Here is a 112,500-nt window from a genome sequence, read left to right on the forward strand (position 1 = left end):
CATCCACCTTCCTACGCCTGACCGCGATCATGAGGCACAGATCAACTCGGGCTCCACAGCCGATCCGTGACCTCGAAGACAACCATAGCCGTCGGCCAAAACGCAGGAGAGGGAGAATCAATTAGACAACGCAATACGAATTAGAGCCGGCGAAATTAGTATTGCGTCCCCGAATTAGGAGGGAGGGCGGTTCAGGCGCTCGGCGCGCCGGCGGAGCAGCTCGGCGGTGCCGAGCAGCAGCGACGAGGCGATGACGAGGAGGGTGGCGGCGGCGGTGATCGCCGGACTGATCTGCTCGCGCACCCCTTCGAACATCTGAAGCGGAATGGTGCGCTGCTCGGGGCCGGCGATGAACAGGGCCACCACGGTCTCGTCGAACGAGGTCATGAAGGCGAAAACGGCGCCGGCGGCGATGCCGGGGCCGATCAGCGGCGCGAGCACGCGCAAGAGCACGGTGGACGGCCGCGCGCCGAGACTCGACGCGGCGCGGAGCAGCCCGAAGTCGAAACCCTGCAGGGACGCGTGAACGACGATGACGACGAACGGCGTCGCCAGCACCGTATGGGCGATGACCAGGCCGGCAAAGCCGTTCACCAGCCCGAGCGGCGCGAACAGGAAATAGAAGGCGATCGCCACGACCACGACCGGCACCACCAGAGGCGCGGCGAACAGGCCGGCGATCACGGGCTTGGCGCGCGAGCGCATCCGGGCAAGGCCGATCGCCGCCAGCGTGCCGAGCGGCGTCGCGATCAGGGTCGTCGCGACGGCGACGGCGAGGCTGTTGCGAAGCGCGCGCATCCAGTCCGGCGAGGCGAACAAAACCCGGTACCAGCGCAGCGAAACGCCGTCGTCGGGAAAGACCAGGAAGGAGGAGGGATTGAGCGACAGCGGGATGATCGCGAGCGTCGGCAGCACGAGAAAGGCGAAGACCAAGGCGACGAAGCCGATCAGGCCGGTCCGGGCGAGGCGCTGCCCGCGCGAGCGATAGGGAGTGACGAGGGTCATGCCGGGACGGTGCGGGCGAGATAGCGCCCCGCGAACAGCATCAGCCCGAGCGGCAGCAGGAGGAGCAGGCTGAGCGCCGCCGCCATCCCCCAGTTCAGCGTCTGGTTGGTGTAGAAGGCGATCGAGCCGCTGACCATCTGGTCGGCGCCGCCGCCGACGAGGGCAGGCGTGATGTAATAGCCGAGCGCCAGGGTGAAGACGATGATCATCCCCGCGGCGAGGCCCGGCAGGGTCTGCGGCAGATAAATTTTGAGGAAGGCCGCGACCGGACCGGCGCCAAGCGAGCTCGCGGCCCGCATCTCGACCGGCGAGATGCCCTTCATGACCCCGTAGAGCGGCAGCACCAGGAAGGGCAGCAGCACGTGGGTCATCGCGATATAGACGCCGAGCCGGTTGTATATGAGCGGCAAGGGCGCCTCGATCAGCCCCGCTCCGATGAGGAAGCCGTTGAGCACGCCTTCGCTTTGCAGCAGCACCACCCAGGCGGTGGTGCGGACAAGGGCCGACGTCCAGAAGGGCAAAAGCACCAGGATGAGCAAGGGATTGGCCAAGCGGGGCGGCAAGGTCGCCAGCAGATAGGCGACCGGATAGCCGAGCAGGGCGCAGAGCAGGGCGACCACCGCGCTGATCTTGAAGGTCCGGAGCAGGATGTCGACGAACACCGCCTGCTCGGCCTCGACCCGCTCGACCGCCCCTTGGGGAGAGAGGCGGCGATCGAGCGAGGCGAGCAGATAGAAACTGGTCAGCGGCCCGGCGGCCTGTCGCATCGACGCCCACTGCCCAGCCTCGCTCCAGCGCGGATCGATGCGGGCGAGATCGGCGAAGCTGCGCGCCGGGGCGCCGCCCTCCAAGGCGTCGGCCGTTCGATAGACGAGGCTGCGCGACCCGACGCGATCATAATTGAGGCGGTTGGCGACGAGGTTGAGATGGCCGGCCTTGCGCGCGCCGACGATCTCGGCCGCAAGGATCGGAACGACGGTCTCGTCCGGCAGGCCGGCACCGTCCCAGCCGCGAAGCGCCTGCGCGGTCTCGGGCCAGGCGGAAGCGAGCTCATGATCGGTGACGCCGCGCGACAGCATCATCAGCACCGGGATCAGGAATCCCGCGGCGAGGAAGAGAATCAGCGGCGCGACCAGCGCGAAGGGCCACCAGTCGCGCCGCGCCGCGCCGGCGCGCTCAGTGGGAGACCCAGGCATTGAACCTCTGGGTCAGCTGATCGCCATATTCGACCCAGAAACTGGCATCGAGCTCGAGCGCGTTGGTCATGTTGCGGGGGTCGGACGGCGTGTCGAGCCGCAGACGCGGGTCGATCAGCTCGCCGGCGCGGCGGCTGGTCAGGCCGGTCGGGATGAATCGCGGAAGCCGCATCTGGTTCTCGGGCGCGGTCATGTGCCGGAGCAGCTGCGCCGCCTCCGCCTTGCGCGGGCTGTTGCTGAGGACGACCCAATAATCGACGGCATAGATGTTGCCGTCCCAGCTTACCCTGAAGTTGCGCCCCTCGCTCCGGTTGGCGACGATCAGCCGGCCGGGGCTGGTGACCGACATGGCGACTTCCCCGGAGCCGAGCAGGTCCGGGACCTGGGAGATGGACGACCACCAGACGATGTTCGGCTTCAGCTCCTCGAGCTTGCGGAAGGCGCGGTCGACACCGGCCGGCGTCCTGAGCACTTCGTAGACCTCGGCCGGCGGAACGCCGTCGGCCATCAGCGCGAATTCGAGCGTGTATTTCGGGGTCCGGCGCATGCCCCGCCGGCCCGGAAAGCGCCGGACGTCCCAGAAGTCGGCCCAGCTCCGCGGACCCGGCCCGGCAATGCGGTCGCCGTCCCAGCCGATCAGATAGGACCAGAGCATCGCGCCGACCCCGCAATCGTGGACCGCAGCGGGGATGAAGGCGTCGCGGCCACTCAGAGCCGCCCATTCGATCGGCTCGAACAGACCCTCCTCGCAGCCGAGGATGAGGTCCTCGGTCTCGACCTGGACGACGTCCCAGCTGGTGTCGCCGCCGAGCACCTTGGTTCGGATGACGCCGACCCCGCCATGCCAGCTATCCTCCTGGAGGCGGACGCCGGTGCGCCGGGTGAAGGAATCCCAGTAAGCGCGGCGATGCGCCTCCTGCGACGAGCCGCCCCATCCGACCACGGTCAGCGGCCGCGGCTCGCGCTCGCCGGTGCAGCCCGTTGCCGCGAGCAAGGCGACGCCGAGCGTCGCCAGGCGGAAGGCTGCGGCCAGCCGCCTCATGGCCGCGGCTCCGCGCCGTCGGCGAAAGCGAGACAGGCCTCGGCGCACCAGCCGATCGTCAGCGGCTCCGATGCGCCGAGCTCGATCCTTTCTTCGGAGCGCAGGGTGACCGCCGCACCCCCGGGGAGGAGGGCGCGAACCCGGCTGTGATCGCCATGATAGGCGACGTCGTCGACGCGCGCCGAGAAGAGGTTGCAGGGCGCGGCGAGGTCGGGGCCCAATCGGACATGCTCGGGACGGATGGTGGCGGTGACCGCGTCGCCGGGGGCGAGCGGCCCCACCGGCGTCGCCTGCAGGACGAGATCGCCGGCGATTCGGATCTCGCAGCTCGAGCCGTTGCGGCGCGTGACGATGCCGCGAAGCCCGTTATTCTCGCCGACAAAGCCGGCGACGAAGGCATTGCGCGGATGCTCGTAGATCGCCTTGGGGCTGCCGACCTGCTGGAGACGTCCGCCGGCAAAGACGGCGATGCGGTCCGACAGGGTCAGCGCCTCGGCCTGGTCGTGGGTGACGTAGAGGATGGTGAGGCCGAGCCGGCGCTGGATGCGCTTGATCTCGACCTGGAGCCGTTCGCGCAGCTGGCGGTCCAGCGCGCCGAGCGGCTCGTCCATCAGGACGATGTCGGGCTCGAAGACCAGGGCGCGGGCCAAGGCGACGCGCTGCCGCTGGCCGCCCGAAAGCTGATCGGGGCGCCGCGCGCCGAGACCGTCGAGGTCGACGAGCGCGAGCGCCTCCTCCACCTTCGCCTTGGCCTGCGCCCCCCGGATGCCGCGCACGCCGAGCGGGAAGGCGACGTTGCGCTCGACGTTCATGTGCGGGAACAGCGCGTAATTCTGGAAGACCACGCCCATATTGCGACGATGCGGCGGCTTGCCGGCGAGCGAGCGGCCCTGCAGCCGGATGTCGCCGGCGCTCGGCGCCTCGAAGCCGGCGAGCATCATCAAGGTGGTGGTCTTGCCCGACCCGGACGGGCCGAGCAGGGTGACGAACTCCCCCTCGGCGATTTCGAGATCGAGCCCCGCCACCGCCGGCGCGCCGCCATCATAGACCTTCTCGACGCCGGCGAACTCGACGAACGCGGTCCCGGTCTGCGGGGGCAGGGACATCAGGCGGCAACGGGCTCGTAGACCGCGGCGAGCCGGCGCACGCCCTCATCGATCTGCTCGGGCGTGGCATAGCTGTAGGACAGCCTGACATGATGGCGAGGCGCCAGGTCATTGCGAGGATGCGCCGCCGCCGAAGCGAAGAACTTGCTGCCCGGGATGATATTGACCCCGGCGGCCGCGGCGCGGGCGGCGAAGGCGTCGCCATCGACATGCGACGGCAGCGTCAGCCAGACATAATAGCCGCCCTCGGGGACGCTGAGCCTTGCCTCCGGCAGGCAGAGACGGACCGCCTCGATCATCCGGTCGCGGCGCTCGCGATAGACTTCCTGCACGCGCGCAACATGGGCGGCGAAGGCGGGCGAGCGGCCGAATTCGTAGATGATCCGCTGCATCAGCGGCGACGAGCCGCCATCGGACTTGAGCTGGATCAGCCGGGCGATGAGCTCGGCCTCGGCGGCGACCCAGCCGATGCGAAGGCCCGGCGCGATGAGCTTCGAGAAGGTGCCGACGTGGAAGACGATGCCGCTCTCGTCGAGCGACTTCAAGGACGGCACGTCGCCGCCCTCGAAGCGGACGCGGCGATACGGCGTGTCCTCGACGACGAAGATCTCCTCACGCTGCGCCAGGGCGACGAGGGCGCGGCGCCGCGCCTCCGACATGGTGGCCCCGGTCGGATTGTGGAAATCCGCGACATTGTAGATGAGCTTGGGTGCCGGCTTGCCGGCCGTGCGCCGCGCTTCGAGCGCTCGCGCCAGCGCCTCGACCTCGAGTCCCTCCCCGTCCTGGGCGACCTCGATGAACTCCACGCCGAAGCTGCGGAAGATCGGAATGGCGGTGAAATAGGTCGGCGCGGTGACGACGATCGAATCGCCTTCGTCGAGCAGAAGCCGGCAGATCAGCTCGAGCCCGTGCTTGGCTCCGTTGACGATCAGGACATTCTCGGGACCGATCGCGCAGCCGTCGCCGTTCATCAGATCCGCAAGCCAGCTTCGCAGCTCCGGCTGACCCTGGGTCGCCGAATATTGCAGCGTCTCCTCGCGATGAACGGTCAGCGCCGCCTCGGCGAAGCCGGTGAGATCGGGAAGGAGCTGGGGCGCGGCGAAGCCGGAATCGAAGGGAATGACGTCCGCGCCGAGCTCCGAGGGAAAATGAGGAGCGGGAAAAGCCGTCGAGAGCGCAGCGGCGCGACGGGCGAAACGGTTCTCGATCACTTGGCACAACCCCGCTTCGACGGCCCGTGGAAGGAAAGGCCGCCCTGCCAGCGACGATGGTCCGGCGCGGGCTATCCGCCATCCGGAGGGGCGAAAAGTTCAGTGGCGGATTCTCGCGCGCCGCGCGTCGTCCAAGGCAGGAGCCGGCGTGCGCGCGGCGCGGGGGACGGGGAGCGACCAGCGGACGTGAAGCGGATCGGAAAGCTCGCCGGCCTCACTCTTGCTCTCGCGCTTGCCGTGGGCGCCGCGGCGCAGCCGGCCGACGCGCCCTTCGCCAGCACCTATCAGCGCCGGGAAGCGCCGCCGCTGGCCATCGTCGGCGCCCGCATCCTCACCGGCACCGGCGCGGACCTTGCCGACGGCACCATCCTCGTCCGCGACGGGCGGGTCGAGGCGGTGGGTCAGGGGATCGCGGTGCCGGACGGCTACGAGCGGATCGACGGGCGCGGACGCTGGGTCACGCCCGGTCTGATCGACGCCCATTCCCATCTCGGCGTCTCCTCCTCTCCGCAGACGCCGCTGAGCGGCGACCATAATGAGGGCACCGCCCCGAACACCGCGGAAGTTTGGGCCGAGCATTCGGTCTGGCCGCAGGACCCCCAATTCCGCCTCGCCCGCGCGGGCGGGGTGACGACCTTGCTGGTGCTACCCGGCTCCTCGAACCTGTTCGGCGGCCGATCGGTCACCTTGCGCAACGTGCCGGCGGTCACCGTCCAGGAGATGAAGTTCCCCGACGCGCCTTACGGCGTCAAGATGGCCTGCGGCGAGAATCCGAAGCGCACCTTCGGCGCGCGCGGCCGATCCCCGGCGACACGGATGGGCAATGTCGCCCTGTTCCGCCGGGCGTGGATCGAGGCCGCGGATTATGCGCGGCGGATCGAGCGGGCGCGGTCGAGCGGTGGCGAACCGCCGCGGCGCGACCTCCAGCTCGAGACCCTGGCCGGCGTGCTGGACGGCGACATCCTCGTCCACAACCATTGCTACCGCGCCGACGAGATGGCGGTGATGATCGACATGGGCCGGGAGTTCGGCTTCCGCATCGGCACCTTCCACCACGCCACCGAGGCCTACAAGATCGCCCCGGTGCTGGCGCGGGAGGGGATCTGCGTCGCCACCTGGGCGAGCAGCTGGGGCTCGAAGATGGAGGCGCTGGACGCGATCGAGGAAAATGCGCCCATGATCCACGCCGCCGGCGGGTGCGCGATCATCCATTCCGACGATGCCACCTTGGGTCAGCGGCTTAATCAGGAAGCGGGGATCGCACTCGCCGCCGGCCGCGGCGCCGGCCTCGCGATCGGCGAGGGCGAGGCGATCAAATGGATCACCGCCAATCCGGCGCGGGCGCTCGGCCTCGCCGACCGGGTCGGCACGCTCGAGCCGGGACGGATGGCCGATCTCGTGCTGTGGAGTGCCAATCCGTTCAGCGTCCATGCCATGGCGGAGCGGGTCTGGATCGACGGTGCCGCGGTCTGGGACCGCGCCGATTCCCGCTACCAGGCGCCATCCGACTTCCTGCTCGGCCAGCCCGGTCAGGGCGCGCCGCGATGATCGCGCGCCTCGCTTTGATGCTGTTGCTCTCGCTCGCCGCCATGGCCGCGGGCCCGGCACGGGCCGAGACCTTCCTGATCGCCAATGCGCGGATCGCGACGATGGGCCGGGCCGGGACGATCGAGCGGGGCAGCATCCTCGTCCGCGACGGCCGGATCGCCGCAGTCGGCGCCGATGTCGCCGCACCCGATGCCCGGCGCATCGATGCCGGCGGGCGCATCGTCACGCCCGGACTGATCGCATCGGGCACCGGGCTCGGCCTCATCGAGGTGCGATCGGTCGACGCGGCGAACGACCGCGCCACCCGCCTGCCGGGGATCAGCGCCGCTTTCGACGCCGGCTACGGCCTCAACCCGGACTCGCTGCTGGTCCCGGTTGCCCGGCTGAGCGGGATCACGCGCGCGATCGCGACGCCGACCTATGCCGAAGGGACCGGCGCCGAGCGGCTCTTCGCCGGCCAGGCGGCGGCGGTGACTCTCGGCGGACAGCCGATGCTGATGCGCCGCGGCGTGGCCATGGTGCTGGCACTGGGGGAGGACGGCGCCGAACGCGCCGGCGGCGCCCGCGGGGCGGCGCTGACGAGCCTGCGCGCGATCCTCGCCGACGTCCGCGACTTCGCCCGCCGGCGAGCGGCCTATGATCGCGGCGAGACACGCGACTATCTGCTCTCCCGCGCCGACCTCGAAGCGCTGGTGCCGGTCGTCGAACGCCGGATGAAGCTGCTGGTCAGCGTCAACCGCGCCTCCGACATCCGCGATGCGCTCGCCTTCGCCCGCGAGGAGCGAGTGGGAATCATCCTCGAGGGGGTCGCCGAAGGCTGGCGCGTCGCCGCCGAGATCGCCGCAGCGGGCGTGCCGGTCCTGCTGACTCCGGTCGACAATCTGCCGGCCTCGTTCGAGGCGCTCGGCGCGACGCTCGACAATGCCCGGCTTCTGCAGCGGGCCGGCGTGCTCGTCGGCTTCCAGGGCAACGGCAATCACCGCGAGCGCGAGCTTCGCTACAATGCCGGCAATGCCGTCGCCGCGGGCCTCGCCTGGGAGCAGGGACTCGCGGCGGTGACGATCAATCCGGCGAGGATCTTCGGCCTCGACGACCGGGTCGGCTCGATCGAGCCGGGCAAGGAAGCCGACCTCGTCATCTGGAACGGCGATCCGCTCGACACGCTCGGCCGGCCGTCGGCGATCTTCATCCGCGGCGAGGCGCAGCCGATGCGATCGCGCCAGACCGAGCTTCGCGACCGCTATTTGCCGGCGGTGCTGCCATCCCCTTCACAAGGAGCCGAGCCATGAATTCGAACAAGCTGCTGGTCCTCTATTCGGCGGTGCTGACCGTTGCCTGCGCTGTCTCGATCGCCAGCGGCGCCGTCGCCAGCGACGGCCCCGAGCGGACGAGCTTCACCGAGATCGACGTTGAGCGGATCAACCTGCGCGAGGCCGACGGGACGCTGCGGATGGTCATCTCGAACACCGACCGGACCCCCGGAATCTACATCAAGGGCGTCGAGCGCCCGCATCCGAGCGGCCGCCGCACCGCCGGCATGATCTTCCTGAACGACGAAGGGACCGAGAATGGCGGCCTCACCTTCGGCGGCCGGACTCTTCCGGACGGGACCGTCGTCGGCAGCGGCCATCTCAGCTTCGACCAATATGAGCAGGACCAGGTCATCCAGCTGACCCAGAACGAGCAGGGCGGGCGGCGCTGGGCCGGGATGGTGGTGACCGACCGCCCCGACACGCCGCTCGATTTCGACCTCGCCCAGCGCATCACGAGCATGCCGCCCGGCGCGGAGCGCGACGCGGCGATCCAGCGGGTGATGGCCGAGGGGACGTTCGGCCGCCAGCGAGTCTGGGTCGGAAAGACCCGCGACCGCGAATCGGCGGTCCTGCTCAGCGACGCGATGGGCCGGCCGCGCATCCGGATGCGGGTCGCGCCGGACGGCGCCTCGGCGATCGACTTCCTCGGCGAGGACGGGGCGGTGATGCGCTCGATCACGCCGCAGGGCTGATGCGCCACACCGTCCTGCTGCCCCTGATCGCGGCGCTTGCCGCCTGCGCCGGTGCGCCGCCTCCGGCCGCGCCCTCGGCGCCGGCGGCGCTGCGCGCCGGCCTGGATCCGGTGGTGGAGGCCTATCCCTCCACCTACCGGGCGGCCCCGGCGGAGCGGGTGGCTATCGTCGGCGCGACGATCCTCACCGGCACCGGCGCGGAGATCGCCGACGGCACCCTGCTCGTCGCCGACGGCCGGATCGAGGCCGTGGGCGCGGGATTGGCGGTTCCCGAAGGCTATGGCCGGATCGACGCGCGCGGGCGGTGGGTCACACCCGGAATCATCGACGCCCATTCCCATCTCGGCGTCTGGTCGCAGCCCGACAATGTCGAGGCGCAGAACGACGTCAACGAACTGACCGAGCCCAATACCGCGCAGGTCTGGGCGGAGCATTCGCTGTGGCCGCAGGATCCCGGCTTCGACCTCGCCCGCGAGGCGGGGGTGACTACGCTGATGATCCTGCCCGGATCGGGCAACCTGTTCGGCGGCCGCACGGTCACCGTCCGCAATGTGCCAGCCATGAGCGTGCAGGCGATGCGCTTCCCCGGCGCGCCCTACGGGCTCAAGGTCGCGTGCGGGGAGAATCCGATGCGCACCTATGGCGGACGCGGCCGGTCTCCCGCGAGCCGGATGGGCAATGTCGCCGGTTATCGCCGCGCCTGGATCGAGGCGGCCGACTATGCCCGGCGCTGGGATGCCTGGCGGCGCACCGGCACCGGCGATCCGCCTCGGCGCGATCTCCAGCTCGACACGCTGGCCGGGGTGCTCGAGGGCGAGATCCTGGTTCACAACCATTGCTACCGGGCGGACGAGATGGCGGTCATGCTCGACGTCGCGCGCGAATTCGGGTTCCGGATCAGCACCTTCCACCATGCCAGCGAGGCCTACAAGATCGCGCCCCTGCTCGTCCGCGCCGATGTCTGCGCCGCGACCTGGACCAATTGGTGGGGCTACAAGATGGAAGTGTTCGACGCGATCGAGGAGAATGCCGCGATCGTCGACCGGGCCGGCGGCTGCGCCATCATCCATTCCGACGACGCCGTCCTCGTCCAGCGGCTGAACCAGGAGGCGGCGGCGGCGCTGTCGGCGGGACGGCGCGCGGGCCTCACGATCAGCGAAGGGGAGGCGATACGCTGGATCACCGCCAATCCGGCGCGGGCACTGGGCATTTCCGGCGAGACCGGCACGATCGAGCCCGGCAAGCGGGCGGACCTCGTCCTGTGGAATGCGAGCCCGTTCAGCATCTATGCGCTCGCCGACCGGGTTTGGATCGACGGCGCCCTCGTCCACGACCGCAGCCGGCCGGAGCCGCGGCATTCGGACTTCCTGCTCGGCCAGCCCGGCCAGGAGCCGGCCCGATGATCGCCCGGCTGCTCGCCTTGCTGGCGATCGCCGCCTGGCCCGGCGCGGCGGCGGCGGAGACGGTCGCGATCGTCGGCGCGCGCATCCTCACCGGCGGCCCGGCCGGAGAGATATCGGCGGGAACGGTGATCGTCCGCGACGGCCGCATCGCCGCGGTCGGTGCCGAGCTGGCGGTGCCGGCCGGCGCGCGCATCGTCGACGCTGCCGGCGGGGTGGTCACGCCGGGATTCGTCGTCGCCGACAGCACGCTCGGCGCGGTCGAGGTCAGCCAGGTGCCGGCGAGCGCCGACCGTGCCAGCCGCAGCGCGGACATCAGCGCCGCCTTCGACTTGTCGCTCGGGCTCAATCCGGATTCGATCCTGCTTCCTGTAGCGCGGCTGGCGGGGATCACGCGTGCGGTGGTGACGCCGCGCTACGAGGGCGGCGGCGATCGGTTGCGCCTGTTCGCCGGCCAGGCCGCCGTGATCGACCTCGGCCAGCGCCCCGACATGGTCACCCGCCCGCGCGTGGCGATGGTGCTTCAGATGGGCGAAGGCGGGGCGGAACGCGCCGGCGGCGCCCGCGGGGCCGCCTTCGCGGCGTTGCGCACGATCCTCGAGGACGTCCGCCATTTCGCCCGCCACCGCGGCGATTACGATCGCGGGGGCGGGCGGCCGCAGACCCTGTCCCGCGCCGATCTCGAGGCGCTGGTGCCGGTGGCCGAGGGCAGGATGCCGCTCATCGTGCAGGCGGAGCGCGCCTCCGACATCGTCGAGATCCTCGCCTTCGCCCGCGATCAGGGGCTGCGCGTCATCCTCGACGGTGCATCGGAAGGGTGGCGGGTGGCGCCGGCGATCGCGCGCGCGCAGGTGCCGGTGATCGTCGACCCTTTCGCCAACCTGCCGCACGGATTCGCCGAGCTCGGCGCGCGGCTCGACAATGCGGCCCGGCTCCACGCCGCCGGCGTCGACATCGTCCTCAAGGCGGGAAGCGGAGCGGCGCACCGGGCCCGCGAGCTGCGCTACGGCGCCGGCAATGCGGTCGCGCACGGCCTGCCTTATGCGGCGGCACTGGCGGCGGTGACGATCAACCCGGCCCGCGCCTTCGGGGTCGCCGATCGCATCGGCTCGATCGAGCAGGGAAAGGAGGCCGATCTCGTCCTCTGGTCGGGCGACCCTTTCGAGCCGCTGTCGCAGCCACGGGCCGTGTTCGTCCGCGGCGTGGAGCAGCCGCTCACGGCGAGGCCGCTGGAGCTGAGGGACCGTTACATGGCGCGGTGAATGTCATCCCCTCGAAGGGGAGGATCCTGTCCGTGCAGGCCTCGGCGAAAGAAGCGGAGGCCCGGCTTGCGATCCTTGGGAGGGGAGGCAGCCGGGCCCCCGCAGCGCGGAAGCGGCGAACCGAGGTTGCGGTCCGGCCTCACCGCGCCAGCGCGACGACGATGGGTTCGGGGCGGTCGATTCCGGCGAGCACCTGATTGCGCCGCTCGGAGACGGCGTTGCGGAGCGACGTGCGGCAGGCGCGGACCGCGCGCTTGCCGGCGGGATCGGCCGAGGAGATCGGACCGCAGGCATTCTCGATGGCGGTGCGCAGCCGGCGATCGAGCTCGCGTACGCCGTCCGGCCGGGCGAGATCGAGATCGGCATAGCGTACCGACTCCGTGTGGGTGGAGCTGCTCTGCGCCGTCGCCGGAGCGAGCAAGGCCGTCGTCGCCGCGAGGGCGACCAAGGTGGTCAGCATCTTCATGACTGTCTCCGTCGGTTCGGGTTGGGTCGGCGCCGACGCAGGCTCCCTCTACCCCCGAATATCCGTTCCCGCCTAACAACGATGTTGCGCGACCATTCTGCGAAAGTGCAGAATGGCGGGCGGCCGTCGCCAAGGAGTAGGCTGGTCCCGCCATGTTCGACTGGAACGACCTGCGCCATTTCCTGGCGGTCGCCGAGACCGGCAGCACCTTGGCGGCCGGACGGCGGCTGCGGGTCAGCCAGACGACGGTCGCCCGCCGGGTCTCCGCGCTCGAGGAGGCGCTCGGCCTCGCCCTCTTCGAGCGGCGGCAGGCCGGCTATGCGCTGACGCCGGCGGGGGAGGCCCTGCTCGGCCATGCCGGGGCGGTCGAGGCGGCGACCGCCGCGCTCGCCGACGCCGCGGCCTCGCAGACCCGGGAAGCCTCCGGCCTCGTCCGCCTGACCGTCGGCGAATCACTCGCGGTGACGATATTGCCGACGATCCTGCGCGACCTTTACGAGGCCCATCCGGGCATCCGGATCGAGCTCGATTCCAGCGACCAGAGGCGCGATCTCGCCGCCGGCGCCGCCGACGTCGCGGTCAGGACGACGGTCCAGCCGACCGAAAACGGGCTGGTCGGCCGGCGCGTCGCGCATGACGACTGGGCGGCCTATTGCAGCCGCAGCTATGCCGAGGCACATGGCCGGCCGACCTCGATCCGGGAGCTTCGCCGCCATCCATTGGTCGGCGGCGGCGGCGACGGCATCTGGGATCATTACCGGGCGTGGCTTCGCCAATATGGGCTCGAGGAGGCGGTCGCGATCCACCATGACAGCGTCAACGGCCTGCTCGCCGCGGTGAAAGCAGGCTTCGGCATCGCTGCCTTGCCGTGCTTCGTCGCCGAGAACGATGCCGAGCTGCTGCGCTGCCTGCCGCCGCGGCACAAGGAGGAACGCGGCATCTGGCTGCTGACCCACGAGCGGCTGCGGCACACGCCGAGGGTTCGCGCGGTGATGGATTTCCTCGGCGACCGGCTGACCCGGCTCGCCCGCAATGCCGAGCATCGGTTGGCGACGGAGGAGCCGAGGCCGAAGCCGCCGCTGGCGGCGGAATAGGATCATTCGACCCGAAAATCGGTGACGATCAGGCGGGCGCGGCCGGTGGCGAAGACGCCGTGGCCGTAACCGTCGCCGCCGCCGAGGACGAAGCCGACCTGGTCGGCATTCTCCAGCGCGTCGCGGAAGGCGGCGGGCGCGGTGCGGGCGCTGGAGCTCTCCACCGCCGTCCAAGGCCCGTCGAGCGGCGCCACCATCTCATGTTCCCCAGGGGCGATCGGTGAGTGGGAGGCGAAGGTCGCGTACCAGCGATAGGCCTCGAACCGTCCGCGGGCGGACCAATTGTCGCCGCCTCGCTGGAAATAGAGGGTGATGATCGACGGCCCGCCCGGAGCCGTGATCGGCTCGATGCGCACGCCCGGATCCGCCTCGACGCGGTAGCGAAGGACGATACGGCTTTTGCCGGCGAGCGAGCCATGGCGGAAGGTGACGTAGTGGACGCTGCCCGGTGCCCGTGGCAGGTCGATCTGCCAGGCGCCGCGGCGCGCCGGCGAGGGCTGCAGCGGCACGCCTCGCGAATAGTTCCGGCCGCGGATGATCGGCCCGATCGTCCAGGCGCGCGGATCGCGGGGATCGGCGCCGCTGGGCGGATCGGCCTGGGCATCCGTGCCGCAGGCGGCCACGGTGGCCAGGGCGGCGGCGATCGCGAGTCGCGCGAAAGGTGCGGCAATCTTCATGGGCGCCTCCCTGCCGGAGCGGCGGCTTCTCCGGCCTGAACCGGAAATTCAGCGGCGGTGCAGCCGTTCCCTTCGAGCCGGGCGGCTGCGCCGGAACTGGCGCCGAAGGGACAAGCCAGGAAAGGTGGGCCTCGACAGGCTCAGCCCGAACGGTCCTTGCGGGTATCGTCGAGACCGGATGGCTGAGGCGCGTCGTCGCTCGAACATGGAGCCTGTCTCGCGCCATGGACCGTGGGCAGGCGGAAGACGTGCTCGGCGTTGGTCTGCATCAGCATCAGCTTGTCGGAGTCGGGCATGTCCATATGATCGTAGGCGGCGACCTCGTCGGCATCGACCTGGTAGGGATAGTCCATCGCGTAGAGCACCCGGTCGGGGCCCAGCACCTGCTGGCAGAACTTCACCGCCGGCTCCCAGGGGACGCCGCTGGTCGTGATCCAGATGTTGGTCCGGAAATAATGCGAGATCCTGTGGCGCAGCTTCACCACCGGCTGGCCGCCGCGCAGGCCGGGGCGGCCGTCCGCGTTGCTCTGCATCCAGTCGAGCCGGTAGAGGATGAGCGGCAGCGCCTCACCCATATGGCCGATGACCAGCCTCAGGCCGGGATGACGATCGAAGGCGCCCGACAGGATCAGGCCCATCGTGTGGACCCAGACCTCGTGGGGGAAGCCGCCGAGCGCGCCGCCCATTCCGCGATATTCGTAAGGCTGGACCATCTGGCGCGGCGGCATGGTGGGATGGATGTAGAGCGCCGCGTCGTTCGCCTCGAGGGCCGCGAGGATCGGCTCGAACTTCGGCTCGTCGAGGTAGTGGCCCCGGGTGTGGGAGTTGAGCACCGCGCCGTTCAGACCGAGGCGCCGCATGCCGCGCTCGATCTCGGCGACGGCGCCGTCGACGTCCTGGGGCGCGAAGGCGAGCAGGCCGGAGAATCGGTCCGGATATTTTCGGCAAGCCTCGGCCAGCCGGTCGTTGGCGAGCGCGGCCAGCTCGGTTCCCGTCCGCGGATCGAGCACTTGCACCCCCGGCGCGGTGAGCAGGAGGAGCTGGCGGTCGATGCCGAGCGAATCCATCCGTGCGATCCGCTCCGGCCCGATCTCGCAAAGCTCGTGCTGGAGCTGGTCGAGGCCGGCGAACATCCCGCCCATGCGCAGGGAAGGATCGTCGGGCGGGCAGGGCGAATCCAGCAGGGCGCGCTGAGCAGCCGGGATTTCCGGGATGCTCCACGCTTCCTCGGTGGCGATCCGGCGATAGGGCGTGTCCTTGGCGATCGGCCGCGACGGCAATCTGAGCGGCGACGGCGTCCGTCCGCTGCCGTCATCGTCCATGCCGCCGACGCTGGCGAAGAATCGAGTCACGGACGCCCCTCCTTCGTTTTCGCCCGTCACTGAACCACCCTCTGCCGGGCTCGCGCAAGCGGCGGCTTCAGTCGGGACGAACCGGGCGGCGGCGTCTCTCCCGTCCCTCGCCGGGACGCCGGAAGAGGCACCTTCCAGCGGCAGGGCGGGTGTACAGCGGCGGCCCCGGATGGTATCTGCTTTGAAAGGGAGTCGACAAGGAACTCCCGCAGCTGGCAAGCAACCTAACGACCCCGGAACCCTTTCCCGGGGTCATTTCTTTTCGCGCTGCGGACGCCGCCGCGGAGTCGCTGAAAATCCAATCGAATTCGGCCGGGAGCGCCCCGAATCGCCCGGGATGGCTTTTTTCGCTTGACATTGTTCTCGATATGTTCTAGCTACCGAAATAGTAAAGGTGAGAATTGCGCCCGGACAGGCGAATCGCTCGCCCGACTTCTTCCCTTTCTTCGAAGCCATCGAGTCTCCGCCGGCGACAGACCGGCGGCACCGGCTTCCGCGCGGCCCCCTCTCGCGCGGCTCCGCCCGGCCCGCATCCCGAACGCAACGCATGACGGCCGCGGGCCGCAGGCGGTCGGCTCTGCGCGCGCCGGGCGGAGGAACATTCGGCGACAGCGCCACCAGGAGCAAAGATGACCGACGCGGATGCCGAACCTTCCTTCGATCCGGGCGACGCGGGCACGGCCCTGCTTGGCTATGCGGCACGGCCGCAATTCGCCGCGCTCCACGGTCGCGAGCAGCGCTGGGCGGTGGTCGTGGCGCACCGCCGCGCCGGCAAGACCGTGGCCTGCGTCAACGATCTGATCCGGCGGGCACTCGAATGCGACCGGCCCAATCCGCGCTTCGCCTATATCGCCCCCCAGCTCAACCAGGCGAAGGACATCGCCTGGCAATATCTGCTCGAATTCTCCGCGGCGGTCGCGCCGGATCGCAAGACGCATGCCAGCGAATTATGGGTCGAGCTGCCGGACAATGGCGCCCGGATCCGCATCTACGGCGCCGACAATCCCGATCGCCTGCGCGGCCTCTATCTCGATGGCGCCGTGCTCGACGAGTTCGGCGACATGGACCCGACCACCTGGTCGCGCGTCGTCCGTCCCGCGCTCAGCGACCGCAAGGGCTGGGCGATCTTCATCGGCACGCCCAAGGGCCGCAATGCCTTTCACCGCTTGTGGGCGGCGGCTTTGGCCGATGACGGCTGGTTCGCCCGCAGCCTCAAGGCGTCCGAGACCCGGCTGCTCGACGCCCGGGAGCTGGCCGACGCCCGCAAGGCGATGTCGGAGGACGAATATGCCCAGGAATATGAATGCAGCTTCGAGGCGGCAGTCCGCGGCGCCTATTACGGCCGGGAGATGAACCAGGCCGAGGCGGCCGGACGGATCACCGCGGTCCCGTTCGATCCGCGGCTGCCGGTCCACACCGCCTGGGATCTCGGCGTGGCCGATTCGACGGTGATCTGGTTCGTGCAGCAGCATGCGGGCGAGACCAGGATCATCGACGTGCTCAAGGGCGAGGGCGTCGGCCTCGACTGGTATGCGCGCCGGCTGCAGGAACGGCCCGGCCTGCATGGTTGCACCGACGGCTGGGTCTGGGGCGAGAATTATCTCCCGCACGACGCGCAGGTCCGAGAGCTCGGGACCGGCAAGAGCCGGGTCGAGACCCTGGCCGAGCTTGGCGTGCGCGCCACGATCTGCCCGAGCCTTCCGGTGGAGGACGGGATCCAGGCGGTGCGGCTGCTGCTGCCGACCTGCTGGTTCGACGCGGCGCGCTGCAAGGCCGGAATCGAGGCGCTCGCCATGTACCGGCGCGAATATGACGAGAAGACGCAGGAATTCCACGCCCGGCCGCTGCATGACTGGACCAGCCATTTCGCCGACGCCTTCCGCTATTTCGCGGTCGGCCACCGGCCGCGGCCGGTCGAGCGGCGGCGGCGGCCGCGGACGGGCTGGGTGGCGTGAGAGGTGGCTTGTCCCTGGCCTGCTCGGAGGGGTACCGGAGTCGCGGTGGGGGCGAGGATGCGACCCCACCCAAGTCTTCCCCATCGAGGAAAGGCTTCAGACAGGGGAGGACGATGCCCTTATCCGATGAGGCGGCCGCGCTCGTCGAGCTGCTCGGGCTGCTGAGCGAGGCGGGTTATCGCTTCGTCACGGTGACGCCGGCGACGCATGAGCGGGTGCTGGCCAAGCGCCGGGAAGGCGAGGCCGCCGGCCTACGCGACATCTTCGGCTGGAACCTGCCGTTCCGGCCGGAGCGCCTGCCGGCGGCGATGCTGGATGCGCTGCGGCGCGCCGGCGGGACCGAGCCCGTGGGCGACCGGCTCAAGAGCCGATTGCGGGTCTCGAGCCTGGAGGGCCACCTGTTCGTCCATTCGGCTTATCCGACCGATGCGGCGGATTCGGTCTTCTTCGGACCCGACACCTATCGTTTCGTCCGTTTCATCGCGGCCGAGCTGGCCGGAGCGGCACCGGTGCGGCGGCTGGTCGAGATCGGCGCCGGCAGCGGCGCGGCGGCCCTGGTCGCCGCCGGCCTGCTGCCCGGAGCCACAGTGACGCTGACCGACCTCAATCCCCGCGCTCTCGAGACGGCGTCGGCCAATGCGGCGCATGCCGGGGTCGCCGCCGAGCTGGTGGAGGGATCGGGGCTGGACGGAGTCGAAGGCGACGTGGACCTCATCCTCGCCAACCCGCCCTACATGATGGATGAAGGCGACCGCACCTACCGCCAGGGCGGCGGGCTACATGGCGCGGGGCTCTCGCTCGACTGGGCGCTGGCCGGCGCACGTCGGCTCGAACCCGGCGGGCGCATGCTGCTTTATACCGGCGTCGCGATCGTCGACGGGCACGATGCCCTGCGCGCGGCGCTGCTGGACGCCCTGCCAGCGACCGGCTGCAGGCTGCGTTATGCGGAGATCGATCCCGACATTTTCGGCGAGGAGCTGGAGGGCCCGCTCTATCGCGACGTCGAGCGGATCGCGGCCGTCGGCGCCGTCATCGAGCGCGACTGAGATCCTCGGAACGCCTTCCGGGCGCGGGCGGCCTCGTTTCGGACTCGTTCCGTCGCGTCGAAGGCTCGGCTCGTCCGCCCGCCCTTCCGGTACCGTAACTTCACTAGGTGTCCTTGGGGAAAAGCCGGGCTAGACCAGCCGCAGGTCACCCCCAGATGCCCCCCCAAAACTTCTCGGGGTGACCTGGGCCGGGCGGCGTATTTCGCCCGGCCCACCCTTTGCTCCCGCCACGCACGACAGGACCGGCCGGCCGGCACCCGATGGGTTGCCGCAGCGCATCCTTGCGCGCTGCGCCGGCGTGACGTTCCCGCTCATTTTCCCGGAGGTCCCATGGACGACAGCGAGCTGGCGGCGCTGCTCGCCGCGCACGAGGCGCGCGCGATCGGCTATTACAATAGCGAGATCGCCGACGAGCAGGCCAAGGCCATCGACTATTATTACGGCCGCATGGACGATCTTGAGGTGCTGGAGGGCTGCTCCGCGGTCGTCGACCACAAGGTCGCGGTCACCGTCGACAATGCCCTCGCCGCAATTCTCAAGCCCTTCGTCTCGGCCGAGCGGCTGGTCTCGTTCGATCCGCGCGGGCCCGAGGACGTCGCCCAGGCCGAGCAGGCGACCGAATATGTGAACTACGTCATCAACTGCGACAATCCCGGTTTCCTGATCCTGCACAACTGGTTCAAGGACGCGCTGCTGACCAAGATCGGGATCGTGAAGGCCTGGTGGGAGGATAGCAGCCGGGTCGTCGAGCGGGTGGTGGCGATGGATGCCGCCCAGCTCGAGGCGGCGCGGGCCAGCCCGGATTATCTCGGCGAGGAGGAGAAGGCGGACGGCGCCTACGCGGTGCGGATGCAGGAACTGGTCCCGGACGGGCGCGTGCGCATCGAGAGCGTGCCGCCGGAGGAGTTCCTGATAACGCCCGCCGCCCGATCGGTCGAGGAAGCCGATTATGTCGCGCATCGCCCGACGAGCTACAGGCGATCGGACCTGATCGCGCTCGGCTTCGAAGCCGAGATCGTCGAAGGCCTGCCGGCCCATGCCGGCGGCCGGGCCGAGGAATCGCGGGCGCAGGCGCGCTACCGCGACGAGACCTGGCAGGCGACGGGCGGGCTCGGCGCGTCCGCCGACCGCAGCCGCGACGTCATCGGGATCATCGATGAATTTGTCCGGGTCGATTATGACGGCGACGGCTTGTCCGAGCTGCGGCGCATCATCCGCGTCGGCGAGACGATCCTGTTCAACGAGCCGGCCGAGGAAGTGCCCTTCGCCCTGCTCTGTCCCTGCCCGATGCCGCACAAGGTCTATGGCCGGGCGCTCGCCGACCAGGCGATGGAGGGGCAGAAGGTCTCGACCGTCCTCCTTCGCCAGACGCTGGACAATCTCTACAAGACCAACAATCCGCGGCCGATCGTCGGCGACGCCGCGATGACCGACACCACTCTGGACGATCTCGGCGCCAGCGCTCCGGGCGCGATCATCCGTGTGCGCCATCCCGGCCAGATCGACTGGGCGGTGGTCCCGTTCACCGCCCAGCACAGCTTCCCGATGCTCGACTATATCGGCCAGCAGGTGGAGGAGCGGACCGGGATCCAGCGCAAGGGCCAGGGGTTCAATGCCGAGGCCCTGAAGAAGAACAGCCCCGATACCGCCACGCAGGCGGCGATCGACGAGAATAGCCGCAACGAGCGGGCCGAGATGATCGCCCGCATCTTCGCCGAGACCGGCGTCAAGCGGCTGTTCAAGCTGGTGCTCGGGCTGCTCGTCCGTCACCAGCCGCGCGAGCGGCTGGTCCGGCTGCGCGGGACCTGGGTGCCGATGGATCCGGGCGGCTGGGACGCGGAGATGGACGTGACCATCTCTGTCGGTCTCGGCATCGGCAACAAGGCCGAGCAGATCGGCCAGGCGCAGACGGTGCTGCAGACGATGGAGCGGTTGGCGGGCACGCCTTATGCCTGGCTGCTCCAGCCCGCCCATGTCCGCGCCGGCGTCGCCCGGCTCCTGAACGCCGCCGGGATCCGTAACGTCGACGACTATGTCGGCGACCCTGCCGAGCTGCCGCCGCCGGAACCGGCGGAGGATCCGGACCGGGCCCGCGCCCAGGCCGAGACGCAATGGCGCCTGGCCGAGCTGGAGGCGCGCCGCCAGCGCGAGGCGATGGAGCTGGAGCTCGCCCGCGCGGAAAGCGAGGCGCGGATCGCGCTGATGCGCGACGAGGCGCGCGCCAAGCTCGACGCCGCGCGCGAAAAGGCGGCGCTGGAAATGCAGCTCGCCCGCGAGAAGATGCAGATGGAGCTGGCGATCGCGCGCGAGCGGATGTCGGCCGGGGCGATGGAGGGGGGAGCGAGCGATAGGCTCGCCGCGATCCACCCCGGCGGGGACCTCCACCGATGAACGGGCGGACGCCGGCGGAACGCGCCCGCCGCGCGGCGACGATCCGGGCCCTGCTCGACCATCCGCAGGTCAGGGAAGGCTTCGAGGCGGTCGAGGAGGAACTCACCGCCGAATGGAAGCGGGCGCAAAGCGTGGAAGAGCGCGAGACCTTGTGGCGAGCGCTCAACCTGGTTGAGCGGGTCCGGACCTGGCTGCGTTCGGCGGCCAGCCACGATCTGACGGCGTTGCGACGAGGAAGATGAGAGCTGGAAAAAACAGAAGCTGGCGGACGGCTTCGCGCCCGCCAGCTTCTGTCCCTTGAGCCGGCCGACCGGGGGGGGGGAGGGCCGGTCCGGCTGCTGGCAAACAGTCCAGGCGCAACCATGGCCCGCGTTCGAACCATCGGTCGCACGGCGCTCAACACGCGGCATCGCACGGAGTTCCGTGGCGTTCGAAAAAGGTGGGATGACCGTTGGCGCGACAATGTGGGCCGCCGCGCCAGGCGGGGCGCCGCTCCGCGCAAGCGCGAACCGCGCAAGCGCGAACATTTCATTCCCGCGCGCGTGGGGTTAAGCTGACGCCAGGATTTTCACGTCCTTCGGGCGCAGGGAGATGGCCATGCGGATTGCGGTGATCGTTGCCGGAGCGATGATGTTCTCGACGGCCGGGCTGGCGCAGACCGGCGGAAGCGCCGGCGCCGAGGAGCCCCAGGCGAATGGCGAACGGACGGTCTGCAAGGTCTTCCGCGAGACCGGGTCGCGCCTCAACCGCCGCCGGGTCTGCATGAGCCAGAATGAATGGGACCAGCGCGACAGCCAGTTCCAGGTCGCGCGCTACCAGCAGCAGCTGATCGCGCCGACCGAGATGCGGCCAGGCGAAGCCGGTGCGGCCTTGCGCGCCTGCCCGACCTGCTGAGATTTCGACGCCGGCAGCGGGGCCGGCCATCTGCCCCGGCGCTCGCGGTAAATCGAAGCGCCGCATGAGGTGCGTCGGCTAGAGCAGGCTGCGTCCCGACAGCATCGGAACGGCCGCTCCAGGTTATTGGATTGCCGCGATTTTTGAGCCGTCGGACCATAACGTCTGATAGCAATTCGCTATACACTTCAGTCCGGCACGATGCACCGGGTCGCCCCCGATATCCTGACCTTCCACGATCGTCGCCGATGCGCGTGCGCGGCTGGCCCGCCGGCAAGCGGGCCTAGGCGTTCGCCGGGGCTGACGGATCCTCGCGCGGCAGGACCGCGCGCAAGCGCCCGAAGCGGGTGCGGATATTCCCTTCAAAGCAGAGCGAAAGGTTCGACATGGACGATAGCGACCAGAGCGGCAGTCCGGCGGAAGCCGGGCCGGGCCGGCGGGATTCGACGCGCGAGGGCCTGGACGAGGCCGCGGCCGCCTTCAAGGCGGCGCTCGCGCCGCGTCGCGCCGGTCCGCCCGGTACGGCGGACGGCGGCGCGGACGATGCCGGGGCCGACGATGGCCACGACCGTCTCCCGCCGCCCGCCACCCAGGGCGAGCCGCCGGAAACGGAAGACATGCAGGATGGCGAAGACGAGGCAGCCGAAGAGGCCCAGCCGGCCGCCGTCGCCATGCCTGCCTCCTGGAGCCGGGAGGACGAACGATTGTGGTCGACGCTGTCACCCGAAGCGCAGGCGCGTATCGCCGAGCGCGAGGGACAGCGCGACGCCGCGATCAACTCCAAGTTCCGGGAAGCTGCCGAATTGAGACGGGCCCACGAGGCCGAGATCGAGGAGGCGAACCTCAACCGCCGGCTCTATGCGGAAGCGGCCGACCAGGTGCTGAGCCTGGTCGTGCCGCAGCCGCCGCCGATCACGATGCTCGACGTCGCCTCGAGCGACTACGACCCGGATACCTATCATTACCGCAAGGCGCTCCACGAGGAGACCGTCGCGCTCTTGAACAGCCACGCGGCCCAGCGGCAGCAGATCGCCGCCCAGGAGCAGGCACGGCAGTTCGAGGCGATCAACGGCGCCACCCGCGACGCCTTCATCCGCTCCGTCCCCGACGTCGCCGACCAGGCCAAGGCCCCGGCGGTGTTCCAGGAGCTGATCGACTATGCCCTGTCGGCAGGGGCCCCCGCCGACCTTTTCGCGTCCCCGACCACCGCGCTGGAATGGCACGTGCTGTGGAAGGCGCGCGAATATGACCGGCTGCAGTCGGCGCGGGCCAGGGTCAGAGAGACGCCGCCGCCGGAGCCGAGAAAGGCCCAGCCGGCGGTCCGTCCGGGCGTGGCCACCCCACGCGGCGCCGCCGAGCGCCAGCGCCGGCAAGGCGCCATCGACCGGTTGAGGAAGGAAGGCAGCGTCGAAGCCGGCGCCGCCGCATTGAAGCTCCTGATGAAAGGACAAATCTCCTGATGGCGAAAGTCACCAATGCGCTCGCGTCCTACGACGTGAGCACCAACCGCGAGGACCTCGCGGACGCAATCTACAATATCTCGCCGGTCGACACGCCCTTCATCTCGGCGGTTCCGAGGGCGAAGGCATCGGCCGTCCTGCACGAATGGTCGACGGACTCGATCGACGCCACCAACACGTCGAACGCCAGGCTGGAGGGCGACGCGCTCGGCCGCGCCGCCTCGACCTCGCCGAGCCGCAAGCAGAATTACTGCCAGATCTCGAGCCGCGACGCGACCGTCACCGGCACCGAGCGGGCGGTCAATCCGGCCGGCATCGACGACATGATGGCCTATCAGATGTCCAAGAAGAGCCTCGCGCTCAGGAAGGACATGGAGGCGATCCTGCTCGGCAACCAGGGCCAGGTCGCCGGCGACACGACGACCGCACGCAAGCTCAGGTCGTTCAACGCCTGGATCGCCGGCAACGGGTCGCGCGGCGCCAGCGGCGTCGATGCCACCGCCGCGACGGCGGCGGCGACCGACGCCACCGCCGGCGATGTGCGCGCCCTCACCGAGGACATGCTGAAGGACGCGGTCAAGGACGCGTTCGACGATGGCGGCGAGCCGACGCTCGTCCTGGTGGGATCGTTCAACAAGCAGAAGATCTCGGCCTTTCCGGGCCGGGCGTCGCAGCAGACGGTCGTCGCCAACAAGACGATCCTCGGCGCGGCGAGCCTCTATGCCTCCGACTTCGGCGACCTCAAGGTCGTCCCGAACCGGACGCAGCGCGGCCGCGACTGCTTCGTCGTCGATCCCGACAAGGTGGCGGTGGCGTTCCTGCGCGCCTTCGAGCCGCAGGAGCTCGGCCGGGTCGGCGACGCCGTCACCCGCGACATCGTCAGCGAATATACGCTAGAGATGCGCCACCCCGACGCCCACGCGATCATCGCCGACCTGACGACGGCGTGAGGCGGGAGCCGCCGCTCCTCCGGGGGCGGCGGCTTCACCTTCGGTACAATGGCAGGCGCCGCTCTTTCGTGCGGCGCCGCGGACAGGCAAAGGTTCAGAGAGATTCTGGCTCGCGCCAGGATGACCGACAGGGACTGTCCGGTTCCGGTTCACCCGCGCTGCGCCGGCCCTCCGCCTCCGCATCCGCCTCGCAGCTCTCGGCCCAGCGCCGGAAGCGCTCGGCAGCTGCGGCGTCACGGGAGGCGGCGGCGAGGCGGCGGAACAGGCCGGCCTGCTTGCGCAGCGCCTCGGCCGGGACGGGCTGGAAGGCCTGGATCATGGTCACGGTCTGACACGCCGGACGGCCCCGGTAAGTAAGTGGTTATCCATAGGGTTTCAGCGGGAGGTGCCGGATGAGCAAGGCCGCCTTGATCGACATCGTGCCGGGCGCGCGGCGCAAGACGATCCTCCACGAGGAGGACGGACGCCGCTGGATAGAGACACGCCAGGACGTGGCGCCGATCGTCGAGGCGGCTCGGCTGCTCGCCGACCACCCGCCGGGGCGCGACTTCCGCCACGCCGCCTTCGTTCCGGAGAGCGAGCTCAATCGCGCCTTCACCGAGGGCTGGTTCCACGATCCGGTGGCGTGGAAGCGCTGGGCGAACGACCCGGCCAATGCCTGTTACCGGACATGGAACGGGCGGCTGTAGGCGGCCCCCCCTTCCTCACCTTTCGAACGGCCTGGCGGGCGTCTGCGCCGGCCTTTCCCTACGCCTGAATGGAGACACGCATGGGCCTCTTTTCCAATCTCTTCGCCAACAGCCTTCAAGGGGCGATCGGACGCGCCCTGCTCGATGGCCGGTTCCCGGCCGCCGCCGCGGGCCCGGCCGGCGGCGGGCCTTCCCCCGCTCCGGACGTCAGGCCGAGGGCCCGTGCCGGCCTGCTCGACCCTCTCGAAGCGGCGTTCGACCCCCGGCGGATGGCGCTGATCCAGGCGACCCTCGCCGGGGACCATGGTGCGATCTCCCGGATGACGGAGCCGCTGCGGCGGCAGCGGCTGGCGCGGCGCGCGGCGCAGCGAGACGAACTCGCTGACCAGCATGGAATTGACGCGGCGACCTGGTTTCCCGCCGGTCCGCCGGCGGGTCAGGCCGACGATTGGGAGATCGGGCAGCCTCTTTCCCCCCTTGCTCCGAGCCTTGGCGACCATGAAGCGATCGATGTGGCGGCCGGCCCCGTCAGGTTCCAGCCATTCGGGCGAGGTCACCAGGCTTTGGCGGCAGCCATGGCCGATCCCGCTTCGCAACCGATGGCGGCAGCCTTTCAGCCGGCGAGCCTCGCCCAATTCGGGAGCCAGGATCGTCCCGGCCGCGTCACCGGACGGGCTCGAGCCGGCGCGGACGTTTCCGTCTCCAGCGGTCCGCGCGCGGCACCCGCGCCGCAATCCCCTCCGCCAAGCGGGGGTCGTTTCCCGTGGATTCCGATCCTCGAAAAGCCGCTGCCTTCGCCGAGCCAGCCGCTTCCCTATGGCGGGCCCAGCGGATGGCTGGCGGATCATCGCGAGACGTCCGGCCGCGGCGCGCGGACGATATCGAGCGGCGTGGACGATCCGGGCGGGGTGTCGGTTGGGCGCTACCAGATCGAACGGCGCATGTGGCCGAGATTCCTCCAGTCCGATCTGGGCGCCCCTTGGCGACGTGAGTTCCAAGGTCTCAATCAGGACGAGCCGGAATTCCGCCAAGCCTGGAACAGGGTCATCGATCGCGAGGGCGACCGGTTCGACAAGGCGCAATACCGCTATCTTCACCGCGTAAACTATCTTCCGTATGGAGCGGCCGCGGCGAGACGAGCAAATTTCGATCTAGCGGCCGCTCACCCGATCCTGCAGGAAGTCGTCTGGTCCGGCGCCAACAATATGGGTGGTGGCGGTGTCAACCCCGCAAGGCTCGCGACGGCCGTTCAGCGCGCGGATCAGCGGTTCCGGAGGGACGACCCGCGGCACCAGGAGGCGGTGATCGACGCCTTCTACGACGAATGGGCCGATCGTTGGCGAGCCATAGAAACCGATCAAAGGGATGAGGGTCGCTACGGTGAAGCCGGGACTTCCCGCAACATCTGGTCGCGGCAGCTTCCTGAGGAGCGCGCTCGCGCGATCGGCGCCTATCGAAAGGCCGTCGGCCAGCATTGAGCGGCGGGATTCCCATTGAGGCGGGCGGCGGAACATTGTAGGAACGAGCGTCAGCGTGGAAGGCTTGCCATGACGCGATTCGCCGCCGATACCTTCGCCCGTCTTCTGCTCGCCGCGACGGGCGCTCTCTCCCTCCTCAGCTGCGGTCCTGCGCCCGCTGCGCAGGCCGCGGCCGAAGTTGGAGCTGGCCAGAATCACGCATCCGATGCCCATCCCGCAATGTTCCCGGACGAGACTGGGCGTTTCGACATCGTGTGCGAGACGCGCGGGCGAATGCTGGGCATGCCGTTCGATCAATCGCTGCGACAGCCGCCCCCAGCGGGCGCCGTCCCTTCCGATCACCATTTCCGCCTGAGCGTCGATCTGGACGCCATGGAGAATTGCGGACGATGGTGCGAGACCCAGCCTCCCGACCGGATCGAAGCAGTGGGTCGTCACGAGATTGTCTTCGACGGCGAACACGCTTACCGGCGGGCGCTGCGACGCAGCGACGGCAGGTTCGTCTACCGCGTCCTGCACGGGAAGGTCGTCGAGGAGGAGATCGGCCGGTGCACGCGTGCCCCCTTCACGGCTTTCCCGTCAAGGAGCCTGGCTCCCGCGTCGCCTCCTCCTTCGGGCACACTGGCCGCCCTGCGCCGCAGGGTGACGGCCTTGGAAGAGCATGCGGAGGCGTTCTTCGGTCGAGGCAGTCCGCGCGAGAACGGAACGATGCCCGATCCTGAACCTTCCGCTCCGATCCTCGCCGCGGCGCGAGCGGAGTGGGATCGGCGGTACGCGGCATGTCGCGACGATGGTTGCCGCCGAGCTATTCTGGCCGATCGTCTGTCACGGCTGGCCTTCGCCTTCGGTCATGGCCCGCGCCGATTTCCCGGCCTCGACCTCCCCGGAGGAAATCTCCATTTGGAGACGTCCGACTTCTTCTTCGGCGAGATTACCGGCTCCACCATAATCTACCCGATCATAGACGACCGTATCCTGGCCTCTGTCATGACCCATAATTACCCATCGATGCGAAGCGTTTGCCAGGCCATTTCCGAGGGGCTGCCCACGCCAGAGGGCGGCCTGCGTATGCGAGCCTTCTCCGGTGATGACGACCCTCGTCCACGAGACTGGGAGTTGAGGATGCAGCCGGGAGAGCGCGTGGAGATGAGCTCCGCCCACGCATGGGTGGGCTATTGTCCGCAGTCGGTCGGCCTTGATGGCACCTTCGATATTCTGTCCGTGAACGACCCCAGTCCCGAGGGCGCGAGCTCATGACGGCTGGATCGCCAGCGACGGCTGCAGATCCGAAGCCTTTTCGAGCACCCCTGGCCTGAGGTCGGGCTGAGGGCGAAATCAGCCCTGCGTCTCGCCGCCGAACTGCCGATCTTGCGACAGGAACGATTGCCGTCGGCGGAGGGCTACCGAGACGGCACCTAGCGCACGGCCGGCCATCGTTACGTTCAGCCGCCCGCCGGCACCCCTTCCCACGACCAGGAGACCTGCACCATGCCGACCCTCAAGGTCGCGATCTGCATTCCCGTCTATGGGATGACCCATGCCCGGTTCACCCAGAGCCTCGCCAATCTCATCGTCCATTCGCTCGGCGCGACCGTCGTCCGCGGCGAGGCGGCCGAGCCGGTGCAGCTCCAGCTCGAGACGTTCATGGTCTCCTCCTCGATGCTGACCGAGAGCCGGCACCGGCTGGTCGCCGAGGCGCTGGCGTGGGAGGCGGACTACATGCTCTGCCTCGATGCGGACCATGTCTTTCCCCCCGACGCCATGCTGCGGCTGCTGGGGCACGGCCTGCCGGTGGTGGGCTGCAACTATCCGCGCCGGTTCACGCCGACCGCGCCGACCGCCGCAGTGGAGAGCGGCGCGACCGGCCCGGCGGGCGGGGAGGGGGAGTCGGACCGGCTGCTCCTCTACACCACGCGCGAGAAGGCCGAGGCCGGCGAGATCGAGGCCTGCGCCCATCTCGGTTTCGGGCTGCTGCTGATCGACATGCGCGTGTTCGACGCGCTCCAGGCGAAGGCGGAGGAGGATGGCGACGGACCCGAATCGGCGGCCGCGACAGGCAACTTCCTGCCCCTGTTCAAGTTCGAGCCGACCGCGAACAAGGTCGGCATGATCGGCGAGGACGTCTTCTTCTTCCGCAAGCTCGCCGAAGCCGGCATCCGCCCGTTCGTCGACCATCGCCTTTCCTGGGAGATCGGGCATCTGTTCGAGATCGTCCTCACCAACGGCCATGCCTTCGCCCAACGCGACCGGTGGGCCGAGCACCGGCGCAACCGCGCGGCCAGGTTCGCGCGCAAGGCCGAAGAGATCGAGCAAAGAGCGGAGGGAGAGCTGGCATGAGCGCGCCGACGACCTATGCGGAGCTCAAGAGCGCGATCGCCGACTGGGGCGACCGCGACGACAGCAACATCGACGCGACCGCCGCCGAATGCATCGCCCTTGCCGAGCACCGGCTTCAGCGGGAATTGTCCTCGCCCGAGCGAGAGGCGACGATCACCCTTCCCACCATGGCCGAGACGATCGACCTTCCCCAGGACCTGTGGGCGATCCGGGCGGCCTTCCTGGACGGTGACCCGAAGACCTTGCTCGAGCCGATGACGCTGGCGGACCTGCGGCGCACGCATGCCGCCGCCGCAACGGGCAGGCCCCGGCACCATGCGGTGAGCGGGGAGCAGCTGGTGCTCGGGCCCGCTCCGGACAGCGTGTACGATCTGGTGCTGACGTATATCCGGTCGATCCCGGCCCTCTCCGGCGACAATGACACCAACTGGCTGCTGACCGACCATCCCGATCTGTATCTCAACGGGGCGCTGGTCGAGCTGTTCGCCAAATATCGAGACAGCGAGGGGATCAGCCTGCACGAGGCGCGGCTGCAGGCGGCGATAGACAGCGTCAACCGGTCCGGGCGGCGCCGCTCGCAGGGCGCGCCGCCGATCCGGATCCGGGCGTCGCAGGTGGTGTGATGCGGATCATCATCCCGCGGGACGCGCCGACCTGGGCGTCCTCGCTCGTCCGGGAGATCGAGCAGCAGATGCGCCGGCCGGCCGACGCGCCGGTGCGCCTGCCGTCCTTTACCCTGGCCGACCTGCCCGCCGCGGCCGACTGGCCGCAGGGCCTGATCCACGTCCCCGACGAAGCCGGCGGCCCGGTGGTCGCCTTCTCGGACGGCACGAACTGGCGGCGCGTCACAGATCGCGCGGTGGTCAGCTAGAAGGCCGCGAAAACAGAAAGTCGACTGTGTCCATCGTTCGCTCAAAACCGACGCTGGCGACTGGCTCAAGTCCCGCTAACCGCCCGTTTTGTTTTCTGACGATCGAGATTTGATAGCCCATGCCGAACAGCAGGGTTTCCAGCCGCTCCTGCCGGTCTCGGCGTTCGGGCTGGTTCCTCGTAGGCAAGATCTCCACGACGATCTCAGGTAGGCGACTGGCGATTGTTGACTGAAGGCCCTCGATCACTCCAAGCTCACCGCCCTCAACGTCAATCTTAAGGACTGCGATCGTCTCAGGGAGGTCCAATTCGGCATCGCTCATGACGGGAACCGGAACGGTTTCGGCAGTCCGGCGCCGAAATGCAGGGATTATGCTCGCCGATGAGTCAGCGGCACCGTCATAGAGGTTGAGGCCGGCGACGTAAGCCCGCGGCGCAATCCCTACGGGGATAATGGTGCAGTTCTGGAGTCCATTGCGAGCAATAAGCTGGCGCAAATAACCGACGCACACCGGATTAGGCTCAAACCCTACGTAGGACCTTTTTTTGTCGATTGAGCAGACCTTGAGCATGGTCTGACCGAGATTTGCCCCGACATCGACGAAGGCGCCGGGCCGCTTCGAAAGCAGCTTCTCAAGTAGATCCGTCATCCAGTCCTCGGACTTGCGGACACGAAGGCCTCCCAAGACCGGTACAGAATATCGTCGTCCGTTGATTGTAGTCGCGGTCGACCAGTTGGCGAAGTGCGACAACCGGTCGACCGTCCTCCGCAACCTACCTTTGACCCTCCGCAGCAACCCCGCCTCCGTCACATATCGACGCGAGCGGTCAGCCTGCGCCTGAAAGGATCCGCTGATGCCCTCAACCGCCACGCCCCGCAACCGGCTCGAAAAGCAAGAGCCGGGTGAGAACAGCAATACCTGGGGTAGCCGCCTTAACAGCAACATGATCGACCTTGTCGATGTCGCGCTCGATGGCGTCGAGCTGCTGACGGTCTCCGGCTCGGTCGAGCTCACCGTCAACGACTTTGCCGCCGACCAGGCGCGCAAGCGGGTGCTCAATTGCACCGGTGCCGGCGGAACGATCGTGATACCGAACGTCGAGAAGAGCTATCTTGTGCGGAACGGCACATCCGGAGCCTTGACCGTGCGGACGGGTACGCCTGCCGCTTCTGCCGTCCTGGCGAGTGGATCGAGCGGATGGCTGTTCTGCGACGGCAGCGAGAGCGTCTACCTCGCCGAGCCCGTCCACCTGAGCTCATTATCAGTGGCGGGCGCGCTGACGGTGGGCGGCGGCCTCAGCGCATCAGGCTCCTTCAGTTCCTCCGCCGGTTTCGCTGGGAACGGCACTTCACTTCGAGTGCGCGAAGCAACTGAGCGGTGCACAGATCCATCGTTCAATTCTCCGGTAAGTTGGACTGGAGCGGCATCGGGTTACTTGGTCACCGGCGGAAACCTAATCATGACGGGAGTCGCTAACCCCGGTAGTATCAACATCCCGGTAGGGACGATCATCAACAATCAGCGCTATCTCGCGACTGTGACAGTAGCGTCGTACACAGAGGGCAGTCTAAGAATAAGGCTGAAAACTGGTGCCATTCAGGATTTTAACATAACTGGAGCTGGCACGTACTCCGTCGAGCTGAATGCTGGTTCCGGTTCGGCCGATTTGCTCTTCGGGAGCGGCGTCTCGTCGACCCTGACCGTCTCGGACATAGCCATTCGGCGCTACGACACGCTCCAGGAAGTCGTCGCCCGCATCCAGGCGCTGGGCGGCTGATGCGTATCCCGATTTCTCCGCCCCCCGGCATCTCGAGCGACGATACCGGGTTCGCCGCGCCCGGCACCTGGGAGGACGGCTCCAACATGCGGTTCAGGCTCGGCCGGCCCGAGACGATCGGTGGCTGGACCGAGGCGCTGAACGGCGCCGCGCTGAGCGGCGTGTGTCGGAACATCCTGACGCAGAGCCACGGCAATGGCCCGGTGCGGGTCGTCTTCGGGACGAACCAGAAGCTGCAGGTGTGGGACAATAGCGAGTTGCACGACATCACGCCGGCGGGCCTGATCGTCGGGAGCGCCGACAGCACCGGCGAAACCGCCGGCTACGGATCCGGCCCCTATGGCCTGGGTGCCTATGGCGACCCGGCCTCGACCTATTTCGCGCGCACCTGGTCGCTGTCGACCTATGGCGACTGGATCATCGCCAATCCGCGCGGCGGGACGATCTACAAATGGGAGGGCGACAGCGCCTCCGCCGCAATGGCCGTGGCGAATGCCCCGTCGATCGTCGCCTTCGCGCTGACAACGCCGGAGCGGCAGGTGCTGGCATTCGGCTGCAACGAGGAGGTGTCGGGCGACTTCAACCCGCTGTGCATCCGCGGATCGGACATCGAGGACATCACCGACTGGACGACCGCGAGCGACAACAACGCCTTCGAGCATGTGCTGGAGGGCGGCGGCCGGATCGTCGCGGCGCGCATCGTCGGACCGGCGATCGCCGCGTGGACGGACAATGGCCTGCACATGGGCCAGTTCCTGGGCGATCCTGGGCAGGCCTATCGCTTCGACCTGGTCTCCGGCCATTGCGGGCTGATCGGGCCGAACGCCGTCGCCGTCGTCGATCAGACCGCCTTCTGGGTGGGAAGCGACGGCCAGTTCTACCACTGGGCCTTGGGCGGAGTGCCGCAGATACTGCCCTGCCCGATCCATCGTGACTTCTTCGACAATCTCGACCTCATCCAGCGGGCGAAGATCGTGGCCACCACCATCGGGAAGTTCGGCGAGGTCTGGTTCTTCTATCCGGACGTGAGGGACGGCGCCGAGAACAGCCGGTACGTTGCCTATTCGCTCTCGGAATCCCGGATGGCGCAGCGCCCGATCTGGTTTCGCGGGCTTCTCGCCCGGACCGCGTCGGCGGCGGCGGGCGCCCTCACGAAGCCCGTCATGACCGATGCCGGAGGGGGCGTCTGGCATCACGAAGATGCGGCCGGGGAGGCGCCGCCCTGGCACATCAAGCTGTCCGATCAATATGCCGACGAGGGCGGCCGGCGAATGATGCTCCGAAGCTTCGTTCCCGATTTCGAGGCGCAGGGGAGCGACGTGACGCTCACGGTCCATGCCCGGGCCTATCCGGCGGATGATCCGGTGGAGAAGGCCGTGGCCGTGCCGCGAGGAGCGGCGAAGAGAGACTTCCGCGCCTCGGGCCGGATAATCGCCGCCACGCTCACGGGCACGGGCTACACCCGGATCGGCAAGCTCCTGTTCGACGCCGTCGAGATGGGCCGGCGGTGACTGCTTACCAGAGCTGGCGCGAAGCCTTCGCGTCGGCCCTCGATCCACGGCTCCATCCGATCGAGTATCTGGACGGCCTCGTCCTCTCCGGACGAGCGCAGATGTGGTATTCGGATGGCGCCGCCATGGCGACGGAGATCCGCCGCTATCCGAGCGGAGCACTCGTGATCCACGGTCTCGTCGCCGCCGGATCGATCGAGGAGATACGCGACCTCCTCATCCCCCGGGCCGAGGCGTGGGCCAGGCAGGCGGGCTGCATCCTGGCGCTCATCGAATCCCGCTCCGGATGGGCGAAGGCGCTGAGGACGAGCGGATACGAGCCGCATCAACTGACGATCAGGAAGGAATTGTAGATGGGCCTTTCCAGCTCGAAGTCGAAGACGACCACCAACCAGACCCAGACCAGCAATCAAGCGACGAGCGGCACCCAGATGCCGGTGACGCCGCCCTATCTGGAAGAAGTGGCCCGCGACTATGTGAGTCGCATCCGCGAATTCGGCAATCTGGACCCGCGGAGCTTCGTCGCCGCCCCTTCCGCCCTCCAGCAGCAGGCGTGGAACAGTGCCGGATCGATGCTCGTCCCCCAAGGCGGAGGCCGGCAGGCGCTCGACATGGCGCAGCAGGCTGGGCAAAGCGGGGCGAACCTCGCCGGCTCTGCCGCCACGGTCGCGGGCACAGGCTTCGACCCGGCGGACTATGGGCAGGCACAGGGTTATGGCGCCGCCCGGACCGGCTCCGTCCCGCAGCAAGTGCAGGCGTTCGGCTACGATCCGACGCTGGCGGCGGGGGTGAACGTCGCCCCCACCGCCCAGGTGGACGCTCAGAACCTGCTCACGGACCTCGACCGCTACATGAGCCCGTACACCGACCGGGTGGTGAGATCGGCGCTTGAGGGCTTCGACGAGAATGCGGGCCAGACCCGCGCGCAGCAGGCGGCGCAGGCGGCCCGCAACGGTGCCTTCGGCGGCTCCCGCTATGCCATCCAGGAGGCCCAGACCGAGACCGGGCTGGCGCGCGAGCGGGCGGCGACCGAAGCCGGGCTGCGGGATCGGGCGTTCAGCGTCGGCGCCGGGCTTTCCGCGGACGACGCCAACCGCCGCCAGCAGGCGGGCGCGTTCAACGCCAGTGCGGAAAACACGCGCAGCCTCAGCCAGGCCGGCCTCAACCTCCAGCGCAACCTCGCCAATGCCGGCTATAGCAACGAGGCCGCGGCGCAGTTCATGCAGCAATTGTTCGGGGCCTCGAGCGCCAATGCCGACCTCGCGTCGCGCCACGCGCTGGACTTCGCCGGCCGCACCGATGCGGCCAGCCAGTTCGGCCTCGCCCAGCAGCAGCAGCGCGAACTTGCCGCAGCCGAAGCCGGGACGGCCGCCAATCGCTACGGCGCCGAAAATGCGTTCCAGGCGGCGCTCGCCAACCAGCAGGCCGGCGTCCGAAACCAGGAATTCAATGCCGGCCAGCGGGACACGGCCGCGGCCAGAGCGCTCCAGGCCGCGCAGCTCATCGGGGCGATCACCAGCGACCGGTCGGCGGAAGGCCGCGCCAACCTACAGGCCCTCGCGGGCCTCGGGGACCAGCAGCGCCAGATCGCCCAAGCCCGCGCGATGGCGCCACTGGCCCAGCTCCAGGCAATGGGCCAGCTGTCGGGGATGACCCCGTACGACATACTGGTTGGGCGATCGACGACGGGGACGACCACCGGCACCGGCACGACGCAGGGGACGAGCGTGACTCGGGAGACGCCCAGCCTGTTCAGCCAGATGCTGGAGCTCGGCAATTTCGCGAAGAGCTTCATTCAAAAGTGAGGAGCAACTGTCGGCTGCGCCGCCGGCTTCGTGACTGGCCGACAGCTGAAGCATTACCGGTCGGCCGCCTCTGCGATTTACGTGCGCGGCCGACCCGTCGTCGGACCTCATCGGCACGCTCACGAAGGCCCGCATCCTGACGACGAGATCGTCGATCCCCGCGTCCTCCATGGGGATGTGATCCTCGGCGAACAGCGCGTCGGCGAAAGCCGGGTCGAGCGCTCGCTCGCGCCCCAGCCCGCATCTTCACAGTCGGTCGAAGGTACCTTCAATGTCCGAATCCCCCCTCCCGCTCGCCCAAAGCGGCGAGCTCTCCCACCATGTCGGCGACGCCATCTCGCTCGGGGTCGTCCTCGCCACGATCGCGGAATGGCTACCCGCAGTGGCGGCGCTGCTCACCGTCGTCTGGACCGCGATCCGCATTTACGAGACGCGAACCGTGCAGCGGCTTTTTCGATCTCGGGGCCAAGGTAGCAGACGGCGGTAGCCGCCAAAGGCCAGCCCTCTTCCAGCCCCGCCTCGCCGAGCCCGGCGTGCTCGTCCCGAGGACGAGCCGAGAGGGCTGGCGCGCATCTATTCCCTTTCATCCAATCCAAGGAGATCCTGATGGCATTTTTTTCCGGTCTTCGGCGGGTTCTCGACCCGTCTGAGTGGATCCTGCCTCAAGCGATGATCGAGGGAAGTCGACGTGCCTTGCCGTCGCCCGGCAACCGTCGAATGCCGCAGGGCGTTACCGGGCCGCCTGCGCCGCTACTTGTCGCCGATGCGTTGGGGCTGCACCCGATTCTAGGGCCGCATGGACAAGCGCGTGTCGATGCGGCGCTTGAGGCACTGATGCTCGAGCGCGATATTGTTGGATCCTCCGACCTAGACTTTTTGCGCGGCTTCGACTCCTTCGCTGCCACGGGAGGCGATCAGTTCGGACGAGCCAGTGCCGAAACGAGCTCCATGCATCGCATTGTGCCGGCTCCCCCGACACGGGGGCATGATAGGATTCCGGTGCAGACAGCCGATCCGATGTTCGTGCAGGATGACCAAGGCAGCCGTGAAACGATGACTCGACTTGACCAGCGTGCGATCGCGCCTGGAACCGCGGGCGAGCTGGCTCTGAATTCCGACGTGAATGTCTCGGTCAATCCGCAGACTCAGGGCCTCAACGCCGGCGTGGAACGCTTGGTGCGCGGCAATGCCTCAGCTGGAGAAGTGGCGCGTTACCTGCGGAGCTTTGGCCTAGATTCCGACTTCATAAAGGACACTATCGCCCAATATCGAACGCTCCAGCAATGGCGACGCCAGTATCCTGACTATGCTGGGCCATTCAGCATCGACCTTGAGCGCCTTTCGCGACCGCTCACCCCGGGCGAGTCCGCTATAGCAACTGTCGCGCGGGGTCCGATAGGCGCATACAGTATTGCCGCTGGGAATGCTGCAACTGGCAATCACCTCGACAATTTGGTGGAACTGACGGGAGGCGATGGCGACCTTGCCAATCGTGGAATGGCGATGGTCCGAGAACAGAATCCGGTGTCGTCTTTCCTAGGCGACGTCGCGGGCTCCGCCTCGATCCAAAGTATCGGTCGTCAAGCTGCCGGTCGGCTGATCGGTCGCGGAGTCCAGGGCGCCTTTTCTTTGCCCGGGATTGGCGCCGATGTCGTGACAGGTGCCTACATCGATTCGGGTGCCAATGGTACTGACTTGTTTTCGCTCGAAGACTCGGCAGTCGGCGCATTGTTCAGTGCCGGAACCGGGGGTCTGGGCCGCGGCGTGAGCGGCGCTGGCAGATTTGCCCCATCGCCGGCCGGACGGATAGCTCGTTCGACTGACATGCCCCTCCCCTCGGGGCGTGCTGGAACGACGGGGGCTTCAAGGTCAGGAAGAGTTGGTTCGCGTCAAGGCACCGCGACTCAGGGGCGACCGTCTTCGCCCAAACGCAGAAGTTCCCTGACCGGGCGGTCCTCGGCACCCTTCGAGATAGACCCTCGCGAGGTCGAACGGTACATGCAACAAGGGTATTCTCATGGCGCCGCGAAGTATCTCGCGGAGCCCTACTTTGGAATGGGCGAGCACTTCATCGCCCGTAAGCACAACTTGCCGAAATGGTTCACCGACAGTCGGTTCAACGTCTTGATCCCGCCCAACATAACCCGGGGCCAAATGTATGAGTTGCACTATCGGGTAGACCCTCGATTTCATGGTGCTAATCTCCCGAAGCGTTTCGGTGATCGCAGCTGGTCCGGCGGTCGCGCGGGGCTGCAGAAATACGGCCCCGCGGGGCGACTTTGGTTTGGCAGTCCAAGGCCGCTCAAGATCGCGGTCGGCGGAACTGGGGGCGCGGTCGGTGGCGGTGCGTATCTCGTCGGAGACGAGGAGGATGACTGATGGCACTTCACGCCGGCTTCGAATGCGTCGCTGATTTCCCTGACGACATGATCGAGGAGGATGACGAGATCGTCGTCCTCGGCGGCCGTCTCATCGCCGAGGCGCTGGCTGACATGCTTCGCGAAAAGGACCTGGAGGTCGAGGACCCTCAGCTCCATGCCCTGAACGGCTGGGAAGTGTACGTCACCCTCGGCAAGCGCGAGCATATGGTGCTCGTCACCGATCTCGGCGACTTCACGACTATCCAGATCGTCGACGTGACGCCGTTCTGGCGCCGATTTGGCGGGAGCAAGTCCGATTTCTGGGATTTCGTCAGGACGGTGCACGAACTGGTCGCTTCCGATCCTCGCTTCTCCAATATCGAGTGGATGAGGGGACTGGAGCCCGCCTGGGCCGCCGCCTGATCGGACGAGGTCGGGCGAACCGGCCTCGTTCCGTGCCCGCATCCGAGCGGTAGTGTCTCAGCTTGAATTTTGGGTCGGCAGCGGGTGCGGACTCGAACCGCACATCCTCTGGGTCTTAGCCTCAGCGCACTCACCGTATCGTGCCACCGCTACCCAAAGCTCGGTATAGTCACACGACCCGCTTTTTGTAAGGCCCGCGCGCCATCATGCCGGTCCATTCCTCCAAAGCCTTCCGGACCACCGGCCGCCGGTTCAGCCCGCGGTAGCGCCGCGCGTCGCGTCTCCGCGCGGATTAGTTGAGGCGTCGGCCGAAACCGCTCCGATCCTTTCTCCCTTCCGGTCCCCCGTGGCGACGCGCCGCCTCAACCCGCAGCCCCATGAAAGCCATTCCCGACTGGCGCCGCGCCTGGCGCTTCTGGTCCGTGCGCCTGAACTTCCTCGGCCTCGTCATCCTCGCCGCCGAGCAGGCGCTGCCCCTGTGGGCCGTCGTCCCGGCCGAGGCGCGCGCCTTGCTGCCGCGCTGGATCGCGGCCGGGGTGCCCCTGCTCTGCTTCGCCCTCGCCATCGTGGCGCGGGTCGTCCGCCAGGAGAAACTCGATGCCCAGCGGCAGCTTCCCCGTCCCTGAGCCGGGCGCCGCCGGCGCGCCGCGGCCCGATCCGCGCGGCCGCCTCGCCGCCTTGATCGGCCTTCCCGCCGCCGGCGCGCTGCTCGCCACCATCGCCGCCTGGGAAGGCTATGAGCCCGAGCCCTATGTCGACCTCGCCGGCGTGCCGACGATCTGCTGGGGCGACACGCAGGACGTGCGCATGGGCCGCGCCGCCTCCCGCGCCGAATGCGAGGCCCGGCTCGAGCGGCAGGCGCTCGCCCATCTCGGCCCGGTGCTGGCCTGCGTCCCGCAGCTGCGCGGGCGCGAGGGGCCGCTCATCGCCGCCGGAAGTCTGGCCTACAATATCGGCACGCGCGCCTTCTGCCGATCGACCGCGGCGCGGCATTTCCGCGCCGGCGACTGGCGCGGCGGCTGCGACGCCCTCACCGCCTGGAACAAAGCGCGGGTGAACGGCCGGCTGGTGCCGGTGCGCGGCCTCACCCGCCGCCGCCGGCACGAGCGGGAAATCTGCCTGCGCGGCCTCGACACCTCCCCGCCTCGACAAGGAGACAGCTCATGAAGCTTCACGCCTTTTCCGGCGCCCTGCTGGCGCTCGCCGCCGCAGCGCCGGGCGCGGCGCCAGCGCCGTCGCCCGCGCCGCGAACCACCCGCGTCCCCTGCGAGGTGATGCACCTCTATTACGAGCAGGTGGAGCGGGTCGGCGAGCGGCCGCGGCCGCCGCAGACGCCGGCCGAATGGAATCGCGTGCTGAGGCGCTTCACATGAGCGCGCTCGCTATCGCGCTGCGGCGGGGGCCGGCGGTCGCCGCCTTGCTGGTCGTGCTGCTGCTGGCGGCCCTGCTCCACGTTCGCACCGGTCAGCGCGACGCCGCCCGCGCCTCGCTCGAGAATGTGCGAGCGGAGAATGCGCTTTTCGCCGAGCGGGTGCGCGCCGAATCCGAGCGCGCCGCCCGCCGCTTCGCCGACCAGGCCCGCCGCACCGAGCGGGCTCAGCAGACCGCCAGCCAGGAGGTGAGCCGTGACTATCAGCAGAGGATTTCCGATCTCCGTCGCCGCCTTGCTGCTCTGCAGCTGCGGCCAGCCCCGGATCGAGCGCATCCCGGTGGCGCCGGCGGCGGCGGCGATCTGCCCGGGCTTCCCGGCGCCGCCGGAGGATCTGATGCAGCCGCCGGAGCGTGTCGACTTCCTTTCCCCGACGCCGCCCTCGCCACCGAGCAGGCGATAAGGCTGGAGGAGCTGCAGCGCTGGGTGCGCCGGCAGCAAGCGGTAGGGGAGGGGGTCCGGGCGTCCGGGGAATGACGCCGGCCCAGGCATCTCGGCAAATGCTCGCATCCCGGCGAAGGCCAGTATCTCCCTGACCTTTCCCAAAGAAGAGTGAGATCCCAGCTCGCGCTGGGATGACGAGTCGGGTGGACGGGGCTTCTTCGCGTCTTCGCGTCTTCACGTGCGAAATCGGCAGCCTACCCGCCCGCACCATTTCTGCCGGCTACACAAGCGGGTCCTTGCCTGCGCTGGACCCCAAAGCGCCCCACCGCTAGCCTCTGCGCAACGACGATACTTCGAAAGCCGCCGATGCTCGAATGGGGCGATCACGCGCCGTGGTTCAGAATTCCCGCTTTGTCGGGGTCGCCCTCTTATGCCTTCGACACCGTCGCCGGGCGGCACGTGCTCCTGCTCTTCCACGGATCGGCCGCCAATCCGGAATCGGCGGCGGCGCTGGCGGTGGCCGCCCGGCATCGGGCGCTGTTCGACGATTTCGCCGCCTGCTTCTTCGGCGTCACCACCGATCCCGAGGACGCGGCGGCCGGACGGATCGCGCAAAGCCTGCCGGGCATACGGCATTTCCTCGATTACGAGCAGGCGGTGAGCCGCGCCTACGGGGCGGTGGACGCCGACGGCGAGCGTCGTCCCCATTGGCTGCTGCTCGATCCGTCGCTCCGCGTCATCGGCCGCTTCGCCCTGGGCGAGGGCGAGCAGGCGGTGCAGGCGCTGCGCGAGCTCCTGGCGGCCGAGGCGCCGGACGTGCCGTGGGCGCCCGTCCTCACCGTGTCGAACGTGCTCGAGCCGGAGCTGTGCCGCCATCTGATCGGCCTCTACGAGACGAGTGGGGGCGAGGAATCGGGCTTCATGCGCGACGTCGGCGGCAAGACGGTCCTCATGGTGGATCCGCAGCACAAGCAGCGGCGCGACCACATCATCGAGGACGAGAGCCTGCGCCGGGCGGTCGTCCTGCGCATGAACCGTCGTCTCAACCCGGCTCTCGAACGCGCCTTCCAGTTCAGACCGACCCGGATCGAGCGCTACCTCGTCGCCTGCTACGAGGCTGGGCGCGGCCATTTCCGTCCGCACCGCGACAATACCACCAAGGGCACCGCCCATCGCCGCTTCGCGGTGACGATCAACCTCAATGCCGGCGACTATGAGGGCGGCGACCTGCGCTTTCCCGAATACGGCCCGCGCACCTACCGCGCGCCGACCGGCGGCGCGGTCGTCTTCTCCTGCTCGCTGCTCCACGAGGCGACGCCGGTGACCCGCGGCCGCCGCTACGCCTTCCTGCCGTTCCTCTACGACGAGGCGGCGGCGCGGGTCCGCGAGGCGAACAACCCGCATCTCGGCGATGGCCTCGGCGCCTACCGGATGGGAAGCTGAGGCCATCGGCCTTGTCCGGCACGAAAAGACAGGCGGAGCCGACTTAACGCGGCCGTAACCGGGGCTGCGCCATGGGACGGAACGCCGCCCTTTCCTTCCATCGGCCGCCAGGAAGGTTTTCGTGCCCCCACGCAAGTCCCGCCGCAAAGAGCCTCGGGCCGAATCGGCTCCGCCAGCCGGGATCGTGCTGGCGGAACTGGTCGACCAGCTGCCGGGCCTCGTCTATCGTTGCGAGCCGAAGGCGCCGTGGCGGATGCGCTACATGAGTGCGCAGGTCGAGCCGCTCACCGGATATGCGGCCGTCGAATTTCTCGAGCATCGGCTGACCTGGGCCGACATGGTCCATCCCAGCGATCTGGCGATGGTGGTGCAGAAGATCGAGACGGATCTCGCCATCGGCCACCGCTTCTCGCTCGACTACCGGATCATCGACCGGTTCGGCCAGGTGCGCTGGGTAATGGAGCAGGGCCTCATCACCGAGGGCACGGACGGACCGATGCTCGATGGCTTCATCCAGGACGTCACCGAGAGCCGCCGAAATGCGATCGCGCTTCGCGCCGGGCAGGCACAGCTCGACACGGTCTTCGACCAGTCGCTGGTGGGCATCCTCCACCGCGACCTTTCCGATCGGCTGCTCCACGTCAATCGCGCCTTCTGCGACCTGGTCGGGCGTTCGCCCGAGCAGCTCGACGGGATGCCCATCTCGGAATTGTGGCACCCGGACGACGCGGAGTCGATCGCCGCCCAGGTCAGGCGCGACAGCGCGGACGGCCGATCCTACCGGGCCGAGCGCCGCTATCTGAGGCCCGACGGAAGCGCCTGCTGGGTCGACATCCAGGTTTCCTTCATCCGCGGCGACGATGGCGAGATCGACTCCGTCCTGTCGGTGGTGGTCGACGCGACCGAGCGGCGGCGCGTCGAGGCCCAGAGGCTTCGCGCCAACGACATGCTGCGCATGGCGCTGGACGGCGCCGATGCGGGCACGTTCGAGCTCAATCTCGAGGATTTCGCGCTGCGGCTGTCGCCGGAGGCGGTGCGGATCTACGGCCTTCCCCGAGACCATGACGGTCGGTTGAGCCACGAGGAATGGCTCGCCCTCGTCGACCCCCGTGATTCCGCGCACCCGCCGCCGGTCCGCGCTGCCGGCGACGGACACGCTCTGCCGCGCGCCTTCGAGTTCCGCCTGCGCGAACGCGACGGCGAGGTCCGCTGGCTGCGCGCGCTGAGCCATCCGATCCCGGCCGAAGCCGGCGGCGGCGAGCGCCTGTTCGGACTGATCTTCGACGATACCGAGCGCAAGCTCGCCGAGCAGAAGCTGCAGTCCAGCGAGGCGCATCTGCGCCTGGTGCAGGAGGTGGCACGGATCGGCAGCTACCGTAGCGGGCCCGACTTCGTGGCGATCTGCTCGCCTCAATTCTATCGAAATCTCGGCCTGGCCGAGGATACGCCGAGCCTGTCGGACGCCGCCTATATCGCGCTCATCCACCCCGAAGACAGGCAGCGCACCTTCGACCATTGGCGGGCGGTGCTGGAGTCCGGCGCCGAAAGCATCGAGAACGAGTTCCGGATCATCCGCGCCGACAATGGCGAGGCGCGCTGGCTGTTCAACCGCACCCGCATCCTGCGCGACGGCGAAGGCCGTTACCTCGGCGCGATCGGCTCCCACATGGACGTCACCGATCGCAAGCAGGCAGAGGAGGCGGCGCGGGCCGGCGAGGCGCTCAATCTCGGGATCATCCAGGCGAGCGCCGATGCCATCGCCCTGCTCGATCCCGACGGCCGATTGACGTTCATGAACGGGCATGCGCTCGCCGCCGCCGGCGCGGGCTCGTTCGAGCCGATCGCCGGCCGGCCCTGGTGCGAATGCTGGCCCGACGAGGTCCGTGCCGCGCTCGACGGAGCGATCGCCGTCGCGCGGAGCGGCGGCGTCGGACGCTTCGCCGGCGCCACCCGCGTCGCGGGCGAGGAGAAATGGTGGGACGTCGCGGTGACGTCGGTGGGCGGCGAGATCGGCCGGGCGTCGGCCCTGCTGGCGATCGCGCGCGACGTCACCGATCAGCGCCGCAGCGTCGAGCGGGTCCGCTGGGCGGCGAGCCACGACGCGTTGACCACGCTTCCCAACCGGGCCGTCTTCCAGGACCGGCTCAGCGAAGCGCTCGCGCTGGCCGGTGCCTGCGGACGGCGGGTCGGCCTGCTCATGCTCGACATCGATCACTTCAAGGAGGTCAATGACGAGCGCGGCCACGATGCCGGCGACGCGCTGCTGCGCGCCTTCGCCGAGCGGCTTCGCGGCGCCGTGCGGCGAAGCGATTTCGTCGCCAGGCTCGGCGGCGACGAGTTCGCCGTCATCCTGGCCGACATTGCCGGGCCGGAAGAGATCGAGGCCCGGCTGCCGCCTATCCTCGAGCGGCTGCAGGTGCCGGTCGCTCATCTCGGCCGATCACTCGACTGCCGGGCCAGCGTCGGCGGTGCCTTCTATCCGGATCAGGGCGAGACCCCGGACGAGCTGATGAAGAATGCCGATTTGGCCCTCTACGCCGCCAAGCTGACCCGGCGCGGCGGTGTCACCTTGTTCACGCCGACGATGCGCAGCGAGATGCAGGACCGGATCTCCATGCTGAACCTGGCCCGGGACGCCATCCGCAAGGGTCTCATACTGCCTTACTACCAGCCGCAGATCGACCTGCGCAGCGGCGACCTGGTCGGTTTCGAAGCGCTGCTGCGCTGGCGCCACCCGGAGCTCGGCATCCAGCCGCCCGCCACGATCGCCGAGGCCTTCGGCGATGCCGCTCTGGCCCGGCAATTGGGCGAGCAGATGCAGGCGCTCGTCTTCGAGGACATGCGCCTCTGGCTCGACGCGGGACTGCCGTTCGGCCGCGTCGCGATCAACACCTCGGCGGCCGAGTTCCGCAACGACGACTTTGCCGAATCGCTCCTGGACCGCCTCGGCGCGGCCGGCGTACCCAACGGGCTGGTCGAGGTCGAGATCACCGAGCGGACCGTCTTCCAGGGCAAGAACAGCGAATATGTGGCAAGGGCGCTGGGCGTGCTGCGCGACAACAAGGTCCGGGTGGCGCTCGACGATTTCGGCACCGGCTTCTCGTCGCTGTCGCACCTGAAGCAGTTCGCTGTCGACGCGCTGAAGATCGACCAGTCCTTCATCCACGACCTCGGCTCGGGCGCGTCTTCCGACGATGGAGCGATTGTGCTCGCCGTCCTCAATCTCGGCCGGAGCCTCGACATCGAGGTGGTCGGGGAGGGGATAGAGACGCAGGCGCAGGCGGACTTCCTGCGCAGTCATGGCTGCGATACCGGCCAGGGCTATCTGTTCGGCCGGGCCGTCTCCGGCGAGCAGGTGATGGCGCGGCTCGCCGGTGCGCGGCGACGCGCGGCCGGCTGAGGGCGCTCAACCACGCCCGAGCCGCTCCGCGTGCCAACGCAGATGGTCGGCCATGAAGGTCGAGATGAAAAAATAGCTATGGTCGTAGCCGGGCTGGATCCGCAGGGTGAGCGGGATGCCGGCCTCGGCGCAGGCACGCTCGAGCAGATCGGGGCGGAGCTGCTCGGCGAGGAAGGCGTCGTCGCCGCCCTGGTCGACGAGGATCTCCGGGAGCCGGGCGCCGTCCTCGATCAGGGCGACCGCGTCGTGGCGCCGCCAGCTTTGCCTATCCTCGCCGAGATAGCGGGACAGGGCCTTCTCGCCCCACGGCACCTGCGACGGCGCGACGATCGGCGCGAAGGCGGAGACGCTGCGGAAGCGATCGGGGCGGGCCAGCGCGACGGTGAGCGCGCCGTGGCCGCCCATCGAATGGCCGGTGATCGCCTGCCGCTCGAGATCGGCGGGAAAACGGGTCGCGATCAACGCCGGCAGCTCGTCGGCGACGTAGCTCATCATCCGGAAGTGGGCGGCGTACGGCGCCTGCGTCGCATCGACGTAGAAGCCGGCGCCCTGGCCGAAATCATAGGCCTCGTCGTCGGGCACCTGGGGCCCGCGCGGCGACGTGTCGGGTGCTACGAAGATCAGCCCGAGCTCGGCGCAGGCGCGGCGATATTCGCCTTTCTCGGTGACGTTTGCATGGGTGCAGGTGAGGCCGGACAGGTACCAGACGACCGGAAGCCTTTGCCCGCTCTCGGCCTGCGGCGGCACGAATAGCGAGAAGACCATGTCGGTGCCGGTCTCGCGGCTGGCATGGCGGTAGACGCCCTGGGTGCCGCCATGGCTCTTCCAGGCGGAGAGGGTCTCGAGGCTCATCAATAGACCACGACGCTGCGAATGCTCTCTCCGGCATGCATCAGGTCGAACGCCTTGTTGATGTCGTCGAGCTTCATGGTGTGGGTGATGAGCGGATCGATCTCGATCTTGCCGTCCATATACCAGTCGACGATGCGCGGCACGTCGGTGCGGCCGCGGGCGCCGCCGAAGGCCGAGCCCTTCCAGACCCGGCCGGTGACGAGCTGGAACGGCCGGGTCGAGATCTCGCGTCCGGCTTCGGCGACGCCGATGATGGTCGAGACGCCCCAGCCGCGGTGGCAGCATTCGAGCGCGGCGCGCATGACGTCGGTATTGCCGGTGCAATCGAAGCTGTAGTCGGCGCCGCCGTCGGTGACGTCGAGTATCGCCTGGACCAGTCTGTCCTGGCCGACGTCGTTGGGGTTGAGGAAATGGGTCATGCCGAACTGCTCGGCCATGGCCCGCTTGCCCGGATTGACGTCGATGCCGACGATCCTGTCGGCGCCGACCAGCTTCGCGCCCTGGATGACGTTGAGACCGATCCCGCCGAGGCCGAACACGACGACATTGCTGCCGGGCTCGACGCCGGCCGTCCAGATCACCGCACCGACGCCGGTGGTGACGCCGCAGCCGATATAGCAGATCTTGTCGAAAGGCGCGTCGGCGCGGACCTTGGCGACGGCGATCTCGGGCATCACCGTGAAGTTGGAGAAGGTCGAGCAGCCCATATAATGGTAGATGGTCTCGCCGCCGAGGCGGAAGCGGCTGGTGCCGTCGGGCATCACGCCCTTGCCCTGGGTGCCGCGGATCGCGGTGCACAGATTGGTCTTGCGCGAAAGGCAGCTTTTGCACTGCCGGCATTCCGGCGTGTAGAGCGGGATGACATGGTCGCCGACCGCGACGGAGGTGACGCCGGGGCCGACCTCGCGGACGATGCCGGCGCCCTCGTGGCCGAGGATCGAGGGGAAGATGCCCTCGCTGTCCTTGCCCTCGAGCGTGTAGGCGTCGGTGTGGCAGATGCCCGTCGCCATGATCTCGACCAGGACTTCGCCCGCCTTCGGCCCGTCGAGGTCGACCTCGTGTATCTCCAGCGGCTGGTTGGGGGCGACGGCGATCGCGGCTCGGGTTTTCATGGTATCTCCTCCGTTCCGGTCCGACTAGGTCCGCGCCTGCGGCGAGGCAAGGGTTCAGCGGGCAAGGAAGCGCCCGATCCATTCGCCGACTCGCGCATTGTCGTTCGGCCGGTCGAGCGAGGCGATCGCCCGGTCCGCGTCGGCGATCCGGTCGCGGCGGCCGTCGATCAGCGCCCGGGCATAATCGGGCGAGAATTCCGGGTGGAATTGGAAGGAGATGGCCGGACGGTCGATCCAGGCCAGGCCCGCATAAGGCGTGAACAAGGATGAGGCGACGACATGCGTCTTCGGCGGCTGGATCACCACCTGGTCCTGGTGCGAGGCCGGGACCGCGACCGCAGGCGCGTCGTCCATCCACGGTTCGCGGCGGACGACGGGATAGGTGTGGAGGCCGACGCCCCAGCCCTTCTCCGATTTCTCGACATGGCCGCCGAAGGCCTCCGCCATGATCTGGTGGCCGAAGCAGATGCCGACCAGCTTCACATGCCGGTCCGCGGCGCGCAGAAAGGCCGCGAGCTCGCCGATCCAGGGCAGGCCGTCATAGACGCCGGCCGGCGATCCGGTGATCAGATAGGCGTCGTGACCGCGCGGCACCGGCGGCAGCTCGCCGGCGGGCACGTCGTAGCTCTCATAGTCGAAGCCGTCCCCGAGCAGCCGGCGGAACATGGCCGGGTAGCGGCCGAAGCGGGCGACGAGCGGCACTGGCGGGGCCCCAGTCTCGAGGATGGCGAGCTTCATGGCCACGGCTTAGGCCGATCGGGTTCGCTGACTCAATCTCGCATTGATTTGGACCAATGGAGGTCCATATTTCCAGGCATGAAGGTATCCATTTCTGACGCGAAAGGTCGCCTGACGGATCTTGTGAGGAGGGCCGAGGCGGGCGACGAGGTGGTGTTGACGCGGCATGGGCAGCCTGCGGCCAAGCTGGTGGCCGTTCGGCCCGTTCCACGTAGCCCGCACGAACGTCGCGCGGTGATCGACGCCATCGTCCGGCGCGCGCGAGAGAAAGTCGCTCCTGGACCGGATGCAGCGCGAAGCCAGGATTTCCTCTATGACGAGGAGACGGGGCTGCCCGGTTGATCGTCGTCGACACTTCCGCGCTGATCGCGATCTTGATGGACGAACCTGTCGGGCGGCGCTGTCGACGGGTGCTTGAGGACAGTCCCGACGTCAGAATATCGGCTGGCACGCTGGCCGAAGCCCTTATCGTCTCCGGCTGTCGCGGCTTCGGGGAGGAGATGGCGGGTCTGATCGAGGATCTCGGTATCGTCGTGGAGCCAGTCGGACCGGCCGAGGCTCGGCAGGCAGCTCATGCCTATCTCAGATGGGGGAAGGGCTTTCACCCTGCCCATCTCAATGTCGGGGACTGCTTTGCCTATGTTTTGGCTCGGGCGCTGGACTGCCCGCTTCTGTTTGTCGGGTCGGATTTCTCGCACACCGATTTAGCCTCGGCGCTGGGCTGACGAAGCCGGGTCAGGCGAGACGGCCCGGGAGGCGGAATGCAGACGCCGCAGCACCGCCAGCGCTTCCTGCCGATCTTCCCACGGCACGAACAGATGGTCGTGATGGTAGCCGGCGACCAAGTTCGCGGCGATCCCCCTTTCGGCCAGCGCGGCCGCGACTCGGGCAGTGAGCCCCACCGCTTCGAGGCTCGAATTGACGCCGAGCGTGATCCGCGCCCAGCCGATGCCCGGCCGTATCACGGTCAGGCCCTCTTCCTCGCGGATCAGCGCGAAGACTTTCCCGACCGGCGGCGGCTCCGCCGCCGTCTCGAACCCGTACTCGACCGGGTCGAGCCTCGGCTCGAGCCCGGCGAGCAGTCGGCCGAGATCGGTCTCGCCGCTCAGCCCTGCGCCCTTCGCGCCCGCGTCGCCGCGATCCGCAGCCTGAGTGCGTTCAGGCGGATGAAGCCGGCGGCGTCGCGCTGGTCGTAGCTGCCGCTGCCCTCCTCGAACGTGACCAGGTCCTGGTCGTAGAGCGCGAACGGGCTGTCGCGGCCGATCACCGTGGCATTGCCCTTGTAGAGCTTTACCCGCACCGTCCCGGTGACGAATTCCTGGCTCCTGTCGATCAGCGCCTGCAGCATCTCGCGCTCCGGAGAGAACCAGAAGCCGTTATAGATGAGCTTGGCGTAGCGCGGCATGATCTCGTCCTTGAGATGCATCGCGCCGCCGTCGAGCGTGATCGATTCGATGCCGCGATGGGCGGCGAGCAGGATGGTCCCGCCCGGCGTCTCGTAGACGCCGCGGGATTTCATGCCGACGAAGCGGTTCTCGACGAGGTCGAGCCGGCCGATGCCGTTGTCGTGGCCGAGCTGGTTCAGGCGGGCGAGCAGGTCCGCCGGCGACAGGCGCTCGCCGTCGATTGCGACCGGGTCGCCCTGCTCGAAGGCGATCTCGATCACCGTCGGCCGATCGGGCGCCTCCTCGGGAGAGATGGTCCGCTGATGGACATATTCCGGGGCCTCGACCGAAGGATCCTCCAGCACCTTTCCTTCCGACGAGGAGTGGAGGAGGTTGGCGTCGATCGAGAAGGGGGCCTCGCCCTTCTTGTCCTTGGCGATCGGGATCTGGTGCTTCTCGGCGAAGTCGATCAGCTGCTCGCGGCTGGCGAAGGTCCATTCGCGCCATGGCGCGATCACCCTGATGTCGGGCTCGAGCGCATAATAGCCGAGCTCGAAGCGGACCTGGTCGTTGCCCTTGCCGGTCGCGCCGTGACAGACGGCATCGGCGCCGACGGCGCGGGCAATCTCGATCTGCCGCTTGGCGATGAGCGGCCGCGCGATCGACGTGCCGAGCAGATACTGTCCCTCATAGACGGTGTTCGCCCGGAACATCGGGAAGACATAGTCGCGGACGAATTCCTCGCGCAGGTCCTCGATGAAGATGTTGGCGGGCTTGATGCCGAGCAGCTCGGCCTTGCGCCGCGCCGGCTCGACCTCCTCGCCCTGGCCCAGATCGGCCGTGAAGGTGACGACCTCCGCGCCATATTCGGTCTGAAGCCATTTGAGGATGATCGACGTGTCGAGGCCGCCGGAATAAGCGAGCACCACCTTCTTCGGGCCGTCGGCCCGGCGCTTGTCACTCATGCGTACATTACTTTCGCTTGGCCCATCAGCCGCTCGAAGCGGCGGAGGAGGGTGGGAATGGCGACGCCGTCGCGGATGGCGAGGAAGAGGGTGTCGTCGCCCGAGACGGTGCCGGCAATCTCCGGCAGCTGGGCATGGTCGATCGCCGAGGCGACCAAATGGGCGGAGCCGGGCGGCGTCTTGACGATGAGGAGCTGGCCGGCCGCCTCGATCGACAGCACCCATTCGCCGAGGATCCGCTCGAGCCGGCCGGCTGTCCAGTCGGTCTCGGCGATCTGGTCGGGCAGCGCATAGGTGAGCACGCCGCCGCGCTTCACCTTGATCGCGCCGAGCTGCTCGAGATCGCGGGAGACCGTCGCCTGGGTGACGGCGAAGCCGAGCGCGCGCAGCCGCTCGGTCGCCTCCTCCTGGCTGGCGAGCGAGTCGCTCCGGAGCAGGTCGGCAAGCGTCCGCAATCGTCGGGCGCGGGTGTCGGTCACGGTGCCCTCATCGCGACAGCATCCAGGCGAGCGCGCCCCGCGCGGTATGCATCCGGTTCTCGGCCTGGCGCCACACCGCCGAGCGCGGACCGTCGATCACCTGGGCGGCGACTTCCTCGCCGCGGCGGGCGGGGAGGCAGTGGAGGAACCACGCCTCGGGGCAGGCCGCCATCAGCGCCGCGTCGACGCGATAGCCGGAAAAGGCGCTCATCCGCGCCTCGGTCTCGGCGTCCTGGCCCATCGAGACCCAGACATCGGTATAGACGATGTCGGCGCCGCGCACCGCCTCGGCGGGGTCGGCGACCTGTCGGACGCCGTCCGGCAGCGCGTCCATCACCGTCTCGAGGCCGTAGCCTTGCGGGCTGGCGACGACGAGCTCGGCGCCGGCCAAGGCGGACGCCTCTGCCAGCGAGCGGCAGACATTGTTGGCGTCGCCGACATAGGCGATGCGAACCCCGTCGATGCGGCCGACCAGCTGCTTCACGGTGAGCAGGTCGGCGAGCGCCTGGAGCGGGTGATCGGTGTCCGACAGCATGTTGAGCACAGGCGTCTCGGTCGCCGCCGCCATGAGGTCGAGATCGCGATGGTCGGTGACCCGCGCCGCGATGATCGAATGGTAGCAGGCGAGGGTACGGGCGACATCCTCGGCGGTCTCGCGCGTGCCCAACCCGACCTCGTCCTTCTGGATATAGATGGGGTGGCCGCCGAGCTGGACGACCGCCATCTCCATCGAGTTGCGGGTCCGCGCCGAGGGTTTCTGGAAGACCAGGGCGACGCCCCGGCCTTCGAGCGGCCGGGCGAGATCGCCGCGCTCCGACAGGATCAGGATCTCGGCCAGGTCCTCGGCCGTCAGGTCCGCTATCTTGAGTAGATCCCTCACCAGTCCGCCTCCCGCTTGACCATCGTCCCGATCCCCTCGTCGGTGAGCAGCTCGATCAGCAAGGCATGCGGCACCCGACCGTCGATGATGTGCGCCGTGCGCACGCCGCCGTCGACCGAGTCGGCGCAGGCCCTGAGCTTCGGGATCATGCCCCGGCTCACGCTCTCATGCTGGATCCGCTCGCGAAGCTCGTTGGAGGTGATGCGGCGCACGAGGCTGGACTCGTCCTCGACATTCTCGAGCAGGCCCGGCGCGGCGGTGAGATAGACGATCTTCTCCGCTCCCATCGCCACCGCGATCGCCCGGGCCGCCTCGTCGGCATTGACGTTATAGGGCTGGCCGCCTTCGTCCGCGCCGATCGTCGACACGACCGGCGTCAGGCCCTCGTTGAGCAGCCGGTGCAGCACGGACGTGCGGACATGGCTGACGTCGCCGACGAACCCCAACGCCGATTCCCGGGGCGCCACCACCAGCATCCCGGCATCCTCGCCCGAGACTCCGACCGCGACCGGCTCCTCGATCGCCTCGCGGTTGATCGTGCCGACAAGGTCGCGATTGATCTTGCCGACCAGCACCATACGGACCAGTTCGAGCGTCTCGGCGTCGGTGACGCGAAGGCCGCCGCGGAATTCCGGCTCCTTGCCGACGCGGCGCATCATCGCATCGACCTGCGGCCCGCCGCCATGGACGAGGACGCAGCGCACGCCGACGCTGCGCAGCAGCAGCACGTCCTGGGCGAGCGCCCGGTCGAGCTCCGCATCGATCGCGGCGCCGCCGAGCTTCACCACCACGACCTTGCCGGCGAAGCGGTAGACATAGGGCAGCGCCTGCACGAGCACGCGCGCGGTTTCTCCGGCAGTCATCATGACGTCTTCACATTTTCCTTGATGTAGCCGGGGCCGAGATCGATCCCGATCACCTTCGCCTCGCCGCGGCCGGCACCGAGATCGACCTCGATCTCGATCTCATCGCTCTTCATGTGCCGCGCGACCGCCTCCTCGTCATGGTCGATCGGCGCGCCCGCTTTGGCGACGACGACTCCACCGTAAGCGACCGCGCATCGATCGACCTCGAAGGCGACTCCGGCCGATCCCGCCGCGGCCAGCAGACGGCCCCAATAGGGGTCGCCGCCATGCCAGCTGCACTTGACCAGGTTGTTCTCGGCGATGTTCTTCGCCGCGGCGCGCGCCTCGGAATCGCTGGCGGCGCCGGTGACGCGAAGGCTGACCATCTTGGTCATGCCTTCCGCGTCGCGGGCCATCTGCAGCGTCAGCTCCTCGCAGACCTTGTGAACGGCATCGCCGAATTCCCGAAGATCGGGCGGGCCGCGGCGGCCGCTGGCGAGAAGGACCGCCGTGTCGTTGGTCGAGGTGGCGCCGTCGACGTTCAGCGTGTTGAAGGTCCGATCCGCCGCCTCGCGGAGGATGCGCTGCAGGTCGTCACGGGCGACGTCGGCGTCCGTGGTCAGGAAGGCGAGCATCGTCGCCATGTTCGGCGCGATCATGCCGCAGCCCTTGGCCATGCCGCCCACCGTGAAGGTCGAGCCGCGCACGACCGATTCCTTGGGCACGTTATCGGTGGTGAGGATCCCCTTGGCCGCATCCTCCGCGCCGTCGGCCGAAAGCCTTTTCGCCAGCTTCGGCGTTGCGGCGAGGATGACCGCCATCGGCAGGGGCGCGCCGATGATTCCGGTCGAGCAGACGAGCACGTCGGAGCCGTCGATGCCGAGCGCGTCGGCGGCCGCCTGCGCCATCGCCCGGGCGTCGGCCAAGCCCTGCTCTCCGGTGCCGGCATTGGCGTTGCCGCTGTTGACGATGATCGCGGCGGCGCGGCCGCCATTCTCCGCCAGCCGTGCGCGCGAGACCGTCACCGGCGGCGCGACGAACTTGTTCTGCGTGAAGACCGCGACCGCCGTCACCGGCTTGCGGTCGTCGGTAGCGATCATGGCCATGTCCGCCCGGCGCCGCTTGATCCCGGCATGGCAGCCGGCGGCAACGAATCCTTCCGCCGCGGTCACGCTCATGGCCGGGCTCCGTCTGCGGGCAGCCGGAAGCAGGGCATGGACTCCGGTCGCCGCATGATCGAGCCGCAATCCCGCTTAGTGTCCTCGCTGATCATGCTCATGGCCACATCCCCGCTTTGGGGAGCCCGGCCGACTCGTCGATACCGAGCATGATATTCGCGCACTGGATCATCTGGCCGGCGGCTCCTTTCACGAGATTGTCGAGCGCGGCGATGGCGAGGACCCGGCCGGTCCTTTCGTCATAGCGCGCGGTGAGATGGATGGCGTTCGACCCCTGCGTCCATTTCGTCGACGGCGGACGCGCCGAGACATGGACGAAGGGTTCGTCGGCATAAGCCTGCTGGAGGCGGCGAAGTGGCTCGTCCGCATCCATCGGCCGACGCGCAGTGCCGTAACAGGTGGCCAGAATGCCCCGGTTCATCGGCGCGAGGTGCGGCGTGAACAGGACCTTGGCGCCGAGCGCCATCTCCATCTCCGCGGTGTGGCGATGGGTGAGGAGACCATAAGCGGTGAAATTCTCGTCCACCGTGTCGAAATGGGTTTCGTCCTTGAGGCCCTTGCCGGCGCCGGACACGCCCGAGGCGGCATCCACGACGATGGAATCCGGGTCGATCAGCTCGAGCAGCGGGTTGAGCGCGAGGATCGCCGACGTCGGATAGCAGCCGGCCGCCGCGACCGTCCTTGCGCCCGCGATTCGCGCCCGGTTCAGCTCCGGGATGCCATAGACGAACCGTCGGAGGAGGTCGGGCCGCCGGTGCGGCTCCTTGTACCAGCGGTGATATTCGTCGGCGTCGTCGAGCCGGAAGTCGGCGCCGAGGTCGACCAGGGGAATGCCGCGCTCGACGATCTCCGGCGCGACATCCTGCGAATGGCCGTGCGGCAAAGCCGCGAAGACGAGGTCGATCCCATCCAGGATGCCGACCGAATATTTCTCGATCTCCAGTCCGGGAAAGGCGAGCGCCAGGTGCGGATGTACGGCCTCCAGCGCCAGCCCAGCCTGGCTGTCGCCGACCAGCCGCGCCGGACGAAGCTGAGGATGCTGGGCGCAGAGCCGGAGCAGCTCGGCACCGACGAAGCCCGAGGCTCCGAGGATCGCGACATTCGTCATCGCGGTTATATGCAGACTATCGCATACTTATGCAATAGGCCTTTCTGACTTCGGCTTCAATTCCTGCCGCAACCGCCCGCAATCTCGTAGGTTGTGCCGTACCAGGCTTTCATCGCAGCCCGCGCACGGTTCGTCCTGCGAAGCGGCGGCGGAACGGCGTCTGTGGTTTCAGCTTCGGAACGATGCAAGGAAATTCCCGTTTCCCGATCGCTCTGCGGGCTGCCGCTCCTGGCAGCGGCCAGTCCCTCAGGCCCGCAGCAGGGAGGAAACTCATGAAACGATCCGTCATCGCCATCTTCGCCGCCGCCACGCTGTCGCTTGGCGCGTGCACTACTGCCGATGGAAGCCGCGACACGCTGGCAAGCGCCGGAACCGGCGCGGGCGTCGGCGCCGCGGCCGGCGCGGGTCTCGGCGCCGTCGTGGGCGGCTTGTCGCCGATCGAAGGCGCGCTGATCGGTGCGGCAGTCGGCGGCATCGCCGGAGCGATCTGGGCCGATCAGGACAATGACGGCTATGCCGATGGCTACGTCCAGAACGGCGTCTATTATCCGGGCAGGCCGCCCGAAGGTCAGCGTTACCAGCAGCCCGCTCCGGCGCCCGTTGCTTCAGGCGAGCGCGGCTGATCCTGCCACAGCGATTGGGGCGCACCAGCCGCGCGTGCGGTCGGTGCGCCCCTGCTCCGACTGACCTGTTTTCCGGATGACCGCCGCCCGATGATGTTTCGATTTCCGATGACCGGCGAGTGGCCGCGGAGGGCCATGGCCGGCACGATCGCGGCTGCCCTTCTCGCCTGCGCCGCTCCCGCGTCCGCCCAGTCGGCGCCGCAGGGCCAATATTCCACGATCCTGCGCCAGTCGGTGCCGGGCGATTCGGATCTCGCCGATTTCTATCGCGGGCGCGGCTATCGGCCTTTGTGGATCCGGGGAGGCGATCTCGTCGGCGAGGCGCAACGCCTGGCCCGGGCGCTCGAAGGCGAGAATGGGTCGGCGGCGTCGGGCGGCGCCGGGCTGGCCGCCGCCGTCGCCCGCGCCGGAGGCGGAAGCCCGGCCGATCTGGTCGGTGCGGAACTGAGACTGACCCGGGCCGCCCTCGCGCTCGCGGCGGCGCCGACCTCCATCGACGTCGGCATGACTTATGTCGACGAGGCGCTCGAGCCTCGGCGATCGCGTCGAGCCTCGGGCGTGACCATCGAGTCAGCCGGCGACGTGCGCGAACTGATCGAGGATCTGGAGGAGATCAACCCCGTCGAGCGGCAGCTGCGCGAGGCCTTCGTCGCCTACCGGCTGCGCTGGGGAGGCCTGCCACAGACCCGAATCCCGGCCGGCGCGGCGCTGCGTTCGGGCGCGCGCGGCGCGCGCGTGCGAGCCCTTCGACAGCGGCTGGGGCTCGCCGAGCGCGGGACGTTCGATGGCGCCCTGGCCGCGGCCGTACGGGAGTATAAGAGGGCGCACGGGCTGGGCGACAGCGCCGTCGCCGATGCGGCCACATTCACCTCGCTGAATCGCGGCGCGTCCCATTACGAGCGGCTGATCCGCGCCAACATAGCGCGCGCGGCGGCGCTACCGGAAGATCCCGGCCGCCAATTCATCCTCGTCGACGCCGCTGCCGCTCGATTGTGGATGTACGAGGACGGCCGTCCGGTCGATTCGATGCGCGTGATCGTCGGCAAGCCTACCGAGCAGACGCCGATGATGGCCGCCTTGCTGCGCTACGCGGCGCTCAATCCCTATTGGAACGTCCCGCCGGATCTCGCGCGGGTCCGCGCCGCGAACGTCCTTCGCCACGGACCGGACTGGCTCGGTCGCAACGGCTTCGAAGCGCTGAGCGACTGGAGCGACGAGGCGCAAGTTGTCCATCCGAGCCGGATCGACTGGGAGGCGGTCGCCGCCGGCCGCCAGAATCTCCGGATCCGTCAGCTGCCCGGCCCGCGCAACATGATGGGAAGAATGAAGCTGATGATGCCCAACCGCCTCGGCATCTATCTGCACGATACGCCCGACCGGCAGTTGTTCGATGCCGCCGATCGGCGCTTGAGCTCCGGCTGTGTCCGCGTGGAGGATATCGGGCGGCTCTCCCGCTGGCTGTTCGGCCGCGACCTTGCGCCCAGCACCGGCGAGCCGGAGGAGCGCATCAACCTGAGGCGCCGCGTCCCCGTCTTCATTTCCTATCTGACCGCGGCTCCCGATGATGCGGGGGGCATCGTCTTCCGCAACGATGTCTATGGCCGCGATTCCGCGCTGCTGGCGCAGCTCGGCGGTGCCACCCGGATGGCGGCGCAATAAAAAAGCCCCGCCGCGATACGGCGAGGCTCTTTCGTCCGGCGCGCCGAAGGCCGCCGGCGGAAATGGTGCTCCGGTCGGCCAGCCGCCCGGAACACCCGATCCGGTTAGGGGCTGACCGGCTCTTCGTCGTCGTCGGTAAGCTCGATGATGCCCCAGATGGCAAGCGCGAGCACGACGGCGCCGATGATCAGGATCGTGCTGCCGCCGAAGAGTTCGTTGGCCTCGTCGGACTGGGCACCAGCGCGATCGACGACCGGCGCCGCCGGAGCGACGCTTTGTGCCGTGGCAGCGCTGCTGCCGACGACGAGTGAGATTGCGGCCAGGGCCGCGAGGGGTTTGAAGCGCAATTGGACCTCCCTTTACTCTAGCGCAGTCTGCCGACGCTTACGCGGGACATTGCGCAATCGCAACATATTCCGTCGCACATTTCACTCCGCTCGAAGTCCAAATGGACGCTGCGTCAGCCAAGCCGTTCGCGAACCCAGTCCTCGACCACCGTCGCCAGGACCTCGAGCGGCATGTCGCCGCCGAGAAGCACGATGTCGTGGAACGCTTTCAGATCGAAGCGGTCGCCAAGTCGCATCCGCGCGTCCTCGCGCAGTCGAATGATTTCATTATGGCCGATCTTGTAGCTGCAGGCCTGGCCGGGCCACACGATGTAGCGCTCGACCTCGCTGGTCGCCGAAATCGGATCGAGCCCGACCTGCTCGGTGAAATAAGCGATCGCCCGCTCGCGGCTCCAGCCGCGCATGTGCAGCCCGGTGTCGAGGACGATCCGCGCCGCCCGGTAGAGAAAGCTCTGCAGCATCCCGATCCGGCCCTGCGGGAAATCCGCATAGGTCCCGATCTCGTCGGCCAGCTGTTCGGCATAGAGGCCCCAGCCCTCGCCGAACGCGGGCACGCCGATATTGCGATGAAGCAGGGGTATGCCGCCATTGCCGAGCACGGTGGCGCCCTGCCATAAATGGCCGGGCACGCTCTCATGATGGTTGAGCGTCGGCAGCGCCCATCTCGGCCAAATTCGAGTGTCGACTAGGTTGATGTAGAAGGTGCCCGGGCGCGAGCCGTCGAGGCTGCCGCCTTGGGCATAGCCCCGCGGCGCCCCGGCTTCGATCGCCGGAGGCACGCGCCGGATCACCATCCCGCCGGTCGGGATCGTGTTGAAGAATTCGGGCATGCGCGCCCTGATCGCCTCCATGTGCCGATTGAGGTCGGCGATCAGTTGTTGCCGTCCCGGATCCGTGTTGGGGTAGAGCCAGCGCTCCTGGCGGCCCAGTTCGGTCAGCCGCGCGCCGACGCTGCCTTGCGTCAGGCCCTCGCGCCGGAGCAGCGGGTCGGCCTCGGCCTGGAGCTCGGCGACCTGGCGCAGTCCGATCTCGTGCGCCTCGTCCGGCGTAAGCCCGGTGCTGGTATGGTAGCGCAGGCACATCGCGTAGAATCGCTCACCGTCCGGAAGCCGCGATGCCGCCGGATCCGCGCCGGCGCCGCGCCGAAGCTCCGTGAGCAAGGCGATCTGGCGATCGAGCGCTCCGGCGAGGCGGCCGTCGACGATCGCCTCGGCCTGCCTGCTCCAATCCCCGGCGATGTTGTGCTCGGCGGTCCGCCGCGCCAGCGAGCGCACCAGGCCGGACTCGGCGCCGCGCTCGCCGCGGAGATTGCGCGTTTGGGTGAGCGCCTTGTCGAGAATGTAGGTCGGCGGGACGACGCCGCGGCCGGCATCGGCGCGCGCCCGCTCGACATCGAAATGCACGTTGCGGGCGAAATCCTCGAGCCGCGCGATATAGGCTTCGGCATCTTCGCGGGTCTCGATGCCGTGCTGGCTGTCGAGAAAGTCGGGAACGCTCTGATAGGCGCCGGTCAGCTGCGACAGCACGTAGGGGACGGGATAGGAATAGCCGCCGATGCCGCCATAACCGAAGGTGGCGGCCTCGCTCATCCGTTCGCCCAGCCACAGGACGGTATCGAGCCATGCACGCTCGCGCCCCTGCAGCCGATTGCGGTCGATCTGTCGCAGGCTCGGGAGGTGATCGAGCACCGGCTGGTAGACGCCCATCTTGCCGGCCGGCGAAGCATCGCTCAGCCGGCGCTTCAGATAGGCACGCTCCCCCGTGTCGAGGCCGAGGCTCGTCGCCGTCTCCGGCGACGTGCGCAACATGCCTTCGAAGATGCTGTCGTAGAGCGACCGTGCCGCCGCCGTTTCGGATCGGGGCTCGAGACCCGCGCATCCGGGGATCGCCAGGGCGCCGGCGGTGGCGGCGGAGCCGAGCAGGAACTGGCGACGGTCTAAAGGCATCGTCATGCGAGGAAGTCTCCCTGGCGGAAATATCATGGCGGTCCGTACCGGGGGCAGACCGGCGTCTTCAAGGCTCCATCCGATGAACCCGCCCGCGCGCCATGACGAAGCTCATGTCCCGCAGGACGCCGACATCCGCCAGCGGATCTCCGCGAACGGCGACGATGTCCGCCGTCTTGCCCGCCTCGATCGTCCCGATCTCCGCCGCAAGGCCGAGCAGGTCGGCGGCGTTGACCGTGGCCGCGGCAATAGCCGACATCGGATCCATTCCATGCTGGACCATCAGCAGGAATTCGTCGGCATTGCGCCCGTGCATCGAGACGCCGGCATCGGTGCCGAAGGCGATCCGAACCCCGGCCGGAACGGCGCGGCGCAGCGCCTGGCCGGTGATCCCGATCCGCCATTCGATCTTCGCGCGCACTTCGGGCGAATAGGCGCCGGGATTGTTGCGCAGCCGCTCGACATACCCATTCACTGTCGACAGCGTCGGCACGTAATAGGCGCGGCTCTGGCGCCAAAGCCGCAAGCTCTCGTCGTCGAGGAGGGTGCCGTGCTCGATCGAATCGGCGCCGACCCGCAGGGCGAGATTGATCCCGTCGGCACCGTGGGCGTGGACGGCGACCTTGCGGCCGTAGAGATGGGCGGTCTCGACGATGGCCCGGGCCTCGTCCTCGAACATCTGGGCGCCGAGGCCGAGGCCGATCCGGCTGTTGACGCCGCCGGTGGTGGCGATCTTGATCAGGTCGGCGCCGAGCGCGATCTGCCGGCGCACCGCCCGGCGGCAGTCGTCGGGACCGTCGCACGTGCTTCCCGATTGGCGCAGTGCCTCGTGAAATTCCTCGCGCATTCCCAATGTCGGGTCCATGTGGCCGGTCGTCGCCGAGAGCGCGGTCCCGGAATCGAGAATCCTCGGGCCGATGGCCCAGCCGCGGGCGATCGCGTCGCGGAGCCCGATCGTGATCCCATTCTCGCTGCCGAGGTTGCGAACGGTGGTGAAGCCCGCATCGAGTGTCTTGCGCGCGTTCCAGCCGGCTTCGTAGGCGCGCAGCGAGATGCTGTCGGTGACGTCGGCGAGCTGACCCTCGACGCCGGCGCGGTCCGAGATCAGATGGACATGGGAGTCGATGAGGCCGGGAAGCACGAAGCGATCGGAGAGATCGACCAGGCGGGCACCGGCCGGCGGCGGCGCCAGGCCATCCTGCACCGCTTCGATCCGGCCGCCCCGCACCAGGATGGTGGCGTTTCGCCGCGGCGGCCGTCCCGGTCGATCGAGCAAGGTGCCGGCGTGAATGACCGTCAGCGGTTCCGGCGGGTCTGCCGGAGCCTGCGCGGCCGACGGCGCGGCGGCGAGAGCGAGCAGAATGGACAGCAGGCGAGGCAGGCGCATCGATATTCCCCTTGTTTCGCCGCGCCACGATAGCCCATCGTCGCGGGCCGCCAATGGGGAATGGAAGGTTTCAGGCCGCGGAAGCCGCCGGCGGCATCGGCGCGGCCGAAGCTTGGGCCGTCTCGAGTTGGATCGTCATGAAGACGCTGTTCCGGTCGAGCCGATAATCCCCGAATGGGCCGCATTCGACGAAGCCGAAGCGCCGGTACAGGCGACGCGCCGGCCGGAAATAGTCCCAGGAGCCCGTCTCCAGGCTGAGGCGCGTGAGTCCGGCTTGCCGCGCCGCTGCGACGATGTGATCGAGAAGGGAGCTGCCGGTGCCGCGGCCGCGAGCCGAGTCCGCGACGTGCATCGACTTGACCTCGCCGTGAGTCGCGGAGAGCCGCTTGAGCGCAGCGAGGCCGACTACCTCCTCCCCGCGCCACGCCGCCCAGAAGGTCACGTCCGCTGCGCGCAGCCCGGACATGTCCAGCGCATGCGAGCTCCCAGGCTCGGTCTCGGCGCGAGCCCGCTCGACGTGGGTGAGGAGCAGGGCGACGACGCGCGGATCGTCGAGATCGCCAGGACGGATGCTCAGATCGGCGTGGACAGGCATGCCCGACCGGCTAGCACGAGGCCGGGCCGCGGTTGAGGTCGAGATTTCACCTCGTCGCCTTCGGGCGCGCGACGGCCCTTTGCGGTTTCAGGCCGAAGCCGCGGCCGCGGTCACGGGACTGGCCCGGCGTGCTTCCACCGCGGCGGCGAGCGCGTCGAGCAGCTCGATCGTTTCCTCCCAGCCGATGCAGCCGTCGGTGATGCTCTGGCCGTAGGTCAGCGGCCGTCCCGGCTCCAGCGTCTGGCTGCCGCCGACGAGATGGCTCTCGATCATCACGCCGAATATCCGCCTCTCGCCGTCGGCAAGCTGCGAGGCGATGTCGTCGACCACCTCGCGCTGATTCTCCGGCTGCTTGCGGCTGTTGCCGTGGCTGGCGTCGATCATCAGCCGGCAGGGCAGGCCGGCGGCCGCGGCGGCTCGGGCGGCGAACTCGATGCTGGCGCGATCATGGTTCGGCTGCTGGCCGCCGCGCAGGATGACGTGGCAATCCTCGTTGCCGCTCGTGGCGACGATCGCCGAATGGCCCCCCTTGGTGACCGAGAGGAAGTGATGCGGCTGCGAGGCGGCCTTCACCGCGTCGAGCGCTATCCTGAGATTGCCGTCGGTGCCGTTCTTGAATCCGACCGGACAGGACAGGCCGGAGGCGAGCTCGCGATGGACCTGCGACTCCGTGGTCCTGGCGCCGATCGCCCCCCAGGCGACGAGGTCGGCGAGATATTGGGGCGTGATCATGTCGAGATATTCGGTGCCGGCGGGCAGGCCGATCTCATTGATGTCGAGCAGGAGCTCGCGGGCGGTTCGCAGGCCCTGGTTGATCTTGAAGCTGCCGTCGAGGTCGGGGTCGTTGATGAGGCCCTTCCAGCCGACGGTGGTGCGCGGCTTCTCGAAATAGACGCGCATGACGATCTCGAGCCGGTCGGCCAGTCGGCGCCGCTGCTCGGTCAGCCGGGCGGCATAATCGCGGGCCGCCTGCGGATCGTGGATGGAGCAGGGACCGACGACGACGAGCAGCCGGTCGTCCTCGTCATGCAGGATGCGGTGGATCGCGGCGCGGGCGTCGAACACGACGTCGCTCGCTCTGTCCCCGATCGGGAACTCCCGCAGCAGATGCGCGGGCGGCGTGAGCTCCTTGATCTCCTTGATCCTGGTATCGTCGACCTGATGGGTCATGCGGGGCCTTCCAGCTGCAGAATCTCTCGTCGGATGCGATCCTAGCCCGAATGGCGGCCGAAGTCAGGCTTGGCGACGTCCTGGCCCTGCTCGACGATGTCGCGGCGGATCGCGCGGGTCCGGGTGAACAGGTCGAACAGGGTGTCGCCGTCGTCGGCGCGAATCGCCCGCTGGAGCAGGGTCAGATCCTCGCTGAAGCGCTGCAGCATGTCGAGCACCGCTTCCTTGTTGGCAAGGAAGATGTCGCGCCACATGGTCGGGTTCGAGGCGGCGATGCGGGTGAAGTCGCGAAAACCGCCGGCCGAATATTTGATCACCTCGCTTTCGGTGACCCGCTCGAGGTCCGACGCGGTGTGAACGATCGTATAGGCGATGAGGTGGGGCAGGTGGCTGGTGACGGCGAGGACGAGATCGTGGTGCTTCGGCTCCATGATCTCGACTCTCGAGCCGAGCGCGGCCCAGAAGACGGCGAGCCGGTCGACGTCTTCGGCGCAGGCATCCTCGCCGGGGGTGAGGATGCACCAGCGGCCGCGGAACAGCTCGGCAAAGCCGGCGTCGGGGCCGCTATTCTCCGTGCCGGCGACCGGATGAGCCGGAACGATGCGCGCTCCCGGCAGCGCCGCGCGAAGCGCTGCCGCGACCGAGTTCTTGGAGGAACCGACGTCGCTGATGACGGCTTCGGGCGGCAGGTGGGGCGCGATCGCGGCCGCGGCCGCAGCCATGGCGCCCACGGGCACGCACAAGATGACGAGATCGGCCCCGCCGACCGCCTCGCCCGGACGATCGGCCATCTCGTCGATCAGGCCCAGCTCGACGGCCCGCGCCCGAACCCCGGGATCCTCGTCATAGCCGGCGAGGATCACGTCCGGCAGGTGCGCGCGCACCGCCCGTGCGATGGAGGAGCCTATCAGGCCGAGGCCGATCAGCGCGACGCGCGCGAAGGGCGCCGTCATGGTCGGTCGGCTCCAAGTCGGTGGATATCGCGCATGCCAGGCCCCCATTGCTCCCGTGGGCAGGTAGATGCGCGGCAGAGCGCGCGCAACCGCCGTCGGGCGCCGGCTCCGGCGGCTGCGTCATGAGCGTGGACGATGGGCTTGATTGTGATGGCAGCGCTGTCATGCTGCGACTCCAGGATGCTTCCCCCCGCCGCCGATCGAAGGACTCCCTATCCCATGCCTTCACCCCAGCCCCATGTCGCCGATCCGGACCGCTATGACGGGCGGATGCCCTATCGCCGCTGCGGCCGCTCCGGCCTCGATCTTCCCGCGGTTTCGCTGGGTCTCTGGCAGAATTTCGGCGGGACGGACGTCTTCGAGACGGGACGAGCGATTCTTCGCCGTGCCTTCGACCGCGGCGTCACCCATTTCGACCTCGCCAACAATTACGGGCCGCCCTACGGCTCCGCCGAGGAGAATTTCGGCCGCGTCCTCGCCGCCGATTTCCGCGGCCACCGCGACGAGCTGGTCATCTCGACCAAGGCGGGCTGGGACATGTGGCCGGGGCCCTATGGCGATGTCGGGGGCAGCCGGAAATATCTGATCGCGAGCTGCGATCAGAGCCTCAGGCGGATGGGGCTCGACTATGTCGACATCTTCTATTCGCACCGGGTCGATCCGAAGACGCCGCTCGAGGAGACGATGGGCGCGCTCGCTCATCTCCACCGTCAGGGCAAGGCGCTCTATGTCGGCATCTCCTCCTACTCGCCCGAGCTCACCCGCAGGGCTCACGCGATCCTCGCCGAGGAGAGGGTGCCGCTGCTCATCCATCAGCCGAGCTATTCGATGCTCAACCGTTGGGTCGAGGATCAACTGCTGGACACGCTGGCGGAGCTCGGCGTCGGCTGCATCGCCTTCTCGCCGCTGGCACAGGGGATGCTCACCTCCAAATATCTCGCCGGCGTCCCAGAGGGCGCCCGCGTCACCCGCGGCGGCTCGCTATCGAGCCACCTGCTGACGCCCGAAAATGTCGAACGCATCCGTGTGCTCGACGCGGTCGCGAAGCGCCGCGGCCAGACACTCGCCCAGATGGCGATCGCCTGGGTGCTGCGCGACTCGCGGGTCACTTCGGCGCTGGTCGGCGCGCGCACCGTCGAGCAGCTCGACGACAGCCTGGAAGCGGTGAACAGCCTCCACTTCGGCGAAGAGGAGCTGTCCGAGATCGACCACCACGCCACCGATGGCGGCGTTGACTTGTGGCGCGTCTCGTCGAGGCTGAGCGAGGCCGACCTCGCCTGACCGCGACCGGATGTTCCGGTCGGACTAGGGCAGGAGAGCTCTTCAGGATTCGTTCTACGGATGTGGTCTCACGCAGGCCGCTCGTTCTGATGGGCCGGGGCGATCGTGACGCTTTGGGGACAATGTTCTTGTCACTTCCCGCTACGCTTGGCCAAGCGCGTTCGTGGGAGAGCGGAAGGGCACCCGCAGCCGGGGAACAGCGGATAAATCCAGCATATCAAGGGGTCCAGATGGAAGACGCTAAGACCATATTCGAGCGCTCCGGGGGAATTTCCGCGCGAGCTCTTTCTTTGTCGCTTATCTCCCTTACAATGTCGGGAACGGCCTGGGCACAGGAGGCGCCGCGAGAGGCGCCGCCGGAGGAGGGCGTCAGCGAGATTGTGGTGACCGCTTCGAAGCGGGGCACTGTCAACATCCAGGACATACCCTACAATATCTCGGCGATCAGCACCGAGCAGCTCGAGCGGACCGGCGCGACGACGCTGGAGGACATTGCGCGTCTTGTGCCGGGCGTTACGACCACCGGCGGCCAAAGCAATCGGACCGTCATCATCCGGGGCTTGGCCGCCTCCGCCGGCGCACCCCAGGTGGCCATCTATCTCGACGAAACGCCGCTCAGCGGCGTCGGCGGCACCAATGTCCGCCAAACGGATCTCGGCCTCTACGATATCGAGCGGGTCGAGATCCTTCGCGGGCCGCAGGGAACACTCTATGGTGCGAGCTCGCAGGGCGGCACGATAAGATATATCACGCGCAAGCCGGATTCGAATGACTTCGAGGGCGCGATCGGGGCCCGTGCCGGCATTCGCGCCCGCGACGGCGGCTGGCGTACCGAAGCCAACGGGATGCTCAACCTGCCGATCGTCGAGGACCTGCTCGCCATTCGCGCAGTGGGATATTGGCGTCGGGTGGACGGACTGGTCGATCTGCCGGCGCTCGATCGGAACCAGTCCGATGACGAGAACAGCCATGGCGGGCGCATCCAGGTCGCGCTCACCCCTGGCTCGGACACCCTGATCCTGGCGTCGGCCATCTACCAGAAGACCGAGCTGGACGATACCAGCCGGGTCCTGTCGACCGATGACTCCCGTCCCAATCCCGTCCTGGAACCCTATGAGGACGAGCTGCGCCTGCTCAACCTCACCGTCGAGCAGGGGCTGGGCTTCGGCACGCTGACCGGTACGATCTCCACCTATCAGCGCGACGCTTTCTTCGTTTTCGACCAAAGCCAGTTCGTCGTGCCGAGATACGGCTCGATCAACCAGACTTCCCGGACGGAAGCGACTACGGGCGAGTTGCGGTTCGCCTCCACCTTCGATGCGCCGATCCAAATCGTGACGGGCGTCTTCTTCGAGAATCGCGATCTCGAAGCGGTAAGCGCCGGGCTCTATGTCGATCCGGAGACCGGCCTGCCGGATGCGCCGCCCGAGCCCTTCTTCATCCAGCCCAGCAGTCAGGTCGTCCGCAATAGGGCGGCCTTCCTCAACGCGACCTACGACATCACCGACCGTCTCTCCGCGGAAGCCGGCATTCGCTTCTACGAGATGAGGCGCCGCAACGAGTCGAGCCTCGAGCTCGACGTGTTCGGCCGTCCTCTTGGCCCGCAGCCGACGCAGAGGGCCTCGTCCGACGGAAATGTGAAGCGGTTTCAGCTTTCCTACGACGTCACCGAGGACGTTCTCGTCTACGGCATATATTCCGAAGGCTTCCGCGAGGGAGGCCCGAACGCGCCGGGCCTGCTCGGCAACTATTCGCTGACCTTCGGGCCGGATCTGGTCCAGAATTACGAGTTGGGCTGGAAGTCCACCTTGTTCGGGCGTCAGCTCCTGCTGAACGGCGCCGTCTATTACATGACCTGGGACGACATCCAGGTTTCGCAGCGGGATCCGACCGGAGCATTCACCTTCACGTCGAACGCCGGCAAAGCCGATCTCAAGGGCGCGGAGCTGGAGGGGCGGTTTGACCCGGCCGCGCTGCCGGGCTTTTCGACCAATTTCGCGCTGCGTTATTCGGATCAGAAGCTGACCGAGGACAATCCGCTCGTGGCCGGGCCGCCGCCCGATCCGAATGCCGGCAGGAGGGGAGAGCGGATACCTTATACGAGCCGCTTCTCTGCCAATGCGGGCGTCGAGCAAAGGTTCGATGTCGCCGGCCTGCGCGCCTTCGCGCGCGCAGACCTCGCTTATGTTGGCTCGGCCTACACGACGTTCAGCCGGACCGATCCGTTGAGGCGGAAGGTCGGCGATTATGCCCTGGTGGATCTGAGGTTAGGGATCGAGGAGCGGGGCTGGGACGCCTCGATCTATGTGCGCAACCTGTTCAACGAGCGCGCCTTCACGAACTGGACCATCGAGAGCCGGCCCGGCATTCCGGACCGCGTCCTGACGAACGAGCCGCGCGAAGCCGGGATTCAGGTCGCCTACCGATTCTGACCTTTCCCGCTCGATGAGTCGCAATTCCGTCCGATAGGGGAACGATGAGTCCCGAGTTCGTCGCTTTCGTGAACGCCGTCTTCGTGCCCGTGGGGCTCATGCTGATCATGTTCAGCATGGGCCTCACGCTGGCGCTGCGGGATTTCGGGCTGGTGCTCACCCATCCGCGAATGGTGATCGTCGGGCTTGGCGGTCAGCTGATCATGCTGCCGATACTCGGCTTGCTGATCGGCGCCCTGTTCGGATTGTCACCGGAGCTGGCACTGGGGCTGTTCATCATCTCGATCTGCCCGGCCGGAACGACATCGAATGCGATCACGTTCGTCGGCCGCGGGAACATTGCCCTCGCCGTGGTCCTTACGGCTTTGTCCAGCATGGTCACTGTGTTCAGCATCCCGCTGCTGCTGAGCTGGGCGATTCCCTTTTTCCTGGCGGGCGGCGGCGCCGAGGTGCCGGCGCTCTCCGTTCCCGGCACGATGCTGCAACTCCTGCAGATCACTGTCGCCCCGATCGCCGTCGGCATGCTGGTGCGGCGTTTCGCGCCGAACGTGGCGGACCGGATGGCCAGGTGGCTCCGGCCGACCTCGCTTGTCGTGCTGATCGGAGTCATCGCCCTCTCCGTGGCGGTGAGCCTCGAGATGGTACTCCTCAACCTGGCCGCCGCCGGGCCTGCCATCTGGACCCTCAACGCGGCCGCCATCGTCGCGGGCGTCATGCTGGCGCGAGCCCTTGGCGCCGACAGCCGGGATTCCATGACCATCGGAATAGAGGTCGGCGTGCAGAATGCCACGATGGCGATCTTCCTCACGCTTACCGTGCTCGGCAGCCTCCCGCTGGCGGTTACCCAGAATATCTACGGGGTCGTGATGATCCTCAACGCCTTCCTTCTCATCCGCTGGTTTCGCCGCCGGCTCGACCGGCACGAGGCCGTCGGCCACCCGTGAGCCTGTTCGTGTTTTCGGCCGCCGAGGTCGCGGCCCTGCTGCCCTACGAAACCTGCATTCCGCTGATGCGGCAGGCGATGATGGCCTTGTCCGCGGGCGGGACGAAGCAATTGCCCAGGGGCATCATCGACCTCGCGCAAGGTCGTGCCTTCGGCGTCATGCCGGGCGCGATTGCGGATGACGGACCGTTCGGCGCAAAGGTGGTCAGCGTCTTCGAGGAGAATTTCGCCAGAGGGCTGCCGTCCCACCAGGGCGTCATGCTGCTTTTCGACCAGCAGGGCGGCGCGCCGGTGGCGATCCTCGATGCCGGCGAAATCACGGCCATCCGGACCGCGGCGGCGTCGGCGGCCGCGACGGACTGCCTTGCGCGCGAGGAAGCGCGCCGGCTCGCCCTCTTGGGCTATGGCGAGCAGGCTTGGCGACACGTGGAGGCGATCCGCCGGATTCGTCCGGTCGATCGGGTCGCGGTCTGGGGGCGCTCGCCGGAGCGCGCCTCGCAATTTGCGGAGCGCGTGCGCGCCGTGGGCCTCGAGGCGCGCGTGGCCTCCGATCCCGCGGACGCCGTCGCCGACGCCGAAATCATCTGCACCACGACGGCCGCGGACGATCCGATCCTGTCCCGCTCAATGGTGCCGGCGGGCGCGCACATCAATGCGGTCGGCTCGAGCCGGGTGGGGCCGGCGGAGATTGCGGAGGACCTCGTGGCCGCCGTGCGCTTCTTCGCCGATCACCGCGCGAGCCTTTTGGCCCAGGGCGGCGAGTTCATTCGCGCGAAGCGATCGGGCCTGATCGACGACGACCATCTTGCCGGCGAGATCGGCGAGGTGATGGCAGGCTCGGTTCCGGGCCGCATCGGCCCGCGCGAAATCACGCTCTACAAGTCGCTGGGGAATATCGTCCAGGACCTGGCGGCGGCCAGTCATGTCTACGGCGAGGGGCGCCTCGTCGGGTCCGGAACGCGCATATCGTTCTGAGCAGGCGCTGCCCTGCGCTCAGGCGCCCCAGACGTTCCTCGCATGCCGGAAGAAGTTCGTCCCCAGGATCTTCTCGATGCGCGTCCTCGAATGGCCGCGCTCGCGCAGCAGCTCCGCGAGGCGATGGAATTGCGTCGGTCCTCGCAGGTCCAGCGCGAAGGGGAGGGTGTTCGGCCCTTCGCCCGCCGCGCCGATCCCGGACTGACGGCGATAGGCGACCTCTTCGGCGAGGCGCTCGCGATAGGCCTCCAGATCGTCGATCTGGGTCACGGGACCATCCGTGCCGATCCCCACATGGTCCTCGCCGCAAACGTTCACCGCATGCTCGATATGGCGCACGACGTCGGCCGCCATCACGCTCCCGTCCGGGTCGAGGAACGGCATGAAATAGATGCCGACGAAGCCCCCTTTCTCCGCGACCAGCCGCAATTCCTCGTCGGTTTTGTTGCGCGGCAGGTCGGTGAGCGCCCGGCATCCGGTATGGCTGATCGATATCGGTTGCTGCGACAGGCGCGCCGCCTCCAGGCACGTATTCTGGCCGCTATGCGACAGGTCCACCATGATCCGGTTCTGGTTGAGCCGTTCCAGGACCTGGCGCCCGAATTCGGTGAGCGCGCGATTCTGCGGCGCCATCGATCCGTCGCCGATCTGGTTGGCGGGATTGTAGGTCAGCTGGATGATGCGGACGCCGAGGTCGGCGAATATGTCGACGCGGGCCAGGTCGTCGCCGATCGGTGCGCCGTTCTGGAAACCGTAGATGATGCCGACTTTCCGGTCCCTTTTGGCGTTCAGGATGTCGGCCGCGGTCAATATCTTGGTCAGGTCCCCCGACTGGGCGCGGATCATCTGGTCGTAATTGGCGATGTCGGAGACGGAGACTTCGAACGGGTCGCCTTCGCCCGCGACATAGCCCAGGGTGCAGTTGACCGCGGTCAGGCCGGAAGCATGCGCATCCGCCAGCGTCCGCTGGTCGAGCTGCCTTCGCCGCCGGGTTCCGCGCTGGATCGCGCTGTCGCCGTTGTCCCTGACGACATTGGGATTGCTGAGGCCACCCAGCGCATTGATGATGACCAGGTCGCTCCATGCGGCCGCGCCGGCAGTCTGCGCGGATGCCGCGCCGGGGCCGAGCGCGGCGGTAGCGACCCCCGCGCCCGTCATCATCAGGAAGTCTCGCCGGCTGGTATCCGCTGCAATCATGAAATGCTCCTCCGTCAATTTCCGCTCGCTTGCGCGCGCTCGGCCTGCACGCCGAATTCCTCGGCCGTCACGGGCGCATAGTCGCTGCGGGCATAGGCGATGCCGCGTTTCACCGTGAACGCGACCGATCGAAGGTTGGAGATGTCCGCCGACGGATCGTCCGTGACGAACACCAGGTTCGCGAGCTTGCCCGGCGCGATCGTGCCCATTTCGCTCTCCCTTCCGATCGTCCGTGCCGCGATCTGCGTGGCCGATCGGATCACCTGCAGGGTGGGCATGCCGACCCGTTCGGCCAGAATCTCCAGCTCCTCGTGCAAAGCGGGATAAGGCTCGCTCCATGGGGTGATGCCGTCGGTGCCGGCGGATATCTGGACGCCTTCGCCGAAGGCCTGCCGGGTCAGCCGGACGGCCAGCTCGGAAGGGCAGCGCGGCGGATCGCCGGCGCGGGTCACCTGAAGCCGCTTTTCCTCCTCGACATAGATGCGGTTGGTCGCATCCAGGATGATGTCCCGCGCCCTCATCCGCTGGAAGAGCGCCGCCATGGCGGGATTGTCGCCGTTCGCGAACGGCCTGGGATCGACCGGCACGCGATCCTGATAGCTCGACGGGCGTGTTTCCGACAGCTGATAGGCGAGATAGCAGACGTGCGAGACCACATCGACTTCGGCGTCGAGGACCTCCGCCGGCGAGGCCGGGAAGACCATGGCGTGCGCCCACACGGGCACGTTCTGGCGATGCGCCTCTCGCGTGATACGGTCGACGAGCGCGGCCGGGAGATTCGCATAGATCTTGATGCCGGTGGCATTGGTGCCACGCGCCATCGCGACCGCCAGCGGCAGGTCCGTCTCGTCCGTGATGGCCTGCATCCAGGGCACTTCCCCCGGCGTTGCGCCCTGGGCCACCGCGATGGTGCGCGGATCGCTGAAGAAGCTGGGGCCCGCCATCAGCGCGGCATAGTAGATGTCGGGCGCCGCCAGCTCCCTGAGCCGTGCGCCGCGCGCCAGGTCGCCGATCGCCCGCAGATCGTCCGCCATGTCGCGGACCGCCGTGATCCCGCTATAGACCTGTCGGCGCAATATCGCCTCTGCGCGCCGGCGATTGGGCGGCGTGGCGAGGTGGACGTGGGAATCGATCAGGCCCGGCAGGACATAGAGGCCCGTCGCGTTCACGACCCGCGCGCCCGCCGGAATGCCTTCCTCGCTCCCGGCCGGTAGGATGGCGGCGATCGTCGGCCCTTCGACCAGGATCGATACGTTGGGCCGTGGCGGCGCGCCGGTCCCGTCGATGAGCGTTGCTCCGCGATAGACGGTGATGGCGACCGCTGCGGATGCCGGTGCGCCTGCGACAGCCGGCGGACTCGCCGGTGCCGGATTCTGCGACATGCCGGCGGAAGGGGAGGAAAGGCAGAAAGGCAGGATCGCCGCGGTCAGGGCAAGTGCAAGGCGAATTCGCATTCATTCCCTCCAGTTCGATGCCGGTTCACGGGGCACGGGCGCCGCCGTCCTGCGGACATGTGCGGCATGAAGTCACCCGAAGCGTTCACGTCACCCTGGCCCGCGTGCTTCGGGACTCCGAGCGCCAAGTCTCCTTGTCGAAAACGTCGCGCAGGATTTCCACGGCTTTCCACAGATCCTCGAAGCCGAGATAGAAAGGCGTCAGCCCGAATCGCGCAATGTCAGGAGCACGGAAGTCGCCGATGACGTTGCGCCGGATCAGCGCCTGCACGATCGAATAGGCCTCGGGGTGCCCGAACGACACGTGACTGCCCCTGGCCGACGATGCACGCGGACTGGCCAGTGTCAGTCCGAAGCCGCCGCACTCCTGCTCGACGGCGGCAATGAAGAAGTCGCCCATTGCTTGCGACTTGCGTTCCACGATGCCCATGTCGGCATCGGACAGCACGTCCAGCCCCGCCTCGAGCCCGAGCATACTCAGCAGGGGCGGCGTTCCGCACAGGAAACGGTCGACGCCGGCGGCGGGTACATATTCGTCCACGAAGGCGAAGGGATCGCGATGACCCATCCAGCCGCCGACAGGGCATCGCATATGCGGCTGGTGCCGCTCCGCGACGAACAGGAAGCTGGGCGCACCCGGCCCGCCATTGAGATATTTGTAGCCGCAACCGACCGCCAGATCGACTTCGTCGGCGTTGAGATCCAGCGCCACCGCGCCGGCGCTATGGCTGAGGTCCCAGAGGATCAGCGCCCCCTTGGCGTGCGCCGCCCGGGTGATCCGCCGCATGTCCAGCCTGGCGGCGGTCTTGTAGTGGATATGGGTGAGCACGACTAAAGCGACGTCCTCGGAAATGGCGTCGATCACATGCTGTGCGCAGGTCGTCCGCAATTCCGCCCCGGTCAGTTCGGCCGCACTCCGGGCGACGTAGAGGTCCGTGGGGAAGTTGCCCGTCTCCGTGACGATCGCGCTCCGGCCGGGGCGCGCCCGCAAGGCGGCGACGATCAGCTTGAAGAGGTTCGCGGAGGTGGAATCGGCGACAACGACTTCATCGGCCTTCGCCCCGATCAGGCGCGCGATCTTGGCGCCGACGCGGGCCGGAGCGGCGATCCAATCATGGTCGTTCCAGCTGCGGATGAGACCCCGGCCCCATTCCTCCTCGACCGCACGCGTGATGCGCGCCGAGGTCGTGGCCGGAAGGGCGCCGAGGGAATTGCCGTCGAGATAGATGCAGCCGGGCGGCAGGCGGAATCGGTCGCGGAAGGGCCTCAGGGGATCGGCCGCATCGAGCCGGACGGCGGCTGTCCGGTCGATCATTGGACGAGTGTCCGCACCGACAGCAGTTCCGGAAAGAAGCGCTGCTTCAGTACGCTCTCCAGATAGGCGGCGCCCGAAGTCCCGCCGGTCCCCTTCTTGAAGCCGATGATCCGCTCCACGGTCTTCAGGTGAGCGAATCGCCATCGCTGCAGGTCGTTCTCGATGTCGACCAGCTTTTCCGCCAGCTCGTAGAGCGGCCAGTTCGCTTCCGGTTCCTCGTAGATTCTCAGCCAGCAGGATTCCACTTCGGGCGCGGGCCGGTAGTCGGCTGCATGGTCGCGCTCCAGGCTATCGCGGGGAATGTCGAAGCCGCGACGGCAGAGGAGCCGGAGGACTTCGTCGTAGAGGCTCGGCCGGGCGAGCTCCTGCTCCAGGCGGCGCGCAAGCGCCGCGTTCGGCTGGGCATCGATCATTCGGCGGCTTCGTGCGCCGAGCATGAATTCCAGCAGCCGGTACTGGCCGGACTGGAAGCCGGAACTCGATCCCAGGAACGGGCGGAAGCGATGATAATCGGACGGAGTCATTGTCGCCAGAGCGTCCCAGGACTGGATCATCTGCGCCTGCGCGCGGGTCACGCGTGCGAGCATCTTGAGGGCCGGATCCAGCGCGTCGTCCCGGAGCAGCTCCCGGGCGCCAGAAAGCTCGTGGAGGGAGAGCTTGAGCCACAGCTCCGTCGCCTGATGGATGATGATGAACAGCATCTCGTCATGCTCGTCGGACAGGGGATGCTGGCAGGCCGTCAGCTCCGCGACGCGCAGGTAGCTGTCATATGTGACCGATCGCCCCGCTTGGGCGACATGTTCGCGAACTCCCGGCATGGGGCCATCATAGGATCCCTGCCGCAAACATTGTCCTCTCTCGGACTGGCATCCGGCGAATCTGAAGAACAACGTCCCGCAGATGAACGGACCGCCGGAATTCCATTCTTCCGTCCCCTTGCCGCGCCGCTATAGGGGCGACGGCGCCTGCCGCGCCGACATGCCGGGGAAGGGACTTGCCGATGGACGCCGTGGACCGCTCGATTCTCGCCTCCCTCGAGCGCGATGCGCGGCAGTCCTTCAGCACGCTGGCCGAGAATGTCGGCCTGTCGAAGACGCCTTGCTGGACGCGGGTCCAGTCGTTGGAGAGATCGGGCGCTCTGGCCGGCTATTATGCGGAGGTCGACCCGAGGGCGCTGGGGCTGGGCGTCTATGCGTTCGTCCAGATCAGCATCGATTTCGCGCGCCGCCCGGAATTCGAAACGGCGGTGCGGGACTGTCCGGCCGTGATCGAATGCTACACGATCGCCGGCGATGCCGATTATCTCGCCAAGGTGATCTGCCGGGACGTGGACGATCTCGATAACCTGCTGAGGTTCAGCATCTCGGCGCTGCCCGGCGTTCAGCGCTCGGCGACCATGGTCTGCCTCAAGACGGTCAAGACCCGCGGATCGGTGCTCGCCGCCGCGGAAAGGAAGCGAAGGTTCGGCTAGTGCCGAGTGCATTGGCGGATCGCCCTTCGGTTTACGCGCCGTCGGTCCGCCGCGGCGGCGATGCCGTCGACCGCCTCTTCGATCCAGCCGCCGTCGTCGCGCAACATGTCGAAGTTGGAACAGGTCCAGGCGCAGCTCTGCACGCGCTACCGAAGCGAAATTGGCGCTGGCGGTCGCTCCGCGCCCGGACGCTAAACAAGCCTCTTGCTATCTGACAGCGCTGTCAAATATGCTCGCGTCGAAGCGGCGGTCCCGTCAGAGGATTCCCGCGAACCAGGGAGAGGGTGAGCTGATGCTGAATCGTGCCGTGCTGCTGGTCGGGCTGCTGTCGACCGTGTCCTTCGCCGCCACGGCGCAGACGACGACCAATGCCGCCCCCGCAGCTCCGGCCGCCGCAACCGCGCCGGAAGCGGCCTGGCCCCGGGTCACCAGCCGCGTGGCGGCCGATCCGGCCGTCGAGCGGCGGATCGACGACATGCTCCAGCGCATGACGCTCGAGCAGAAGGTCGCCCAGATCGTCCAGCCCGACATCGCCAGCATCACGCCAGAGGAATATCGGCAATATCGTTTCGGCTCGATCCTCGCCGGAGGCAACAGCTCGCCGGGCGGCGTCGAGACGGCGCCCGCGGCGGAATGGCTGGCGCTTGCCGATGCCTTCTGGGACGCTTCGATGGACGGGCCGGAGGACGGCCTGCGCATTCCCGTCATGTGGGGAATCGACGCCGTCCACGGACATGCCAACGTCGTCGGCGCGACCATCTTTCCGCAGAATATCGGCCTCGGCGCCACCCGCAATCCGGAGCTGATCCGCCGCATCGGCGAGGTCACCGCGATCGAGATGGCGGTGACCGGCATCGACTGGGACTTTTCGCCGACCCTGGCCGTCGTCCGCGACGATCGCTGGGGCCGCACCTATGAAGGCTTTTCCGAGGACCCCGAGATCGTGCGCTCGTTCGCCGGCGCGATCGTCGAGGGTCTGCAGGGCCGCCCCGGCACGCCCGAATTCCTCGGCCCGGGCAGGGTCATCGCCACCGCCAAGCATTTCGTCGGCGACGGCGGCACCGAAAACGGCCGTGACCAGGGCGACAATCCCTCCGCGCCGGAGGCGCTTCGCGACATCCATGGCGCCGGCTACCCGCCGGCGATCGAGGCCGGGGTCCAGGCGCTGATGGCGTCCTTCTCGAGCGTCCGCGGCGAGAAGGTCCATGGCAGCCGCGACCTGCTTACCGGGGCGATCCGGGACCAGATGGGCTTCGACGGCCTCGTTGTCGGCGACTGGAACGCGCACGGCCAGGTCGAGGGCTGCACCAACACCTCCTGCCCGCAAAGCTTCAACGCCGGGCTGGACATGTTCATGGCGCCGGACAGCTGGCGCGACCTCTACCGCAACACGCTCGCCCAGGTCCGGGACGGCACGATTCCGATGGCCCGGCTCGACGAGGCGGTCCGCCGTATCCTCCGGGTTAAGATCCGCGCCGGGCTGTTCGAGGAGGTTCGGCCGTCGCAGCGGCCTTATGCCGGCCGCTTCGAGCTGCTCGGCTCCGCCGATCACCGCGCCGTCGCCCGCCAGGCCGTGCGTGAATCGCTGGTCCTCCTCAAGAACCAGGGTCATTTGCTGCCGCTGCGCCCCGGCGCGAACGTGCTGGTGACCGGGGACGGGGCCGACAACATCGCCCGCCAATCGGGCGGGTGGACGATCACCTGGCAGGGCACGGGCGTCACCAACGAGCATTTCCCGAACGCCCAGTCGATCTTCGCGGGCATAAGCGAGACGGTCTCCGCGGCCGGCGGCACGGCCACCTTGAGCGTGGACGGGCGCTATAGCGGTCGCCCCGATGTCGCGATCGTCGTCTTCGGCGAGGACCCCTATGCCGAGTTCGTCGGCGACCGCCAGACGCTCGAATTCAGCCCGGCCGACAAGAACCATCTCGACACGATGCGGCGGCTGCGCGCCGACGGCATTCCCGTCGTAGCCGTCTTCCTCTCGGGCCGGCCGATGTGGGTTAATCCCGAGATCAACGCTGCCGACGCCTTCGTCGCCGCCTTCCTCCCGGGCAGCGAAGGCGGGGGAATCGCCGACGTCCTGTTCGCCAATGCCGACGGCTCGGTGCGGAACGATTTCCGGGGCCGGCTGTCCTTCTCCTGGCCGCGCCGGGCCGACCAGACGCCGCTCAACCGCGGCGATGCCGATTACGACCCGCTCTTCGCCTACGGCCACGGATTATCCTATGCCGACAATGGCGACGTCGCTCCTCTGTCGGAAGAGCGGCCGCAGGGCCTGGCGACCGAAGCCGGCGCACTGTTCGTGCGCGGGCGCATCGCGCCTGGCCTCGCGTTCGCCGCCGACGATCGGGTGCAGATGCGCGGCGTCGATCGGCGCGCGCAGGAGGATGCCCGCAGCTTCCGCTGGACCGGCGCCGGCACGGCGTCGCTCCAGTCGGCGACCCCGCTCGATCTGTCGCGCGAGGCCATAGGCGAGCTCAGCCTGATCTTCGACTACCGTGTCGATGCTGCTCCCGCGGGCGAGGTGCTTCTCGGCATGGCCTGCGGCGAGAGTTGCGGCGCGACGGTGCCGATCGCCGGCGCGCTTCGCGCCGCTCCCGTCGGTGAATGGCGCACCCTGGTCGTGCCGCTGCGCTGCTTCGCGCGCGGTGGCACCGAGATGAACCGGCTCGCCGCGCCATGGACCCTGACGTCGCGCGGCGCGCTCGGCCTGTCGGTCTCCGACATCCGGGTTGCCAGCGCCGCCGTGAACCAGGATCAATGCGGCCAGCCATGAGCCGGTCGGGGGAGGGGAAGCGGAGATGACCGACGCACGGATCAGCCGGAACACCGCCGGCGCCTTCGCGTCGGTGACGACGCTCTTCTTCGCCTGGGGGTTCATTACCTCGCTGATCGATCCGCTGGTCGCGGCGGTGAAGGGCATCTTCAGCCTTACCGATTTCCAGGCCCAGCTGAGCGCTTCGGCCTTCTTCATCGCTTATGGAGTGATGAGCTTTCCGGCAGCCGTGCTGCTGGCGCGGCGGCAGGCGGTGACCACGATCCTGGTCGCGCTGGCCATGATGGTGGCGGGCTGCCTCACCATGCTTCTCGCGGCCAATGTCGCGATCTACGGTCTCGTCCTGCTCGGGTTGTTCGTGCTGGCCAGCGGCATCACGGTGCTCCAGGTTGCCGCCAATCCGCTGGCGGCGGTGCTCGGCCCGCCGGAACGAAGCCATTTCCGTCTCACCTTCAGCCAGGCGTTCAACAGCTTCGGGACCTTCATCGGCCCCTATCTCGGCGCGGTCCTGTTCCTGAAGGGCGTCGAGGTGAAGGAGGGCACGGTGCTCACCGACGAGGTGCGCAACGCCGCGCTCGGCGGGATCGACGCCGCCTTCTTCTGGATCGCCGGTCTCATCATCCTCCTCGCCTTCTTCATCTGGTCGGCGCGCGGCCTGATCACCGCCGCCGCGCCGGCGCCGCCGATGCGCATCGCTCGCCGGGGCATGATCGCCACGATCGCCGAGGCCGCGTCGTCGCGCTGGGCCCTGCTCGGCGGCGCCGCCATATTCCTCTATGTCGGGGCCGAGGTCGCGATCGGCACCCAGATGGCGCTGTTCCTCAACAGCGACGATGTGCTCGGCGTCACGCTCGAAGATGCCGGCAAGATGGTCAGCCTCTATTGGGGTGGCGCCATGGTCGGACGGCTGATCGGATCGGTCCTGCTCACCCGGGTTCCGGCCGCGACCCTGCTCGCCGTCTTCACCGCGGCGGCCTGCGGACTGTGCCTTTACGTCTTCTCCGTGGGCGGGATCAGCGCCGGCTATGCAGCGCTGTCGATCGGCCTGTTCAATTCGATCATGTTCCCCGTCATCTTCACCCTCACGCTAGAGCGGAGCAGCGCCAGCGAGGAAGCCACCTCCGGCTTCCTCTGCTTCTCGATCGTCGGAGGTGCCGCCATTCCGCCGCTTGTCGGTCTGGTTTCCGGCCAGACCAGCTACGGCTTCGCCTTCATCGTCCCGGCGGTCTGCTACGCGTTGCTCCTTGCCTTCGCGGTCGCCGCCGGGCAGGCGAGGGTGAACCGGCCCGCTGCCGACGAGCCGCTTGCGGCCGTCCATTGAGGCGGCGGCAGGAGGGGGGATGACGCGCAAGACCATCGACGATGTCGCCGCCCTTGCCGGCGTCTCGATCAAGACCGTCTCGCGCGTGCTCAACGACGAGCCGAGCGTCCGGGCGGATACACGTCGTCGCGTCGAGGAGGCGATGGCGGCGCTGAATTATCAGCCGAGCCTCCATGCCCGCAGCCTCGCCGGGCGGCGCTCGAGCCTGGTCGGCCTGGTCTATGACAATCCAAGCGCGAACTATGTCTTCGCGGTCCAAAGCGGCGCCATCGCCCGTTGCCGGGAGAGCAAGCTGCGCTTGTTCATCCAGTCCTGCGACGGTCTCGACGACCGCCTGATCGGCGAGGTCCTGGCGATGGTCGACCAGACCCATGTCGACGGCCTGGTCGTGACTCCGCCGCTTTCCTCCAATGCCGAGCTCCTCGAGGCGCTGCGCCGCCGCCGCCTGCCCTTCGTCCTCATCGCGCCCGATGTTCCCGTCGCCGGCGCGCCTTCGGTCGTGATGGACGATCGCGCCGCGGCGCGCGAGATGACCGAATATCTCCTCGGCCTCGGCCATCGCCACATCGGAGTCATAGCGGGTCATCCCGATCACGGCTCGAGCCGCCTTCGCGAGGCGGGCTGGCGAGACGCCCTCCTTGCTCATGGCGAGCAAGCCGGGCCCGACCTCGTGGCACAGGGCTACAACACCGCCGCCTCTGGCAGGGAGGCCGCGCACGCTTTGCTGGCGGCCGCCGAGCGTCCGACCGCGCTCTTCGCCTGCAATGACGATATGGCTGCGGGAGCGATCCTCGCCGCGCACGAGCTGGGGCTGGTGCTGCCCGACCAGCTTTCCATCGCCGGCTTCGACGATACCGAGCTGGCCGGGCTGATCTGGCCGCCGCTCACCACGATCCACCAGCCGGTCTACGACATGGCCTATCGGGCCACCGAGCTGCTGGTCCAGCTGGTGCGCGGCGAGGAGGCACCCGCGACGACTCGCCTCGATCATCGGCTGGTCGTGCGCGCCTCGACCGGTCCGCCACGTTCCCGTCTCGAGTGATCCGGCACCGCTGGCGGGCGAGCAGGCACCCGCCGACATTTCCGCTCGCTGCCCGTTGACAGCGCTGTCTTTTGCCGATGTACCAGAGGGCGACGCCAGGGCCCGCGAGGAATGGACCTAATGCAGCTATGACGGGTTCCAGCATTGTCCGATTTCCTTCAGGAAAGGCTCCTGTGCCCACGGCCATCGCTTCGATCGACAAGGCGGTCGGCGAGCTCATGCTGGTCGCCGATATCGGCGGCACCAATGCCCGCTTCGCCCTTGCGCCGTTGCACGAAGGCGGGACGCCGATCGAGACGCGCAATTGGCTGGTGGCCGACTTCCCGACCCTGGCCGACGCCGTTTCAGCCTATCTCGACGAGGCCGCGCGCGGCGAGCCCGTTCGCGCCGGCATGATCGCCGTCGCCGGCCCGGCCAATCGCGACGACGTCAAGATCACCAATTGCAGCTGGACCTTCTCGATCGAAGGTACTCGCCGTGCGCTCGGCTTCGAGCGTCTGTTCGTCATCAACGACTTCGCGGCGAACAGCTGGGGCATGCTCGACCTCGGCCCGGACCAGCTGACCTCGCTGGGCGGTCCGGCGCCGGCGGATGCGCTCGCGGGGGTCTTCGCGGTCGTCGGGCCTGGAACCGGTCTCGGGGTGAGCGCGATCCATGCCGCCGCCGAGGACGTTACCGTCTTTTCCAGCGAGGGCGGTCACGCGGATTTTGCGCCGGTGAGCGACGAGGAGGTCGAGATCCTCGCCTGGCTCAGGCAGCGCCACCATCGCGTCTCCTACGAGCGGCTGATCTGCGGTCCCGGCCTTCGCAACATCTATCACGCGATCGGCGGCGACGAGAGCGTGACCAGTCCGGAAGAGGTCACGGCGCGCAAGGATTCGGACTTGCTGGCGCAGCGCGCGATCCGGATCTTCTGCGAGGTTCTCGGCAGCTTCGCCGGCAACGCCGCCTTGATGTTCGGGTCCTGGCAGGGACTGTTCCTCGCCGGCGGCATGCTCCGCCCGCTTCGCCAGGAGCTGATGTCCGGCGGCTTCCGCCGCCGCTTCGAGGACAAGGGCCGGTTCGGCGCCGAGCTGGAGCAGGTGCCGACCCTGCTCGTCGAGGAACCCGCGCTCGGGCTGCTCGGCGCTGCGACGGCGCTGCGCCACCGCCTCGGTTCGGCCTGACGGAAGGGGAGGGGGCATGAAGGACGAATGCCCTGCCTTGCCCCGCGCGGCGGCGCGCGCATGACCATCGGCGTCGGCCTGATCGGCTACGGCCTCGGCGGCGCCGTCTTCCACGCGCCCCTGATCCAGGCCTGTTCGGGACTCTCGCTGGAGGCGGTGGCGACCAGCCGCCCCGGCCCCGCCGGGGTTGCGACCGTGCGCGATCCGCAGGCGCTGATCGACGATCCCGCTCTGTCGCTGATCGTCGTGGTGACCCCGAACGAGACCCACCTGGCGCTCGCACGCGCGGCCCTCGAGAAGGGGAAGCATGTCGTCATCGATAAGCCGTTCGTGCCGACGGTCGCCGAGGCGGATGCGCTGATCGCGCTGGCCGAGAGGCAGGACCGGGTGCTCAGCGTCTTCCACAACCGGCGCTGGGACGGTGACTTCCTGACCGTGCGCGAGCTCGTCGCCTCCGGGCGTCTGGGCGAGATCATGCTGGCGGAAATGCACTGGGACCGCTTCCGCCTCGGGCTGCGTGCCGGCTGGAAGGATCGCGCGGCCGCCGGAACCGGCTTGCTCTACGATCTCGGCTCCCACTTGATCGACCAGGCGCTGCAGCTGTTCGGACCGCCCGACGCCGTTTCGGCCGATAGCGCGGCGCATCGCGAAGGCGCGGGCATCGACGACTATTTCGATCTCACGCTCGCTTACGGGGAGCGCCGGGTCCGGCTCTGCGCCGCCACGATCGTCACCGCACCGCGCCCGCGCTTCGCCCTGCACGGCACCGGTGGCAGCTACGTCAAATACGGCCTCGATCCGCAGGAGCCGCAACTGCAGGCGGAGCTCCGTCCCGGTGACGAGGGTTTCGCGGTGGAGGATCCGGCGTGGCACGGCATTTTCACCGATCCGGACGGCCGCAACGAGCGCATCGCCACTCGGCCCGGTCGCTATCTCGATTATTATGCCGGCATCGCTGCGGCGATACGCGGCGAGGCGTCGGTGCCGGTCGATCCGGCCGATGCCCGTTCGGGCCTCGCGCTCATCGAGGCGGCGCGGCGAAGCGCCGCCGAAGGCCGCACGATCAGGCTTTGAAGGCCCGGCTCGATCCGTCGCCGCCATCGCGCCGCCGCGTGGCGGCGCTGCCGGCGATCCGCAGATGCGGCCAGGCGAGCCAGGTGCCCACCGCATAGGTCAGGCCGTAGACCAGCACGACGAGCGTGCTCCAGACCGTGAACGGCGTCGCCATCTGCGGAATGAAGAACATGGCCGGCCATGGCGCCATGCCGCGGAAGAGATAGATGGCGCTGATCAGGACGAGCGCGGTCCGGATCAGCGGAAGCCGCCGGACGAGCCCGGCCGCGGAGAAGGCGTAGAGCGACCAGACGAGCAAGACGGCCGCGATGGCGAGGGTAATGGCGGCGGGCATGAGGGAACCGCGCTCCGCCGCTTGGGCCATCTCTTCACCCGCACCGAAGAAGCGGTACCAGGAGGGGCCACCCAATATCACGCCGACGTGAACCAGCCCCGCGATCGCGCTGAGGATGCCGCCGGCGATCAGCCATCTGTTCGAGCGCATCTGCGTTTCCCTCAACCTCTCTCGATTTTCCGCGGTGGGAGCCTGCACCAGCGCGGCCGGGACGCCAATCGAAACCGGCAGCGCAGCGTTGTCGCGACCGGGCGAGCGGTCAGCGTCCGCCGGCCGCCGCCAGCGCTTCGCGCACTCGCGCGAGCGCCGCCTCCTGGGGACGGTCTTCGCCGAGCAAGGCGAAGGTGCCGGTGAGGGCGAAGACGCAATGGCCGTGGACTGTCGCCACCAGCGATCTGGCGAGCGCCGCCGCCTTGTTACGGGCTTCCTCTGGCAGCACCTTCGCAATCTCCGCCTCGACCATGCCGGTGAGCTCGCCGCGCTGCTTGCGATACCGCTCCGGCAGGTCGCTGCCCTCGGGCGTGCGATGCTCGTAGATCGCCATCCACAGATTGGAGTTCTCCGAGGCGAAGCGGAAATAGCCGTCGACGAGGACGGCGATCCGGTCCTCCGGATCCTCGGCGAGCCGCTCGGCCATCGCCGCCGCCCACATCAGGAAGGTGCGGCTGTTGATCGCGAGGATCAGCCGATGGTTGCTGTCGAACAGATTGTAGAGCGTGCCTACCGAATAGCCGACCCTCTTGGCCACCTCGCGCGCGGAGAAGCGGGGATAGCCGACCTCCGCCATCAGGCGATGCCCTTCGGCGAGGATCAGTTCCTCCAGCTCTTCCCGGCTGTGGTCGGAACGGCGTCCCATCGAGCCGCGCTAGGCATTTAATTGAGCAGCGTCCAATTATTTTATTGAGCGCCGCTCAATACCGTGTCATCTGCATCTCGGCCGACGATTCGCTCGGCCGAGTGGGAGTGACCGAAAATGCCCGCCCGTCTTGGTCCCCAGGCTGCCGTCGAGGCGGCTTCCGTCGCCTCCTGAGGGAAGGAACCCATCCCATGTCCGCCCCCGACCTCACCTTGCTCGGCAAGCGCCGTTTCGCGCCTTTGTTCGTGGTCCAGTTCCTGGGCGCCCTCAACGACAATCTCCTCAAGTTCGCGATGCTGTTCTTCGCGAGCTTCACCCTGTTCGCGGCGCAGCCGGAAAAGTCCGAACTGCTCGCCACCGTCGCCACGGGCATCTTCATCCTCCCCTTCTTCCTCTTCTCGGCGCTGGCCGGGGAGCTGGCCGACGCCTGGGACAAGGCTAAGCTCATCCGGCTGGTGAAGGCGGCCGAGATCGGCTTCCTCGCCGTCGGCCTCGCCGGCTTCTGGGTCGGATCGGTGCCGCTGCTGCTCGCCGCCTTGTTCCTGATGGGCTGCCATTCGACCCTGTTCGGCCCGATCAAATATTCGATCCTGCCCCAGCATCTGCGGGAGGGCGAGATCATGGGCGGCACCGGGCTCATCGAGGCCGGCACCTTCCTCGCCATCCTCGCCGGGCAGCTGCTCGCCGGCCTGGTCGAGCCGTGGCAGGCGGGGGCGATCGCCGTCGGCCTCGCGGTCGTCGGATTCCTCGCCAGCCTCGCCGTGCCCCCGGCGCCTCCCGCAGCCGATCGCGTGCCGATCCGGCTCAATCCGCTTCGCGGCACCTGGGAGGTGCTGAACCTGGCGCGCGGCGGCCGCGGGATCTGGCTGTGCATCCTCGGCATCAGCTGGTTCTTCGCCGTGGGCGCCGTCCTTCTCTCCGCCTTTGCGCCGCTCGTCTCCGGCGAGCTCGGCGGCCGCCAGGCGCTGGTGACGGCCTTCCTGATCGTCTTCTCGGTCTCGGTCGCCCTGGGATCCCTTACCGTCAACCGCCTGCTGAAGGGCGAGGTGTCGGCGCGCTATGTCCCGGTCTCCGCACTCGCGCTCGCCGGCTTCATGATCGATCTGTGGCTGGCGACGCGCGGATTCGTCGTGCGCACGCCCGATGCCGGCTTCGCCGCCTTCTGGGCGAGCCCGGGCAGCCTGCGCATCCTCGTCGATCTCGCCGGCATCGCCTTCGCCGGCGGCATGTTCATCGTTCCCCTTTACGCGATCCTGCAGACCGCGAGCCCGCCGGAGGAACGCTCGCGGATCATCGCCGCCAACAATGTCGTCAATGCCGGCGTGACGGTCCTGCTCGTCCTTGCGGCCACGCTGCTCGTCGCCGCCGGCACCTCGATGCCGGGCCTGGTCGGGGCGCTCGGCTTCGCCACCCTCGCCGTCGCCTTGATCTCCTGCTGGCTGCTGCCGGAGACGGTGATCAAGTCGCTCGTCCGCGGCCTGCTCAGGCTCCTCTACCGCGTCGAGGTGCACGGTGCCGAGAACATGCCTCAGCCGGGCGAGCGCGCGGTCGTCGTCGTCAACCACGTCTCCTGGCTGGACGGGCTGCTGCTCGCCGCCTTCCTCCCCGGCAAACCGGTCTTCGCAATCAACAGCCATGTCGCGCGGCGCTGGTGGATCCGGCCGGCCTTCAAGCTGTTCCGCGCCTTCCCGGTCGATCCCACCAACCCGATGTCGACCAAGGCGATGGTCCGCGCGGTCCGGGAGGGGAACACCCTCGTCATCTTCCCGGAGGGGCGGATCACCGTCACCGGCGCGCTCATGAAGATATTCGACGGACCCGGCATGGTCGCGGACAAGGCCGATGCGCCGATCGTGCCGGTGCGGATCGCCGGCGCCCAATATACGCCTTTCTCGCGCCTCAGGGGCAAGGTGCGGCTGCGTCCCTTCCCGAAGATCGACCTCAATGTCCTACCGCCGCGCCGCTTCACGATCGAGGGCGAGATGACGGCGCGCGAGCGCCGCGCCGCCGCCGGCCGCCGCCTTTACGACGAGATGAGCGGGATGATCTTCGCCACCTCCGACATCGATCGCAGCCTCTTCCGGGCGCTGCTCGACGCCCGCTCGCTCCACGGCGGCAAGGCGCTGGTCGTCGAGGATATCCGCCGCGAACCGCTGAGCTACGCCCGCCTTGTCGCCGGAAGCCTGGCTCTTGGCCGGGCGCTCGAGCGGCGCACCGCGCCCGGCGAGGCGACCGGGCTGCTCCTGCCCAACATCGCCGGCACCGTGGCCGGCTTCTTCGCCCTTCAGGCGATCGGCCGGGTGCCGGCGATGCTCAACTATACGGCCGGCCTCGCCAATATCGAGGCGGCCTGCACCGTGGCGCAGGTCCGCACGATCGTCACCGCCCGAGCCTTCGTCGATCAGGCCAAGCTGCAGCCGATCGTCGATGCCCTCGCCGGGCGCGGGCTCTCGATCCTCTATCTCGAGGATCTCGCCGCCGGCATCGGCCGCTGGGGCAAGTTCCGAGCGCTGCTCGCTTCCCGCTTCGCCGGCCGCCTCCATCGTCGCCGCGGCGTCTCGCCGGACGATCCCGCGGTCATCCTGTTCACCAGCGGCTCGGAAGGCCTGCCCAAGGGCGTGGTGCTCACCCATCGCAACCTGCTCGCCAACTGCCACCAATTGTCGGCGCGGATCGACTTCAGCTCGGCCGATCTGGTGCTGAACGCGCTTCCTGTCTTCCACAGCTTCGGCCTGACCGGCGGCACGCTGCTTCCGATCCTCAGCGGCATTCGCAGCCTGCTCTATCCGAACCCGCTCCATTACCGGATCGTCCCGGCTCTGGCCTATGACAGCGGCGCCACCATCCTGTTCGGCACCGACACCTTCCTCGCCGGCTATGCCCGCTTGGCGCACAATTACGACTTCTATTCGCTGCGCTACGTCTTCGCCGGCGCGGAGCGGGTCCGCGACGAGACCCGCCGCACCTGGAGCGAGAAGTTCGGCCTGCGCATCCTCGAAGGCTATGGCGCGACCGAGGCCGGGCCGGTCATCGCCGTCAACACGCCGATGCACTTCCGCGCCGGGAGCGTCGGGCGGCTGCTGCCCGGCATCGAGGGTCGGCTCGAGGACGTGCCGGGCATCGACGAGGGCGGCCGGCTGTTCGTCCGCGGCCCCAACATCATGGCGGGCTATCTCAAGGTCGAGGCGCCGGGCCAGCTCCAGCCGCCGGAGGAGGGCTGGCACGACACCGGCGACATCGTCACGCTCGACGATTCAGGCTTCGTCGCCATAAGCGGCCGCGCCAAGCGCTTCGCCAAGATCGGCGGCGAGATGGTCTCGCTGCCCGCGGTCGAGGGTTATGCGGGATCGGTCTGGCCGGAGGCGGCGCATGCCGTCGTCACCCGCGCCGATCCGCGCAAGGGCGAGCAGCTCGTCCTCTTCACCACCCGCGCCGGTGCCGCCGCGGCCGAGCTCCAGGCCTGGGCGCGTGCCCATGGCGTCGCCGAGCTCGCCGTCCCGCGCGACATCAGGGTCGTCGAGGCGCTGCCCGTCCTTGGCACCGGCAAGACCGACTATGTCGCGCTCACCGCGCTCGCCGCCGGAGGAGGCCAGGCACGCGCGGCCTGAAGACACTCCCCCGGGGAGGGGGAGGGGCGGGTGAGGGAGTTTGGTGGCCGAGGCTTCTTCTCGGCGGTCGGCCTCAGATGAACGGCTTCCCGCCTGTCACCGCCACCGTCGAACCGGACACGTAGCTCGCCTCGTCGGAAGCCAGCATGACATAGACCGGCGCCAGTTCCGCGGGCTGGCCCGGCCGGCCGAGCGGCGTGTCGCCGCCGAACTCGCGCACCTTCTCGTCCGGCATGGTCGAGGGGATGAGTGGGGTCCAGATCGGTCCGGGCGCCACGCAATTGGCACGGATGCCCTTCTCCGCGAGCAGCTGCGCAAGGCCGCCGGTATAATTCTGGATCGCGCCCTTGGTCGTCGCGTAGGCGAGCAGCTGCGGGCGCGGCATGTCGGCGTTGATCGAGGTCGTGTTGATGATCGATCCGCCATTTTCCATGTGCTTCACCGCCGCCTTGGTGAGGTAGAACATGGCGTGGATGTTGATCCGGAACGTCATGTCCCATTCCTCGTCGGGTATCTCGTCGACCTCCTCGAACGTCGCCTGGTGCGCGGCATTGTTGACGAGCACGTCGATCCGGCCGAATTCCTCGACGGCCTTCGCGACGAGGGCGCGGCAATGGGCGGGATCGCCGATGTCGCCGGGGAAGAGCAAAGCCTTGCGCCCGGCCTCCTCGATCCAGCGCCGGCATTCCTGCGCGTCTTCCTCCTCCTCGGCCAGATAGCTGATGAGCACGTCCGCGCCCTCCCGGGCGAAGGCGATCGCCACGGCCCGGCCGATGCCGCTGTCGCCGCCGGTGATGATCGCCTTCTTGCCCTCCAGGCGCCCGGAGCCGCGATAGCTTTCCTCGCCATGATCGGGCGTGGTGCGCATCGCGCCGGTCATTCCGGGCATCGGCTGATGGGGCTCGTCGAACGGGGGCTTGGGCTTGCGCATCGGACCTTCCTCGGCTGGCTGAGCAAGGGCAACCGCCGCAGCGCCGGACGGTTCCGGTGGAACGGCGGCAGCTTCAGATCCCGATCAGCCCGCGCAGCACCAGACCCGCCGCCGCACAGCCGCCGAGCAGCACCGGCAGGCCCGCCTTGAAGCGCAGGGCGAGCAGCAGCGCCGCCGCCGAAAGCGCGGCCGCCGTCGGATCCAGGCTGGTCCAGTCGGGCAGGTCGATCCGAAGCGGGCCGATCGCGCCCCGCTCCACGCGCGCGAACAGGAAGTGGAGCGCGAACCACATGGCGAGATTGAGGATCACGCCGACCACCGCCGCGGTGATTGCGGCGAGTGCGGCGGCGAGCGCGGCATGGCTGCGCAATTTCTCGATGAACGGTGCGCCGACCAGGATCCACAGGAAGCAGGGGGTGAAGGTGACCCAGGTGGTGAGCAGGCCGCCCAGCGTGCCGGCGAGGAGCGGCGGCAGCCCGTCCGGATGGCGATAGGCGCCGAGGAAGCCGACGAACTGGGTCACCATGATCAGCGGCCCGGGTGTCGTCTCGGCGAGGCCGAGGCCGTCGAGCATCTCGGTGGCGGTGAGCCAGCCATAATCCTCCACCGCCGCCTGGGCGACATAGGCGAGGACGGCATAGGCGCCGCCGAAGGTGACCACGGCCATTTGCGAGAAGAAGGTGCCGATCTGGCCGAAGGCGCTGTCCGGTCCCGCGGCGAGCAGGATCGCGGCGACCGGCGCCAGCCAGAGCAGGAGGAAGGCGCCGCCGGTGACGAGCGCGCGCCGGAGGTTCGGCCTGGCATGGTCGGGCACGCCTTCACCGAGCGCGCTTTCGGCATCGGTGAGCACCGGGGCCTTGCCGCCGCCATGGCCGAGGGCGGCAAAGGCGCGGCTCCCCCGGCGTCCGGCGACATAGCCGAGGATGGCGGCGCCGAGCACGATCAGCGGGAAAGGAACCTGGAAGAGGAAGAGGCCGACGAAGGCCGCGGCGGCGACGGCGAGGCGCGCCCGATTGCCGAGGGCGCGGGCGCCGATCCGGAACACGGCCTGGAAGACGATCGCCAGCACCGCCGCCTTCAATCCGAAGAATAGGGCGGCGACCGGGCCGGCATCGCCCCACAGGACGTAAAGCCAGCTCAGCGCCATGATCGCGGCGAGGCCGGGAAGGATGAACAGCCCGCCGGCGACCAGTGCCCCCTTCGTCCGGTGGAGCAGCCAGCCGACATAGGTGGCGAGCTGCTGCGCCTCCGGCCCGGGCAGCAGCATGCAGAAATTGAGCGCGTGCAGGAATCGCGCCTCGCCGATCCACTTCTTCTCCTCGACGAGGATGCGGTGCATCACCGCGATCTGGCCGGCCGGTCCGCCGAAGCTCAGCAGGGCGATCCGCGCCCAGACCCGCGCCGCCTCGGCGAAGGCGATGCCGTGGTCGCTGGGCCCCGGCGCCTGGGATTCGGGGAAAAAATCATCCATGCCGGTCGCCCTGCTCTCGCCATCCATCGCAGGGGCGCAGCGCGAGGTCCATCGTCCGCGGCGTCCGAGCTGTCAGAAACGCAGCCGGAGCGAAGCGACCAATCGGGCGCGATAATAATCGTCGAGCCCGCTTCGCGAGCTGTCATGGAAGCGCAGCTCGGCCGAGAGCGGCCCGGTCAGCGACCGGCTCACCCCGAAGCTATAGGCCGTGTAATCCGGTCCGCCGTCGCGCTCGCGCCGCGCCAGCATCGTGCCGATCGTGGTCCTTCGATCGACCGAATAGCTGGCGCTGCTCTCAACGTAGAAGGATCGTCCGGTGCCGCCGATATCGTCGGGGCTCCACACCAGGTTCACTCGAAGCGTCACTCGCCCGAAGCGGCGCGAGGCGGATCCGGTCAGCTCGATGGCGTCCCGATCGCTTCCCGCGGCGGCATCGATCGCGTGCTTCCAGGCGGCCGACGCGGAGAGTTCGAATCCGGCCACGCGTGCGCTCGCGCCAAAGTTCAGGCCGGCTTCGCCGTCCGATGTCGCGGACGTGACGTTCTTCGCATAGGCGCCGATCCGGAACGCGCCGATCCCGATTTCCGGTCTCACCAGGATCTGCGGCCCATCCGTCTGGGCGATGCCCTTGGAGATGCCGCGGCTCGCGACGACGATCTCGAGTCCGGGATCGGGTGGTGGCGGATCGATCATGTCGCCATCCTTTGCAAGAGGGGAGGAGGACGGCTTCAGGCCAGGGCGCGATAGACCCCGTACAGGCTCGTCAGGCTCAGCACGCAGCCCACCAGGATCAGCATCGGCTTTGCCGGCACCTTCTTGGCGGCGTAGGCGCCGATCGGGGCGGCGGCGACGCCGCCGATCAGCAGGCCGACGGTTGCGACGGTGAAGGCCGCGAAGCCGATCGTGGCGATGAACGTGGCGGAGATCGTCACCGTCAGGAAGAATTCGACGGTGTTGACGGTTCCGATCACCCGCCGCGGCTGCGCGCCCTGCAGCAGCAGGTTGCTGGTCACGACCGGCCCCCAGCCGCCGCCGCCCGCCGCATCGAGGAAGCCGCCGGCCAAGCCGAGGGGCGCCACCACCCTGGGGTCCTTCTCCTGCGGGGGATAGTGATAGCCCCGCCAGACCAGGTAGAGTCCGATCGCCGAGAGATAGGCGAGGACGATCGGCCGCGCGATATCGGCATCTATCTCGGTCAGGACATAGGCGCCGAGGACGCCGCCGATCAGGCCGGGAATCAGCAGCTTGAAGAACAGCCGCCAATCGACGTTGCGATGGATGACGTGGCTGGCCCCTGAGACGCCGGTGGTGAAGCATTCGACCGTGTGGACTCCGGCCGACGCGGCCGCCGGAGGCACGCCGAGGCTGATGAGGAGGGTCGAGGAAATGACGCCGAAGGCCATTCCGAGCGCGCCGTCGACGATCTGGGCGGCGAAGCCGACGGCGATGAAAGGAAGCAGGTCGGCAAGGCCGAACGAGCCGAAATCGGGCATGGATGTACGCTCCTGCGAAGGAAGAGCGCCTCCGGTGGTCCGGTCGGCGCGGGGGCGGGTCCGGGAGTGCGTGACCTCCCCCGGACTCCTGGACGGCGGCTACCTCGCCAGCCGCCGTTTCTCGGTGATGTCGAGCTGGACGACCCGGCCTTCGTGGACGGTGATCGCGATGGTGCCGAAGCGAAGGCGCTCGAGCGTCGCGCGAATCGCGGCCAGTGCCTCGTTCGCGCCGTCGGATGCCGGGGCTGAGCCGGAATTGGGGGGCATTCCTGTCTCCCTTGTTGGGCGGTGGCAAGCGACTCGAACCACTGGTGCGAGATGATACTCTACCAACGTGGTTGACAATCGTGCAGCGCCGAAACGACGTGCATATGCGCCGGGCCGATTCAGGCGGCGGTTCCTGTTGGAGCGCGATCGCGCTGGGCAGTTGCCGGGCGCGCGGCTAGAGACGGTGCCCCGTGAGCCTCGTCCGTTCCGCCTCCTCGATCGGCCTGCTCACGCTGGTGAGCCGGATCCTCGGCTTTGCCCGCGACGTGCTCATGGCCCGCTTCCTCGGCGCGGGCTTCGCGTCGGACGCCTTCCTCGTCGCTTTCCGGCTGCCCAACCTGTTTCGCGCCCTGTTCGCGGAAGGTGCCTTCTCGGCCGGCTTCGTTCCGATGTTCAGCCGCATGCTCGCCGCACACGAGGGTCGCGAAGGCGCACGCAGCTTCGCCGAGGGCGTGCTCGCGATGCTCCTCGTCTTCCTCCTGCTCTTCACCGCCTTGATCATGATCGCCGCCTGGCCCGTCGTCTGGCTGCTGACGTTCGGCTTCGGCGGCGACGATCCCGGCAAGCTCGCCTTCACGGTCGAGCTCAGTCGGATCACCTTTCCCTATCTGGCCCTGATCTCGCTGGCCTCTTTGTTCGGCGGCATCCTGAACAGCCTTGGGCGTTTCTGGGTGGCCGCCGCGGCGCCGATCCTGCTCAACCTCTCACTGATCGCCGCGCTGATCTTCTTTCGCGGCGAGACCGATTTGTCGACCGCGCGCGCGCAGGCCGCGGCGGTGACCGTCTCCGGCATTCTGCAGCTCGCCTGGCTGGTCTTCGCGGCCCGCCGGGCCGGTATGAAGCTTCGGCTGCGCCGGCCTAGGCTATCGCCCGAGGTCAGGAGGCTGCTCGCGCTCATTCTGCCGGCCGCCGTCGGCGCCGGGGCCGTCCAGATCAACCTGGTCGTCAGCACCCTGCTCGCGGCCAGCTTCCTGTCGGAAGGCGCCATCTCCTATCTCTATTATGCCGATCGGCTCGGCCAGCTGCCGCTCGGCCTGGTCGGCATCGGCGTCGGCACCGCGCTGCTCCCGCTCATCTCGCGCCAGCTCGAGGCCGGGAAGCTCGAGACGGCGATGTACAGCCAGAACCGCGCGATTCAGCTGGTGCTGCTGTTGAGCATGCCGGCGGCGGCGGCACTGGTCGTCAGCGCCGGGCCGATCGTCGATGGCCTGCTTCGCCAGGGTGAGTTCACCGCGGGCGACGCGCGCGAGACCGCGGCGACCCTGATGGCCATCTCGCTCGGCATTCCGGCTTTCGTGCTGATCAAGGTGCTGACGCCCGGTTTCTATGCCCGCTCCGACACCCGCACGCCGGTGCGCATCGCGATGGCGTCGATGCTGGTCAACCTCGCCCTGAACTTCGCGCTCATCTGGCATCTCGCCCAGGTCGGGCTCGCGCTGGCGACGGCGATCTCCGCCTGGGTCAATGCTGCCGCGCTCTACATCCTTCTCAGGCGCCGCGGCTATTTCCGAACCGATGGCAAGCTCGAACGGGCATGGCCCCGCATCCTCGCCGCGGCCTTGGTCATGGCCGCCCTGCTGATCGCCCTCAATCCTTATGTCAGCGCTCTCGTTGGCCGCAGCTTCGAAGGGAGGATTGCCGGGCTGGCCCTGCTCGTCGTCTCCGGCGGCCTCGTCTATTTCGCCGCCATATTCCTGTTGCGGGCAGTGACGCTCTCGGAGCTCAAGGAGCAGTTGCTCCGGCGCGGACGCTGACGCCAAAGGGACGGGCAGCCGATCGTCCCCGGTCCTTGATCCTGGTTAAGGAGAATTTCGGGAACGGTATGACCTGTTCGCGCGATTAAGCTGGTGAAATATCTACTTAATCGGAGCCTCCACGGTCGTGCCCATCCGGTTCGAAATGCCGCCGCTTCCGCCCTCCGTGGCCATTCTTCCCTTGCTCTTCCAGGCGCCGCGCAGCGACGACGAGGACTGGAACGTGACCGTCTCCCTCGCTGCCGCCTGCGCGGCCGAGCGCGCCTGCCTCGAGCCGCGCAACAGCCGGGCGCGGCTGGCCTACCTGCTCTGCGAATTCGCCTTTCAGTTCGGCCGCCGCACCGGCGCCGACAACAACCTCCCGCTCGATCGAAGCGAGATCGCGCAGGCTCTCGGCATCAGCCTCGTGCGGGTGAAGCGGATCCTCGGCTGGCTCGAACTCTCGCGGGTGGTGGCGAGCGACGCGTCCTCTATTCGCATTATCGACTGGCACCGGCTGTGCCAGATCGGCCGCTATGAAGGTCTGCGCATCGGCGCGCCGGTCGACCCCGATCAGGAAGTGCCGGATGGTTCCGCGGGGCAGGCGGCGGCCGCGATGGTGACTCGGGCCGGCGAGCCTGCCTGTTTCGTCTGATCGGCGGCGCCTTCCGGCCGTGGCCTTGCTTCAGTCGGTCGGGCTCGGATCGTCGCTGCTGTGCGGCGCCGGCTCGGTCGGCTGCTCGGTGAAGCCTTCGAGCCCGGCCAGTTCCTCCGCGTCGCGGCCGATCTCGACCGGGCTCGCCGCATAAGCGACGACCAGCTCCGCGATCGACTTCAGCGAATGGATGTGGATGCGCTCATAGCTGTGGCTGGCATCGATGCCGAAGGTGATCAGGGCGGTGCGGACATCGGCGCCGCCTTCGAGGGCCGATGCGCTGTCGGAGCGGTAATAGCGGAAGACGTCGCGCTGATGGGCGATGTCGTGTTCCTCGCACAATCGGATCAGCTTGCGGGTGAGGTGGTAGTCGAACGGGCCGACCTGGTCGGCCATGCCGATCGTCACGCCGAACTCGCGGCTATTCTGTCCGGGCGCCGTCGTGCCGTTGTCGATCGAGACCATCGCGACGACATTCTCGAGCAGGACCGCGGAGGCGCCCGATCCGACTTCCTCGGTGATGGTGAAGATGAAGTGGATGTCGACCGGCACCGCCACATGGCCGTCGACCATCGCCTTGATAGCCGCCAGCATCGCGGCGCAGCCCGCTTTGTCGTCGAGATGCCGCGAGACGATGTAGCCGTTGTCGAGGAATTCTGCGCCGGGATCGATCGCGACGAAATCGCCGATATGGATGCCCAGTGCCTCCACGCTCGCCCGGTCGTAGCAGTCCGCGTCGATCCTGAGCTCGACATGCGGCCAGCCGACCGGCTGGGTGTCGACCTCCAGGTTGAATGTGTGGCCCGATGCCTTCAGCGGCAGGATCGTGCCGCGATAGGAGCCTTCCTCTGTGAAGAGGGTGCAGCGCGTCGTCTCGGCCGACCGTGCCGACCAGGTGCCGATCGGCACCAGCTCGAGCCGCCCATTGTCCTTGATCATCTTCACCGTCGCCCCGAGCGTGTCGAGATGCGAGACGATGGCGCGGGCGCCCTCCGTCTCGCGGCCGCGATAGAGCGCCAGGATCGCGCCGCGCCGGGTGACCGAAAAGGGAATGCCGAGCCGCTCGAGCTCCTCGGAGACGTGGCGGGTGATCGTGTCGGTATAGCCGGTCGGGCTGGGGATGGAGAGCAGGCGCTCGAGCTGCGCGCGCAGATAGTCGCTATCGATCGTGGACGGCATCGGTCCTCCTCGCGCTGCGTGCCGATGCCGGCATGCTCAGGGGGAACAGTAGATCGATGAAACGCTCGGCGGTCGGCTGCGGCTCGTGATTGGCGAGGCCCGGTCGCTCGTTCGCCTCGATGAACACATAGTCGGGCTCATTCGGTTTGGCGACGATGAAGTCCACGCCGACCACGGGAATGTCGATCGCGCGCGCGACCTGGATCGCCGCCTCGACCAGACGCGGATGGACCAGGCTGGTGACGTCGTGGATCGTGCCGCCGGTATGCAGATTGGCCGCCTTGCGGACGAAGAAGGCGCGGCCCGGCTCGGCGACGTCGTCGAAGCCGTAGCCGGCCGTGGCGACGCAGCGCTCGGTTTCGGCATCGAGGGGGATCCTTGATTCGCCGCCGGTGGCGGCGGCGCGCCGCCGCGACTGGCGCTCGATCAGCTGGCGGACCGTGTCGCGGCCATTGCCGACCACCTCGGCCGGACGTCGTATCGCCGCGGCCACCAGCTTGAAGCCGATGATCACCAGCCGGAGGTCCTCGCCGCGATGGAAGCTCTCGACGAGCACGCGGTCGCAATGCTGCCGCGCACCGGCGATCGCGCGCTCGACGCTCTCCATCGTGTCGAGATCGACCGCGACCCCGCGGCCCTGCTCGCCGCGCGCCGGCTTGACGACCAGCGAGCCATGTTTCTCGAGCATGGCCCGGACCGCATCGAGGTCGTCCGCCTCGACTTCCTCCGGCACCGAGACCCCGGCTGCCTGGACGATCCGCCGGGTCACCGCTTTGTCGTCGCAGATCGACAGCGCGACGGCCGAAGTGAGGTCGCAGAGCGATTCCCTGCAGCGGACGGTACGGCCGCCCGAGCGGAGTTCGAACAGCCCGCCCTCGGCATCGATCACCTCGACGCCGATGCTGCGCCGTCGCGCCTCGTTGATGATGATCCGGGCATAGGGATTCATCGCCTTCGCCGGATCGTGCCCGGCGAACAGCCGTTCGTTGATGACGTTGCGGCGCTTGACGGCGAACAGCGGCAGCCGCTGGAACCCCAGCTTCTCGTAAAGGGCGATCGCGCCTCGATTGTCGTGCAGCACGGACAGGTCCATGTAGCCGGCACCGCGCGCGATATAATGCTCGGCCAGCCACCGGATCAGCGCCTCGCCGACCCCAGGATGCGGCGTTTGCGGATCGACCGCCAGCGTCCACAGGGAGGAGCCGCGCTCCGGATCGTCGAACGCGACGGCATGATCGATTCCGGTGACGGTGCCGATGACGGCGCCGCTTTCCTCGTCCTCGGCGACGAAATAGGTGAGCTGCCGAGCGTCGGCGGCGTGCCGTTCGAAGAATTCGGGCCGCACCTCGACCATCCGGTGAAGGGAATAGAGCCGGTTGACCGCATCGGCGTCGGTATCCGGGACCATTCGGCGAACGAGGAAGCCGGAGGGCCGGTGCTGGGCGCCGCGATAGGTGGCGAGATTGAGTCGGTAGGTGTGCGAAGGGTCGAGGAAAAGCTCGGTCGGCGCGGCGGCGAGCAGCACGTGCGGATCGCTGACGTACATCGCGATGTCGCGCTGTTCGGGGCCTTCGGCGCGCAGGTCCGACACCAGCCGGCCGACGTCTCGATAGGTCTGGCTGAACAGGATCCGCCCCCAGCCGCAATCGACCAGAGAATCGGGCCGCGGGTCGGGCGTCGAAGGATCGTGCCTGTTGTGGACCGGCGAGCGGCGGCTCTTCAACAGCCGCCGCAGCGGGTTGGCGCGGCCCATCAGCCTACCCCGTGCTGCTGGAGCCACAGCTCGAGCAGGCCCGCCTGCCATATTTCGGAGCCGCGAAGCGGGGTGATATGCCCCGACGGATCGTCGAACAGACGCTCCAGATAGGCGCCGTCGAACAGGCCGCGCGAACGCGCCGGCCCGCTCGACAGCGCGTCGCGCACCAGTTCCAGATACGGCCCCTGCACATATTTGAGCGCCGGGACCGGGAAATAGCCCTTGGGCCGGTCGATCACCTCGGATGGGATGATCCGTCGCCCGATCGCCTTGAGAATGCCCTTGCCGCCCGAAGCGAGCTTGAGCCCGGGCGGGACCCGGCCGGCGATCTCGGCCAGTTCGTGGTCGAGGAACGGCGTGCGCGCCTCCAGGCCCCAGGCCATGGTCATGTTGTCGACCCGCTTCACCGGATCGTCGACCAGCATGACGGTAGCGTCGAGCCGGAGCGCCTTGTCGACCGGATCGGCGGCGCCCGCGCGGGCGAAATGCTCGCGCACATAGTCGAGCGGCAGCATGCCGCCGTTGCGCCAATCGGGGCCGAGATGGGCGTTGAGCGTCTCGGCTTCGCGGTCGAAGAAGGCGCGGGCATAGGCGGCGACCGGGTCGTTGGCGCCTGCCATCGGCGGATACCAGTGATAGCCGCCGAACACCTCGTCGGCGCCCTGGCCGGACTGCACCACCTTGATGTGCCGCGCCACCTCCCGGCTGAGCAGATAGAAGCCGATATTGTCGTAGCTGACCATCGGCTCGGCCATCGCTTCGATCGCGCCGGGCAGCGTCTCCAGAAGCTCGGCCGAGGGGACGAAGAGCTTGTGGTGATCGGTGCCGTAATGCTGCGCGATCAGGTCGGAATAGACGAACTCGTCGCCTTTCTCGCCATTCGCCTCCTCGAAACCGATCGAGAAGGTCGCGAGGCCGTGCTGCCCCTTCTCGGCAAGCAGGCCGACGATCAGGCTCGAATCGAGACCGCCGGAAAGCAGCACCCCGACCGGGACGTCGGCGACCATCCGCCGCTCGATCGCTGCTTCCAGCGCGGCGAGCACCAGCGCCTCCCAATCCGCTTCCCCGCGGCGCTCGTCGCCTTGCTGCGGTCCGAAGGGGAGGGACCAATAGACGAGGTCGGCGAAGGACCCGTCCGGCTCGTAGGTGCGGACCGTTGCCGGCGGCAGCTTCCGGACGCCCTTGAGGATGGTCCAGGGCGGCGGGACGACGGCGTGCCAGCTCATGTAGAATTGCAGCGCCTCCGGATCGACCCCTGTGTCGAGGTCGCCGGCGGCGACGATCGCCGGCAGGGTCGAGGCGAAGCGGAGCCGCTCCGGCGTCTGCGACAGATAGAGCGGCTTGATACCGAAGCGGTCGCGGGCGAGCACGACCCGGTCGCTGTCCCGCTCGTGGATGGCGAAGGCGAACATGCCCTTGAACCGTTCGACGCATCGCGGTCCCCAGGCATGATAGGCCTTGAGGATCACTTCGGTGTCGCCGCCGGAAAAGAAGCGGTAGCCGAGCGCCTGCAGCTCGCTGCGCAGCGAGCCGTAATTGTAGATGCAGCCGTTGAAGACGATCGACAGGCCGAGCTCCGCGTCGACCATCGGCTGCTCGGAACGGCTCGATAGATCGATGATCCTGAGGCGCTGGTGGCCGAGCCCGACGCGGCCGCGCATCAGCTGGCCGCAGGCATCCGGTCCTCGCCGCGCCTGGCTGCGCATCATCGTCGCCACGGTGCCGGCGTCGGCGGTGCCGGCGCGGAACAGCACCTCTCCGGCTATGCCGCACATCGATGGGTCCTCCTGCCGGGAGCGGCCGGGTCAATCCGGCGGGGTGTGAGGGAGGATGCAGACGGCCTGGGATGAAGGAAGGTCACTGGGCGTTCGGCCCCGCATTGTTCGGGCGCCGCCGCGGGACGCGCGTCGACGTGGCGCTGGTCGCGCCGCTGCATGCATGGAGGGACATGACCGACTAACGCCGCGCGGCCGTTCGCGTTTCATTTCGGCGCAGAAAGTTCCGTGGAGGCGTCGATTGGTCTTGCCGCGCGGCGTCCGGGGGGAGGGGAGCGGAATTGCGCGAGGCGCGCCGGGATGCCAAAGCCGCGCGCCGGATGTGGGCCACGACTTCCCTGATCGCGCTGGCGCTCGCGCTCGCCGCCGATGCGTTCGCGGTCGCGCTCTGCCAGGGCGCGGCACCGGGCGCCGGCATGTCGCGGGCGCTTCGCGTCGGCACCGCCTTCGGCGCCGCGCAGGCGACGATGCCGATGATCGGCTGGATCGCGGGCCTGGGCTTCCTCGCGATCATGCGGAGCTTGGATCACTGGATCGTGCTCTTCCTCCTCGGCTTCCTCGGCCTGCGGATGATCCGGGAAGCGGCGGGATGCGATCCGGAGACTCCGCGCGGCGCGCTGGCCGGCTGGGCCCTGGCCGGCGCCGCGGTGGCGACCAGCCTAGACGCCCTGGCCGCCGGTGTGACGCTGCCGACGCTCGAGCTTCCCGTCCTGCTCGCCTGCGCGGTGATCGGCGCGGCGACCTTCCTGCTCTGCACCGGCGGCGTGCTGGCCGGCCGCATCGCGAGCCGCCACGTCGGCAAATATGCCGAGCTCGCCGGCGGGCTCGTGCTGATCGGCCTCGGTCTCAAGATTTTCGTCGAGCACCAGTTCCTCGGCGCCTGAACCTTTGCCGTCGCCCCTGCTGAAGCCTTATCGTCGCCCCTGCGAAGGCAGGGGCCCAAGCAGGGTAGGGCGCTACGCCGCAAGTTCGTGACAGCGATAAGCTCCTCTTGGGCCCCTGCTTTCGCAGGGGCGACGGACTGGGATGCGTCTCAGCGAGATTTCGGCTTTTTGCCGCCCCCTCACCGTCGCCGTTCCGCCGATCGCTCGCGAACGGCCCTGAACTCCGACGCCTCCCGCCATCCCGGCCAGACGTCGGTGAAGGCCAGCTCGCGCCCGATCCGATAGGCCAATGAGCCGTCCTGCGCGGCGCCGCGCAGGTCCCAGTCGGCGCTCCAGTCGTCGCAGGGCTGGTGATAGCAGTCGGCGGTGAACCGGGTCACCCAGGCGTCGCCGGCCTCTCGACCGCCCTGGACGAGGTCGGCGCCGCCGCCCAGCGCCATCAGCAGCAGCACCGGCACGCCGCGCTTGGCCAGGGAGAAATGGTCGGCACGGTAGAAGAGACCGCGTTCCGGATGGGAATCGGGCGTGACGCGCCGGCCCTGGCTCGCCGCCATTCGCGCGAGCCAGTCTTCCATCTCGCTCTGGCCCTCGCCGATCAGGATGACGTCGCGCGCTGGCCCCGCGCTCTGCAGCGTGTCGAGCGTGATGTTCGCGACTGTGGTCTCGAGCGGGTAGAGCGGATTGCGCGCATAATATTCGGAGCCGAGGAGGCCGCGCTCTTCCGCGGTCCACGCCGCGAAGACGATGCTCCGCTCCGGCGGCGGGCCCTCGCGAAACGCCCGCGCCACCTCGAGCATCGCTGCCGTGCCGAGCGCGTCGTCATGCGCGCCGTTGCGGATGCGATCGCCGCGCGCGTCGGCGGGGCCGATGCCGTAGGCGTCCCAATGGACGCCGTAGACGATCGTCTCGTCCGGGCGGCTGGCGCCTGGCAGCCTCGCAATGACGTTATGGCTCTCGACCGCCTCCACAGTCACCGGCAGGTCCGCGCTCAGAGTGGCGCCGAGATCGATCGGCCGGAAGGCGGCGGTGCGCGCCTGGCGCTTCACCGCCGCGAGATCCTGGCCGGCGCGGCGGAGCAGGTCGGCGGCCGCGTCCCACTGTATCCAGCCCTGGAGCAGGACCGGCTGGCGCGCGTCCGGCGGCAGCACGACATTGTAATTCTCGCCCGCCGGCGCCTCGACCGTGTTCCAGCCATAGCCGGCGGCCTCGGTCTCGTGGACGACCAGGGCCGCGATCGCACCGCGCCTCGCGGCCTCTTCGAACTTGTAGGCCCAGCGGCCATAATAGGTCATCGCCTGGCCACCGAACCGGCCCGCGACCGGATCTCCCGGCTGCGCCTCGAAATCGGGGTCGTTGACCAGGAACACGGCCACCTTGCCGGTGAGGTCGGCGTCCTTGAAATCGTCCCATTGCCGCTCCGGCGCCGACACGCCGTAGCCGACGAAGACCATCGGCGCCGCCTCGATCCGCGCCCGTTCCGCCGCGCGGACGGTGCTGACATAGATGTCGGACGGCGATTGCAGGGTCAGCGTCTCGCCGTGGCTGCGCACGGAGAAGGAGGCGGGGCTCTGCACCTGGGTGCGGATGAGCGGCACGCGCTGGGTCCAGCCGCCATTCTCGCCCCCCGGCTCGAGCCCGAGCGCCGCAAATTGCCCGCTCAGCCATTCGATCGTCCGTCGCTCGCCCTCGGTGCCGGGCGCCCGGCCCTGCAGCTCGTCGGCGGCGAAGGCGCGGGTCAGCTGCGACAGTCGCTCGGGATCGATCGGCGCGTAGGAAGCGGCCGAGGCGGGATCGGAGGTCGAGGGTGGGGCTCTCGACGACAACTCTCCGGTTGCTTGGGTGGCGCAGGCGCTCACGGCGAGGCCCAGCAATGCAAGCCCGGCGGCTGTCGTCATTCGCTTCATCAAATACTCCTTCGTCTCGGCCGCGGACCGGCGTCGGCATCCGATCGATTCCGTCCGTCGCCGGCGGCGGCGGAGAGTGGGGGAAGGGGTGTGTCCGGACATCGTCTTTATCGATCGACCGCCGGAACCTCCCAGCCTGAAGACAAACTCCCCTGATTCGTTTTCGTTCGTTTCGAGGTTCGTTGTCCGAACGGTCGTTCATTTGACAGCCCGAAGCCGGGTGCTAGACCTGCGGCACTCCCGGATCATCAGGAAAGTCCTTGCCACGATGCGCAAATCCTCGCTTTTCGCCCTTTCCCTTGCCGCCTTCGCCGCCGGCGTTTCCTCGCTCGCGGCTGCCGCGGCGAGCCCGTCGGCGCCGGCCGCTGCCTCGCCGGCCCTCGCTTACCCCGAAACCACCCGGGGCGACGTCGCCGAGGACCTGTTCGGCGAGCGCGTCGCCGACCCGTATCGCTGGCTCGAGAACGACGTCCGCGAGGATCCGCGCGTGCGCGAATGGGTGACCGCGCAGAACCGGGTCACCGACGCCTTCCTCGCCAATCTGCCGGCGCGGGCGGCTTTCCGCGCGCGCATGACCCAGATGTACGATTACGAGCGGTTCGGCCTTCCGGAGAAGGCCGGCAACTTCTATTTCTACACGCGCAACGACGGCCTCCAGAACCAGTCCGTCCTCCATGTGCGCCAAGGTCTTGCCGGCGCGCCGCGCGTGCTCATCGATCCCAATGGCTGGTCCCAGGACGGCGCCACGGCGCTGGCGGAGTGGACCCCGTCGGAGGACGGCCGCCACCTCGTCTATGGCATCCAGGACGGCGGCACCGACTGGCGCACCCTTCGCGTCCTCGACGTGGCGAGCGGCCGCGTCCTCGAAGACGAGGTCCGCTGGGTCAAATTCTCCAACATCGACTGGGCGAAGGACGGTTCCGGCTTCTTCTATTCGCGCTTCCCCGAGCCGAGCCAGGGCGCGCAGTTCCAGTCGCTGAACGAGAATCAGGCGGTCTATTTCCACCGGCTCGGCACGCCGCAGTCGCAGGACCGCCAGGTCTTCGCGACCCCCGATCACCCCCGGCGCAATCATGCCGCTGAGGTGTCCGAGGACGGGCGCTGGCTGATCGTCAGCTCGTCGGAAGGAACCGACGCCCGCTACGAGATCAGCCTCATCGACCTCACCCAGCCCAATGCCGAGCCGCGCCGCCTGGTGACCGGGCTCGAGCATGACTGGACCTATATCGGCAATCGCGGCTCGACCTTCTACTGGCGGACCAACAATGGAGCGCCGCGCCAGCGCATCGTCGCCACCGATTTCTCCCGCCCCGGGCTCGAAATCGCCGAGATCGTCGCCGAGGATGCGGCCACCCTCGAAGGCGCCTCGATCGTCGGCAACCAGCTCATCGCCGAATATCTGGTCGACGCGAAGAGCGAGGTGCGCACCTTCGGCCTCGACGGCCGCCGCGCCGGCACGATCGCGCTGCCGGGCATCGGCACCGTCGCCGGCTTCCAGGGGGATTCGAGCGGCACGGAAACCTTCTACAGCTTCGCCAGCTACAACCGGCCGCCGACGGTCTACCGCTACGACAGCGCGACCGGCGAAAGCGAGGTCTTCGCCCAGCCCGAACTCGCCTTCGATCCGGAGCGCTACGAGGTCCGCCAGGTCTTCTTCAATTCGAAGGACGGCACCCGCGTGCCGATGTTCCTCGTCCATCGCCGCGACCTTGCCGAAGGCCAGCCGCATCCAACCTTGCTCTACGGCTATGGCGGCTTCAACGCCTCGTCGACGCCGGCATTCCAGCCGCGCTGGATGACCTGGATCGACATGGGCGGCGTCCTCGCCGTCGCCAACCTGCGCGGCGGCGGCGAATATGGTCAGGCGTGGCACGATGCCGGCCGGCGCGCCAACAAGCAGAACGTGTTCGACGACTTCATCGCCGCGGCCGAGCATCTGATCGCGCAGGGGATCACCACCAATCGCCACCTCGCCATCGAGGGCCGCTCCAATGGCGGGCTCCTCGTCGGCGCCGTCGTCAACCAGCGGCCCGACCTGTTCGCGGCCGCCCTTCCCGGCGTCGGCGTGATGGACATGCTGCGCTTCGACCGTTTCACCGCAGGGCGCTATTGGGTGGACGATTATGGCTATCCGGATCGGGAGGAAGATTTCCGGATCCTGCGAGCCTACTCGCCCTACCACAATATCCGGACGGGCGTCGCTTACCCGCCGGTGCTGGTGACTACTGCCGACACCGACGACCGCGTCGTCCCCGGCCACAGCTTCAAGTATATCTCGGCGTTGCAGCAAGCCGATCCGAACGGCGCGCCGCACCTCATCCGCATCGAGACCCGCGCCGGCCACGGCTCGGGCAAGCCGACGGACAAGCAGATCGAGGAATATAGCGACATGTACGCCTTCATCGCCCATTTCACGCAGATGCAGGTGCCTTCCGGGACCGCGTCGCGATAGCGCCTGCCTGACCACAGCGATCGCGGTCTTGGCCGGCATCGTTTCATGAATCCGCCGGCCCGGTATATGCTCCCGGGCCGGCGCCATGATCATCATCGGCCACTGGACCTTCGATCCCGGGACGCGCCGCTTGCTGGCCGGCGGCGAGGAGCGCCGACTCTCGCCCAAGGCCGCTGAGGTCTTGCAGGCGCTCTCCGAAACCGCGCCGCAGCCTTGGTCGCGCGACGCCCTGCTCGAGCGGGTCTGGCCGGGCGTCTTCGTCGGCGAGGAGGTGCTGACCCACGCCGTCGCCGAGCTCCGCCGTCAGCTCGGGGACGAATTTCGCGATCCGGTCCATATCGAGACGATTCACAAGCGCGGCTATCGGCTGAAATGTCCGGTGGAGCATCCCGAGATTCCGGCACACGGCGATCGCGACTCGGCCACGGAGCTCGAGCTGGATCTCTATGCCAGCTATTTGGAAGCCTGCGAGCTGTTCGACCGCGGCGGGACCCGCAACACCAGCGAGGCGGCGGCGCTATTCGCTTCCGTTTCGGAAGCCGCGCCGGATTTCGTGGCGGCCCGCGTCGGCCTGGCCAAGGCGACCGCCTTCCTCGCCATCTATTACAGCCCGGGAAGCGCGGATCTCGCCGCGGCGCTCGTCCAGTGCGAGCTGGCCCGCCGCGGCAATCCGAAGTCGGCCGAGGCTCATGCGGCGCAAGGCTTCGTCTATGCGATCGGCCATCAATATCAGCGGGCGCTTGCCGATTTCCGCAAGGCGGTAGCGCTCGATCCTCAGTCCAGCGACGTCCATTACATGCTCGGGCGCGCCTGCTTCGCCGAGCTGGATACCGGCCTAGCCGCGCCGATGCTCGAGCGAGCGGCCGCGCTTCGCGAGGACGATTATCATTCGCTGATGCTGGCCGGAAAGGCTCGCCAGATGAGCGGCGACGATCGCCGCGCGCGCTCGAACTTCGCGCTGGCGGCGGCGCGGATCCGTCCTAGGCTGGAAGCCTTTCCCGACGATTTTCGCGCGGTTTGCGGGTTGTCGCGCTGCCTTGTCCATCTCGGTGATCTCGATTCGGCGGCGGCCTTGCTCGACCGTGCCCGCGATCACTCGGATCCGATGAACTATCATCTCGCCTGTACCTACGCCCGAGCCGGAGAGTCGGAGCGCGCGCTCGACACGCTGGAGGAGGTGATCGCTCATGGTTGGAATCACGGGGCGTGGCTCGATCGTGATCCCGACTTCGACCGGATCAGGGACGATGCGCGCTTTCGACGCATAGCCCGGACGATCCAGACCCACTGAGCCTGTTCGTCGGCATCAGCTCGACAGGCACGATGAGGCGGCCCTGAAGGCGGTGCTGGCGACGACCACGGAACGTCCGCGCGCCATGCCGCCGCCTTCCTTGCCCCGATGGTACGAAAACAGTCTGAAACCTTCAGGTTTGCGGCTTCGCTCGCGGCTATTCGCCGTGGGGAGCGCAGGATCATGGATGGAGAGGGCGGAAATGAAGCGACTGATGATCGTCGAGACGCGGGATCCGATCGCCACGCCCGACGCGGCCTGGGGGACCGGGCTGCTGATCGAGGCCCGGCAGGCGGGCACCGCCTGCACTCTGATGCTGGCGGAGAACGGCACGCTCGGGGCCAGGGCGGGCGCCAGCCCGTCCTGGCTGGTCGCGGCCGCCGACGCCGGCATCGAGATACTCGCCGATGCGTTCGCTCTCGCCGAGCGCGGCATTCCAGCCGAGCAGATCGCCACGGGAATTCGATCGGCACCGCTCGCCCTCATCGTCGACCGGCTGGCGGCGGGCGATCCGGTCCTCTGGCGCTAGGAGGCCGCGATGACCCGCACCCGGCTCACCTTCCTGCTGATGGATGCCCCGTTCGAATCGTCACGCACGGCAACGGCGATGCGCCTCATCGATGCCGCCCTCGATCGCGGGATAGACGTCAACATCTTCGCTTATGAAGGCGCGGTCGGTCTGCCGCTCGCCGCCCAGACGGCGCATGCGAATGCGGTGCACGGCCGCGACGCGACCGAGGAAGACCATCCGCTGCCACGCGAGTGGGTCGCCGCCTTGCGCGACAAGGCGGTCGAGCGCGGCCTGGCCTTCGATTGGGTCAATTGCGGCCTGTGCGTCGAGGAGCGCGGCGCGGCGGGATCGATCGAGGGCACGCGCCGCGGCACGCCCGCGGATTTCTGGGCGATGGCCGCGGCCTCGACCAACACGCTCGTTGTCGCGACCGCTTGAGGGGGACGATCCATGAAGGTGCTGAATATCCTCTCCACCGGCTACCGCGCCACGCTCGAGGAGCAGGACGATACCGTGCTGTGGATCAGCCAGGCGATGAAGCGCGCCGGCGCCGAGCTGGACCTCCTGCTGCGCGCCTCCACCGTCAATTACGTGGTCGAAGGGCAGCGCGTCGTCCCGCTCTCGATCGGGGCTCGCAGCCAGCGCAACGCGCCGGACGTCCACGCCCAGCTTCGCGATCTTGCCGGAGGCGGGGCGACGATCTTCCTGCTGCGCGAGGATTTGGAGCTTTACGGTCTCCTCGACCGGCCCAGGCTCGGTGAGGTCCGCCTGATCGGCGCCGGGGGTCTGCCTGGCCTCCTCTCAGCCTACGACCAGGTCTGGCACTGGTGAAGGGGGCGGCGAGGGGCCGCGCGTCGTCGCCCGCGGGTCTCGATCGGAAATCACAGCAAGGCGATCGGACATGACCCGTCATTTCGTCGCCGCGGCGACTTCGCTCGCGCTCTGCGCAGCGGCAACCGATCGCTGCTCGCGGAACGGATCGTGACCCGGGACGGGCTTTCCGCAGATTTGCGCTGATCGGCTGACGATGCTGACGGCAGGATTCAATCTCACCGGCCGATGCTCTACGGTCGCCCCGATCAGGGAGGCGCGACATGGAAATCCGTAATGATGTCACCGAGGCGATCGGCAACACGCCGCTGGTCCGGCTGCGCCGCGCGTCGGAGGAGACCGGCTGCGAGATCCTGGCCAAGGCCGAGTTCATGAACCCGGGCCAGTCGGTCAAGGACCGCGCCGCCTTGTTCATCATCCGCGACGCCATGGAGCGGGGTGCGTTGCGCCCCGGCGGGATCGTCGTCGACGGCACTGCCGGCAATACCGGCATCGGCCTCACCATCGTCGCCAACGCACTCGGGATTCGCACCGTCATCGTCATTCCTGAGACGCAGAGCCGCGAGAAGAAGGACATGCTCCGCCTGCTCGGCGCGGAGCTGGTCGAGGTGCCCGCCGTCCCCTACGCCAACCCGAACAATTACGTGAAGGTCTCCGGCCGGATGGCGGCGCGCCTCGCCGAGACCGAGCCGAACGGCACCGTCTGGGCCAATCAGTTCGACAACGTCGCCAACCGCGAGGCGCATATCCGCACCACGGGCCCCGAAATCTGGGCGCAGACCGACGGCAAGGTGGACGGTTTCATCTGCGCGGTCGGCACGGGCGGCACTCTCGCCGGCGTCGCCGCGGCGCTACGCGAGCGCCGGCCGGACGTCGCCATCGGCCTTGCCGATCCCTTTGGCGCCGCCCTCTACAGCTACTATACGAGCGGCGAGCTCAAGAGCGAGGGCGGCTCCGTCTCCGAGGGGATCGGTCAGGGACGGATCACCGCCAATCTCGAGGGTCTCGCGGTCGATCACGCCTTCCGCATCCCGGACGAGGAGGGGGTCCGGACCGTGTTCGACCTGCTCGAGCAGGAGGGGCTCTGCGTCGGCCTCTCCAGCGGGATCAATGTCGCCGGCGCCGTTCGCCTCGCCCGCCGGCTCGGCCCCGGCCACACGATCGTCACCATCCTCGCCGACTATGGCACCCGCTATCAGTCGCGCCTGTTCAACCCGGATTTCCTACGCGAGAAGGGCCTGCCGGTGCCGGCATGGCTGGAGCGCGGGAAGAGCCTGAGCGCCGATTTCGTCTGAGGGCCAGGGCCATCGTCCTTGACCGATCAGGTGTGAGCGCGGCATGCTTTGCCGTGCAAATGAAACCAGAGGCTTGGCCTTGAACGACGTCGAGCGCGCGCTGTCGCAGATCGCCGACATTCACGCCCGCATGGCCGCGAGCACGCGCTTTCGCGGGCTGGCGCCGGAGGCGGTCGCGGTGACGGCGCTGCTGGCCTTGTTCGGTAGCTTGGCCCAGCTGGCGTGGCCGGAGATGCTGACCGGAGACCCGTTGCGCTATATCGCGCTCTGGGTCGGCGTCGCCTGCGCCGCCGCCCTCGTCGTCGCCATCGAATCGCTCGCCCGGTCGCGCCGGCTTCATGGCCGCCTCGCCGATCGCCTGATCGAGAGCGCCCTGCGGCATTTCGTGCCCTTCGGCGCGGCCGGCGCCCTGATCACCTTCGTCATCGTGACGACGGCCCCGGCGAGCGCCTGGCTGCTCCCGGGCCTCTGGCAGATCATCGTCGCCTTGGCGGGCTTCACGGCCGGCGCCACGCTTCCCCGTGCGATCGTGTGGCCGGCGGCCTGGTACCTGCTGTGCGGAACGTTGGTCCTCGCCTCGGCCGGTAACGCCGGGCACCTCTCGCCCTGGATGATGGGCGTCCCGTTCATTCTCGGCCAGGCTGCCGTCGCCTTCATCCTCCATCGTGCCGCGCAGGAAGATCATGGACGCAGCTAAGGGAGAGGCGCCCTACGCCTATCAGGGGCTCGACCGCGTGTTTCACGAGCGTGCCCGGCTCGGAATCGTCACTTCTCTCGCCGGCCATTCCGAAGGCCTCTCCTTCGGCGAGCTCAAGGCCTTGTGCGATCTCACCGACGGCAATCTCAACCGGCATCTCCAAGTGCTCGAGGAGGCGGGCTTCATCCGCATCGACAAGGGCTATGAGGGGCGCCGGCCGCATACACGGTGCACCTTGACCGAGCAGGGGAGGGCGCGCTTCGCGGACTATCTGCGTGTCCTCGAGGAAGTCGTGCGGACCGCCTCGACCGCGACGCGGAGTGCCGGGTCGCCGGACGGCGCGGCGACCGCCTGATCCGGAAAAGCTTTCGTGTCAGCGGCTTGGGAAGCGCCGGTCGCTTCCGTTCATGCTCGGCTCAGCATGGCGGGCGCAGCTTGGCTCCAATCATTCGAGGAGCGAGATCCATGATCAGGAAACTGATGCTCGGCGTCGCGGCCTCCGTCTCCGCTCTGGTGGTCATGCCGGCCGCCGCCGAGGCGCAAGGCTATTATCGCGACGGCTATTACGATCGCGGCTATTACAACCGCGGCTATTATCGTGACGCGCCCCGCCGCTATCGACCCGGCGACTACTATGGCCGCCGCGGCTATTATGACCGTCGCGGCTATCATGACCGGGGCTATTACAGCCGCCGTCATTATCGTGGCCGTCGCTGCGGCAGCGGCACCACCGGCGCCATCGTCGGCGGCGCGGCTGGCGCCCTGCTCGGCCGCGAGGTCGCTCGCGACGGGCGCCGCTACGGCCGCTACGGCCGCTACCGGCGCGGCGGCGACGGCACGGTTGGGGCCATCGTCGGCGGCGCCCTCGGCGCCCTCGTCGGCCGCGAGATCGACCGCAGCTGCTGAGCCCTTGGGCGTTCCGGATCCTCCCCTCGAGGGGAGCGAGCAGCCGAAACGGCCGGGTCGCCTTGTCCCCGGGATACGGGTGGGCAGCGCCGGGCGCTGCCCACTTGGCCTTGGTGGAGAGGTGTCAGCCTTTCCACCGTCTCGGCGCCAGCCGTGTCATGCGCCGGGCTGATCCCCTTCAAGGAACGATCAGCTCCCCAAACTCCTCTCCAGGGCCTCGAGGATGCTGGCCCACCCCTGGCGGGTGCGCGCTTCATAGTCCGCCCACTGCGCGTCCATCTCGTGGACGAGCCGAATCCGCGATCCGTCGCCGTCAGCCTCGATCGTCACCGTAACCAGCGACGGCGCCTCCTCCCGATCGGCGGCGAAGGTGAAGACGAGCCTGCGCGGCCGGTCGATCTCGAGATACTCGCCGAAATGCTCCGCGAGCTCGCCGTCGCGACGCTCCGCGATAAGGAATCGTCCGCCCACCCGCGGATCGACTTCGACCCGCTCCATTCGTCCGTCAGGGGTGGCGAACAGCCAGCGACCGAGCGCCTGCGGATCGAGCCAGGCATCGAACACCCGATCCGGCGGCGCTGCGATCCGCCGCTCCACCTCGACGCTTATCGTCCGGTTGGCCTCGCTCACACCGTCTCTCCCAGCGCCCGGGCGACCTCGCCCAATTGACCGGTGACCGTGCCCCAGCCCTCCTCGAAGCCGAGCTCGGCATGGCGGTCGCGGTCGGCGCGGCTGCCGTGCATGGCCACCGCCCGGTACAAGGTGCGCCCGCCGCCCGCATCTTCCATGGTGACGATGGCGGTGAACGGCAGGCCGCCGCAATTGTCCGGCTGGCTCGGCCGGAAACCGGGCCCGAGCGCGCTCGTCCAGACGATCCGCTCGCCCGGCACGATCTCGAGGAAGCAGCCTGTGCCCGGCTCGTCGAAATCGTCCGGCCCCTTCATCCGAGTATGGAATCGGCCCCCGGGCCGCAGGTCCATCTCGCATTCGACTGTCTCGTACGGCCGCGGCGCCCACCAGCGCTTAAGATGCTCGGGATCGGTCCACGCCTTCCAGACGAGGTCGCGGGGGGCGTCGAGCGTTCGCTCGATCACCAGGTCTTGATGGTCATTCGCCATTGTCCGTCTCCTTAGCTTTCATGTCTTCGAGATAGGCTTCGAGCCGGTCGATCCGGCCTTCCCACAATGCCCGCTGCTCGGCGATCCAGTCCTCCGCGGATCGAAGCGCCTCCGGCTCGATCCGGCAGGTCCGCACCCGCCCCTTTTTCTCCGACCGGACGAGGCCGCTCGCCTCCAGCATCCGCAGGTGCTGGAGTACGGCCGGCAGGCTGATCGGCAGTGGTCCGGCCAGCTCGCTGACCGAGGCCGGCCCGCGGCTGAGCTGTGCCACCATTCGTCGCCGCGTCGGATCCGCGAGCGCCTGATAGGCCAGATCGAGCAACGCCGAATCGTTAAGCATGCACTTAACTATTCAAGGCTGAAGGCATTCGCAAGAGAAAGTTCGGCACCTGCTTAACTATCTCTTTTGTTCATCTTGTCTCCTCCGAACCTGAACGTCGTCCTACCATCGGGTTCAGTCCGAAGTCAGGGCAATTCGCCTAGAATGCTCCTCAAGATTCGGAAATCCCTGGATCTTTTCGAGGGACAGGAGAGACTCATGAAGGCATTCTCGAAAATTCTGACCGGGGGCGTCGCCGCGGCGGCGCTCGCCGTCACCGCCGCTTCGCCGGCCCAGGCGCAAAGCTGGGATCGCTATCGCGACCGCGACCGCGGCATCGATGCGGGCGACATCATCACCGGCGTCGCCGTCGTCGGCGGCATCGCCGCGCTCATCGCGGCGCTCGACAACGGCAATGACCGCTACCGCTACGATCGCGGCTACGGCTATGGCAACGGCTATGACCGCTACGGCTATGGCAGCCCGCAGGCGGCGGTGAACGCCTGCGGCCGGCAGGCTCAGCGCTACGGGCGCAACATCCGCATCACCGATCTCGACCGCACCGACGGCTATTATCGGGTGCGCGGCCGGATCGACACGGTCGATTATGATTATGGCCGCTGGAACCGTGGCTACGACGTCGATCGCGAAAGGTTCACCTGCTACGCGCGCGGCAATCGCGTGTACGACTTCCGGGTCTGACGTCTCCCCTTCGTCGACCGGACCGGGGGCGCGGGCTGTGGCTCGCGCCCCTTCGAATGCCCAGTCAGATTCGATTATTTTATTCGGCCGGACCGGCGGCTCAGGCTGGGCTTCGGACCAGCTTCGCCGGCAGCTTGCGATAGCCGTGGACGAAGCAGGCATTGACTCGCTCCGGCTCGCCGGTCTGGACTGGCATCAGGCCGCGGTCGAGCAGCACGTCGAACAGGGTGGCGAGCTGAAGCTCGGCCAGGCGGGCGCCGACGCAACGATGGATGCCGAAGCCGAAGGCGAGGTGGCGGCGGGCATTGGCCCGGTCGGCGATGTAGCGGTCGCCCTCGGGAAAGACCTCCTCGTCGCGATTGCCCGACATGTACCACAAGACGACCTTGTCGCCCTTGGCGATCGCCTTGCCGCCGAGCTCATGATCCTCGAGCGCGGTGCGGCGCATATGGGCGAGCGGGGTCTGCCAGCGGATCAGCTCCTGGACGCCATTTTCCACCAGGCTGCGGTCGGCGGCGATCTTCGCATATTCCTCCGGCCACAAGCGGTTGACGATCGGCAGAGCGCTCATCGAGTTGCGGGTCGTATCGTTGCCGCCGACGATGAGCAGGATCAGATTGCCCAGATATTCCTGCGGCGTCATCGACTTGGTGGCCTCGCTGTGGATCATGCGCGAGATCAGGTCGGGCCGCGGCTCATGCGCCTGTCTCTCCTGCCACAGCCGGGTGAAATAGGCGGCGCATTCCCACAATATCTTCATCCGCTTCGGCCCCAGCTCGGGGTCGCGCGCGGACTCGATGTCGCCGGCCCAGTCGGACCAGTAAGTGAGCAGCCGCCGGTCCTCCCACGGAAAGTCGAACAGGATGGCGAGCATCTGGGTGGTGAGCTCGATCGACACCCGATCGACCCAGTCGAACTCCTCGCCGACCGGCAGGGTGTCGACGAGCGCCTCGGTGCGCGCGCGCAGCGACGGACCCAGGCGTCCCATCTCGGATGGAGTGAAGGCGGGCGCGACGGTCCGGCGCTGGCCGGTATGTTCAGGCCGGTCCATGGCGATGAACATCGGCAGCAGGTCGTCGCCCCATAAAGGCTCGCCCTCGCCCAGGATGGTGATCCCGCCGAGCGTGTAGGAGGAGGAGAAGATGTGGGCGAGCGCCTCGGCCTGCATGATGTCGGCATGGCGGGTGACGGACCAATAGGGGCCGAACTCGCTCGCCGGGCAGAAATGGACGGGCTCCTCGGCGCGCAGCCGCGCGAGCAAGGCAGCGAACCGGTCCTCCCGCCACAGCTCGGCGCGGCTGACGTCGATCTCCTCGAGCGGGCAAGGCGTGGGGGACGGAGACACCAAGCTAGCCATTCGGATTGCTCCCGCGGCCTACTGACTCGGGTGAAGATATCCCGTTCGGTGGCGCTTTGAAACCCGAGCCTCGGCTTTACAGCCGGCAAGACGCTCTTTATCGGCCGGCCATGACGATCCAGCCAGTCGAATCCGTCCTTATCGTCGACTTCGGAAGCCAGGTGACCCAGCTGATCGCGCGGCGGGTACGCGAGGCCGGAGTCTATAGCGAGATCGTTCCCTTCAGCCGCGCCGCCGAGGCGCTGGAGCGGATGCGACCGGCCGGGATCATCCTCTCGGGCGGACCGTCGTCGGTCACCTTCGAGGACAGCCCGCGCGCCGACCATGCCCTGTTCGAGGCCGGCGTGCCGGTCCTGGGTATATGCTACGGTCAGCAGCTCATGGCCGAGCAGCTCGGCGGCAAGGTCGTCTCCGGCGACCATGCCGAGTTCGGCCGCGCCTTCATCGAGATCAAGGAGAGCTGCCGGCTGTTCGACGGCCTCTGGGCGCCGGGCGAGCGCCACCAGGTCTGGATGAGCCACGGCGACAAGGTCGAGCGCATACCGGAAGGCTTCCGAATCGTCGCCCAGTCCGAGGGCGCGCCCTTCGCCGCCACCGCCGACGAGGAACGCCGCTTCTACGGCGTCCAGTTCCACCCCGAGGTCGTGCACACGCCCGACGGCGCCAGGCTGATCGCGAACTTCGTCAGGCACGTCTGCGGCCTCGCCGGCGAATGGACGATGGCCGAGTTTCGCGCCACCAAGATCGACGAGATCCGCGCCCAGGTCGGCGACGGCCGCGTCATTTGCGGCCTGTCCGGCGGCGTCGACTCAGCCGTGGCCGCGGTGCTGATCCACGAGGCGATCGGCGAGCAGCTGACCTGCGTCTTCGTCGACCACGGCCTGATGCGGCAGGGCGAGGCGGAGCAGGTCGTCAGCCTGTTCAGGAACAGCTACAATATCCCGCTCGTCCACGTCGATGCCGAGGCCCTGTTCCTCGACGGGCTGCACGGGGTCACCGACCCCGAAGCCAAGCGCAAGTTCATCGGCAAGACCTTCATCGACATCTTCGAGGAGGAGGCGCGCAAGATCGGCGGCGCCGATTTCCTCGCCCAGGGAACGCTCTATCCGGACGTGATCGAGAGCGTCAGCTTCACCGGCGGCCCTTCGGTGACGATCAAGAGCCACCACAATGTCGGCGGCCTGCCGGAGCGGATGAACATGGCTCTGGTCGAGCCGCTCCGCGAGCTGTTCAAGGACGAGGTGCGCGCGCTCGGGCGCGAGCTCGGCCTCCCCCAGGCCTTTGTCGGCCGCCATCCCTTTCCGGGGCCCGGCCTTGCTATCCGCATACCGGGCGAGGTCACCCGCGAGAAATGCGCGATCCTGCGCAAGGCCGACGCCATCTATCTCGAGGAGATCCGCAATGCCGGTCTCTACGACGCCATCTGGCAGGCCTTTGCCGTGCTGCTGCCGGTCCGGACCGTCGGCGTCATGGGCGATGCCCGGACCTACGATTCGGTCTGCGCGCTTCGCGCCGTCACCTCGACCGACGGCATG

Annotated in this window: 106 protein-coding genes and 1 tRNA gene (1 of these 107 only partly in view); 61 read left to right on the plus strand and 46 right to left on the minus strand. The window is 68.3% G+C overall.

All coding sequences use genetic code 11. From position 1 onward, the window contains the following. Positions 1-174: 174 nt before the first annotated feature. Genes DDE10_RS18535 through DDE10_RS18555 form a run of 5 tightly spaced genes read right to left on the minus strand, consistent with a single transcriptional unit; the run spans position 175 to position 5,560 of the window. A complete protein-coding gene (locus DDE10_RS18535) occupies positions 175-1,005 on the minus strand; it encodes an ABC transporter permease (RefSeq protein WP_114954290.1) in 831 nt (276 codons plus the stop codon). Beyond that, positions 1,002-2,201, minus strand: a complete 1,200-nt coding sequence (locus DDE10_RS18540) for an ABC transporter permease (protein ID WP_114954291.1) — start codon at positions 2,199-2,201, stop codon at positions 1,002-1,004. The genes DDE10_RS18535 and DDE10_RS18540 overlap by 4 nt, the downstream gene beginning before the upstream one ends. Then, a complete protein-coding gene (locus DDE10_RS18545) occupies positions 2,182-3,243 on the minus strand; it encodes an ABC transporter substrate-binding protein (protein ID WP_114954292.1) in 1,062 nt (353 codons plus the stop codon). Before DDE10_RS18545 ends, DDE10_RS18540 begins: the two co-directional genes overlap by 20 nt. Then, a complete protein-coding gene (locus DDE10_RS18550; protein WP_114954293.1) occupies positions 3,240-4,349 on the minus strand; it encodes an ABC transporter ATP-binding protein in 1,110 nt (369 codons plus the stop codon). Before DDE10_RS18550 ends, DDE10_RS18545 begins: the two co-directional genes overlap by 4 nt. Continuing rightward, entirely contained in the window at positions 4,349-5,560 is a 1,212-nt protein-coding gene (locus DDE10_RS18555) for an aminotransferase-like domain-containing protein (RefSeq protein ID WP_162806724.1), read from the minus strand. The genes DDE10_RS18550 and DDE10_RS18555 overlap by 1 nt, the downstream gene beginning before the upstream one ends. 186 nt (positions 5,561-5,746) lie before the next feature. Here DDE10_RS18555 and DDE10_RS18560 point away from each other — a divergent pair, with 186 nt between their 5' ends. From DDE10_RS18560 to DDE10_RS18580, 5 genes are read left to right on the plus strand one after another with little or no spacing between them, the layout of a single operon-like run. Next, positions 5,747-7,108: an amidohydrolase gene (locus DDE10_RS18560; RefSeq protein WP_162806725.1), complete on the plus strand. Its 1,362-nt coding sequence runs from the start codon at positions 5,747-5,749 to the stop codon at positions 7,106-7,108. Further along, on the plus strand, positions 7,105-8,397 hold the full coding sequence (locus tag DDE10_RS18565; protein ID WP_114954295.1) for an amidohydrolase family protein: 1,293 nt from the start codon (positions 7,105-7,107) through the stop codon (positions 8,395-8,397). Before DDE10_RS18560 ends, DDE10_RS18565 begins: the two co-directional genes overlap by 4 nt. After that, complete coding sequence (locus DDE10_RS18570) at positions 8,394-9,113, plus strand: hypothetical protein (RefSeq protein ID WP_114954296.1); 720 nt, start codon at positions 8,394-8,396, stop codon at positions 9,111-9,113. The genes DDE10_RS18565 and DDE10_RS18570 overlap by 4 nt, the downstream gene beginning before the upstream one ends. Continuing rightward, the gene (locus tag DDE10_RS18575) at positions 9,113-10,516 is read left to right on the plus strand and encodes an amidohydrolase (RefSeq protein WP_114954297.1); all 1,404 of its coding nucleotides are present in this window, start codon (positions 9,113-9,115) and stop codon (positions 10,514-10,516) included. The genes DDE10_RS18570 and DDE10_RS18575 overlap by 1 nt, the downstream gene beginning before the upstream one ends. Then, positions 10,513-11,775 (plus strand): amidohydrolase family protein, encoded by a 1,263-nt coding sequence (locus DDE10_RS18580; RefSeq protein WP_114954298.1) that lies wholly within the window; start codon positions 10,513-10,515, stop codon positions 11,773-11,775. Before DDE10_RS18575 ends, DDE10_RS18580 begins: the two co-directional genes overlap by 4 nt. Before the next feature lie 139 nt (positions 11,776-11,914). On the opposite strand, the gene DDE10_RS18585 is transcribed toward DDE10_RS18580, so the two are convergent. Next, entirely contained in the window at positions 11,915-12,241 is a 327-nt protein-coding gene (locus DDE10_RS18585; protein WP_114954299.1) for a UrcA family protein, read from the minus strand. A 152-nt stretch (positions 12,242-12,393) separates the two neighbouring features. On the opposite strand from DDE10_RS18585, the gene DDE10_RS18590 reads away from it, so the two are divergent. Next, positions 12,394-13,335 carry a LysR family transcriptional regulator gene (locus DDE10_RS18590; RefSeq protein ID WP_114954300.1) on the plus strand — a complete coding sequence of 314 codons (942 nt, stop codon included), beginning with the start codon at positions 12,394-12,396 and terminating at the stop codon, positions 13,333-13,335. A gap of 2 nt (positions 13,336-13,337) precedes the next feature. Here DDE10_RS18590 and DDE10_RS18595 read toward each other — a convergent pair whose 3' ends face one another. Together DDE10_RS18595 and DDE10_RS18600 are read right to left on the minus strand one after the other, a co-directional pair. Further along, positions 13,338-14,012 carry a hypothetical protein gene (locus DDE10_RS18595; protein WP_114954301.1) on the minus strand — a complete coding sequence of 225 codons (675 nt, stop codon included), beginning with the start codon at positions 14,010-14,012 and terminating at the stop codon, positions 13,338-13,340. 140 nt (positions 14,013-14,152) lie between these two features. Beyond that, on the minus strand, positions 14,153-15,364 hold the full coding sequence (locus DDE10_RS18600; protein WP_114954302.1) for an amidohydrolase family protein: 1,212 nt from the start codon (positions 15,362-15,364) through the stop codon (positions 14,153-14,155). A gap of 629 nt (positions 15,365-15,993) precedes the next feature. On the opposite strand from DDE10_RS18600, the gene DDE10_RS18605 reads away from it, so the two are divergent. From DDE10_RS18605 to DDE10_RS18635, 7 genes are all read left to right on the plus strand, one after another. Beyond that, positions 15,994-17,319, plus strand: a complete 1,326-nt coding sequence (locus DDE10_RS18605) for a terminase large subunit domain-containing protein (protein WP_114954303.1) — start codon at positions 15,994-15,996, stop codon at positions 17,317-17,319. 113 nt (positions 17,320-17,432) lie between these two features. Beyond that, positions 17,433-18,365: a methyltransferase gene (locus DDE10_RS18610; protein WP_114954304.1), complete on the plus strand. Its 933-nt coding sequence runs from the start codon at positions 17,433-17,435 to the stop codon at positions 18,363-18,365. Positions 18,366-18,695: 330 nt separating this feature from the next. Beyond that, positions 18,696-20,756 (plus strand): portal protein, encoded by a 2,061-nt coding sequence (locus tag DDE10_RS18615; protein WP_114954305.1) that lies wholly within the window; start codon positions 18,696-18,698, stop codon positions 20,754-20,756. Next, the gene (locus tag DDE10_RS18620; protein WP_114954306.1) at positions 20,753-20,998 is read left to right on the plus strand and encodes a hypothetical protein; all 246 of its coding nucleotides are present in this window, start codon (positions 20,753-20,755) and stop codon (positions 20,996-20,998) included. Before DDE10_RS18615 ends, DDE10_RS18620 begins: the two co-directional genes overlap by 4 nt. A gap of 355 nt (positions 20,999-21,353) precedes the next feature. Then, positions 21,354-21,650 carry a hypothetical protein gene (locus tag DDE10_RS18625; RefSeq protein WP_114954307.1) on the plus strand — a complete coding sequence of 99 codons (297 nt, stop codon included), beginning with the start codon at positions 21,354-21,356 and terminating at the stop codon, positions 21,648-21,650. 386 nt (positions 21,651-22,036) lie between these two features. After that, positions 22,037-23,110 (plus strand): hypothetical protein, encoded by a 1,074-nt coding sequence (locus tag DDE10_RS18630; RefSeq protein ID WP_114954308.1) that lies wholly within the window; start codon positions 22,037-22,039, stop codon positions 23,108-23,110. Continuing rightward, entirely contained in the window at positions 23,110-24,060 is a 951-nt protein-coding gene (locus DDE10_RS18635; protein ID WP_114954309.1) for a DUF5309 domain-containing protein, read from the plus strand. Before DDE10_RS18630 ends, DDE10_RS18635 begins: the two co-directional genes overlap by 1 nt. 94 nt (positions 24,061-24,154) lie before the next feature. On the opposite strand, the gene DDE10_RS18640 is transcribed toward DDE10_RS18635, so the two are convergent. Further along, positions 24,155-24,385, minus strand: coding sequence for a hypothetical protein (locus DDE10_RS18640; RefSeq protein ID WP_162806726.1), 231 nt, complete (start codon positions 24,383-24,385; stop codon positions 24,155-24,157). Positions 24,386-24,452: 67 nt separating this feature from the next. Here DDE10_RS18640 and DDE10_RS18645 point away from each other — a divergent pair, with 67 nt between their 5' ends. The 6 genes from DDE10_RS18645 to DDE10_RS18670 all read left to right on the plus strand — a co-directional run bounded on the left by DDE10_RS18645 (position 24,453) and on the right by DDE10_RS18670 (position 29,435). Continuing rightward, positions 24,453-24,749, plus strand: coding sequence for a hypothetical protein (locus tag DDE10_RS18645; protein ID WP_114954311.1), 297 nt, complete (start codon positions 24,453-24,455; stop codon positions 24,747-24,749). Positions 24,750-24,829: 80 nt separating this feature from the next. After that, positions 24,830-26,227: a VgrG-related protein gene (locus DDE10_RS18650; RefSeq protein ID WP_114954312.1), complete on the plus strand. Its 1,398-nt coding sequence runs from the start codon at positions 24,830-24,832 to the stop codon at positions 26,225-26,227. Between the two features lie 69 nt (positions 26,228-26,296). Further along, a complete protein-coding gene (locus tag DDE10_RS18655) occupies positions 26,297-27,484 on the plus strand; it encodes a hypothetical protein (protein ID WP_114954313.1) in 1,188 nt (395 codons plus the stop codon). Between the two features lie 231 nt (positions 27,485-27,715). After that, on the plus strand, positions 27,716-28,564 hold the full coding sequence (locus DDE10_RS18660; protein ID WP_114954314.1) for a hypothetical protein: 849 nt from the start codon (positions 27,716-27,718) through the stop codon (positions 28,562-28,564). Beyond that, positions 28,561-29,187, plus strand: a complete 627-nt coding sequence (locus DDE10_RS18665; RefSeq protein ID WP_114954315.1) for a phage adaptor protein — start codon at positions 28,561-28,563, stop codon at positions 29,185-29,187. Before DDE10_RS18660 ends, DDE10_RS18665 begins: the two co-directional genes overlap by 4 nt. After that, positions 29,187-29,435: a hypothetical protein gene (locus DDE10_RS18670; protein ID WP_114954316.1), complete on the plus strand. Its 249-nt coding sequence runs from the start codon at positions 29,187-29,189 to the stop codon at positions 29,433-29,435. Before DDE10_RS18665 ends, DDE10_RS18670 begins: the two co-directional genes overlap by 1 nt. Here DDE10_RS18670 and DDE10_RS18675 read toward each other — a convergent pair. Then, entirely contained in the window at positions 29,428-30,084 is a 657-nt protein-coding gene (locus DDE10_RS18675; protein WP_162806727.1) for an FkbM family methyltransferase, read from the minus strand. The two genes, DDE10_RS18670 and DDE10_RS18675, sit on opposite strands and share 8 nt — an antisense overlap. Positions 30,085-30,289: 205 nt before the next feature. On the opposite strand from DDE10_RS18675, the gene DDE10_RS18680 reads away from it, so the two are divergent. From DDE10_RS18680 to DDE10_RS18710, 7 genes are all read left to right on the plus strand, one after another. Further along, a complete protein-coding gene (locus tag DDE10_RS18680; RefSeq protein WP_162806728.1) occupies positions 30,290-31,213 on the plus strand; it encodes a hypothetical protein in 924 nt (307 codons plus the stop codon). Further along, positions 31,213-32,724 (plus strand): hypothetical protein, encoded by a 1,512-nt coding sequence (locus DDE10_RS18685; RefSeq protein ID WP_114954319.1) that lies wholly within the window; start codon positions 31,213-31,215, stop codon positions 32,722-32,724. The genes DDE10_RS18680 and DDE10_RS18685 overlap by 1 nt, the downstream gene beginning before the upstream one ends. Then, positions 32,721-33,077 (plus strand): hypothetical protein, encoded by a 357-nt coding sequence (locus DDE10_RS18690; RefSeq protein WP_114954320.1) that lies wholly within the window; start codon positions 32,721-32,723, stop codon positions 33,075-33,077. The genes DDE10_RS18685 and DDE10_RS18690 overlap by 4 nt, the downstream gene beginning before the upstream one ends. After that, positions 33,078-34,529: a hypothetical protein gene (locus DDE10_RS18695; protein ID WP_114954321.1), complete on the plus strand. Its 1,452-nt coding sequence runs from the start codon at positions 33,078-33,080 to the stop codon at positions 34,527-34,529. It abuts the gene before it with no gap. A gap of 271 nt (positions 34,530-34,800) precedes the next feature. Beyond that, positions 34,801-35,016, plus strand: coding sequence for a hypothetical protein (locus DDE10_RS18700; protein WP_114954322.1), 216 nt, complete (start codon positions 34,801-34,803; stop codon positions 35,014-35,016). A 119-nt stretch (positions 35,017-35,135) separates the two neighbouring features. After that, complete coding sequence (locus tag DDE10_RS23570; protein ID WP_162806729.1) at positions 35,136-36,908, plus strand: hypothetical protein; 1,773 nt, start codon at positions 35,136-35,138, stop codon at positions 36,906-36,908. Then, entirely contained in the window at positions 36,908-37,312 is a 405-nt protein-coding gene (locus DDE10_RS18710) for a hypothetical protein (protein ID WP_114954324.1), read from the plus strand. Before DDE10_RS23570 ends, DDE10_RS18710 begins: the two co-directional genes overlap by 1 nt. Before the next feature lie 76 nt (positions 37,313-37,388). On the opposite strand, the gene DDE10_RS23575 is transcribed toward DDE10_RS18710, so the two are convergent. Continuing rightward, positions 37,389-37,465, minus strand: a tRNA-Leu gene (locus DDE10_RS23575). 224 nt (positions 37,466-37,689) lie between these two features. Here DDE10_RS23575 and DDE10_RS18715 point away from each other — a divergent pair. From DDE10_RS18715 to DDE10_RS18740, 6 genes are all read left to right on the plus strand, one after another. Beyond that, a complete protein-coding gene (locus DDE10_RS18715; RefSeq protein ID WP_114954325.1) occupies positions 37,690-37,938 on the plus strand; it encodes a DUF7940 domain-containing protein in 249 nt (82 codons plus the stop codon). Continuing rightward, on the plus strand, positions 37,910-38,479 hold the full coding sequence (locus tag DDE10_RS18720) for a lysozyme (RefSeq protein ID WP_114954326.1): 570 nt from the start codon (positions 37,910-37,912) through the stop codon (positions 38,477-38,479). The genes DDE10_RS18715 and DDE10_RS18720 overlap by 29 nt, the downstream gene beginning before the upstream one ends. Continuing rightward, a complete protein-coding gene (locus DDE10_RS18725) occupies positions 38,476-38,685 on the plus strand; it encodes a hypothetical protein (RefSeq protein ID WP_114954327.1) in 210 nt (69 codons plus the stop codon). The genes DDE10_RS18720 and DDE10_RS18725 overlap by 4 nt, the downstream gene beginning before the upstream one ends. Further along, positions 38,682-39,218: a hypothetical protein gene (locus DDE10_RS18730; RefSeq protein ID WP_114954328.1), complete on the plus strand. Its 537-nt coding sequence runs from the start codon at positions 38,682-38,684 to the stop codon at positions 39,216-39,218. The genes DDE10_RS18725 and DDE10_RS18730 overlap by 4 nt, the downstream gene beginning before the upstream one ends. A gap of 273 nt (positions 39,219-39,491) precedes the next feature. After that, positions 39,492-40,568 carry a 2OG-Fe(II) oxygenase gene (locus DDE10_RS18735; RefSeq protein ID WP_114954329.1) on the plus strand — a complete coding sequence of 359 codons (1,077 nt, stop codon included), beginning with the start codon at positions 39,492-39,494 and terminating at the stop codon, positions 40,566-40,568. A 184-nt stretch (positions 40,569-40,752) separates the two neighbouring features. Next, entirely contained in the window at positions 40,753-43,968 is a 3,216-nt protein-coding gene (locus tag DDE10_RS18740) for an EAL domain-containing protein (RefSeq protein ID WP_114954330.1), read from the plus strand. 6 nt (positions 43,969-43,974) lie between these two features. On the opposite strand, the gene fghA is transcribed toward DDE10_RS18740, so the two are convergent. The 3 genes from fghA to DDE10_RS18755 are packed head-to-tail and all read right to left on the minus strand — an operon-like array spanning position 43,975 to position 46,670. After that, on the minus strand, positions 43,975-44,820 hold the full coding sequence (fghA, locus tag DDE10_RS18745) for an S-formylglutathione hydrolase (RefSeq protein ID WP_114954331.1): 846 nt from the start codon (positions 44,818-44,820) through the stop codon (positions 43,975-43,977). Then, positions 44,820-45,932 carry an S-(hydroxymethyl)glutathione dehydrogenase/class III alcohol dehydrogenase gene (locus DDE10_RS18750; protein ID WP_114954332.1) on the minus strand — a complete coding sequence of 371 codons (1,113 nt, stop codon included), beginning with the start codon at positions 45,930-45,932 and terminating at the stop codon, positions 44,820-44,822. The genes fghA and DDE10_RS18750 overlap by 1 nt, the downstream gene beginning before the upstream one ends. A gap of 54 nt (positions 45,933-45,986) precedes the next feature. Then, a complete protein-coding gene (locus DDE10_RS18755) occupies positions 45,987-46,670 on the minus strand; it encodes a glutamine amidotransferase-related protein (protein ID WP_114954333.1) in 684 nt (227 codons plus the stop codon). A gap of 78 nt (positions 46,671-46,748) precedes the next feature. Between DDE10_RS18755 and DDE10_RS18760 the strand changes: the two genes are divergently transcribed. Next, positions 46,749-47,012, plus strand: a complete 264-nt coding sequence (locus DDE10_RS18760) for a type II toxin-antitoxin system Phd/YefM family antitoxin (protein WP_114954334.1) — start codon at positions 46,749-46,751, stop codon at positions 47,010-47,012. Further along, positions 47,009-47,395, plus strand: a complete 387-nt coding sequence (locus DDE10_RS18765; RefSeq protein ID WP_114954335.1) for a type II toxin-antitoxin system VapC family toxin — start codon at positions 47,009-47,011, stop codon at positions 47,393-47,395. The genes DDE10_RS18760 and DDE10_RS18765 overlap by 4 nt, the downstream gene beginning before the upstream one ends. On the opposite strand, the gene DDE10_RS18770 is transcribed toward DDE10_RS18765, so the two are convergent. The 7 genes from DDE10_RS18770 to argC form a co-directional block, all read right to left on the minus strand. Beyond that, the gene (locus tag DDE10_RS18770) at positions 47,375-47,779 is read right to left on the minus strand and encodes an ACT domain-containing protein (RefSeq protein WP_114954336.1); all 405 of its coding nucleotides are present in this window, start codon (positions 47,777-47,779) and stop codon (positions 47,375-47,377) included. The two genes, DDE10_RS18765 and DDE10_RS18770, sit on opposite strands and share 21 nt — an antisense overlap. After that, on the minus strand, positions 47,776-49,020 hold the full coding sequence (locus DDE10_RS18775; RefSeq protein ID WP_114954337.1) for an argininosuccinate synthase: 1,245 nt from the start codon (positions 49,018-49,020) through the stop codon (positions 47,776-47,778). Before DDE10_RS18775 ends, DDE10_RS18770 begins: the two co-directional genes overlap by 4 nt. Then, positions 49,017-49,499 carry an arginine repressor gene (locus DDE10_RS18780; RefSeq protein WP_114954338.1) on the minus strand — a complete coding sequence of 161 codons (483 nt, stop codon included), beginning with the start codon at positions 49,497-49,499 and terminating at the stop codon, positions 49,017-49,019. Before DDE10_RS18780 ends, DDE10_RS18775 begins: the two co-directional genes overlap by 4 nt. A gap of 7 nt (positions 49,500-49,506) precedes the next feature. Next, positions 49,507-50,379: an ornithine carbamoyltransferase gene (gene argF / locus DDE10_RS18785; RefSeq protein WP_284734764.1), complete on the minus strand. Its 873-nt coding sequence runs from the start codon at positions 50,377-50,379 to the stop codon at positions 49,507-49,509. Beyond that, positions 50,376-51,245, minus strand: a complete 870-nt coding sequence (gene argB / locus DDE10_RS18790; RefSeq protein WP_114954340.1) for an acetylglutamate kinase — start codon at positions 51,243-51,245, stop codon at positions 50,376-50,378. The genes argF and argB overlap by 4 nt, the downstream gene beginning before the upstream one ends. After that, positions 51,242-52,402, minus strand: a complete 1,161-nt coding sequence (gene argJ / locus DDE10_RS18795; protein ID WP_114954341.1) for a bifunctional glutamate N-acetyltransferase/amino-acid acetyltransferase ArgJ — start codon at positions 52,400-52,402, stop codon at positions 51,242-51,244. The genes argB and argJ overlap by 4 nt, the downstream gene beginning before the upstream one ends. A 97-nt stretch (positions 52,403-52,499) precedes the next feature. Next, on the minus strand, positions 52,500-53,510 hold the full coding sequence (argC, locus tag DDE10_RS18800; protein WP_114954342.1) for an N-acetyl-gamma-glutamyl-phosphate reductase: 1,011 nt from the start codon (positions 53,508-53,510) through the stop codon (positions 52,500-52,502). Between the two features lie 272 nt (positions 53,511-53,782). Here argC and DDE10_RS18805 point away from each other — a divergent pair, with 272 nt between their 5' ends. Continuing rightward, positions 53,783-54,133 (plus strand): YMGG-like glycine zipper-containing protein, encoded by a 351-nt coding sequence (locus DDE10_RS18805; protein ID WP_114954343.1) that lies wholly within the window; start codon positions 53,783-53,785, stop codon positions 54,131-54,133. Positions 54,134-54,268: 135 nt separating this feature from the next. Continuing rightward, positions 54,269-55,792 carry a L,D-transpeptidase family protein gene (locus DDE10_RS18810; protein ID WP_162806730.1) on the plus strand — a complete coding sequence of 508 codons (1,524 nt, stop codon included), beginning with the start codon at positions 54,269-54,271 and terminating at the stop codon, positions 55,790-55,792. A gap of 104 nt (positions 55,793-55,896) precedes the next feature. Here DDE10_RS18810 and DDE10_RS18815 read toward each other — a convergent pair whose 3' ends face one another. The 6 genes from DDE10_RS18815 to DDE10_RS18840 form a co-directional block, all read right to left on the minus strand. After that, entirely contained in the window at positions 55,897-56,139 is a 243-nt protein-coding gene (locus DDE10_RS18815) for a hypothetical protein (RefSeq protein WP_114954345.1), read from the minus strand. Positions 56,140-56,252: 113 nt separating this feature from the next. Continuing rightward, a complete protein-coding gene (locus DDE10_RS18820) occupies positions 56,253-58,091 on the minus strand; it encodes a DUF885 domain-containing protein (RefSeq protein WP_162806731.1) in 1,839 nt (612 codons plus the stop codon). Between the two features lie 61 nt (positions 58,092-58,152). Further along, complete coding sequence (locus DDE10_RS18825) at positions 58,153-59,472, minus strand: metal-dependent hydrolase family protein (RefSeq protein WP_114954347.1); 1,320 nt, start codon at positions 59,470-59,472, stop codon at positions 58,153-58,155. 70 nt (positions 59,473-59,542) lie between these two features. Next, positions 59,543-60,067 (minus strand): GNAT family N-acetyltransferase, encoded by a 525-nt coding sequence (locus DDE10_RS18830; RefSeq protein ID WP_114954348.1) that lies wholly within the window; start codon positions 60,065-60,067, stop codon positions 59,543-59,545. A gap of 87 nt (positions 60,068-60,154) precedes the next feature. Then, a complete protein-coding gene (gene aroG / locus DDE10_RS18835) occupies positions 60,155-61,237 on the minus strand; it encodes a 3-deoxy-7-phosphoheptulonate synthase AroG (protein WP_114954349.1) in 1,083 nt (360 codons plus the stop codon). A 41-nt stretch (positions 61,238-61,278) separates the two neighbouring features. Then, entirely contained in the window at positions 61,279-62,190 is a 912-nt protein-coding gene (locus DDE10_RS18840) for a prephenate/arogenate dehydrogenase family protein (RefSeq protein WP_114954350.1), read from the minus strand. A 219-nt stretch (positions 62,191-62,409) separates the two neighbouring features. Between DDE10_RS18840 and mgrA the strand changes: the two genes are divergently transcribed. The 4 genes from mgrA (at position 62,410) to DDE10_RS18860 (ending at position 67,821) form a co-directional block, all read left to right on the plus strand. Then, positions 62,410-63,471: an L-glyceraldehyde 3-phosphate reductase gene (gene mgrA / locus DDE10_RS18845; protein ID WP_114954351.1), complete on the plus strand. Its 1,062-nt coding sequence runs from the start codon at positions 62,410-62,412 to the stop codon at positions 63,469-63,471. A gap of 383 nt (positions 63,472-63,854) precedes the next feature. Further along, positions 63,855-65,903, plus strand: coding sequence for a TonB-dependent receptor (locus DDE10_RS18850; RefSeq protein WP_162806732.1), 2,049 nt, complete (start codon positions 63,855-63,857; stop codon positions 65,901-65,903). Positions 65,904-65,947: 44 nt separating this feature from the next. After that, the gene (locus DDE10_RS18855; RefSeq protein ID WP_114954353.1) at positions 65,948-66,847 is read left to right on the plus strand and encodes a bile acid:sodium symporter family protein; all 900 of its coding nucleotides are present in this window, start codon (positions 65,948-65,950) and stop codon (positions 66,845-66,847) included. Then, positions 66,844-67,821, plus strand: a complete 978-nt coding sequence (locus tag DDE10_RS18860; protein WP_284734765.1) for an ornithine cyclodeaminase family protein — start codon at positions 66,844-66,846, stop codon at positions 67,819-67,821. The genes DDE10_RS18855 and DDE10_RS18860 overlap by 4 nt, the downstream gene beginning before the upstream one ends. 18 nt (positions 67,822-67,839) lie before the next feature. Here DDE10_RS18860 and DDE10_RS18865 read toward each other — a convergent pair whose 3' ends face one another. From DDE10_RS18865 to DDE10_RS18880, 4 genes are all read right to left on the minus strand, one after another. Beyond that, the gene (locus DDE10_RS18865; protein ID WP_284734766.1) at positions 67,840-69,018 is read right to left on the minus strand and encodes a dipeptidase; all 1,179 of its coding nucleotides are present in this window, start codon (positions 69,016-69,018) and stop codon (positions 67,840-67,842) included. A gap of 14 nt (positions 69,019-69,032) precedes the next feature. Continuing rightward, positions 69,033-70,472, minus strand: a complete 1,440-nt coding sequence (locus tag DDE10_RS18870) for an amidohydrolase family protein (protein ID WP_114954354.1) — start codon at positions 70,470-70,472, stop codon at positions 69,033-69,035. An 85-nt stretch (positions 70,473-70,557) separates the two neighbouring features. Beyond that, a complete protein-coding gene (gene kynU, locus DDE10_RS18875) occupies positions 70,558-71,787 on the minus strand; it encodes a kynureninase (RefSeq protein WP_114954355.1) in 1,230 nt (409 codons plus the stop codon). Beyond that, a complete protein-coding gene (locus tag DDE10_RS18880) occupies positions 71,784-72,605 on the minus strand; it encodes a tryptophan 2,3-dioxygenase (RefSeq protein ID WP_114954356.1) in 822 nt (273 codons plus the stop codon). Before DDE10_RS18880 ends, kynU begins: the two co-directional genes overlap by 4 nt. A 182-nt stretch (positions 72,606-72,787) precedes the next feature. On the opposite strand from DDE10_RS18880, the gene DDE10_RS18885 reads away from it, so the two are divergent. The 6 genes from DDE10_RS18885 to DDE10_RS18910 all read left to right on the plus strand — a co-directional run bounded on the left by DDE10_RS18885 (position 72,788) and on the right by DDE10_RS18910 (position 80,640). Then, entirely contained in the window at positions 72,788-73,258 is a 471-nt protein-coding gene (locus DDE10_RS18885; protein ID WP_114954357.1) for an Lrp/AsnC family transcriptional regulator, read from the plus strand. A 292-nt stretch (positions 73,259-73,550) separates the two neighbouring features. Next, positions 73,551-76,037: a glycoside hydrolase family 3 protein gene (locus DDE10_RS18890; RefSeq protein ID WP_114954358.1), complete on the plus strand. Its 2,487-nt coding sequence runs from the start codon at positions 73,551-73,553 to the stop codon at positions 76,035-76,037. 25 nt (positions 76,038-76,062) lie between these two features. After that, positions 76,063-77,358 carry an MFS transporter gene (locus DDE10_RS18895; RefSeq protein WP_114954359.1) on the plus strand — a complete coding sequence of 432 codons (1,296 nt, stop codon included), beginning with the start codon at positions 76,063-76,065 and terminating at the stop codon, positions 77,356-77,358. Positions 77,359-77,377: 19 nt separating this feature from the next. Then, the gene (locus DDE10_RS18900) at positions 77,378-78,400 is read left to right on the plus strand and encodes a LacI family DNA-binding transcriptional regulator (protein ID WP_114954360.1); all 1,023 of its coding nucleotides are present in this window, start codon (positions 77,378-77,380) and stop codon (positions 78,398-78,400) included. 173 nt (positions 78,401-78,573) lie between these two features. Then, on the plus strand, positions 78,574-79,566 hold the full coding sequence (gene glk, locus DDE10_RS18905) for a glucokinase (RefSeq protein ID WP_162806733.1): 993 nt from the start codon (positions 78,574-78,576) through the stop codon (positions 79,564-79,566). Positions 79,567-79,593: 27 nt separating this feature from the next. Further along, positions 79,594-80,640, plus strand: a complete 1,047-nt coding sequence (locus DDE10_RS18910; protein WP_284734767.1) for an oxidoreductase — start codon at positions 79,594-79,596, stop codon at positions 80,638-80,640. On the opposite strand, the gene DDE10_RS18915 is transcribed toward DDE10_RS18910, so the two are convergent. Then, a complete protein-coding gene (locus DDE10_RS18915) occupies positions 80,630-81,124 on the minus strand; it encodes a hypothetical protein (RefSeq protein WP_284734768.1) in 495 nt (164 codons plus the stop codon). The two genes, DDE10_RS18910 and DDE10_RS18915, sit on opposite strands and share 11 nt — an antisense overlap. Before the next feature lie 109 nt (positions 81,125-81,233). Then, positions 81,234-81,830 carry a TetR/AcrR family transcriptional regulator gene (locus DDE10_RS18920; RefSeq protein WP_114954362.1) on the minus strand — a complete coding sequence of 199 codons (597 nt, stop codon included), beginning with the start codon at positions 81,828-81,830 and terminating at the stop codon, positions 81,234-81,236. A gap of 191 nt (positions 81,831-82,021) precedes the next feature. Here DDE10_RS18920 and DDE10_RS18925 point away from each other — a divergent pair, with 191 nt between their 5' ends. After that, on the plus strand, positions 82,022-85,438 hold the full coding sequence (locus DDE10_RS18925; protein WP_284734769.1) for an acyl-[ACP]--phospholipid O-acyltransferase: 3,417 nt from the start codon (positions 82,022-82,024) through the stop codon (positions 85,436-85,438). Between the two features lie 73 nt (positions 85,439-85,511). Here DDE10_RS18925 and DDE10_RS18930 read toward each other — a convergent pair whose 3' ends face one another. From DDE10_RS18930 to DDE10_RS18950, 5 genes are all read right to left on the minus strand, one after another. Then, complete coding sequence (locus DDE10_RS18930; RefSeq protein ID WP_284734770.1) at positions 85,512-86,369, minus strand: SDR family oxidoreductase; 858 nt, start codon at positions 86,367-86,369, stop codon at positions 85,512-85,514. Positions 86,370-86,442: 73 nt separating this feature from the next. Beyond that, entirely contained in the window at positions 86,443-87,840 is a 1,398-nt protein-coding gene (chrA, locus tag DDE10_RS18935) for a chromate efflux transporter (protein ID WP_114954415.1), read from the minus strand. 72 nt (positions 87,841-87,912) lie between these two features. After that, on the minus strand, positions 87,913-88,533 hold the full coding sequence (locus DDE10_RS18940) for a TorF family putative porin (RefSeq protein ID WP_114954363.1): 621 nt from the start codon (positions 88,531-88,533) through the stop codon (positions 87,913-87,915). Between the two features lie 35 nt (positions 88,534-88,568). Then, complete coding sequence (locus DDE10_RS18945) at positions 88,569-89,333, minus strand: sulfite exporter TauE/SafE family protein (protein WP_114954364.1); 765 nt, start codon at positions 89,331-89,333, stop codon at positions 88,569-88,571. Positions 89,334-89,432: 99 nt separating this feature from the next. Next, positions 89,433-89,600 carry a YezD family protein gene (locus DDE10_RS18950; protein WP_114954365.1) on the minus strand — a complete coding sequence of 56 codons (168 nt, stop codon included), beginning with the start codon at positions 89,598-89,600 and terminating at the stop codon, positions 89,433-89,435. Positions 89,601-89,791: 191 nt separating this feature from the next. On the opposite strand from DDE10_RS18950, the gene murJ reads away from it, so the two are divergent. Together murJ and DDE10_RS18960 are read left to right on the plus strand one after the other, a co-directional pair. Next, positions 89,792-91,354, plus strand: a complete 1,563-nt coding sequence (gene murJ / locus DDE10_RS18955; RefSeq protein ID WP_114954366.1) for a murein biosynthesis integral membrane protein MurJ — start codon at positions 89,792-89,794, stop codon at positions 91,352-91,354. Between the two features lie 127 nt (positions 91,355-91,481). Next, positions 91,482-91,988 carry a helix-turn-helix domain-containing protein gene (locus DDE10_RS18960; protein WP_114954367.1) on the plus strand — a complete coding sequence of 169 codons (507 nt, stop codon included), beginning with the start codon at positions 91,482-91,484 and terminating at the stop codon, positions 91,986-91,988. Positions 91,989-92,018: 30 nt separating this feature from the next. Here the strand turns inward: DDE10_RS18960 and DDE10_RS18965 are convergent, their stop codons facing one another. The 3 genes from DDE10_RS18965 to DDE10_RS18975 are packed head-to-tail and all read right to left on the minus strand — an operon-like array spanning position 92,019 to position 96,698. Further along, complete coding sequence (locus DDE10_RS18965; RefSeq protein ID WP_114954368.1) at positions 92,019-93,167, minus strand: osmoprotectant NAGGN system M42 family peptidase; 1,149 nt, start codon at positions 93,165-93,167, stop codon at positions 92,019-92,021. Beyond that, positions 93,148-94,920 carry an N-acetylglutaminylglutamine synthetase gene (ngg, locus tag DDE10_RS18970; protein WP_114954369.1) on the minus strand — a complete coding sequence of 591 codons (1,773 nt, stop codon included), beginning with the start codon at positions 94,918-94,920 and terminating at the stop codon, positions 93,148-93,150. Before ngg ends, DDE10_RS18965 begins: the two co-directional genes overlap by 20 nt. Beyond that, the gene (locus DDE10_RS18975) at positions 94,920-96,698 is read right to left on the minus strand and encodes an N-acetylglutaminylglutamine amidotransferase (RefSeq protein WP_114954370.1); all 1,779 of its coding nucleotides are present in this window, start codon (positions 96,696-96,698) and stop codon (positions 94,920-94,922) included. Before DDE10_RS18975 ends, ngg begins: the two co-directional genes overlap by 1 nt. A gap of 320 nt (positions 96,699-97,018) precedes the next feature. Between DDE10_RS18975 and DDE10_RS18980 the strand changes: the two genes are divergently transcribed. Continuing rightward, positions 97,019-97,582 carry a manganese efflux pump gene (locus DDE10_RS18980; RefSeq protein WP_114954416.1) on the plus strand — a complete coding sequence of 188 codons (564 nt, stop codon included), beginning with the start codon at positions 97,019-97,021 and terminating at the stop codon, positions 97,580-97,582. Between the two features lie 179 nt (positions 97,583-97,761). Here the strand turns inward: DDE10_RS18980 and DDE10_RS18985 are convergent, their stop codons facing one another. Then, entirely contained in the window at positions 97,762-99,486 is a 1,725-nt protein-coding gene (locus DDE10_RS18985; protein WP_284734771.1) for a M28 family metallopeptidase, read from the minus strand. Positions 99,487-99,754: 268 nt separating this feature from the next. Here DDE10_RS18985 and DDE10_RS18990 point away from each other — a divergent pair, with 268 nt between their 5' ends. The 9 genes from DDE10_RS18990 to DDE10_RS19030 all read left to right on the plus strand — a co-directional run bounded on the left by DDE10_RS18990 (position 99,755) and on the right by DDE10_RS19030 (position 107,469). After that, positions 99,755-101,938, plus strand: coding sequence for a prolyl oligopeptidase family serine peptidase (locus DDE10_RS18990; protein ID WP_114954371.1), 2,184 nt, complete (start codon positions 99,755-99,757; stop codon positions 101,936-101,938). 85 nt (positions 101,939-102,023) lie between these two features. Beyond that, positions 102,024-103,229: a TPR end-of-group domain-containing protein gene (locus tag DDE10_RS18995; protein ID WP_114954372.1), complete on the plus strand. Its 1,206-nt coding sequence runs from the start codon at positions 102,024-102,026 to the stop codon at positions 103,227-103,229. Between the two features lie 202 nt (positions 103,230-103,431). Continuing rightward, positions 103,432-103,758, plus strand: coding sequence for a hypothetical protein (locus tag DDE10_RS19000; RefSeq protein ID WP_114954373.1), 327 nt, complete (start codon positions 103,432-103,434; stop codon positions 103,756-103,758). 9 nt (positions 103,759-103,767) lie between these two features. Then, positions 103,768-104,178, plus strand: a complete 411-nt coding sequence (locus DDE10_RS19005; RefSeq protein WP_114954374.1) for a DsrE family protein — start codon at positions 103,768-103,770, stop codon at positions 104,176-104,178. Positions 104,179-104,190: 12 nt separating this feature from the next. Next, complete coding sequence (locus DDE10_RS19010) at positions 104,191-104,571, plus strand: hypothetical protein (RefSeq protein ID WP_114954375.1); 381 nt, start codon at positions 104,191-104,193, stop codon at positions 104,569-104,571. A gap of 263 nt (positions 104,572-104,834) precedes the next feature. After that, positions 104,835-105,866: a cysteine synthase A gene (locus DDE10_RS19015; RefSeq protein ID WP_114954376.1), complete on the plus strand. Its 1,032-nt coding sequence runs from the start codon at positions 104,835-104,837 to the stop codon at positions 105,864-105,866. Between the two features lie 79 nt (positions 105,867-105,945). Then, positions 105,946-106,563, plus strand: a complete 618-nt coding sequence (locus tag DDE10_RS19020) for a hypothetical protein (RefSeq protein ID WP_162806734.1) — start codon at positions 105,946-105,948, stop codon at positions 106,561-106,563. Further along, positions 106,550-106,918 carry a transcriptional regulator gene (locus DDE10_RS19025; RefSeq protein WP_114954378.1) on the plus strand — a complete coding sequence of 123 codons (369 nt, stop codon included), beginning with the start codon at positions 106,550-106,552 and terminating at the stop codon, positions 106,916-106,918. Before DDE10_RS19020 ends, DDE10_RS19025 begins: the two co-directional genes overlap by 14 nt. 110 nt (positions 106,919-107,028) lie before the next feature. Continuing rightward, positions 107,029-107,469: a glycine zipper 2TM domain-containing protein gene (locus tag DDE10_RS19030; RefSeq protein WP_114954379.1), complete on the plus strand. Its 441-nt coding sequence runs from the start codon at positions 107,029-107,031 to the stop codon at positions 107,467-107,469. Positions 107,470-107,658: 189 nt separating this feature from the next. Here the strand turns inward: DDE10_RS19030 and DDE10_RS19035 are convergent, their stop codons facing one another. Genes DDE10_RS19035 through DDE10_RS19045 form a run of 3 tightly spaced genes read right to left on the minus strand, consistent with a single transcriptional unit; the run spans position 107,659 to position 108,927 of the window. After that, the gene (locus DDE10_RS19035) at positions 107,659-108,099 is read right to left on the minus strand and encodes an SRPBCC family protein (protein WP_114954380.1); all 441 of its coding nucleotides are present in this window, start codon (positions 108,097-108,099) and stop codon (positions 107,659-107,661) included. Then, positions 108,096-108,587 carry an SRPBCC family protein gene (locus DDE10_RS19040; RefSeq protein ID WP_114954381.1) on the minus strand — a complete coding sequence of 164 codons (492 nt, stop codon included), beginning with the start codon at positions 108,585-108,587 and terminating at the stop codon, positions 108,096-108,098. The genes DDE10_RS19035 and DDE10_RS19040 overlap by 4 nt, the downstream gene beginning before the upstream one ends. Then, positions 108,577-108,927: an ArsR/SmtB family transcription factor gene (locus DDE10_RS19045; protein ID WP_114954382.1), complete on the minus strand. Its 351-nt coding sequence runs from the start codon at positions 108,925-108,927 to the stop codon at positions 108,577-108,579. The genes DDE10_RS19040 and DDE10_RS19045 overlap by 11 nt, the downstream gene beginning before the upstream one ends. Before the next feature lie 198 nt (positions 108,928-109,125). Between DDE10_RS19045 and DDE10_RS19050 the strand changes: the two genes are divergently transcribed. Then, positions 109,126-109,608 (plus strand): hypothetical protein, encoded by a 483-nt coding sequence (locus tag DDE10_RS19050; protein ID WP_114954418.1) that lies wholly within the window; start codon positions 109,126-109,128, stop codon positions 109,606-109,608. 100 nt (positions 109,609-109,708) lie between these two features. Here the strand turns inward: DDE10_RS19050 and DDE10_RS19055 are convergent, their stop codons facing one another. Continuing rightward, positions 109,709-110,965 carry a cytochrome P450 gene (locus DDE10_RS19055; protein ID WP_284734772.1) on the minus strand — a complete coding sequence of 419 codons (1,257 nt, stop codon included), beginning with the start codon at positions 110,963-110,965 and terminating at the stop codon, positions 109,709-109,711. Positions 110,966-111,075: 110 nt separating this feature from the next. Between DDE10_RS19055 and guaA the strand changes: the two genes are divergently transcribed. Then, positions 111,076-112,500 carry the 5' portion of a glutamine-hydrolyzing GMP synthase gene (gene guaA, locus DDE10_RS19060; protein WP_114954384.1) on the plus strand. 135 nt of this gene lie beyond the right edge of the window, so only the first 1,425 of its 1,560 coding nucleotides appear in the window; the start codon lies at positions 111,076-111,078; the stop codon falls past the right edge of the window.

Origin of the sequence: Sphingosinicella terrae (genome assembly GCF_003347635.1) — a bacterium.
Classification (GTDB): domain Bacteria; phylum Pseudomonadota; class Alphaproteobacteria; order Sphingomonadales; family Sphingomonadaceae; genus Allosphingosinicella; species Allosphingosinicella terrae.

Bases quoted from the DNA above. Each gene is read 5' to 3' on its own strand.
- DDE10_RS19030 (WP_114954379.1), top strand. From the start codon at position 107,029: ATGATCAGGAAACTGATGCTCGGCGTCGCGGCCTCCGTCTCCGCTCTG.
- DDE10_RS18985 (WP_284734771.1), bottom strand. From the start codon at position 99,486: ATGAAGCGAATGACGACAGCCGCCGGGCTTGCATTGCTGGGCCTCGCC.
- DDE10_RS18675 (WP_162806727.1), bottom strand. From the start codon at position 30,084: ATGACGGATCTACTTGAGAAGCTGCTTTCGAAGCGGCCCGGCGCCTTC.
- DDE10_RS18945 (WP_114954364.1), bottom strand. From the start codon at position 89,333: ATGCCCGATTTCGGCTCGTTCGGCCTTGCCGACCTGCTTCCTTTCATC.
- DDE10_RS18910 (WP_284734767.1), top strand. From the start codon at position 79,594: ATGCCCTGCCTTGCCCCGCGCGGCGGCGCGCGCATGACCATCGGCGTC.
- DDE10_RS18605 (WP_114954303.1), top strand. From the start codon at position 15,994: ATGACCGACGCGGATGCCGAACCTTCCTTCGATCCGGGCGACGCGGGC.
- chrA (WP_114954415.1), bottom strand. From the start codon at position 87,840: ATGGATGATTTTTTCCCCGAATCCCAGGCGCCGGGGCCCAGCGACCAC.
- DDE10_RS19000 (WP_114954373.1), top strand. From the start codon at position 103,432: ATGAAGCGACTGATGATCGTCGAGACGCGGGATCCGATCGCCACGCCC.
- DDE10_RS18700 (WP_114954322.1), top strand. From the start codon at position 34,801: ATGTCCGAATCCCCCCTCCCGCTCGCCCAAAGCGGCGAGCTCTCCCAC.
- DDE10_RS18830 (WP_114954348.1), bottom strand. From the start codon at position 60,067: ATGCCTGTCCACGCCGATCTGAGCATCCGTCCTGGCGATCTCGACGAT.
- DDE10_RS18730 (WP_114954328.1), top strand. From the start codon at position 38,682: ATGAGCGCGCTCGCTATCGCGCTGCGGCGGGGGCCGGCGGTCGCCGCC.
- DDE10_RS18570 (WP_114954296.1), top strand. From the start codon at position 8,394: ATGAATTCGAACAAGCTGCTGGTCCTCTATTCGGCGGTGCTGACCGTT.
- DDE10_RS19010 (WP_114954375.1), top strand. From the start codon at position 104,191: ATGAAGGTGCTGAATATCCTCTCCACCGGCTACCGCGCCACGCTCGAG.
- DDE10_RS18715 (WP_114954325.1), top strand. From the start codon at position 37,690: ATGAAAGCCATTCCCGACTGGCGCCGCGCCTGGCGCTTCTGGTCCGTG.
- DDE10_RS18880 (WP_114954356.1), bottom strand. From the start codon at position 72,605: ATGCCGGGAGTTCGCGAACATGTCGCCCAAGCGGGGCGATCGGTCACA.
- DDE10_RS18585 (WP_114954299.1), bottom strand. From the start codon at position 12,241: ATGAAGATGCTGACCACCTTGGTCGCCCTCGCGGCGACGACGGCCTTG.
- DDE10_RS18775 (WP_114954337.1), bottom strand. From the start codon at position 49,020: ATGAGTGACAAGCGCCGGGCCGACGGCCCGAAGAAGGTGGTGCTCGCT.
- DDE10_RS18930 (WP_284734770.1), bottom strand. From the start codon at position 86,369: ATGCGCAAGCCCAAGCCCCCGTTCGACGAGCCCCATCAGCCGATGCCC.
- DDE10_RS19050 (WP_114954418.1), top strand. From the start codon at position 109,126: ATGAAGGCATTCTCGAAAATTCTGACCGGGGGCGTCGCCGCGGCGGCG.
- DDE10_RS18895 (WP_114954359.1), top strand. From the start codon at position 76,063: ATGACCGACGCACGGATCAGCCGGAACACCGCCGGCGCCTTCGCGTCG.
- DDE10_RS18865 (WP_284734766.1), bottom strand. From the start codon at position 69,018: ATGATTGCAGCGGATACCAGCCGGCGAGACTTCCTGATGATGACGGGC.
- DDE10_RS18620 (WP_114954306.1), top strand. From the start codon at position 20,753: ATGAACGGGCGGACGCCGGCGGAACGCGCCCGCCGCGCGGCGACGATC.
- DDE10_RS18915 (WP_284734768.1), bottom strand. From the start codon at position 81,124: ATGCGCTCGAACAGATGGCTGATCGCCGGCGGCATCCTCAGCGCGATC.
- DDE10_RS18540 (WP_114954291.1), bottom strand. From the start codon at position 2,201: ATGCCTGGGTCTCCCACTGAGCGCGCCGGCGCGGCGCGGCGCGACTGG.
- argJ (WP_114954341.1), bottom strand. From the start codon at position 52,402: ATGAGCGTGACCGCGGCGGAAGGATTCGTTGCCGCCGGCTGCCATGCC.
- DDE10_RS18810 (WP_162806730.1), top strand. From the start codon at position 54,269: ATGGCCGGCACGATCGCGGCTGCCCTTCTCGCCTGCGCCGCTCCCGCG.
- ngg (WP_114954369.1), bottom strand. From the start codon at position 94,920: ATGGGCCGCGCCAACCCGCTGCGGCGGCTGTTGAAGAGCCGCCGCTCG.
- DDE10_RS18840 (WP_114954350.1), bottom strand. From the start codon at position 62,190: ATGACGGCGCCCTTCGCGCGCGTCGCGCTGATCGGCCTCGGCCTGATA.
- DDE10_RS18535 (WP_114954290.1), bottom strand. From the start codon at position 1,005: ATGACCCTCGTCACTCCCTATCGCTCGCGCGGGCAGCGCCTCGCCCGG.
- DDE10_RS18725 (WP_114954327.1), top strand. From the start codon at position 38,476: ATGAAGCTTCACGCCTTTTCCGGCGCCCTGCTGGCGCTCGCCGCCGCA.
- DDE10_RS18635 (WP_114954309.1), top strand. From the start codon at position 23,110: ATGGCGAAAGTCACCAATGCGCTCGCGTCCTACGACGTGAGCACCAAC.
- DDE10_RS18575 (WP_114954297.1), top strand. From the start codon at position 9,113: ATGCGCCACACCGTCCTGCTGCCCCTGATCGCGGCGCTTGCCGCCTGC.
- DDE10_RS18545 (WP_114954292.1), bottom strand. From the start codon at position 3,243: ATGAGGCGGCTGGCCGCAGCCTTCCGCCTGGCGACGCTCGGCGTCGCC.
- DDE10_RS19055 (WP_284734772.1), bottom strand. From the start codon at position 110,965: ATGGCTAGCTTGGTGTCTCCGTCCCCCACGCCTTGCCCGCTCGAGGAG.
- mgrA (WP_114954351.1), top strand. From the start codon at position 62,410: ATGCCTTCACCCCAGCCCCATGTCGCCGATCCGGACCGCTATGACGGG.
- DDE10_RS18680 (WP_162806728.1), top strand. From the start codon at position 30,290: ATGCCCTCAACCGCCACGCCCCGCAACCGGCTCGAAAAGCAAGAGCCG.
- DDE10_RS18995 (WP_114954372.1), top strand. From the start codon at position 102,024: ATGATCATCATCGGCCACTGGACCTTCGATCCCGGGACGCGCCGCTTG.
- DDE10_RS18685 (WP_114954319.1), top strand. From the start codon at position 31,213: ATGCGTATCCCGATTTCTCCGCCCCCCGGCATCTCGAGCGACGATACC.
- DDE10_RS18820 (WP_162806731.1), bottom strand. From the start codon at position 58,091: ATGACGATGCCTTTAGACCGTCGCCAGTTCCTGCTCGGCTCCGCCGCC.
- DDE10_RS18760 (WP_114954334.1), top strand. From the start codon at position 46,749: ATGAAGGTATCCATTTCTGACGCGAAAGGTCGCCTGACGGATCTTGTG.
- DDE10_RS19015 (WP_114954376.1), top strand. From the start codon at position 104,835: ATGGAAATCCGTAATGATGTCACCGAGGCGATCGGCAACACGCCGCTG.
- DDE10_RS18825 (WP_114954347.1), bottom strand. From the start codon at position 59,472: ATGCGCCTGCCTCGCCTGCTGTCCATTCTGCTCGCTCTCGCCGCCGCG.
- DDE10_RS18660 (WP_114954314.1), top strand. From the start codon at position 27,716: ATGCCGACCCTCAAGGTCGCGATCTGCATTCCCGTCTATGGGATGACC.
- aroG (WP_114954349.1), bottom strand. From the start codon at position 61,237: ATGACCCATCAGGTCGACGATACCAGGATCAAGGAGATCAAGGAGCTC.
- DDE10_RS18610 (WP_114954304.1), top strand. From the start codon at position 17,433: ATGCCCTTATCCGATGAGGCGGCCGCGCTCGTCGAGCTGCTCGGGCTG.
- DDE10_RS19040 (WP_114954381.1), bottom strand. From the start codon at position 108,587: ATGGCGAATGACCATCAAGACCTGGTGATCGAGCGAACGCTCGACGCC.
- DDE10_RS18580 (WP_114954298.1), top strand. From the start codon at position 10,513: ATGATCGCCCGGCTGCTCGCCTTGCTGGCGATCGCCGCCTGGCCCGGC.
- DDE10_RS18805 (WP_114954343.1), top strand. From the start codon at position 53,783: ATGAAACGATCCGTCATCGCCATCTTCGCCGCCGCCACGCTGTCGCTT.
- argB (WP_114954340.1), bottom strand. From the start codon at position 51,245: ATGATGACTGCCGGAGAAACCGCGCGCGTGCTCGTGCAGGCGCTGCCC.
- DDE10_RS18925 (WP_284734769.1), top strand. From the start codon at position 82,022: ATGTCCGCCCCCGACCTCACCTTGCTCGGCAAGCGCCGTTTCGCGCCT.
- DDE10_RS18645 (WP_114954311.1), top strand. From the start codon at position 24,453: ATGAGCAAGGCCGCCTTGATCGACATCGTGCCGGGCGCGCGGCGCAAG.
- DDE10_RS18665 (WP_114954315.1), top strand. From the start codon at position 28,561: ATGAGCGCGCCGACGACCTATGCGGAGCTCAAGAGCGCGATCGCCGAC.
- DDE10_RS18595 (WP_114954301.1), bottom strand. From the start codon at position 14,012: ATGAAGATTGCCGCACCTTTCGCGCGACTCGCGATCGCCGCCGCCCTG.
- DDE10_RS18655 (WP_114954313.1), top strand. From the start codon at position 26,297: ATGACGCGATTCGCCGCCGATACCTTCGCCCGTCTTCTGCTCGCCGCG.
- DDE10_RS18890 (WP_114954358.1), top strand. From the start codon at position 73,551: ATGCTGAATCGTGCCGTGCTGCTGGTCGGGCTGCTGTCGACCGTGTCC.
- DDE10_RS18630 (WP_114954308.1), top strand. From the start codon at position 22,037: ATGGACGATAGCGACCAGAGCGGCAGTCCGGCGGAAGCCGGGCCGGGC.
- fghA (WP_114954331.1), bottom strand. From the start codon at position 44,820: ATGAGCCTCGAGACCCTCTCCGCCTGGAAGAGCCATGGCGGCACCCAG.
- DDE10_RS18625 (WP_114954307.1), top strand. From the start codon at position 21,354: ATGCGGATTGCGGTGATCGTTGCCGGAGCGATGATGTTCTCGACGGCC.
- DDE10_RS18980 (WP_114954416.1), top strand. From the start codon at position 97,019: ATGTGGGCCACGACTTCCCTGATCGCGCTGGCGCTCGCGCTCGCCGCC.
- DDE10_RS18615 (WP_114954305.1), top strand. From the start codon at position 18,696: ATGGACGACAGCGAGCTGGCGGCGCTGCTCGCCGCGCACGAGGCGCGC.
- DDE10_RS23570 (WP_162806729.1), top strand. From the start codon at position 35,136: ATGGCATTTTTTTCCGGTCTTCGGCGGGTTCTCGACCCGTCTGAGTGG.
- DDE10_RS18565 (WP_114954295.1), top strand. From the start codon at position 7,105: ATGATCGCGCGCCTCGCTTTGATGCTGTTGCTCTCGCTCGCCGCCATG.
- DDE10_RS18590 (WP_114954300.1), top strand. From the start codon at position 12,394: ATGTTCGACTGGAACGACCTGCGCCATTTCCTGGCGGTCGCCGAGACC.
- DDE10_RS18990 (WP_114954371.1), top strand. From the start codon at position 99,755: ATGCGCAAATCCTCGCTTTTCGCCCTTTCCCTTGCCGCCTTCGCCGCC.
- DDE10_RS18650 (WP_114954312.1), top strand. From the start codon at position 24,830: ATGGGCCTCTTTTCCAATCTCTTCGCCAACAGCCTTCAAGGGGCGATC.
- DDE10_RS18695 (WP_114954321.1), top strand. From the start codon at position 33,078: ATGGGCCTTTCCAGCTCGAAGTCGAAGACGACCACCAACCAGACCCAG.
- DDE10_RS18870 (WP_114954354.1), bottom strand. From the start codon at position 70,472: ATGCGAATTCGCCTTGCACTTGCCCTGACCGCGGCGATCCTGCCTTTC.
- DDE10_RS18670 (WP_114954316.1), top strand. From the start codon at position 29,187: ATGCGGATCATCATCCCGCGGGACGCGCCGACCTGGGCGTCCTCGCTC.
- DDE10_RS18735 (WP_114954329.1), top strand. From the start codon at position 39,492: ATGCTCGAATGGGGCGATCACGCGCCGTGGTTCAGAATTCCCGCTTTG.
- DDE10_RS18975 (WP_114954370.1), bottom strand. From the start codon at position 96,698: ATGTGCGGCATAGCCGGAGAGGTGCTGTTCCGCGCCGGCACCGCCGAC.
- DDE10_RS19025 (WP_114954378.1), top strand. From the start codon at position 106,550: ATGGACGCAGCTAAGGGAGAGGCGCCCTACGCCTATCAGGGGCTCGAC.
- DDE10_RS18965 (WP_114954368.1), bottom strand. From the start codon at position 93,167: ATGCCGTCCACGATCGATAGCGACTATCTGCGCGCGCAGCTCGAGCGC.
- DDE10_RS18885 (WP_114954357.1), top strand. From the start codon at position 72,788: ATGGACGCCGTGGACCGCTCGATTCTCGCCTCCCTCGAGCGCGATGCG.
- DDE10_RS19005 (WP_114954374.1), top strand. From the start codon at position 103,768: ATGACCCGCACCCGGCTCACCTTCCTGCTGATGGATGCCCCGTTCGAA.
- DDE10_RS18710 (WP_114954324.1), top strand. From the start codon at position 36,908: ATGGCACTTCACGCCGGCTTCGAATGCGTCGCTGATTTCCCTGACGAC.
- DDE10_RS18550 (WP_114954293.1), bottom strand. From the start codon at position 4,349: ATGTCCCTGCCCCCGCAGACCGGGACCGCGTTCGTCGAGTTCGCCGGC.
- DDE10_RS18920 (WP_114954362.1), bottom strand. From the start codon at position 81,830: ATGGGACGCCGTTCCGACCACAGCCGGGAAGAGCTGGAGGAACTGATC.
- DDE10_RS18940 (WP_114954363.1), bottom strand. From the start codon at position 88,533: ATGATCGATCCGCCACCACCCGATCCCGGACTCGAGATCGTCGTCGCG.
- DDE10_RS18900 (WP_114954360.1), top strand. From the start codon at position 77,378: ATGACGCGCAAGACCATCGACGATGTCGCCGCCCTTGCCGGCGTCTCG.
- argC (WP_114954342.1), bottom strand. From the start codon at position 53,510: ATGACGAATGTCGCGATCCTCGGAGCCTCGGGCTTCGTCGGTGCCGAG.
- DDE10_RS18720 (WP_114954326.1), top strand. From the start codon at position 37,910: ATGCCCAGCGGCAGCTTCCCCGTCCCTGAGCCGGGCGCCGCCGGCGCG.
- DDE10_RS18950 (WP_114954365.1), bottom strand. From the start codon at position 89,600: ATGCCCCCCAATTCCGGCTCAGCCCCGGCATCCGACGGCGCGAACGAG.
- DDE10_RS19045 (WP_114954382.1), bottom strand. From the start codon at position 108,927: ATGCTTAACGATTCGGCGTTGCTCGATCTGGCCTATCAGGCGCTCGCG.
- DDE10_RS18750 (WP_114954332.1), bottom strand. From the start codon at position 45,932: ATGAAAACCCGAGCCGCGATCGCCGTCGCCCCCAACCAGCCGCTGGAG.
- DDE10_RS18855 (WP_114954353.1), top strand. From the start codon at position 65,948: ATGAGTCCCGAGTTCGTCGCTTTCGTGAACGCCGTCTTCGTGCCCGTG.
- DDE10_RS18755 (WP_114954333.1), bottom strand. From the start codon at position 46,670: ATGAAGCTCGCCATCCTCGAGACTGGGGCCCCGCCAGTGCCGCTCGTC.
- kynU (WP_114954355.1), bottom strand. From the start codon at position 71,787: ATGATCGACCGGACAGCCGCCGTCCGGCTCGATGCGGCCGATCCCCTG.